General features: G+C 60.5%; 108 protein-coding genes and 1 pseudogene (2 of these 109 running past the window's edge). 36 read left to right on the top strand and 73 right to left on the bottom strand.

From position 1 onward, the window contains the following. The 3 genes from BUE15_RS03865 to BUE15_RS03855 form a co-directional block, all read left to right on the top strand. A protein-coding gene (locus BUE15_RS03865) for a rhodanese-like domain-containing protein (protein WP_073281377.1) crosses the window boundary here: on the top strand, positions 1–68 show its final stretch. The gene continues 256 nt to the left of window position 1, outside the view; 68 of the gene's 324 nt are visible here — the last part of the coding sequence; its start codon lies off the left edge, out of view; the stop codon is at positions 66–68. Positions 69–84: 16 nt separating this feature from the next. Beyond that, the gene (hrpB, locus tag BUE15_RS03860; RefSeq protein ID WP_073281376.1) at positions 85–2,736 is read left to right on the top strand and encodes an ATP-dependent helicase HrpB; all 2,652 of its coding nucleotides are present in this window, start codon (positions 85–87) and stop codon (positions 2,734–2,736) included. A gap of 99 nt (positions 2,737–2,835) precedes the next feature. Further along, positions 2,836–3,609 carry a DUF2490 domain-containing protein gene (locus BUE15_RS03855; protein WP_084548798.1) on the top strand — a complete coding sequence of 258 codons (774 nt, stop codon included), beginning with the start codon at positions 2,836–2,838 and terminating at the stop codon, positions 3,607–3,609. Between the two features lie 11 nt (positions 3,610–3,620). Here the strand turns inward: BUE15_RS03855 and BUE15_RS03850 are convergent, their stop codons facing one another. From BUE15_RS03850 to BUE15_RS21260, 3 genes are all read right to left on the bottom strand, one after another. Next, complete coding sequence (locus BUE15_RS03850) at positions 3,621–4,460, bottom strand: FRG domain-containing protein (protein WP_073281375.1); 840 nt, start codon at positions 4,458–4,460, stop codon at positions 3,621–3,623. A 112-nt stretch (positions 4,461–4,572) separates the two neighbouring features. Further along, on the bottom strand, positions 4,573–5,418 hold the full coding sequence (locus tag BUE15_RS03845; protein WP_084548797.1) for an oxidoreductase: 846 nt from the start codon (positions 5,416–5,418) through the stop codon (positions 4,573–4,575). Between the two features lie 110 nt (positions 5,419–5,528). Next, positions 5,529–7,331 (bottom strand): T9SS type A sorting domain-containing protein, encoded by a 1,803-nt coding sequence (locus BUE15_RS21260; RefSeq protein WP_139252112.1) that lies wholly within the window; start codon positions 7,329–7,331, stop codon positions 5,529–5,531. A 17-nt stretch (positions 7,332–7,348) separates the two neighbouring features. On the opposite strand from BUE15_RS21260, the gene guaB reads away from it, so the two are divergent. The 8 genes from guaB (at position 7,349) to BUE15_RS03800 (ending at position 17,756) form a co-directional block, all read left to right on the top strand. Next, positions 7,349–8,821 (top strand): IMP dehydrogenase, encoded by a 1,473-nt coding sequence (guaB, locus tag BUE15_RS03835; RefSeq protein WP_073281373.1) that lies wholly within the window; start codon positions 7,349–7,351, stop codon positions 8,819–8,821. 202 nt (positions 8,822–9,023) lie between these two features. Then, positions 9,024–11,123: a PP2C family protein-serine/threonine phosphatase gene (locus tag BUE15_RS03830; protein WP_084548795.1), complete on the top strand. Its 2,100-nt coding sequence runs from the start codon at positions 9,024–9,026 to the stop codon at positions 11,121–11,123. Between the two features lie 14 nt (positions 11,124–11,137). After that, entirely contained in the window at positions 11,138–11,467 is a 330-nt protein-coding gene (locus tag BUE15_RS03825; protein ID WP_073281371.1) for an STAS domain-containing protein, read from the top strand. Between the two features lie 31 nt (positions 11,468–11,498). Next, on the top strand, positions 11,499–11,909 hold the full coding sequence (locus BUE15_RS03820; protein WP_073281370.1) for an ATP-binding protein: 411 nt from the start codon (positions 11,499–11,501) through the stop codon (positions 11,907–11,909). A gap of 260 nt (positions 11,910–12,169) precedes the next feature. After that, positions 12,170–14,482, top strand: a complete 2,313-nt coding sequence (locus BUE15_RS03815) for a peptidylprolyl isomerase (RefSeq protein ID WP_073281369.1) — start codon at positions 12,170–12,172, stop codon at positions 14,480–14,482. 263 nt (positions 14,483–14,745) lie between these two features. Next, positions 14,746–16,134, top strand: a complete 1,389-nt coding sequence (locus BUE15_RS03810) for a peptidylprolyl isomerase (RefSeq protein ID WP_073281500.1) — start codon at positions 14,746–14,748, stop codon at positions 16,132–16,134. Between the two features lie 101 nt (positions 16,135–16,235). Next, positions 16,236–17,201, top strand: coding sequence for an AAA family ATPase (locus tag BUE15_RS03805; protein WP_073281368.1), 966 nt, complete (start codon positions 16,236–16,238; stop codon positions 17,199–17,201). Between the two features lie 117 nt (positions 17,202–17,318). Then, positions 17,319–17,756: a hypothetical protein gene (locus BUE15_RS03800; RefSeq protein WP_073281367.1), complete on the top strand. Its 438-nt coding sequence runs from the start codon at positions 17,319–17,321 to the stop codon at positions 17,754–17,756. A 121-nt stretch (positions 17,757–17,877) separates the two neighbouring features. Here the strand turns inward: BUE15_RS03800 and BUE15_RS03795 are convergent, their stop codons facing one another. Continuing rightward, a complete protein-coding gene (locus tag BUE15_RS03795; RefSeq protein ID WP_073281366.1) occupies positions 17,878–18,768 on the bottom strand; it encodes an SDR family NAD(P)-dependent oxidoreductase in 891 nt (296 codons plus the stop codon). Between the two features lie 179 nt (positions 18,769–18,947). Between BUE15_RS03795 and BUE15_RS03790 the strand changes: the two genes are divergently transcribed. Next, a complete protein-coding gene (locus BUE15_RS03790) occupies positions 18,948–19,520 on the top strand; it encodes a GNAT family N-acetyltransferase (RefSeq protein WP_073281365.1) in 573 nt (190 codons plus the stop codon). 12 nt (positions 19,521–19,532) lie between these two features. On the opposite strand, the gene BUE15_RS03785 is transcribed toward BUE15_RS03790, so the two are convergent. Next, positions 19,533–20,690 carry a hypothetical protein gene (locus BUE15_RS03785; protein WP_139252111.1) on the bottom strand — a complete coding sequence of 386 codons (1,158 nt, stop codon included), beginning with the start codon at positions 20,688–20,690 and terminating at the stop codon, positions 19,533–19,535. 287 nt (positions 20,691–20,977) lie between these two features. On the opposite strand from BUE15_RS03785, the gene recA reads away from it, so the two are divergent. The 9 genes from recA (at position 20,978) to tsf (ending at position 28,685) form a co-directional block, all read left to right on the top strand. Then, positions 20,978–22,015: a recombinase RecA gene (recA, locus tag BUE15_RS03780; protein WP_073281497.1), complete on the top strand. Its 1,038-nt coding sequence runs from the start codon at positions 20,978–20,980 to the stop codon at positions 22,013–22,015. Between the two features lie 201 nt (positions 22,016–22,216). After that, entirely contained in the window at positions 22,217–23,008 is a 792-nt protein-coding gene (locus tag BUE15_RS03775) for a DUF3108 domain-containing protein (protein ID WP_244535868.1), read from the top strand. A gap of 177 nt (positions 23,009–23,185) precedes the next feature. After that, on the top strand, positions 23,186–23,887 hold the full coding sequence (locus BUE15_RS03770) for a response regulator (RefSeq protein WP_073281363.1): 702 nt from the start codon (positions 23,186–23,188) through the stop codon (positions 23,885–23,887). A gap of 96 nt (positions 23,888–23,983) precedes the next feature. Continuing rightward, the gene (locus BUE15_RS03765) at positions 23,984–25,081 is read left to right on the top strand and encodes a sensor histidine kinase (protein ID WP_073281362.1); all 1,098 of its coding nucleotides are present in this window, start codon (positions 23,984–23,986) and stop codon (positions 25,079–25,081) included. A 69-nt stretch (positions 25,082–25,150) separates the two neighbouring features. Continuing rightward, positions 25,151–25,864, top strand: a complete 714-nt coding sequence (locus tag BUE15_RS03760; RefSeq protein ID WP_073281361.1) for an RluA family pseudouridine synthase — start codon at positions 25,151–25,153, stop codon at positions 25,862–25,864. Between the two features lie 193 nt (positions 25,865–26,057). Next, positions 26,058–26,510 carry a 50S ribosomal protein L13 gene (gene rplM / locus BUE15_RS03755; RefSeq protein WP_073281360.1) on the top strand — a complete coding sequence of 151 codons (453 nt, stop codon included), beginning with the start codon at positions 26,058–26,060 and terminating at the stop codon, positions 26,508–26,510. 32 nt (positions 26,511–26,542) lie between these two features. Then, on the top strand, positions 26,543–26,929 hold the full coding sequence (gene rpsI / locus BUE15_RS03750) for a 30S ribosomal protein S9 (protein WP_073281359.1): 387 nt from the start codon (positions 26,543–26,545) through the stop codon (positions 26,927–26,929). 18 nt (positions 26,930–26,947) lie between these two features. Continuing rightward, positions 26,948–27,715, top strand: a complete 768-nt coding sequence (rpsB, locus tag BUE15_RS03745) for a 30S ribosomal protein S2 (RefSeq protein WP_073281358.1) — start codon at positions 26,948–26,950, stop codon at positions 27,713–27,715. Positions 27,716–27,848: 133 nt separating this feature from the next. Then, positions 27,849–28,685, top strand: a complete 837-nt coding sequence (gene tsf, locus BUE15_RS03740) for a translation elongation factor Ts (RefSeq protein WP_073281357.1) — start codon at positions 27,849–27,851, stop codon at positions 28,683–28,685. 56 nt (positions 28,686–28,741) lie between these two features. Here tsf and BUE15_RS21880 read toward each other — a convergent pair whose 3' ends face one another. The 7 genes from BUE15_RS21880 to BUE15_RS03710 all read right to left on the bottom strand — a co-directional run bounded on the left by BUE15_RS21880 (position 28,742) and on the right by BUE15_RS03710 (position 34,859). Next, the gene (locus BUE15_RS21880) at positions 28,742–28,885 is read right to left on the bottom strand and encodes a hypothetical protein (protein ID WP_170865180.1); all 144 of its coding nucleotides are present in this window, start codon (positions 28,883–28,885) and stop codon (positions 28,742–28,744) included. A 9-nt stretch (positions 28,886–28,894) separates the two neighbouring features. Next, positions 28,895–29,956, bottom strand: a complete 1,062-nt coding sequence (locus BUE15_RS03735; RefSeq protein ID WP_073281356.1) for a DUF3089 domain-containing protein — start codon at positions 29,954–29,956, stop codon at positions 28,895–28,897. Positions 29,957–30,038: 82 nt separating this feature from the next. Then, positions 30,039–31,148 (bottom strand): SHOCT domain-containing protein, encoded by a 1,110-nt coding sequence (locus tag BUE15_RS03730; RefSeq protein WP_073281355.1) that lies wholly within the window; start codon positions 31,146–31,148, stop codon positions 30,039–30,041. Between the two features lie 173 nt (positions 31,149–31,321). Next, a complete protein-coding gene (locus BUE15_RS03725) occupies positions 31,322–32,047 on the bottom strand; it encodes a hypothetical protein (protein WP_073281354.1) in 726 nt (241 codons plus the stop codon). A 38-nt stretch (positions 32,048–32,085) separates the two neighbouring features. Further along, positions 32,086–32,331: a hypothetical protein gene (locus tag BUE15_RS03720; protein ID WP_073281353.1), complete on the bottom strand. Its 246-nt coding sequence runs from the start codon at positions 32,329–32,331 to the stop codon at positions 32,086–32,088. Positions 32,332–32,736: 405 nt separating this feature from the next. Continuing rightward, positions 32,737–33,633, bottom strand: a complete 897-nt coding sequence (locus BUE15_RS03715) for a YeiH family protein (protein WP_244535867.1) — start codon at positions 33,631–33,633, stop codon at positions 32,737–32,739. Positions 33,634–33,893: 260 nt separating this feature from the next. After that, positions 33,894–34,859: a LysR substrate-binding domain-containing protein gene (locus BUE15_RS03710; protein WP_244535866.1), complete on the bottom strand. Its 966-nt coding sequence runs from the start codon at positions 34,857–34,859 to the stop codon at positions 33,894–33,896. 93 nt (positions 34,860–34,952) lie between these two features. Between BUE15_RS03710 and BUE15_RS03705 the strand changes: the two genes are divergently transcribed. From BUE15_RS03705 to BUE15_RS03695, 3 genes are all read left to right on the top strand, one after another. Then, complete coding sequence (locus BUE15_RS03705) at positions 34,953–37,004, top strand: S9 family peptidase (protein WP_073281351.1); 2,052 nt, start codon at positions 34,953–34,955, stop codon at positions 37,002–37,004. A gap of 206 nt (positions 37,005–37,210) precedes the next feature. Continuing rightward, entirely contained in the window at positions 37,211–39,157 is a 1,947-nt protein-coding gene (locus BUE15_RS03700) for a sensor histidine kinase (protein WP_073281350.1), read from the top strand. An 82-nt stretch (positions 39,158–39,239) separates the two neighbouring features. Beyond that, a complete protein-coding gene (locus tag BUE15_RS03695; RefSeq protein ID WP_073281349.1) occupies positions 39,240–39,872 on the top strand; it encodes a response regulator in 633 nt (210 codons plus the stop codon). Positions 39,873–39,909: 37 nt separating this feature from the next. Here the strand turns inward: BUE15_RS03695 and BUE15_RS03690 are convergent, their stop codons facing one another. The 10 genes from BUE15_RS03690 to BUE15_RS03655 form a co-directional block, all read right to left on the bottom strand. Then, positions 39,910–42,066, bottom strand: coding sequence for an FUSC family membrane protein (locus BUE15_RS03690; protein WP_073281348.1), 2,157 nt, complete (start codon positions 42,064–42,066; stop codon positions 39,910–39,912). A 144-nt stretch (positions 42,067–42,210) separates the two neighbouring features. Further along, a complete protein-coding gene (locus BUE15_RS22260; RefSeq protein WP_244535865.1) occupies positions 42,211–42,375 on the bottom strand; it encodes a hypothetical protein in 165 nt (54 codons plus the stop codon). Between the two features lie 42 nt (positions 42,376–42,417). Then, the gene (locus BUE15_RS22255) at positions 42,418–42,609 is read right to left on the bottom strand and encodes a type 1 glutamine amidotransferase family protein (RefSeq protein WP_244535864.1); all 192 of its coding nucleotides are present in this window, start codon (positions 42,607–42,609) and stop codon (positions 42,418–42,420) included. Further along, complete coding sequence (locus tag BUE15_RS22250) at positions 42,606–43,064, bottom strand: type 1 glutamine amidotransferase family protein (protein WP_244535863.1); 459 nt, start codon at positions 43,062–43,064, stop codon at positions 42,606–42,608. Before BUE15_RS22250 ends, BUE15_RS22255 begins: the two co-directional genes overlap by 4 nt. A 72-nt stretch (positions 43,065–43,136) precedes the next feature. Then, positions 43,137–44,696: an FAD-dependent oxidoreductase gene (locus tag BUE15_RS03680; protein WP_073281347.1), complete on the bottom strand. Its 1,560-nt coding sequence runs from the start codon at positions 44,694–44,696 to the stop codon at positions 43,137–43,139. Positions 44,697–44,873: 177 nt separating this feature from the next. Then, a complete protein-coding gene (locus BUE15_RS03675) occupies positions 44,874–45,779 on the bottom strand; it encodes a bestrophin family protein (RefSeq protein WP_244535862.1) in 906 nt (301 codons plus the stop codon). Between the two features lie 196 nt (positions 45,780–45,975). Next, on the bottom strand, positions 45,976–47,862 hold the full coding sequence (locus BUE15_RS03670; RefSeq protein WP_084548792.1) for a MutS-related protein: 1,887 nt from the start codon (positions 47,860–47,862) through the stop codon (positions 45,976–45,978). Positions 47,863–47,978: 116 nt separating this feature from the next. Next, entirely contained in the window at positions 47,979–49,061 is a 1,083-nt protein-coding gene (locus tag BUE15_RS03665; protein WP_073281345.1) for a hypothetical protein, read from the bottom strand. 113 nt (positions 49,062–49,174) lie between these two features. Beyond that, positions 49,175–50,290 (bottom strand): hypothetical protein, encoded by a 1,116-nt coding sequence (locus BUE15_RS03660; RefSeq protein ID WP_073281344.1) that lies wholly within the window; start codon positions 50,288–50,290, stop codon positions 49,175–49,177. A 12-nt stretch (positions 50,291–50,302) separates the two neighbouring features. Beyond that, positions 50,303–50,782: a RidA family protein gene (locus tag BUE15_RS03655; protein WP_073281343.1), complete on the bottom strand. Its 480-nt coding sequence runs from the start codon at positions 50,780–50,782 to the stop codon at positions 50,303–50,305. A gap of 117 nt (positions 50,783–50,899) precedes the next feature. Between BUE15_RS03655 and BUE15_RS03650 the strand changes: the two genes are divergently transcribed. Together BUE15_RS03650 and BUE15_RS03645 are read left to right on the top strand one after the other, a co-directional pair. After that, positions 50,900–51,688: an energy transducer TonB gene (locus tag BUE15_RS03650; RefSeq protein WP_073281342.1), complete on the top strand. Its 789-nt coding sequence runs from the start codon at positions 50,900–50,902 to the stop codon at positions 51,686–51,688. A gap of 111 nt (positions 51,689–51,799) precedes the next feature. After that, the gene (locus tag BUE15_RS03645; RefSeq protein WP_084548790.1) at positions 51,800–53,356 is read left to right on the top strand and encodes a DNA integrity scanning protein DisA nucleotide-binding domain protein; all 1,557 of its coding nucleotides are present in this window, start codon (positions 51,800–51,802) and stop codon (positions 53,354–53,356) included. A 10-nt stretch (positions 53,357–53,366) separates the two neighbouring features. Here the strand turns inward: BUE15_RS03645 and BUE15_RS03640 are convergent, their stop codons facing one another. The 9 genes from BUE15_RS03640 to BUE15_RS03600 all read right to left on the bottom strand — a co-directional run bounded on the left by BUE15_RS03640 (position 53,367) and on the right by BUE15_RS03600 (position 62,789). Continuing rightward, positions 53,367–53,906, bottom strand: coding sequence for a hypothetical protein (locus tag BUE15_RS03640; protein ID WP_073281340.1), 540 nt, complete (start codon positions 53,904–53,906; stop codon positions 53,367–53,369). A 32-nt stretch (positions 53,907–53,938) separates the two neighbouring features. Further along, a complete protein-coding gene (locus BUE15_RS03635) occupies positions 53,939–54,454 on the bottom strand; it encodes a DUF4442 domain-containing protein (protein ID WP_073281339.1) in 516 nt (171 codons plus the stop codon). Between the two features lie 146 nt (positions 54,455–54,600). After that, positions 54,601–56,589, bottom strand: a complete 1,989-nt coding sequence (locus BUE15_RS03630) for a DUF3857 domain-containing protein (RefSeq protein WP_073281338.1) — start codon at positions 56,587–56,589, stop codon at positions 54,601–54,603. Between the two features lie 30 nt (positions 56,590–56,619). Continuing rightward, a complete protein-coding gene (locus BUE15_RS03625) occupies positions 56,620–58,581 on the bottom strand; it encodes a DUF3857 domain-containing transglutaminase family protein (protein WP_073281337.1) in 1,962 nt (653 codons plus the stop codon). Continuing rightward, positions 58,568–59,098 carry a toxin-antitoxin system YwqK family antitoxin gene (locus tag BUE15_RS03620; protein ID WP_073281336.1) on the bottom strand — a complete coding sequence of 177 codons (531 nt, stop codon included), beginning with the start codon at positions 59,096–59,098 and terminating at the stop codon, positions 58,568–58,570. Before BUE15_RS03620 ends, BUE15_RS03625 begins: the two co-directional genes overlap by 14 nt. Before the next feature lie 340 nt (positions 59,099–59,438). Continuing rightward, a complete protein-coding gene (locus tag BUE15_RS03615; protein ID WP_073281335.1) occupies positions 59,439–59,990 on the bottom strand; it encodes a PPC domain-containing DNA-binding protein in 552 nt (183 codons plus the stop codon). 111 nt (positions 59,991–60,101) lie between these two features. Beyond that, positions 60,102–61,346 (bottom strand): hypothetical protein, encoded by a 1,245-nt coding sequence (locus tag BUE15_RS03610; protein ID WP_073281334.1) that lies wholly within the window; start codon positions 61,344–61,346, stop codon positions 60,102–60,104. After that, on the bottom strand, positions 61,343–62,122 hold the full coding sequence (locus tag BUE15_RS03605; protein ID WP_073281333.1) for a hypothetical protein: 780 nt from the start codon (positions 62,120–62,122) through the stop codon (positions 61,343–61,345). The genes BUE15_RS03610 and BUE15_RS03605 overlap by 4 nt, the downstream gene beginning before the upstream one ends. A 100-nt stretch (positions 62,123–62,222) precedes the next feature. Beyond that, positions 62,223–62,789 carry an RNA polymerase sigma factor gene (locus BUE15_RS03600; RefSeq protein ID WP_073281332.1) on the bottom strand — a complete coding sequence of 189 codons (567 nt, stop codon included), beginning with the start codon at positions 62,787–62,789 and terminating at the stop codon, positions 62,223–62,225. A 191-nt stretch (positions 62,790–62,980) separates the two neighbouring features. Here BUE15_RS03600 and BUE15_RS03595 point away from each other — a divergent pair, with 191 nt between their 5' ends. The 3 genes from BUE15_RS03595 to BUE15_RS03585 all read left to right on the top strand — a co-directional run bounded on the left by BUE15_RS03595 (position 62,981) and on the right by BUE15_RS03585 (position 65,814). After that, complete coding sequence (locus BUE15_RS03595; RefSeq protein ID WP_073281331.1) at positions 62,981–63,493, top strand: hypothetical protein; 513 nt, start codon at positions 62,981–62,983, stop codon at positions 63,491–63,493. 78 nt (positions 63,494–63,571) lie between these two features. After that, entirely contained in the window at positions 63,572–64,591 is a 1,020-nt protein-coding gene (locus BUE15_RS03590; RefSeq protein WP_073281330.1) for a T9SS type A sorting domain-containing protein, read from the top strand. A gap of 161 nt (positions 64,592–64,752) precedes the next feature. Then, a complete protein-coding gene (locus BUE15_RS03585; RefSeq protein WP_073281329.1) occupies positions 64,753–65,814 on the top strand; it encodes a glycoside hydrolase family 16 protein in 1,062 nt (353 codons plus the stop codon). Positions 65,815–65,882: 68 nt separating this feature from the next. On the opposite strand, the gene amaB is transcribed toward BUE15_RS03585, so the two are convergent. Further along, positions 65,883–67,478 (bottom strand): L-piperidine-6-carboxylate dehydrogenase, encoded by a 1,596-nt coding sequence (gene amaB, locus BUE15_RS03580; protein WP_084548788.1) that lies wholly within the window; start codon positions 67,476–67,478, stop codon positions 65,883–65,885. A 426-nt stretch (positions 67,479–67,904) separates the two neighbouring features. Between amaB and BUE15_RS03575 the strand changes: the two genes are divergently transcribed. Then, complete coding sequence (locus tag BUE15_RS03575) at positions 67,905–68,900, top strand: T9SS type A sorting domain-containing protein (protein ID WP_139252110.1); 996 nt, start codon at positions 67,905–67,907, stop codon at positions 68,898–68,900. A 339-nt stretch (positions 68,901–69,239) separates the two neighbouring features. Here BUE15_RS03575 and BUE15_RS03570 read toward each other — a convergent pair whose 3' ends face one another. The 15 genes from BUE15_RS03570 to BUE15_RS03500 form a co-directional block, all read right to left on the bottom strand. Next, complete coding sequence (locus tag BUE15_RS03570) at positions 69,240–72,551, bottom strand: pectinesterase family protein (protein ID WP_084548787.1); 3,312 nt, start codon at positions 72,549–72,551, stop codon at positions 69,240–69,242. Between the two features lie 95 nt (positions 72,552–72,646). After that, positions 72,647–74,392: a T9SS type A sorting domain-containing protein gene (locus BUE15_RS03565; RefSeq protein ID WP_073281326.1), complete on the bottom strand. Its 1,746-nt coding sequence runs from the start codon at positions 74,390–74,392 to the stop codon at positions 72,647–72,649. A gap of 388 nt (positions 74,393–74,780) precedes the next feature. Then, on the bottom strand, positions 74,781–75,242 hold the full coding sequence (locus tag BUE15_RS03560; protein ID WP_073281325.1) for a DUF6428 family protein: 462 nt from the start codon (positions 75,240–75,242) through the stop codon (positions 74,781–74,783). A 27-nt stretch (positions 75,243–75,269) separates the two neighbouring features. Next, positions 75,270–75,620: an ArsR/SmtB family transcription factor gene (locus tag BUE15_RS03555; RefSeq protein WP_073281489.1), complete on the bottom strand. Its 351-nt coding sequence runs from the start codon at positions 75,618–75,620 to the stop codon at positions 75,270–75,272. Positions 75,621–75,775: 155 nt separating this feature from the next. Next, entirely contained in the window at positions 75,776–77,278 is a 1,503-nt protein-coding gene (locus BUE15_RS03550; protein ID WP_073281324.1) for a Do family serine endopeptidase, read from the bottom strand. Positions 77,279–77,530: 252 nt separating this feature from the next. Beyond that, the gene (locus BUE15_RS03545; protein ID WP_073281323.1) at positions 77,531–77,974 is read right to left on the bottom strand and encodes an Hsp20/alpha crystallin family protein; all 444 of its coding nucleotides are present in this window, start codon (positions 77,972–77,974) and stop codon (positions 77,531–77,533) included. Positions 77,975–78,229: 255 nt separating this feature from the next. Further along, positions 78,230–79,051, bottom strand: coding sequence for a hypothetical protein (locus tag BUE15_RS03540; RefSeq protein WP_073281322.1), 822 nt, complete (start codon positions 79,049–79,051; stop codon positions 78,230–78,232). Positions 79,052–79,083: 32 nt separating this feature from the next. Beyond that, positions 79,084–80,277 (bottom strand): M20 metallopeptidase family protein, encoded by a 1,194-nt coding sequence (locus BUE15_RS03535; RefSeq protein ID WP_073281321.1) that lies wholly within the window; start codon positions 80,275–80,277, stop codon positions 79,084–79,086. 36 nt (positions 80,278–80,313) lie between these two features. After that, positions 80,314–80,730, bottom strand: coding sequence for a hypothetical protein (locus tag BUE15_RS03530; RefSeq protein ID WP_073281320.1), 417 nt, complete (start codon positions 80,728–80,730; stop codon positions 80,314–80,316). 2 nt (positions 80,731–80,732) lie between these two features. Then, positions 80,733–81,284 (bottom strand): hypothetical protein, encoded by a 552-nt coding sequence (locus tag BUE15_RS03525; protein WP_073281319.1) that lies wholly within the window; start codon positions 81,282–81,284, stop codon positions 80,733–80,735. Continuing rightward, on the bottom strand, positions 81,262–81,930 hold the full coding sequence (gene deoC, locus BUE15_RS03520) for a deoxyribose-phosphate aldolase (RefSeq protein WP_073281318.1): 669 nt from the start codon (positions 81,928–81,930) through the stop codon (positions 81,262–81,264). Before deoC ends, BUE15_RS03525 begins: the two co-directional genes overlap by 23 nt. A gap of 109 nt (positions 81,931–82,039) precedes the next feature. Continuing rightward, entirely contained in the window at positions 82,040–85,447 is a 3,408-nt protein-coding gene (gene secA, locus BUE15_RS03515) for a preprotein translocase subunit SecA (RefSeq protein WP_073281317.1), read from the bottom strand. A 227-nt stretch (positions 85,448–85,674) separates the two neighbouring features. After that, positions 85,675–86,856 (bottom strand): UDP-galactopyranose mutase, encoded by a 1,182-nt coding sequence (gene glf, locus BUE15_RS21875; RefSeq protein ID WP_073281316.1) that lies wholly within the window; start codon positions 86,854–86,856, stop codon positions 85,675–85,677. 34 nt (positions 86,857–86,890) lie between these two features. After that, the gene (locus tag BUE15_RS21870; protein ID WP_211617577.1) at positions 86,891–88,009 is read right to left on the bottom strand and encodes a glycosyltransferase family 1 protein; all 1,119 of its coding nucleotides are present in this window, start codon (positions 88,007–88,009) and stop codon (positions 86,891–86,893) included. A gap of 311 nt (positions 88,010–88,320) precedes the next feature. Next, positions 88,321–88,836 carry a GNAT family N-acetyltransferase gene (locus tag BUE15_RS03500; RefSeq protein ID WP_073281314.1) on the bottom strand — a complete coding sequence of 172 codons (516 nt, stop codon included), beginning with the start codon at positions 88,834–88,836 and terminating at the stop codon, positions 88,321–88,323. 118 nt (positions 88,837–88,954) lie between these two features. On the opposite strand from BUE15_RS03500, the gene BUE15_RS03495 reads away from it, so the two are divergent. Beyond that, positions 88,955–89,974: an aldo/keto reductase gene (locus BUE15_RS03495; RefSeq protein WP_073281313.1), complete on the top strand. Its 1,020-nt coding sequence runs from the start codon at positions 88,955–88,957 to the stop codon at positions 89,972–89,974. Between the two features lie 84 nt (positions 89,975–90,058). Here the strand turns inward: BUE15_RS03495 and dapF are convergent, their stop codons facing one another. Together dapF and BUE15_RS03485 are read right to left on the bottom strand one after the other, a co-directional pair. Further along, positions 90,059–90,853, bottom strand: coding sequence for a diaminopimelate epimerase (dapF, locus tag BUE15_RS03490; protein WP_073281312.1), 795 nt, complete (start codon positions 90,851–90,853; stop codon positions 90,059–90,061). A 16-nt stretch (positions 90,854–90,869) separates the two neighbouring features. After that, positions 90,870–91,340: a DinB family protein gene (locus tag BUE15_RS03485; RefSeq protein ID WP_170865179.1), complete on the bottom strand. Its 471-nt coding sequence runs from the start codon at positions 91,338–91,340 to the stop codon at positions 90,870–90,872. 101 nt (positions 91,341–91,441) lie between these two features. Between BUE15_RS03485 and BUE15_RS03480 the strand changes: the two genes are divergently transcribed. The 3 genes from BUE15_RS03480 to BUE15_RS03470 all read left to right on the top strand — a co-directional run bounded on the left by BUE15_RS03480 (position 91,442) and on the right by BUE15_RS03470 (position 94,644). Then, entirely contained in the window at positions 91,442–92,326 is an 885-nt protein-coding gene (locus tag BUE15_RS03480) for a class I SAM-dependent methyltransferase (RefSeq protein WP_073281310.1), read from the top strand. Between the two features lie 182 nt (positions 92,327–92,508). Next, positions 92,509–93,480: a Ppx/GppA phosphatase family protein gene (locus tag BUE15_RS03475; protein WP_073281309.1), complete on the top strand. Its 972-nt coding sequence runs from the start codon at positions 92,509–92,511 to the stop codon at positions 93,478–93,480. Between the two features lie 66 nt (positions 93,481–93,546). Beyond that, on the top strand, positions 93,547–94,644 hold the full coding sequence (locus BUE15_RS03470) for an Ldh family oxidoreductase (protein ID WP_244535861.1): 1,098 nt from the start codon (positions 93,547–93,549) through the stop codon (positions 94,642–94,644). 76 nt (positions 94,645–94,720) lie between these two features. Here the strand turns inward: BUE15_RS03470 and BUE15_RS03465 are convergent, their stop codons facing one another. Both BUE15_RS03465 and BUE15_RS21250 read right to left on the bottom strand, forming a co-directional pair. Next, positions 94,721–95,548 carry a murein L,D-transpeptidase catalytic domain family protein gene (locus BUE15_RS03465; RefSeq protein WP_073281307.1) on the bottom strand — a complete coding sequence of 276 codons (828 nt, stop codon included), beginning with the start codon at positions 95,546–95,548 and terminating at the stop codon, positions 94,721–94,723. Positions 95,549–95,790: 242 nt separating this feature from the next. Continuing rightward, the gene (locus BUE15_RS21250; protein WP_170865178.1) at positions 95,791–96,651 is read right to left on the bottom strand and encodes a murein L,D-transpeptidase catalytic domain family protein; all 861 of its coding nucleotides are present in this window, start codon (positions 96,649–96,651) and stop codon (positions 95,791–95,793) included. Positions 96,652–96,826: 175 nt separating this feature from the next. Here BUE15_RS21250 and hscA point away from each other — a divergent pair, with 175 nt between their 5' ends. Beyond that, entirely contained in the window at positions 96,827–98,686 is a 1,860-nt protein-coding gene (hscA, locus tag BUE15_RS03455; protein ID WP_073281306.1) for a Fe-S protein assembly chaperone HscA, read from the top strand. 184 nt (positions 98,687–98,870) lie between these two features. After that, positions 98,871–100,091 carry an anhydro-N-acetylmuramic acid kinase gene (locus tag BUE15_RS03450; protein ID WP_073281305.1) on the top strand — a complete coding sequence of 407 codons (1,221 nt, stop codon included), beginning with the start codon at positions 98,871–98,873 and terminating at the stop codon, positions 100,089–100,091. Between the two features lie 22 nt (positions 100,092–100,113). Here the strand turns inward: BUE15_RS03450 and BUE15_RS03445 are convergent, their stop codons facing one another. The 22 genes and pseudogenes from BUE15_RS03445 to rplN form a co-directional block, all read right to left on the bottom strand. Continuing rightward, positions 100,114–100,590 (bottom strand): hypothetical protein, encoded by a 477-nt coding sequence (locus BUE15_RS03445; RefSeq protein ID WP_139252109.1) that lies wholly within the window; start codon positions 100,588–100,590, stop codon positions 100,114–100,116. A gap of 47 nt (positions 100,591–100,637) precedes the next feature. After that, positions 100,638–100,949: an FtsB family cell division protein gene (locus BUE15_RS03440; RefSeq protein WP_073281303.1), complete on the bottom strand. Its 312-nt coding sequence runs from the start codon at positions 100,947–100,949 to the stop codon at positions 100,638–100,640. 118 nt (positions 100,950–101,067) lie between these two features. Beyond that, entirely contained in the window at positions 101,068–102,339 is a 1,272-nt protein-coding gene (gene eno / locus BUE15_RS03435) for a phosphopyruvate hydratase (RefSeq protein ID WP_073281302.1), read from the bottom strand. Between the two features lie 222 nt (positions 102,340–102,561). Further along, complete coding sequence (gene rplQ / locus BUE15_RS03430; protein WP_073281301.1) at positions 102,562–103,149, bottom strand: 50S ribosomal protein L17; 588 nt, start codon at positions 103,147–103,149, stop codon at positions 102,562–102,564. 215 nt (positions 103,150–103,364) lie between these two features. Further along, complete coding sequence (locus tag BUE15_RS03425) at positions 103,365–104,354, bottom strand: DNA-directed RNA polymerase subunit alpha (protein ID WP_073281300.1); 990 nt, start codon at positions 104,352–104,354, stop codon at positions 103,365–103,367. Between the two features lie 143 nt (positions 104,355–104,497). After that, on the bottom strand, positions 104,498–105,103 hold the full coding sequence (gene rpsD / locus BUE15_RS03420) for a 30S ribosomal protein S4 (RefSeq protein ID WP_073281299.1): 606 nt from the start codon (positions 105,101–105,103) through the stop codon (positions 104,498–104,500). Positions 105,104–105,228: 125 nt separating this feature from the next. Then, positions 105,229–105,621: a 30S ribosomal protein S11 gene (gene rpsK / locus BUE15_RS03415; RefSeq protein WP_022822149.1), complete on the bottom strand. Its 393-nt coding sequence runs from the start codon at positions 105,619–105,621 to the stop codon at positions 105,229–105,231. 77 nt (positions 105,622–105,698) lie between these two features. Continuing rightward, the gene (gene rpsM / locus BUE15_RS03410; RefSeq protein WP_022822148.1) at positions 105,699–106,076 is read right to left on the bottom strand and encodes a 30S ribosomal protein S13; all 378 of its coding nucleotides are present in this window, start codon (positions 106,074–106,076) and stop codon (positions 105,699–105,701) included. Positions 106,077–106,103: 27 nt separating this feature from the next. Beyond that, positions 106,104–106,220, bottom strand: a complete 117-nt coding sequence (gene ykgO, locus BUE15_RS03405) for a type B 50S ribosomal protein L36 (protein WP_073281298.1) — start codon at positions 106,218–106,220, stop codon at positions 106,104–106,106. Positions 106,221–106,229: 9 nt separating this feature from the next. Next, entirely contained in the window at positions 106,230–106,448 is a 219-nt protein-coding gene (gene infA, locus BUE15_RS03400; protein WP_022822146.1) for a translation initiation factor IF-1, read from the bottom strand. Positions 106,449–106,452: 4 nt separating this feature from the next. Next, entirely contained in the window at positions 106,453–107,223 is a 771-nt protein-coding gene (gene map / locus BUE15_RS03395) for a type I methionyl aminopeptidase (RefSeq protein WP_073281297.1), read from the bottom strand. Between the two features lie 6 nt (positions 107,224–107,229). Then, the gene (gene secY / locus BUE15_RS03390; protein WP_073281296.1) at positions 107,230–108,549 is read right to left on the bottom strand and encodes a preprotein translocase subunit SecY; all 1,320 of its coding nucleotides are present in this window, start codon (positions 108,547–108,549) and stop codon (positions 107,230–107,232) included. Positions 108,550–108,561: 12 nt separating this feature from the next. Beyond that, positions 108,562–109,005, bottom strand: coding sequence for a 50S ribosomal protein L15 (gene rplO, locus BUE15_RS03385; RefSeq protein WP_073281295.1), 444 nt, complete (start codon positions 109,003–109,005; stop codon positions 108,562–108,564). A gap of 13 nt (positions 109,006–109,018) precedes the next feature. Next, positions 109,019–109,198 carry a 50S ribosomal protein L30 gene (rpmD, locus tag BUE15_RS03380; protein WP_073281294.1) on the bottom strand — a complete coding sequence of 60 codons (180 nt, stop codon included), beginning with the start codon at positions 109,196–109,198 and terminating at the stop codon, positions 109,019–109,021. Positions 109,199–109,204: 6 nt separating this feature from the next. After that, a complete protein-coding gene (rpsE, locus tag BUE15_RS03375; RefSeq protein WP_244535860.1) occupies positions 109,205–109,813 on the bottom strand; it encodes a 30S ribosomal protein S5 in 609 nt (202 codons plus the stop codon). A gap of 6 nt (positions 109,814–109,819) precedes the next feature. After that, positions 109,820–110,170 carry a 50S ribosomal protein L18 gene (rplR, locus tag BUE15_RS03370; protein ID WP_044003239.1) on the bottom strand — a complete coding sequence of 117 codons (351 nt, stop codon included), beginning with the start codon at positions 110,168–110,170 and terminating at the stop codon, positions 109,820–109,822. A 9-nt stretch (positions 110,171–110,179) separates the two neighbouring features. Beyond that, the gene (gene rplF, locus BUE15_RS03365) at positions 110,180–110,734 is read right to left on the bottom strand and encodes a 50S ribosomal protein L6 (RefSeq protein WP_073281293.1); all 555 of its coding nucleotides are present in this window, start codon (positions 110,732–110,734) and stop codon (positions 110,180–110,182) included. 20 nt (positions 110,735–110,754) lie between these two features. Further along, positions 110,755–111,153, bottom strand: coding sequence for a 30S ribosomal protein S8 (rpsH, locus tag BUE15_RS03360; RefSeq protein ID WP_073281292.1), 399 nt, complete (start codon positions 111,151–111,153; stop codon positions 110,755–110,757). Between the two features lie 187 nt (positions 111,154–111,340). Beyond that, positions 111,341–111,610 (bottom strand): 30S ribosomal protein S14, encoded by a 270-nt coding sequence (gene rpsN / locus BUE15_RS03355; RefSeq protein ID WP_073281291.1) that lies wholly within the window; start codon positions 111,608–111,610, stop codon positions 111,341–111,343. Next, the gene (rplE, locus tag BUE15_RS03350; RefSeq protein ID WP_073281290.1) at positions 111,610–112,164 is read right to left on the bottom strand and encodes a 50S ribosomal protein L5; all 555 of its coding nucleotides are present in this window, start codon (positions 112,162–112,164) and stop codon (positions 111,610–111,612) included. The genes rpsN and rplE overlap by 1 nt, the downstream gene beginning before the upstream one ends. Positions 112,165–112,188: 24 nt before the next feature. Then, positions 112,189–112,443: pseudogene (gene rplX / locus BUE15_RS03345) on the bottom strand (50S ribosomal protein L24); the annotation flags it as partial. Between the two features lie 3 nt (positions 112,444–112,446). After that, on the bottom strand, positions 112,447–112,641 hold the 3' portion of the coding sequence (gene rplN / locus BUE15_RS03340; protein ID WP_044003245.1) for a 50S ribosomal protein L14. The gene runs 174 nt beyond the window's last position; only the last 195 of its 369 coding nucleotides appear in the window; the start codon falls outside the window, past its right edge — the gene reads right to left on this strand; the stop codon is at positions 112,447–112,449.

The following is a 112,641-nucleotide window of genomic DNA, read 5'->3' as shown; positions in this document are numbered from 1 at the left end:
TGCTGAATCTGCGCGGCGGCATTCACGCCTGGAGCCTGCGCGTAGACCCGTCGGTGGCCGTGTATTAAGCTTCGTTCGTTGCTCATGAACTTTCCCGACCTCCCGATAGTTGCCGCCCTCCCCGACCTGCTCACGGCGCTGGCCGCCCACGAGCGGGTGGTGCTACAGGCGCCGCCCGGTGCCGGCAAAACCACCGTGGTGCCGCTGGCGCTGCTGAATACGGCGTGGCGCAACGGAGGCAAAATCCTGATGCTGGAGCCGCGCCAGTTGGCCGCCCGCGCCGCCGCTACCCGCCTGGCCAAGCTGCTGCACGAGCCGGTAGGCGAAACCGTGGGCTACCGCGTGCGGCTCGAAAGCAAAGTCTCGGCTCGCACCCGCATCGAAGTCATTACGGAAGGTATCCTGACGCGCCTGATTCAGGACGACCCGGCCCTGGAAGGCGTGGCGGCCGTTATTTTCGATGAGTTTCATGAGCGCAGCCTCCGCGCCGACCTGGGCCTGGCCTTGGCCCTTGATGCGCAGGCCGTGCTGCGGCCCGAACTGCGGATTCTGGTGATGAGCGCCACGCTGGAAGCCGAGCGGATGGGTACGTGGCTGCAGGGCCCGGTGGTTAGCAGCGCAGGCTTTCTGTTCCCGGTCGAAACGCATTATCTGAGCCCACGCCAGGCAGCGGCCGGCGGCTCGCGTCCTGCCGAGCGGCTGGCCACGCTGGTGCCCACGGCCGTACGCGAAGCCCTGCGCCAGCACCCCGACGGCGACCTGCTGGTATTTCTGCCCGGCCTCGCCGACCTGCGCCGCGTGGCGGAAAAGCTGGATTCGGGGTTGCCGGATGCCGTGCGCCTGCACCTGCTGCACGGCGAGCTGCCGCTGGCCGAACAGGACGCGGCCCTCAGGCCCGTGCCGGCCGGACAGCGCAAAATCGTGCTCAGCACCGCCATTTCCGAAACAAGCCTGACCATTGAGGGCGTGAAAGTGGTAATCGACGGCGGCTTTGCGCGGGTTCCGCGCTTCCAGGCCCGCACCGGCTTCAGCACCCTCGAAACCGTGCCCGTGAGCCAGGCCGCCGCCGACCAGCGCCGGGGCCGCGCCGGCCGCCTTGGCCCCGGCACCTGCTACCGCCTCTGGACCGCCGCCGAACACGAGGCGCTGCCGGCCTATCTGCCACCCGAAATTCTTACCGCCGACCTTAGCAGCCTGGCTCTGGAGCTGGCCTTGTGGGGCGCGGCTCCGCACAGTCTGCGCTGGCTGGATACCCCGCCGGCGCCGGCCGTTGCCATTGCCAATGACCTGCTGCGCCGCCTGGGAGCGGTAATTGGTGATGGGATGGACGGTGATGAAGTGAATAGTGATGGGGTAAATGGTGAAACGTCCGGCGCTGCTACCACTCCCTCATCACCTCATCACCCCATCACCTCATCACTCCCCCAAAAGCCTACGCCGCACGGCCGGGCGCTGGCACGGCTGGGGCTGGCGCCGCGGCTGGGCCACCTGGTAGTGCGCGGGCAGGAGCTGGGCCACGGTCCGGCAGCGGCAGCACTGGCCGCCCTGCTCTCGGAGCGCGACGTGCTGCGTGCCGCCGACGCCCACCCCACGCCGCCCGACTTGCGGCTGCGGTTTGAAGCCATAGCCAATGGCCGGGCGCCGCTGCCGGGCCTGCTGGTGCAACAGCACATCCTGCACCGCGTCCGTGATGCGGCCCGCAACCTGCGCCAGCGAGCCGGAATCCGCGAAAACACAACTTCTGCGGATGCCGATGCTGCGGGCCTGCTGACGGCCCTGGCCTACCCCGACCGGATAGCGCAGCGCGAAACCGCCGACCGGGTGCGCCTCGCTACCGGCCAGCGCGTGGCGTTGCCCGCCGAGCATTTCGGCCGCGACGACCAGTTTCTGGCTGTGGCCTACCTCGATGGGCCGCCGCATCAGTTGCGCGCTGCCCTGGCGGCCCCCGTGAGCCGGCCGGAGCTGGAAGAACTTTTTGCGGAGCAGATTGAAGCCGTAGACGAGGTGCGCTGGGATGCCGCCACCGGCCGCGTGCTGGCGCGCCGCCGCCGCCGCCTGGGCGCGCTGGTGCTTTCCGATGTGACCTTGCCGCACCCCGACCCGGAACTGGTAGCCGCTGCTTTGCTGGAGGCGCTACGCACGGAGGGCATTGCGCGGCTGCCGTGGCGCGAAGCCGGAACCGCCCTGCGGGAGCGGCTGGCCTTTCTGCATCAGCAGTTCCCGGAAACCTGGCCCGATGTATCGGATGAAACGCTGCTGGCCGAGTTGCCCGAATGGCTGGAGCCGCAGCTCGTAGGCCTGAAAAGCCTGCAGGAAGTGAGCCGGCTCGATTGGCTTGAACTGCTGCTGCAGCGGCTGCCCGGCGGCTGGGCCCAGCGGCAGGAGCTGGACCGCCTCGCCCCTTCCCACCTCGAAGTGCCCAGCGGCTCCCGCGTCGCGCTGGACTACTCTAATCCTGCGGCCCCGGTACTGGCCGTGAAGCTCCAGGAAGTGTTTGGCCTGCTGGACACGCCGCGCATTGCGCAGGGCCGGGTGCCGCTGACCATGCATCTGCTTTCCCCGGGCGGGCGGGCGGCTCAGGTTACACGCGACCTGCGCAGCTTCTGGCAGCACGGCTATTTCGAGGTGCGCAAAGACCTGCGCGGGCGCTACCCCAAGCATCCCTGGCCCGATGACCCACTTTCGGCGGTGCCCACCAAACTAACCAAAAAGCGTTTCGAAGCGGGCCAGGCCTAGACTTTTCGAGCGTTAAATTGTGCTTTTCGCCTCTTAGGAACTGCCCTGGTAACATCCACGTAACACAGGTCACTTCTTCTCACCCACAGTATTTTGCTTTTGCGCTTTCTTCCCGCCGCCACCGCCCTGTTTCTAGCCACCACCCTAGGAGCACAGGCCCAGACTACCCCCACCCGCATAAACGACCACAATGCCCACACCTGGCTGATGTTTTTCAGTGACGCCCGCCTGACGGAACGGTGGGGCGTGCACACGGAAGCGCAGCTTCGCCGTAGCGAGGTGCTGGCCGGCGCCCAGCAGGAGTTTGTACGAGCAGGCCTCAACTATTACGCGGGCTCCCGCCTGATGCTCACGGGCGGCTACGCCTATGCCCTCACCCATCCGTATGGCGAGTATCCGGCGGCCAGCCGCTTTCCCGAGCACCGTATCTACCAGCAGGTACTGCTCCGCGACGCGCTGGGCCGGGTACAGATTGCGCACCGCTACCGGCAGGAGCAGCGCTGGCTGCGCCGCCCCGGCAACGACCAGTTTACGTACCTCAATCGCACCCGCTACCAGCTGCGCCTGATGCTGCCGCTCAACAGTACCGGCCAGCTGCAGCCCAAAACGCCTTATGTAGTAGCGGCTAATGAGGTGTTCGTGAACTTCGGGCGCAACGTAGCCAACAACATTTTCGACCAGAACCGTGCTTCCCTGGCCCTGGGCTACCAGTTTTCCAAGTCTACATCACTGGAAGTGGGCTACCTGCACCAGCTGGTGCAGCAGGGCAACGGCACGGTGTTCGAAAACAACCACACGCTGCAGATTGGCCTGAACTTCAACCCCGATTTTCGGCGGCAGGCCGATCCGCTGCCCGTGCCGGCCAGCGAATAAACCGGCCTGATCTAGCCGGAAATCTGGTCGTTGAGGAGGTCGGCGGCGCTTTGGCCGGGCGTGGGCGTGTAGTGGCGGTGCAGCCAGCGGCTCAGGCCTCCGAGGCCCGGAAACAGCACCCGCTCGGTAATGCCCGCCTGGTCGAGCTTGTCGCGGACTTCCCACTTGAGCCGGGCCGGAATGATGATGCGGAAATACAGCTCCGGGTGCTGCGCCATCCACTCGTGCAGCGTGTTCTGCGCTGTGTTAATCAGCGAAAACAGGGCGTACTGGTGCACAATGCGCGCATCCAGGGAAGGCGGCTCCAGAAACAGCAGAAACGGTTCCCGCTGCAGCAGCTCCAGGTCGCGCAGCGTGCTGCACAGCGGCTCCAGCAGCTCCGGCGTAAACACGTTGGAGCCTTCCGAGCGCAGCGCTTCCCGCAGGCTGGGCGGCAGGAACTCGGCAGCCTTCACGTAGTCGATGGCCCAGATAACGCCCGGCTGGTCGTAGGCCTCCAGGTCGTCGGTGGCGAAGTGCAGGGCCACGTAGGGTGAGTACGTCCAGTCGAGCATGCGGGTGGGCAGGCCGTGGTGCTGGGCCAGGGCCAGCCAGTTCCAGACTGAGGTGCCGGGCTGGCTGAAGTCGCGGGCGTACTTGCGGAAATTGCGCAGCAAATGGTTTTCCAGCAGGTGATATTCGCCACCGAGCCGTTGCAGGCTGGTGGTCAGTGGCCAGGATTCGGAGCGCAGCCCCCGGTACACAAACGGCGAGCGAAACCGGCCGATGCGCCCGTCCCAGGTCCCCTGAAACAGGGCCTGCTGCAAATCGGTCCAGGAAGTTACTTCAAGGTCGTTGGGAGTGGCGGGCACAGGGCAGGCGTTAGGTGGTGGGCAGGCAAGATACGCAGGCGGCGCACCAAAAGGGGCAGCCACGCTCTGCTAAAGCGCAACTGCCCCAGTTAGTTTTTTCCTGCTGCTACGCCTACTCGCCGGCCGGGAAATCAGCGGAGTCGCCGAGGTCGGCCACCTGCTCCAGCTCTTTCACAAGGGCCGTAAATTTCTCGCGGGCCCCTTTCACAGCGGCTTTGCCGAGGGGCAGGTGCAGCGGCGGATTTTCCTGGCGCACCAGCTCAAACATGATTTTGGCAGCGCGCTGCGGGTCGCCGGGCTGCCGGCCGCTGTAGCCCTGAATGCCTTTCAGGTTTTCGCCCACCGTGGCACGGTAGTCCTCAATGGCGGTATCGGCGTAGGTGGCCGAGCTGCCGGCCCACTCCGTACGGAAGCCGCTGGGCTCGATATTGGTGACCTTGATGCCGAGCGGGGCCACCTGCTGGCTCAGGCTTTCGCCAATGGCTTCCAGGGCAAACTTGCTGGCATTGTACACGCCCACGCCGGGAAACGTTTTCAGGCCCCCGATGCTGGTGATGTTGAGCACGTGGCCGCTGCGCCGCTCGCGCAGGTGGGGCAGCACGGCCCGCAGCACGTGCAGCGGCCCGAACACGTTCACGTCGAACTGGCGCTGCACTTCCTTGGCGTCAATTTCCTCGATGCTGCCCAAGGAGCCGTAGCCGGCATTGTTCACGATGACATCGAGGTGGCCGAAATGCTGAATGGCGTCCTGAATGCCCTGCTTCACCTGCGCTTCGTCGGTTACTTCTACCACGAAGCCGCGGCCGTTTTCGCCGGCTTTCTTCGTGAATTCGTCGGCTTGCTCCTGCTTGCGGAAAGTGGCGGCTACTTTGTCGCCCTGGCGGAGGCAGTACTCGGCCAGCTCTTTGCCAAAACCGGTGCTGACGCCGGTAATAAACCAATGTTTGGTGGTTGCCATGTGCTGAGTGTGGTTGAGATGGAGAGAAGCCGCGCTGCTAATGCCGGCGGCTGGCAGGTGTAACTCCCGAAGCTGGCGGATGGTTTTCGCCTAACACAGCCCCGGGTACCTTATTCGATTACAACGCCACGCGTCAGTATTTCTGTCGCCGTTTGCACCTGCACTACGTAGCGACCAGCAGCCAGCCCAGTTATACTCATGGCCGCTTTGCCTACAGCCAATGGTTGCGTGCGCACTACCTGACCCAGCGTATTTAGCAGCCGGACGGTGCCTTTGGCAGTAGCAGGCAGCTCAATGCGCAGTGGCTGCTGGGTAGAAGCCGGATTGGGATAAACGGCGAGGCTGGGGTTATTGGCTTGGGCGCGGGTGGAAAGCGGCATATTGTCTTGCAGGTGCAATAGCGCACAATCATTTTTACCACGACTAGTTAGACTATTAGAGCCGAAACGAACATTTCCTGAAAAAGTAATACCTATTGCCAACTTGCCATTTCCCGTATGAACGAGTCCAGTGACATACTTAATACCTGTTCCACCTCCCTGCGCTGCCCATAATACGTTGCCTATACTGTCATGGCGCAGAACTAAAAAATCGTCACCTACTGCAGTTAATATTTGAGAGCCAAACGCCAAGGTTGCGTTGAAGTTTATTAAGCTGTACAGTGTTCCGTTCGGAGCAACTACTAGATTCCCCAGTGACTCATTGCCACTGCCACCTATATTTCTCGCCCATAAAACATTTCCTTGGGCGTCGCAATGCAATAGAAAACCGTCAGTTCCTCCTTGGCTGGCAAGGGTTTGCGCGCCCATATATGACGTATTCTCAAACCCTCCGCTCAAATACATTTCTCCATTCGCCTCTATGATTATTCCATCAACATAATCACGACCAGTTCCGCCATAGGTCTTTACCCATGTCTCAACTCCTTGGGGAGAATACTTTGCTAAAAATCCATCTTGCCCTCCATAGCCAATAGCTCCGACTGTCCCGAATAGGGCGCTTGAGCCAAACTCACCTATGAGGTAGATATTGTTTGAAATGTCAGTCTTAATATGCAGTGGTGAATCATCTAAAGGCCCCCCTGCACTCTTTACCCACACAAGGTCTCCTTGAGCGGTGTACTTAGCCAAAAATATATCTTCTCCGCCAGCACTGGTGAAGCTATTCCCTGCAAATAGGGTGGTACCGCTGTAATATCCTGATATTATAACATTCCCCGCATTATCAACAGCTAAATCCATACCCCGATTATAGTTGTCGTCGCCAGCTTGGCGAACCCACAAGAAATTACCAGCGGCATCGTATTTAGCCAGAAAGACCCTTGTGTTGTAACCTGGACAGATCAATGGTTCATTCTCAATAGCAAGAAAACCAGAATAAATCCCTAGCACGTATACATTACCCTGTGCATCAGCCGCTACAGCGAAACCCACTCCAACAGCACCAGTACCACCAGGGAATAAATGAGAGGTGTGCTTAGCCCATACAGGAGTACCTTGTGCGTCATATTTTATCACATACATCGATTCACAAGTACTACTAATGGTAATACCACCAACCTGTAATGAGCCAATAAAATTACCTGTTTGGTAAATGTTGCCTTGAGCGTCAGTAGCTATATCAAAGCTGCTACTAATATCCAAACCGCCTACTTGTTGCGCTGAAAGCCAAGAAGGCAATGTTTGTGCTTGGGCAGCAGCTAACGATAGACCTAGCCATAAGATAATCAGCGCTATAGGGCAAATAAAGGAATGCGTCATGATTATGCTATTTGGATGAAGGATAAATGCGTTAACAATATTCGTTAAATGCTTACTGAGTGCCAAGCTATTTTCCACACAGGCTGAAATACAACCGTCCGATAACACATAACCCAACTTTCCGCCGTAGCTTTGTCCGGCAATAAGTAGCACCTAATCCTCTTGTTGCCATGGCCGACTACGCTGCCAAAATTGCCTTCGAGGCGCTAACCTACGACGACGTCCTGCTGCTGCCCGGTTATTCGGAAGTACTGCCCCGCGACGCCGACCCGAGCGCCCAGCTCACCCGCAACATCCGGCTCAAGCTCCCCTTCGTTTCGGCGGCCATGGACACCGTGACCGAAGCCGAAATGGCCATTGCCATGGCCCAGGAAGGCGGCATCGGCATCATCCATAAGAACATGAGCATCCGGGCGCAGGCCGAGCTGGTGCGCCGCGTGAAACGTTCGGAAAGCGGCATGATCCTCGACCCGTTTACGCTGGAGGAAACCGCCACCCTCGCCGACGCCAAGAAGCTGATGCGCACCCACAACATCGGGGGCATTCCGATTGTGGACGAGCAGCGCCGCCTGAAAGGCATCCTCACCAACCGCGACCTGCGCTTCGAAAAGGACATGACCCGCTCCGTAGCAGAGGTGATGACGGCCTCGCCCCTCGTGACGGCCGCCGCCGGCACCGAGCTGACGGCTGCCGAAGACATCCTGCAGGACTCGAAAGTGGAAAAGCTGCCGGTGGTGGATACCGGCGGCCGCCTCGTGGGCCTCATCACCTATAAGGACATCCGGAAGCGCCGCCGCACGCCCAATGCCTGCAAAGACGAATTCGGCCGCCTGCGCGTAGGCGCCGCCGTGGGCGTTACGGCTGATTTACTGGACCGCGTGGCCGCGCTGGTAGAAGCCGGCGTGGACGTGGTGAGCGTAGATACGGCCCACGGCCACAGCAAAGGCGTACTCGATGCCGTGCGCAACCTCAAGCAGCAGTACCCCAACCTGGAAGTAATTGCCGGCAACGTGGCCACTGCCGAAGGGGCCCGTGCCCTCGCTGATGCCGGCGCCGACGCCGTGAAAGTGGGGGTAGGTCCGGGTTCCATCTGCACCACCCGCATCATTGCCGGTATTGGCGTGCCGCAGCTGTCGGCGGTGATGGAGGCGGCCCGCGGCCTAGAAGGAACCGGCGTGCCCCTCATTGCCGACGGCGGCATCAAGTTTTCCGGCGACGTGGTGAAGGCGCTGGCAGCCGGGGCTTCTACTATTATGGTCGGCTCGCTGCTGGCGGGCACCGAAGAAGCGCCCGGCGAAGTGACCCTGTTCGAGGGCCGCAAATACAAGAGCTACCGTGGCATGGGCTCGGTGGAGGCTATGGAAGACGGCTCGAAGGACCGTTACTTCCAGGATGCCGAGGACGACGTAAAGAAGCTGGTGCCCGAAGGCATTGTGGGCCGCGTAGCCTACAAAGGCTTGGCCTCCGAGGTACTATTCCAGCTGGCCGGTGGCCTGCGGGCCGGCATGGGCTACTGCGGCGCGCCTACTATTGAGGTGCTGCAAACAGCCCGCTTTGTGCGCATCACCGGGGCCGGCCTGCGCGAGTCGCACCCCCACGACGTGCAGATTACGCAGGAAGCACCCAACTACAGCAGCAAGTAGCCTGACAGCTAGGGCGCTGCAGAAGTGAATGTGGCAGTAGCAGAGTCGGTGGGCCGCCACCATTCTGCTGCTGCCACTTTTTCTATGTTGGGCGTGGGGCTTCTTTTCATTTCTCACATTAGAATACCTGTTTATCTTAGCGGTCCGTTTTGCCCCTGCGCTTATTGTTTTCGCGGAACCCAGGGGACACCATTCCGCTTCTATGTCCTTTCGCCACCGATTAAAAGCCATACTGTTTCCGCTGAGCCTGCTCAGCTGGGTGCTGCTGTTGCTTAGCACGCTCAGCAACACGCAAGGCAATGCAGCCGGCTGGCTGGGTGGCCCCTGGCCTACCTGGGTTACGCTGCTGGCGCAGGCTCTTTTCGCGGCCAGCGTATTCGTGTACCAGCGCGGCCGCACCGAGCCGCTCATCGGCAACGACTTTGTGGGCATGATGCGCCGCCTGGTGCTGGGGCCGGGCATGCTGGCTACCGCCTGCGTCGGCTTGCACCTTATTGAGCGGGTACTGCAGTACGAGCTGCCTACTAACGACCGGACGCTCTTCGCCGTTATCTACACCATCAACCTGGGCCTGTTCGTTGTCTTTCTGGCCAACACCAACTATTCCTGGCGCAGTCTGGTGCTGTTCAGAGCCAGTTCGCGCATTCAGCGGGAGTGGGTGTGGTTTGAGGTGCTGCTGGGCAGTACGCTGCTGTTTCGCCTGCTCGACTGGGTGCCCCCGCACCCGATTGATTACATAATCATGGGCAGCCTGGGGACATTTGGCGTGTATCTGAGCGGCAACCAGCAATGGGTGGCGTATCTGAGCCGCCGCCAGAAGTGGGAAGCCGTGCTGCTGCAGATTGCCATTCTGCTCTCGATGGCCGTGTTTGTGTCCTACTTCCTGCGCATAGAGCACGACCCCAAGCTGGTAGCGCCGGCTCCGCAGCACGCCTTCTTGTTGCTGACCGTGTTTTTCGGTGCCTTCTACGCGTTTATGGGCCTGATGGTAACCTTGTTCAACCTGCCTACGGCCGGCGTATTTGAGCAGAAGCGCGAGGAAATTCTGAGCCTGCAGCGCCTCACGCAGCTCATCCAGCGCGGGCAGAGCGAAAACGAGGTGTACGGCATGCTCTTCGACTCAGCGGTGCAGACCGTGGATGCCGATGCGGCCTGGATTATGCTGGAAAATGAGGCAGGCGTCCGCGAAGGGCAGTCGTATCAGGTGTCGCCGGAACAGAGCGCGGCGGTGCGCAACCTGCTGCAGGAGCACAACCTGCACCATATCGAATACCTCAACAACGACCTGAAGGCCAGCAGCGGCTTCCGCGAACTGAATCTACCCTACGGCTCGCTCATTGTGATGCCTCTGCGCTCGGCCAAACGCCGCTACGGTGCCCTCTACATGCTCAAGCAGGCGCGCCAGGGCTTCGACCGCGAGAACCTGAGCATTCTGCAGACCTTCGCCAGCCAGACGGTGCTGAGCATCGAGAATCTGAACCTAATGAACGTGTCGCTGGAAAACCAGCGTGTGCAGGAAGAGCTTAAGATTGCCTCGATAGTCCAGGACAGCCTCATCCCCAAGAACCTGCCCATCGACAGCTGGTTCGACATCAGCTCCTATGCGGCCTCGGCCAAAGAAGTAGGCGGCGACTTCTACGACTTTCTGCACTTGCCGGGCCGCCGGCTGGCCATTCTCATCGGCGACGTGAGCGGCAAAGGCGTAACGGCGGCTTTCCACGTGGCCCAGATGAAAGGCATTTTCCACGCTCTGATGCAGGAGAATCCGCTGGCCAAGTCGGAGCGCGACAAGTTTCCGGTGCCCAGCCGTTTTATGTCGCAGGCCAACCACGCCCTAGCCCGCTGCCTGGAGAAATCGGCTTTCATCACCGCCTCGCTCTACATCATTGACTATGAGAATGGTGGCTTCGTATTTGCGCGGGCCGGGCATTGTCATACGCTCTACTATCACTCCATAAAAGAGGAAGTGTCCTATTTCCAGACGGCTGGGCTGGGGCTGGGCATCATCCGGAACGAGAGCTACGAAAAGCACATCAAGAACCAGTTCTACGATTATAATCCGGGCGATGTAATGGTAATTTACACCGACGGTATCGTGGAGGCCCGCAACGCGGCGCAGCAAGAGTATGGCGAGGAAAGGCTGCACCAGATGCTGGAAAGAACCTATTACCTCGACGCTGACGAGATAAAGCAGCAGATTCTGGAGGACCTGGGGCAGTTCAGCCACGGGCAGCCCATGCACGACGACCAGACGCTGCTGGTTGTCAAGTTTAAGTCGGCTCAACCTGGCCTCAACAACTGACGTACTGTGGAACTATGAAAATAACGCAACACGCTTCCGCCAATACTCTTACGCTAACCCTTGATGGTGAGCTGGATGCCAGTTCTTCGGTTCTTCTGGACGCTGAGCTTGCCAAGCCCGAAACGCTGAAGTTTGAGAAGGTACTTATCGACTGCCAGCGGCTGAACTATATTTCCTCGGCCGGCTTGGGTGTGTTCATTTCGCATCTGCAGCAGTTCCAGGACGCCGGCGTGAAGCTGGTATTCTTCAACATGCAGGATAAAGTGCACAACGTATTCGAAATTCTAGGCCTCGACGCACTCATGACTATAGTGCCTTCTGAAGCCGAGGCCACCGCTTTTTAATTACTTGTCGGTTTTCGACAGGGCCCGCAGGATGAAAAACGCACTCCGGATCAGCTGTAGCCGCCGCAACCTAAAGGTTGTGCGTGACTTCGTGACGGAATACCTGACGGCCTACCAGCTTCCGGATCTGCAGCTCAACCAGATTGTATTGGCCGTAGACGAGGTAGTAGCCAACCTGATTATTCACGCCAACTCCGAGGATGAGTCGCAGCATCTGGATCTGGCGTTGGATGTTCGCAACAAGCAGTTTGGCATCGAAATCTTCGATGATGCCACCAGTTCTTACGCCCCGGCCACCTACCACGACCCCGACCTGCAGGAGTACATCCGGCAGGGCCGCAAAGGCGGGGTGGGCATGGCGCTGGTCAACCGCATCATGGACCGGGTAGAGTTCAGCACCCAAGGCAACCGCAACGTCTGCCGCCTCTACAAGCAGCTCTGACACCGCGTTGCCGGTGCGCCGGTGCCGGCCAGCACGCTGGCATTCCGAGCACCTTACCAAAGCCCTGACCCTCAGTTCTGACGGTCAGGGCTTTTGCATTACGGCTCTCCCAATCGGCCGCTATATAGCGCTTGGGGCTTCTGTTCTGGCTGCAGGGTGCCCAACCCCCGAAAAAAATCCGTAAAATTGCATCAGGCAGTATGCTACGCCTGGCCCGGCCGGGGAGCAACAGCCGCGCATTGCAGTTTCTTATCTATTGTATGCACAAACGCTTTTTGTACGCCGGCACCGCCGCCGTAGCGCTGCTGGCAGCCTGCCAGTCCACCAAACCCACCACCGCTTCCAAGCAGCCTGTCATTGAAACGCTGGGTACCACGCCGGTACCCGCCGGGGAGTTTGCTTACGTGTACCGCAAAAACAACGCTACAGCGCCGGAGTTTGGCACCCGCGCCAGCGTGCAGGAGTACCTGGACCTGTACACCAACTTCAAGCTGAAAGTGCTGGAAGCCGAACAGCGCGGCCTCGATACCACGCAGGCCTTCAAGCGCGAGCTGGACGGCTACAAGCAGCAGCTGGCCCAGCCCTACCTCACCGAGAAGAGCGTGACGGACCAGTTGGTGCGTGAAGCCTACGAACGGATGGGCAAAGAGGTGAATGCCTCGCACATCCTGATTCGGATGGCGCCGGATGCAGAACCCAAAGACACGATGGCCGCCTACCAGAAAACGGTGGCGCTCCGCCAGCGCGTGAGCGGCAACGAAGACTTCGAGCAGGTAGCCCGCGAGGTAAGTGAAGACCCATCTGCCCGCGAAAACGGGGGGCGCCTGGGCTACTTCACGGCTATGCAGATGGTGTATCCGTTTGAGTCAGCAGCCTTCAAAACGCAGGTAGGACAAGTGTCGCAGCCGGTACGCACGCGTTTCGGCTACCACCTCATCAAGGTCAACGACATTCGGCCGGCGCAGGGCGAAATCAAGGTGGCTCACCTCATGATTCGCTCCACGCCCGGCATGCCCAAGGCCGACTCCGTAACGGCCAAGAAGAAGATCGACGAGCTGCACAACCGCCTCACCCAGCGCAAAGAGCCCTGGGACAAGCTGGTAGCGCAATTTTCGGAGGATGCGGGTTCGGCAGCCAACGGCGGCGAATTGCCGCCCTTCGGTACGGGCCGCATGATTCCGAGCTTCGAGGAAGTGGCGTTCAAACTCAGCACGCCCGGCCAGATTTCGCAGCCCGTGCAGACGCCCTACGGCTGGCACATCATCAAGCTGCTTGAAAAGCAACCGGTTCCGACGTTTGAGGCCATGGAGCCCACGCTGAAAAGCAAAGTAGCCAAGGACTCCCGCTCGGAACTCAACAAAGCTGCCTTCCTGAAGCGCATCCGCACCGAAAACCAGTTCACCGAAAACCAGTCGGCCAAGGATTACGTGCTGGGCAAAGCGGATACTTCCTTGGTGAATGGCCGCTTCAAGTACACTGCTCCGGCAGCGCCGGCCGCAACCGGCAAAAACAACAAGAAGGCCGAAGGCGACGCGCAGATCCTGTTTACTATAAAGGGCAAGCCGTACACCGTAGCCGACTTCCTGACCTACGCTCAACAGAACCAGCGGGCCCGTGCCGGCGCCGAGCCGCGCTTCGTGGCCCAACAGCTCTACGACCAGTACGTGGAGCAAAGCCTGACCAACTTCGAAAAGGAGAACCTGGAAGGCAAATACGAGGACTACCGCATGCTGGTGAAGGAGTACCGCGACGGTATTCTGCTGTTCCAGCTTATGGATGAGAAAGTGTGGAGCAAGGCCATTGAGGACACGGTGGGCCTGCAGAAGTACTTCACCGAAAACCAGAGCAAGTACCAGTGGGACACCCGCGTGCAGGGTACGGTCATCAGCGCGGCCTCACCGGAGCTGCTGGCCAAAGCCAAGCAGCAGCTGAAAGTGGGCCGCTACGACATGCCCCGCCTGGCTCCCCTGCCGGCTGGCTACATGCCCGGCACCGATAAGCTCCTGAAAGGCGCGAAGCTGAACCTCGACCGGCTAGCCAGCGTGATGCAGGCTGACACGACCACAAGCGTAACCCTGACCGGCCGCGCCAAAAAGGGCGAAGCCGCTACTATGGCACGCCGCCGCGCTGCCGCTGCCGCTGCTTATCTCACCTCCAAAGGCGTGCCGGCCAGCCGCATCAAGCAAACCACGCAGGCCAAAGCGTCCACCGATATTTCTACCCTGCAGTCGGTGAGCAGCACCAGCCTGACGGCGCTGGAAGAGCTCCTGAACGCCCAGAACCCGCTGTCGGTGCAAATCACGCAGCGCGCTTTTGCCAAAGGCGACAACAAAGTGGTTGACGAGCTGCTGACCCGCGGCCCCGGCTCCTACGATGTACAGAAGGACGGCCGTTTCTACAATGTCATGATTGATAAAGTGCTGCCCGCCGGCCCCAAAACGCTGGCCGAAGCCCGCGGCCAGGCCACTTCCGACTTCCAGAACTATCTGGAGAAAGAATGGATTGCCCAGCTGCGCGCTAAATACCCGGTACAGGTCAACCAGGCCGAGGTAGATAAGCTGGTCACCAAATAAGGCTTCAGTGCCTCTGAAACCGTGCTAAAAAGCCCCGGCTCCGGCCGGGGCTTTTTGTTGGCCGGCCCGAAATTCAGGGTTGGCGCACAAGCATGCAACGCCGCTTCCCTTTTCCGGCTCTGTATTCGTGCCCGGCCGCACTGCGTTGTTTTTGCCGGAGAAAGGATTTATGTTGAAATTTACCGGCCGCTTTGTGCGTTCAGCCAAGTGCCGGGGTGGGCAGTGCCGTTTGGGCCGCGCCCGCCGTACCTATTGAAGAATCCATGACTCATTTCCTTCGTTTGCCGAAGCAGGCCGCCTGGCTGACCGCCATGCTGCTGGTTACTACCATTACGTCCGGGTTTGCCCAGCTCGGTATTGGCCGCCCCGTCGGCCGCCAGATTGTTGATGGCATCATCGCCAAGATTGACAACCAGATTGTGTTGCGTTCTGAGCTGGAAGTCATTTATGCTCAGGAAGTAGCGCGTGCCGAAGGCAAGCTGCTGCCGCCCAACCTGCAGTGCCGCATTCTGCAAAGCCTGGCCCTCAACAAGCTGCTGCTCGCCAAAGCCGAAACCGACTCGGTGATAGTGGAAGACGCGCAGGTGAAAAACGAGCTGGACCGCCGCATGAACTACTTCGCGCAGCAGATCGGCTCGGAGAAAAAGCTGGAGGAGTATTACAACAAGCCTATCAAGCAGCTCAAGGAAGACCTCCGGCCGCAGGTGCGCGAGCAGCTGACCCAGCAGAAAATGCAGGATCAGATTTCGGGCAAAGTAACCGTGACGCCCCGCGAGGTGCGCCAGTTCTTCAGCCGCATTCCCAAAGACAGCCTCCCCTACTATTCCACCGAAGTTGAGGTTGGCCAGATCATCAAGTTCGCTAAGGTAAACTCGTCGTCGAAGCAGGCGGCGCAGGCCCAGCTCAACGACCTGCGCGCCCGGATTCAGGCGGGCGAGAGTTTCGAGGAGCTGGCCAAGCAGTATTCGCAGGACCCCGGCTCGGGGGCGCAGGGCGGCTACCTGGGTTTCTTTGGACGCAAGGAGCTGGTGCCGGAGTACGAAGCCGCCGCGCTGCGGCTGGAGCCCGGCCAGTTGTCGCCAGTGGTAGAGTCGCAGTTTGGCTTTCACCTGATTCAGCTGATTGAGCGCAAAGGCGACAAGTACAGCACGCGCCACATCCTCATCAAGCCCGCAACCGGTGCCACCGATGCCAACGAATCGGCGAAGGAGCTGGCCAAGCTGCGCCGCCGTATTCTGGCCGACAGCGTCACGTTTGCGAAGGCTGCCAAGGATAACTCCGACGACAAGCAGACCGGCGCCAACGGCGGCCTGCTCCAGAACCGCGAGGATGGCAGTTCCTATCTGCCGCTCGACAAGCTGGACCCGGCCATCTTCTTCACCATTGACACGATGAAGGTGGGCAACATCACACCGCCCATGCCCTACCGCACCGACGACGGCAAGGACGCCGTGCGCATCATCTGGCTGAAGTCGAATACGCCACCGCACCAGGCCAACTTCAAGGACGACTACCAGAAACTGGCTGCCGCCGCCCTGGCCGAGAAAAAGAACAAAGCCCTTGATGAGTGGTTTCAGCAGAACCGCGGCAGCGTTTACATTGAGGTAGACCCGCAGTATGCCGACTGCAAGCTGCTGGACATGACCAACTAATGCTGGCTGGCTTTCAGCAAACGGCTGCATGGCTTGCGTAAGTCATGCAGCCGTTTGCTGAAAGACGTATCTATCCCCTATCAGCCACTAACCTTCCCAGAATGCGCACATATTCCTCCGACAAAGAAGCCGCCGACGCGCTGGCCCACTCCTATCAGGCCCTGCGGCAGGAAATCGGCAAGGTTATCATCGGGCAGGACGAGGTAGTGAAGCTGGTGCTGACGGCCGTGTTTTCGCAGGGCCACTGCCTGCTGGTAGGTGTGCCGGGCCTGGCCAAAACGCTGCTCATCCAGACCATTGCCGACTCGCTGGATCTGTCGTTCAACCGGGTGCAGTTCACGCCCGACCTGATGCCCAGCGACATTGTGGGCTCGGAAACCATGAACCAGCAGCGCGACTTCCACTTCGTGCCAGGTCCGATTTTCGCCAACATCGTGCTGGCCGACGAAATCAACCGGACGCCCCCCAAGACGCAGGCGGCGCTGCTGGAAAGCATGCAGGAATACGCCGTGACGGTGGCCGGCAAACGCTACCCGCTGCAGCGCCCGTTCTTTGTGCTGGCCACTCAGAACCCAATTGAGCAGGAAGGCACCTATCCGCTGCCGGAAGCGCAACTCGACCGGTTCATGTTCAACATTGAGCTGGGCTACCCCAGCTACGAGGCGGAGCTGCAAATCGTAAAGAACACCACTTCCGACACCAAGCCGACGGTGAGCAAGATTCTGCACGCCGACGAGATTCAGGCGTTCCAGCACTTAGTTCGTCGTGTGCCCGTTGCCGATAACGTGGTGGAATACGCCGTGAGCCTCGTGCACAAAACCCGCCCGGGCACCGACCGTGGCGCGGCCCGCGCTACGCAGCTGCTGGAATGGGGAGCCGGCCCACGCGCCTCGCAGCACCTGATTGTGGGTGCCAAGTGCAATGCGCTGCTCAACGGCAAATACTCGCCTGACATTGAAGACGTGAAAGCCGTGGCCCTCCCGATTCTGCGCCACCGGCTGGTGCGCAACTTCAAGGCTGAAGCCGAAGGCGTGACCGTCGAGCAGATTGTCAGAGAGCTGCTGTAGCGCCCGGCTTCAACGTCATTTCGGGCCGCGCCAGCTTGCTACTGGCCGTCCCAGGATTCCTAACTCAGCGTGCGCGCCTGGTTTCGGCCCGCCCGGCACATTTCAACTCCCAACCTCATGGAAGCTTCTGCTTACTACCAACAATTCGAGCGCAACATCGACATCATTTTTGATGCGCTGCAGGTCGGCCTCAATCTGCGCACTACGGCCCTGGCTACCTCACTGCCACTGGAAATTTACGTGCTGTGCGAAGTGCTGAACCAGGGCGGCGCCGAATTTCGGCTTACGAGCGAAGGTGTGGCGCGGGTAGCCGAGTTTATGGAACAGTTTCAGCCGCGCAAAGCCGAAACGCAGGCCATTATGGCCCGCCTGCTCCAAGACCAGCGCGCGGTAATGCGCACCCCCGAAGGCCGCGTGCTGACCAAGGAAATGCTGATCCGCCGCCTCGAGTATTTCAACGAGGCAGCCCGCCAGATGAACGTGATGCGCACCCAGCAGGCCCTCGGCAGCCCCGACCAGCACAAGTCCGGCATTGGCGCCGCACTGCAGAAATAGCACCTTTTATCAGGCGTTACTGCCTGTCTCGAAGCTTTACAACAAAAGCGGCTTGCCTACTGGCAAGCCGCTTTTGTTGTCAGGTGATACATCTGCCTATAGCATCAAGGATGCGGGCGAGTTAATTGCTGGTCATGGTGCCGGCGGCTTCTTCGCGCATGTTGGCGTGGCCGTCCTTGGCATGACTTAGGCGCAGCTCTCCGGTAGGCTGCTGCTTCAGGTGCGCCGGCACTTCCTCGCCGGGCAGGCTCTTGGAAAGCGTCACGCCACCATCCACGAAGTACGTTGCGCCCGTCACGTAGCTGGCTTCATCAGAGGCAAGGAACAGGTACACGTTGGCTACCTCTTCGGGGGTGCCGCGGCGGCCCAGCGGCACGCCGTTGACGGTATTCTTTTCCATTTTGCTGTCCATGGGGCCGGTTTCCTTATGCGTCCAGGCCGTGTCGATGGGGCCGGGCCCTACGCAGTTCACCCGCACGCCGTGCTTGGCCTGCTCCACGGCCAGCCCGCGCGAAAAGGTCATCACCCAGGCTTTGGTGCCGCCATAGGGCGTAATCATGGGGGAGCCCATTTGCCCGGCTTCGGAGCCCGCCGACACAATATTGCCCTTGCTTTTCTGCAGGTATGGCAGCGCGGCCCGGCTCATCATAAACACCGTGTAGATGTTGTTTTTCACCATGTACTCAAACGCCTCTACCGGATATTTGTCGAGCTCGGCGGTGGCCGGAAATACGCCGGCGTTGTTTATCAGGATATCCAGCTTGCCGAAGTCGTCGAGGGCTAATTGCACGCATTCCTCCGCGTTGGCTTCTACCGATACGTCGCCGAGGTAGCCCACGGCACGGCCGCCGCTGGCCTGAATTTCGTCTACCACCTTACGCACCGGGTCGCTGGGCAGCCCGCACACTACTACGGAGGCACCCTCCGCCGCGAATTTCTTGCTGATGGCTTCGCCTATACCTGCGCCGCCGCCCGTCACGATGGCCACTTTGCCTTGCAGTCGTCCTTTCATGTTGCCGTAAAATTTAGTTGGATAGAAAGCCTGCGCAGAAGCCGGTAAGCCGGCACCGGGCAGGAAATCAGACTAAACGGCACCCTTACGGGCAAGTTGCGGCCGGGCTACAGCAGAACCCGCCAATTCAGCCTTCGCCCGGCTTCTATGCGTAGAGGTGCAGGCCAGCACCCCAAATCATGTACGCTTCTTTCCTGCCACCCGCCGCGCCGCCAGTATCTCCTCTGCTCACGGAGCGCCTCACCCTCCGCCCCTACCAGGCCACCGACGAGGCTGCATTTTTCGCGCTGCTCGACCAGAACCGGCGGCGGCTGCAACAGGCATTTCCCTCACGGGTTGCGGCCGTGCAGACGCCACCCGATGCCGGCCGGGTACTGGCCCAGTTTGCGCAGGACTGGCGCACCGGCCGCCTCTATGTGTTTGGCATTTGGCATACGGCTACCGGCTCTTACCTCGGCGACATCAGCCTGCGCCCCTCGTGGCAAAAGCCCATCAGTGCTGAAATAGGCTACTACCTGGGAGCTGAGGCGGAGGGCCGCGGGTATGCCCGCGAAGCGCTGGCGGCAGCCGTGCAGTTTGGTTTTGGGCAGCATGTGCAGGCGGCCAGCCTCACGCTTCGCTGCCGCCGCGACAACCCGCGCAGCATGGCCGTGGCCGAGCACGCCGGCTTCCAGCCACTTACTACCCGGCGGCGCCTGTGGGCCCTGCGCACCGGCGACCATGATATTGTGCAGTTCCGGCTGGAGCGGTAACGCGGGCCGATGCTACTCTACACCTTTGCGCAGCGTAGTCAGCAGGAAGCTCTGGTTGAAATTGAAATACAGCGCAAAGGAGAAGTCGAACAGACCGTTATTGAGGTCGTAGAGCGGCTCGAAACGGGTGGTCATCGTTAGGTTGCCGGGCAGCCGGTAGTCTTTCAGAAAGCGCACGATAAGCAGCTGCCGGTCTTTTTCCAGATACTGCGGGTCGCTGACGGAGTTGGAGATGGACCGGTACAGCTTGCCGCCCAGTGGCGAGATATAGCCGTTGCCGCGCCAGTACGCTACCTGCACGTTGGACAGGCGCGTATCTACGCCGCCGTTCAGATACAGCCCCGTACCGGTCCGGTAAGGCAGCTGGTAGGTGAAGGAGTAGTCGTGAAAGTAGGTAGCGTAGGCATCGAGGTGCACGGCCTGAAAAAAGCGGGACGCCAGCGGCTTGCGCACCCGCACGCCGCTGGCCACATTGAACAGCGTCTGCAGCGGGGTCGAGACGGTATCAATCTGCCCGCCCTGGTGCGTGGCCGTGAACTGGAACGGCACCCGCAGCAGCCAGTCCGTCGAGTCGCCGAGCACGGTAGCCTCGGCCGCCAGTCCGCCGGCCACCTCTTCCTGGAAGTTACTGAACCGGTACTGCTGCCGCTGCCAGTCTACCCACGCATCCAGGTTCAGGCGCGGCTTCTGCAGCTTGTACTGTACGCCTTCTTCCAGCCGGTTGGTTATCACCCGCTCGAAATCAAACATCGGCTCGATGTAGCCGTGGTGCAAGTTGCCTTCGATATTGCCGAACAGAATACTGTGCGGGCCGTTCTGGTACTTCACCGTCAGCAAGGGCCGCACCTGCCGCAGGCGAGGGGTGCCGTAGTCTTTCCACAGAAAAATGCCGGCCTCCACCCGCAGGTTGGCGCTTGGGAAGTACACCAGCCGGGGCAGCAGCTGCGCTCCGAAATAGGTCCGGCCGTCTTCCAGCTTATTGAAATACTCGTTGTCCTTATTGAAAAGAAAGGCCTGCACATCCAGCCGCATCTGCCGCTCATACTGCGGCCCCACCACCAGCGGATGCATAAATGCGCGATTATCGAGCTGTGCCAGCACCGGCGTGGTTCTGCCCAGCCAGCCTACCAGCGTCAGTATCAGGACGGTAGAAATACGTCCGTTTGCCAAATATTTTAGCATGAAAAAATCATCCCCGATTCAACGAATTTTTTTAGCATTGCGGGCACAAAATATAGGCCAGCTGCGTTACCACTAGCCGACCCGAAAAGTACCTGTCGGCGTGGTTTTGTGCGGCCCTCTTCGGGTTGTATGAGCCACCAAAAACGCCTACATTCACCAAACCTAAGCATTTCCTAACAACCCCCATTCTAATGGCTGCAACCACCACGGACAAAGCGGACAAGGCTGAAAAAACGAGCAATCCCTCCACGTTCAGCAACGCCAACGCGGAGAAGATGAAAGCCCTCCAGCTCACCCTGGACAAGCTCGACAAAGCGTACGGCAAAGGCACCGTCATGAAACTGAGCGACAACAAGGTGATGGATGTGGAAGTCATCAGCACCGGCTCGCTTGGCCTCGACATTGCGCTGGGTGTGGGCGGACTGCCTAAGGGCCGCGTCGTAGAAATATACGGCCCGGAATCGTCGGGTAAAACCACCCTCACGATGCACTGCATCGCCGAAGCCCAGAAGAAGGGCGGCGTCGCGGCCTTCATCGACGCAGAACACGCCTTCGACCCGCTGTACGCCAAGAAACTTGGCATCGACACCGAAAACCTGCTCATCGCTCAGCCCGACAATGGCGAGCAAGCTCTTGAAATTGCCGACCAGCTGATTTCCAGCGGCGCTATTGATATCATCGTCATTGACTCAGTAGCGGCTCTGGTGCCGAAAGGCGAACTGGAAGGCGACATGGGCGACTCGAAAGTGGGCTTGCACGCCCGCCTCATGTCACAGGCACTGCGCAAGCTCACCGGTACCATCAACAAAACCGGCTGCTGCTGCATCTTCATCAACCAGCTGCGCGAGAAAATCGGCGTGATGTTCGGCTCGCCCGAAACCACGACCGGTGGTAACGCCCTGAAATTCTACGCGTCGGTCCGTCTCGACATCCGTCGGATTGGCCAGATCAAGGAAGACAAGGACAACGTGACCGGCAACCGCACCAAAGTGAAAGTGGTGAAGAACAAGGTAGCGCCGCCCTTCAAGGTGATTGAGTTCGACATCATCTACAACGAAGGCATCAGCAAAGTCGGCGAAATCCTGGACCTGGGCGTGGACATGGGCATCATTGCCAAGTCGGGCTCGTGGTTCTCGTACAACGGCGACCGTCTCGGCCAGGGCCGTGAGGGCGTGAAAACCATCCTGCAGGACAACCCCGAACTGGCCGACAAAATCGAAGCGCAGATCCGGGCCATGGTGAAAGGCGAGCCGGAGGCCGCGCTGGCCGCCATTCCCGAAGACCGCAGCCTCGACGACGACGACACGCTGTAGGAAGCCCTTGCCGGATTCAGTCCGCAATTTGAGAGCCTCCCCGGTTATTCCGGGGAGGCTTTTTCATTGTTGGTTTCGTATACTCAGGCTCCCACTCATTCACAGTATATTTGCTGGCACCGCTTTTGTCTGGAGTGTCAGGAATTTACTTCCTGCTTTTTCATCGTTATGAACCGCCGCTGGCTTCTTTCTACTCTTCTTGTGCTACCGGCAATAGGCCTGCTGGCGTTTGGGCCCGCTGACACTCTCCGGTCGATTCCCAACCACAGCTTCACGTCGGGCGAGGTGCTGCAATACAAGGTGCACTACGGCTTGATTAACGCAGCGGAAGCCACCATTGAGGTCGACAACAGCCTGCACCGCATCAATGACCGGCTGTGCTACAAAGCCACCGTTACGGGCCGCACCACGGGCTCCTTCGATTTTTTCCTGCGTATCCGCGACACCTGGCGCTCCTACATCGACACGACCAGCATTGTGCCGCAGAAATTCTTCCGTAACATCGAGGAGAACAACTACCGCAAAAAGGAAACCGTGGACTTCGACCATGCCAGGGATATGGCGGAGGTAGAGAAGCGCGGCCGCGACAAAAACGACGTGAAGCGCGGCTCCTACAAAGTGCCCGACAACGTGCAGGACCTGGTCAGCGGCTTCTATTATCTGCGCACGCTCAACTACGACCAGCGCCGCGTGGGGGAGGTAATCAGGGTGCAGGGCTTCTTCGATGAGGAAGTATTCACGATGGAAGTAACCTACAGGGGCCGCGAAACGGTGCAAACCAAGGCGGGCGCCATCCGGGCCATCCGGCTGGTTCCGAAGATGCCCAGCAACAAGCTCTTCAAAGGTGAAAACGCCATATCCGTCTACCTCTCCGACGACCGCAACAAGGTTCCGGTCCTGATTCAGGCCGAAATGTTCGTGGGGGCCGTGAAAGTGGACATGTACAAATACCACGGCCTGAAAAACCGGCTGAACCTGGTGGCTCAGAACTAGCTCACCGCAAAGCGGCTCCTGTGGGAGCCGCTTTTTTGTTGCCGGCCAGGTTCAGCAGCCTGTTGGGTTGATGCGGCCTGTAGCCCGTAGCAGTTCACACAAACGTAACATGCCGGTGGCCCGCCCGGCGGTACTTTTGTCTTCGCGTACTCTGTTTTACCCCAAACTCCCAGCGCCGTGCAAGCACCTGCCAATCCCAACGCCTACAAGATTCTGGTGGTCGATGACGACCCTGATATCGTGGAACTTCTGGAGTACAACCTGCGCAAAGAAGGCTACACCGTAGCGTCGGCGCCGGACGGGCGCAAAGCCCTGGAGGTAGCCCCGCAGTTCGGCCCCGACATCGTGCTGCTTGACGTGATGATGCCGCACCTCGACGGCATTGCCACCTGCCGCCAGCTCCGCGACCAGCCGCGGTTCAAGGATACTTACATCATCTTTCTGACGGCCCGGGCCGAGGAGTTTTCGGAAGTGGCTGCCTTCGAGGCCGGCGCCGACGACTTTATTGCCAAGCCTATCAAGCCCCGGGCGCTGCTCAGCCGCCTGGCGGCCTTCGTGCGCCGCGACCGGGACCCGCTGTCGGTGCAGGACACCATCGAAATCAACGGCCTCAAAATCGACCGTACGGCGTTTTCCGTGTACCAAGCGGGCCGCAAGATTACGCTGCCCAAAAAGGAGTTTGAGCTGCTGGCGTTTCTGGCCGCCACCCCGCACAAAGTATTCGGCCGCGAAGAGCTGCTGCAGAATATCTGGGGCAACGACGTATTCGTGCTGGCCCGCACCGTGGACGTGCACGTGCGCAAAGTGCGCGAGAAAGTCGGCGACCACCACATCCAGACCATCAAAGGCGTCGGCTACAAGTTCAACACCGACAACTAACCCAATACCCCGTTGCAACCCGCCTGAATGTTGTGGCCGGCCGGCTCCTGCGTTCGGGCGGTGCTTTGTAAGGCGCGCTTCCACTTCCTTTAGGCCATGAAGCTTCCCGTTTCCTCCCGCACTATTGCCATCCTGCTTTCGCTGCTGATTGCAAGTGTGCTTACGGCGCTGGCCTGGCTGGGCCCCACCCTGCCGCTGCAGCAGGGCGTACTGGCCGCCGGCATCACTGTGGCCGCCTGCTTCCTGCTGCTCTACCTATTGTTTGAAGCCCTTATTTTCAGGGAGATAAATAATATTTACGCCAGTCTGGAGCATGTCAAGCGGAAGGAGTTTCGGCGCATGTCGAACAAGTTCCTGTTTCGGCCGGAGCCGCTCAAGCGCATCCGCGACGAAATTGTGGCCATGGCCCAGCGCAAGCAGCAGGAAATAGACGAGCTGAAGCGCCTGCAGGTCCTGCGCCGCGAGTTTCTGGCCGATGTATCGCACGAGCTGAAAACGCCCATTTTCGCCGCTCAAGGCTTCCTGCACACCGTTCTCGACGATGAGGACCTGGACAGTTTCACGCGCCAGAAGTTTCTGCGCAAAGCCGCTACCAGCCTCGATGCTCTCGACACGTTGGTACAGGACCTGGTCACCATTTCACAGCTGGAGAAAGGCGTGGTGCGCATGCGCCGCCAGACTTTCGACCTGGTAGAGCTGGTGCACGAAATCTTTGAGCAGCTGGAAAGGAAGGCCGCCCTGCGGCAGGTAAGCCTGGAGCTGGAACCGGCCGGCCTCTCCGGCAACGGCGCCCCGGTACTCGTACTGGCCGACCGCAACCGCATCCGGCAGGTTCTCATCAATCTCATCGACAACGCCATCAAATACGGGCGCGACAGCGGGCATGTGGTGGTGCGGTTGCAGGAAACCGGCAAGGCCGTGCGCCTCAGCGTCCGCGACGATGGCGAAGGCATCCCGAAGCAGCACCTGAACCGCATATTCGAGCGGTTCTACCGCATCGACAAAAGCCGCTCCCGCGAGTCCGGCGGTTCGGGGCTGGGGCTCTCCATCAGCAAGCACATTGTAGAGGCCCACAAGTCCAGCATTCAGGTGCAGAGCGAAATCGGGCAGGGCACCACGCTGGAGTTCAAGCTTCCCAAGCCCCGAAAGCCGCTGCCTGCAGCGCCCAAAAGTACCGGGCCGCACGCCGAGTAGCCGACGGCCTGGCAGCGGCAGCCACGCGCTATAGCTGCTCGGCCCAAACTCGTACCTTTGCGGCTCTTTATGAAGCTACCCAATTTCCAAGACCTCATCCTGTTCGAAGACGAAGACTACGTCGTCATCAACAAGCCGCCGTTTCTGGCTACGCTCGACGAGCGGTTTGGCGGCGCCCCCAACATCCTGCGCCTCGCCCGCGAGCAGTACGACGACGTGCAGGCCTGCCACCGCCTCGACAAGGAAACCAGCGGCTCGCTGGCGTTGGCCAAAAACCCGGCAGCCTACCGCCATCTGGCTATGCAGTTCGAAGACCGCAAGGTGAAAAAGGTGTACCACGCCGCCGCCTGGGGCGTGCACGACTACGAAGGCCTGCGCGTAGAACGCAGCATCGAAACCACCACTAAAGGCAAGGCCCGCCTTGCGTTCAAGGGCAAGCCCGCCGTGACGCTGGTACGCACCCTGGAGGCCTATGCCAAGCACACGCTGCTGGAATGCCAGCCCATTACCGGCCGCATGCACCAGATCCGGCTGCACCTGGCCTACCTGCAGGCTCCCATCATCGGCGACAACATGTACGGTGGCGAAGATTTCTACCTTTCGTCGCTGAAGCGCAAGTTCAACATGAAGGAAGGCGAGGAAGAGCAGCCCTTCATCAAGCGGTTTGCGCTGCATGCGGCCAGCCTTACGTTTGCCAAGCTGAACGGCGAAAGCGTCACCGTGGAAGCGCCTTATCCTAAGGATTTCCGGGTGCTGGTCGAAACGCTGCGGCAGTATCAGTAGGGTAGTGAAGCGGCTTTTGCTGCTTCCGCAGATAGCAATATGCCCAGTTGCCGGCGCCGCGAAAGTGGGTGCTACTCAGGCACAAATATTACAATGGGCCTTGCAAATACGCTGAAAGGCGGTAACTTTGTGTCCGTTTTTCCCGGACCGCGTCCGGTTTCTCCTCATTTCCAAACGCTTACCCTCCTTCCCAATGGATCATCTGAGCTTCAAGACGGTATCCGTCAACAAAGCCAACGCCGATAAGGCATGGGTCGTGGTTGATGCCAGTGTTGCGCCGCTGGGCCGTCTGGCCAGCCAGATTGCCAACATGCTGCGTGGCAAGCACAAACCTTCGTTCACTCCCAACTCGGACTGTGGCGACAATGTAATTGTTCTGAACGCCGACAAGCTCTACGTTACGGGCAAGAAGCTGACCGACAAAATCTACATCACCCACTCGGGCTACCCCGGCGGCCAGAAGCGCATCAACCTGCGCGACAAGAAAGCCAAAGACTCGACCCGTGTGATTGAGCACGCCGTGAAAGGCATGCTGCAAGGCAACAAGCTGGGTGCCGCGCAATTCCGCAACCTGTACGTGTACAAGGGCGACCAGCACCCGCACGAAGCCCAGCAGCCCAAAGCTGTTGAACTGACTAATCTCTAAGCCGATTCGGCCTCTCTTTAATTCTTCACTTAATGGAAATCTCCAACACCTCTGGTAGAAGAAAAACCTCGGTGGCCCGCATCTACATGCAGGCCGGGCAAGGGAATATCACTATCAACGGCCGGGAAATGAAAGCCTATTTCGGCAACGAACTCCTGGAAAACATCGTGAACCAGCCTTTGGCTACTGTCGAGCAACTCGGCCAGTACGACATCAAGGTGAACGTGCGCGGTGGTGGCATCTCGGCTCAGGCTGAAGCCATCCGTCTGGCCATCTCGAAAGCCCTCGTGGGCGACAACGCTGAGGCTCGCCCGGCGCTGAAGAAAGAAGGCTTCCTGACCCGCGACCCGCGCATGGTGGAACGCAAGAAATTCGGCAAGCGCAAAGCACGTCGCTCGTTCCAGTTCTCGAAACGCTAATCCCAGAGGAAACTTATCATGGCTCAGTCCACCACCTATAAAGAACTGCTTGATGCCGGTGCCCACTTTGGTCACCTTACGCGCAAGTGGGATCCGAAAATGGCGCCGTACATCTTCATGGAGAAGAACGGCATCCACATTATCGACCTGAACAAGACCCTCGTTTCGCTCGACCAGGCTGCTGCGGCTATCCGCAACATCGCCAAGAGCGGCCGTAAGGTGATGTTCGTGGCTACCAAAAAACAAGCGCAGGAAATCGTAACGGAAGAGGCTACCCGCCTGAAAATGCCGTACGTGACTGACCGTTGGCTGGGTGGTATGCTCACCAACTTCGCCACCGTGCGCAAGTCGCTGAAGAAAATGAGCACCATCGACAAGATGGTGAAAGAAAATACGGCTTACGCGGCACTTGCCAAGCGTGAGAAACTGATGATGTCGCGCGAGCGGGAGAAGCTGGAGCGTGTACTGGGCGGCATTGCCGACCTGAGCCGCCTGCCCGCTGCGCTGTTCGTAGTAGACGTGAAGCGCGAGCACATTGCCGTGAAAGAAGCCCAGAAACTGGGTGTTCCGGTATTCGCTATCTGCGACACGAACTCGAACCCCGAGCTGGTGCAGTTCCCCATCCCGGCCAACGACGACGCCTCGAAGTCGATCCAGCTCATCGTGAGCGTGATTGGCAAGGCCATCGAAGAAGGTCTTTCGGAGCGTAAGGTCGACAAAGAAGATGCCGACAAGAAGCAGGCCGAAGACGAAGGCATCCAGGAGAAGCAGAACGCCGAAGAATAGGCTTATCGCCCCTCCTTCGAAAAGGGAACATGCGAAGCACTCGGCTCCGGTGTTCCCTTTTCTTTTGCCGCCTGCCCTACCCGGCCGGCAGTAAATTGATTACAACCCTCACCCCTCATATACCCTCACAACAATGGCAGCAATTACCGCCGCAGACGTGAACAAGCTCCGCACCATGACCGGTGCAGGCATGATGGATTGCAAAAAAGCACTGACCGAAGCCGATGGCGACTTCGAAGCTGCTCGTGACATTCTGCGCAAGCAGGGCCAGAAAATCGCCGATAAGCGTTCTGAAAACGAAACGTCGGAAGGCTTTGTGGCTGTGAGCGTGAGCGAAGACGGCACGACCGGCAAACTCATTGCGCTGGCTTGCGAAACTGAATCGGTTGCGAAAGTGGCTGACTTCCGGAACCTGGTGCAGCGTATTCTGGATGCCGCCGTTCGCACGAACGCCGCCACCAAAGAAGACCTGCTGGCTACCAAGGAAGAAGATGGCCTGAGCATTCAGGAGCACATCACCGACCTGATGGGCAAAATCGGCGAGAAGCTGGACGTAACGTACGCCACGCTGACGGCTGAGAAAGTTGCTTCCTACATCCACTCCGACAACAAGAAAGGCGTACTCGTAGGCCTGAAGAACGTAGGTGGTGCTGACATTGCTGCCGTAGGCCGCGACGTAGCCATGCAAATCGTAGCCATGAAGCCCGTAGCCGTTGACAAAGACGGTGTGGATTCGGCCGTTACGGAGCGCGAAATCGAAATCGGCAAAGAGCAGGCGCGTGCCGAAGGCAAGCCCGAGGCGATGCTGGAGAAAATTGCGCAGGGCAAGCTGAACAAGTTCTACAAAGAGAACACGCTCCTCAACCAGGAGTTCGTGAAGGACAGCTCGCTGACCATCGCCCAGCTGCTCGACAAAACGTCGAAAGGCATGACGGTAACCGACTTCAAGCGTGTTGCTATTGGTGCCTAAGTTATCCGCTTAGCTGCTTTAAAAAGCCCCGCCGGCATTGTGCCGGCGGGGCTTTTTTATTTTAAGACGTCCTGCTTTTCGGTGGGTGTGGAAGCTTTGTTCCTGCGGATAACGCCCCCAATCAGGTTCTTGGCCAGCGCGGCCAGCAGAATCAGGAACAGCAGCCCAATGAGGAAACGGGGCCAGTTGATATTTTTCATAAAACGGAATTACGGACGGTGAGGCTGCGCGGTATATGCCCGCACCCGTGCGGCGGCATTTTGCCGGATGTTCATATAGTACAGCGCGTAGTCGGCGATGTGAAAGGAGTGGCGCAGTTCGGGGCGGCCGGGCAACAGAAAACGTGGGTAGCCGCTGGCTTTGGGCGTATGCAGCCACACGAGGCCGTTGTGCACCTTGGCATCTACTACGGCGGTATCCAAGCGGTTGAACTCGTAAGGGGTGCCGCCGAGGTTGAGCGAAGCTGGTGCGGCCACCGTATCGGTGCGCCACGTCAATGGATTTACGGCCACACCGCCCTGGAATGGCGGGTAGTCGTTGCCCCATTCTACGGAGTTCCAGGCCACGTAGCAACCCGTCTGGGTGGAGTCTTCGCACGGCCGGAGCACCTGGTATTCGGTGGGCTTCACGTTGAAGCCGATGAGGTAGGCGGCTACCAGCTGGCGGCGCAGCTTCGGGTTCTGGTCTACCAGTTCGCGCAGCAGGCGCGTGGCGTGGAAAGTGCCCTGGCTGTGGCCGGCCACAATGAACGGCCGGCCCTGATTGTAGTGCGCCAAGTAGTAGTCGAAGGCTGCTTTTACGTCACTGTAGGCCAGATTCAGGGCTTCTTTGCCGTTTTCGCTCTTTTCATCAAAGAAGGAAAAGAGCGTAGCCTGCCGGTAGCGCGGCGCATAGATGCGGCCCACGTTGTTGAACACCGATGCCTGCTTGCGGATGGTGCTACGGTCGGTGAACAGATTGACGCGGGCATCGGCTACGTCGGCGTTCCAGGAGCCGCGGCGGTAATAGGTGGTCGGATGCACGAAAAACACGTCGACGGAGGCATTGGCCTGCTGGTCGCGGAGACTGGTGCCATAGGGCACGGCATCGGCCGAGTCGCGGCGGGTAGGCAATGCGGCCCAGGTATCGGGTTGGGCGTAGTCGGGCGCGGTAGGCGGCGGGTAGCGCGCAAACTCGCGGCCCGGCTTGATGACATTCAGGCAGGAACCCAACACTAGCGGCAGCAGCAGAAAAGCCAGCCGGCCGGCGCGGCGAAAAGGAACGGACTTCATAACAGGAACATACAGAACACAAACGCGCGCCGCCGGGCTTCGGCGACGCGCGTCCGGCAAGCAGCCGCAAAGGTACGGGAGCCTAGTCGGTGAATGTATTTTCGAGCAGTTTTTCCTGCCGCAGATACACGATTCTGAAGTTCTTATCGAGCCGCACCCGCACCTGCGCGGTGGTTTGCTGGTACTTCTGCAACGACTGCCGGAAGGCTTTACTTTTTTCCAGGTACGTGACCACGCGGGAGCCGTCGTTGGCCACGGGCCCTACCTTCAGGCTGCCGGGCTCAATCTGGGTGGAGGCTTCCGTGAACTCCGGGAAGTGCGTGCGGTTCAGCTCGGCTTCAATAGCTTCGGGCGTAGTGCCCGACAGCGTGTAGAACCGCTCGACGCTGGGAGCGAAGTGCTGCGCGGCGCTGAACGGAGCCGCCTGCAGATCGGTGTAGTAGGATTCCAGCGCTTGTTGCGCGCGCGGCACAATGCCGGCATCATCGGCTACGGCCGGAGTAGCGGCTTCGGTGGGCGTAGCAGGCGTCACGGCTGCCACTGAGTCGCGCGGAGCGGCGGGAGGCAGCACGGGGGCTACGCGTACCGTTTCGGGCACGGCAGCCGGCGGCAACTCAATCTGCTCGGCCTGCGGGCCTTCTTCCGGCGCCACGGCCAGCGAGTCGGCAGCGGTGCGGGAGGTGCTGGTCAGGCGCTCCGACTCGCGGTTGCCCAGCATCAGGTAGGCAATCAGGGCCAGCAACGCCACAATACCGCCAATGATGAGGATGGTACCCAGCGGGCTTTTGGCAGGCGCCGTGTACGGAGCCGGCTCTACTTCCTCTGTAGCGGAAGCGGCAGAAGGCGTGGTATACGGCTCCGGCTCGGCAGCGGAAGGCGACGTTTCGGGCCGGCCGGCTATGATGGGTCGGTTGATTGGGTCGGCAGGTGAGGCGGGTACAGACGGTCCTCCAACCGGTGGCGCGGGTTCCGGGGCGGCGTGATGCACTACCGGCGGCAGCATCGGGTCTTCTACCGGCGCAATGGTGGTCGGCTCGGGAGCGGCCGGCGCGGGTGGCGCCGCTGCTGATGCCGACTCGCTGAATAGCAGTTTCTGCTTCAGCGTAGCGAATTCCTGCGGCGTGATGGTGCCGGCATCGAGCCACTCCTTGAGCTGCCGCAGGGTATCCAGCGGCGACGGGTCCTTTTCCATATCCTTTGATTACTGACTTACTAAGTACGCTGACCAATGGCTTGGCCAGGCTCTGCCGCTTGTACGCACAATACTCCGGCCGGGTAAATCAGCCGGGAAGTTGCCTCAACACACAATATCCCCGATACCTGCGCTCCAGATAACGGGGATATTGTGTGTTGAGCCGGCGCCGCCTATTTCTTGTCCAGCGTGGAAAGCCGGTCGCGGCGGCGCTGCAGCTTGGCTTTGCGGGTTTCCAGCAGCTGCGCGTTGGTGATGAGTTGCACCGAGTCTTGGCTGGACTTGAGCTTGTTTTCGGTGTTCTGCTTTTTCAGGGCCTCAATCTTCTCCAGATTGCTTAGGGTGTTGGCGCTCAGGCTGGCGCGCTCCTTTTCGAGGCGCTCCTTTTCTTTCTCCGTGTCGCGCAGCTCTTTCTCGGCGGCCGCTATCTGCTCCCGATACGCTTTCACGCGGGCGGCCGAAGCAAAGTTGGTGACGATGTTGCGCAGGGCGGCGTACTCGCTGGGCGTTTTCTCCGGGTCGAAATAGGTATCGGAGTCGAAGGCGGCAAATACGGCCAGCTCCGTAACAGAATCAGAAGGTGCCGTTACCAGTGCATAGAGGTCAATCAGCTTGCCCGAAACGCTGGACGCCGGCACCTGCTTGGCCACCAGAATGTCGCGCTTGCCCACGCCCAGCAGGCCGTTGCCTTTCACTTTGATGTTGTAGGTGTCTTTGAGCCAGGACTGCCAGAAGTCGCGCGTCCATTCGGGGGTGCCGTCTACCTGCACTTTTAGTGCCGACCGTTCCCGCTTTTCGTGGTTGATGCTGCTTTGCCGGACATCGTAGAGCTGCGCGGCGGCCGGATGCAGGCTGAAAACGCCTACCAGCAGCAGCAGGGCAAGGAGAGAGTTTTTCATGTCGGGGAATATAGAGAAAATCAGCTATAAAAGCCGGCTTACAGGCCGTGCCGGTCGAAGGCGGCCTGCAGGTCGGTGCGCATCTGGGTAAAGCGGGCTACGGCGGCCTGCAGAAACTCACTGTCCAGGAGCTCACGCACATCTTCGTCGCTGGTTACGTCCAGCTCGCTCACCTTGTAGGTTTGCTCCAGCTGGCCTTTCTCCAGCTTGATCAGGTACTTGCCGTTCCAGGAGAAAAGCGTGATTTTGGCCTCGGGGTGCGGAATATCGGCGAGCTGGCGCATGGCGAAAGTGGGGGCTTAGAAGGCGCGAAGATAGGCACCCCCAGGCAACGGTTCACGCAAGCTCGTCATAACACATGCCCGGGCGGCCCGTAGAGCAACAGGTAAGTCATGGTTTCACCTTTTACATTTCTGCATCATGCCTCAGGGAGATAAATCGGCCTACACCGACAAGCAGAAGCGGCAGGCGGAGCACATCGAAGAAAGCTACGAGAAGCGCGGCGTTTCGGAAGAAGAAGCCGAAAAGCGCGCCTGAGCTACCGTCAATAAGCAGGACGGCGGCGGAAAAAAGAGCGGTTCCGGCCGCAAGAACTAACCCGTCAGTCACATCAACCTAAAACCCGCCCGTCACCTGGTTCACATCAGGCCGACGGGCGGGTTTCTGCTGTACTACCGCGAGAATAGACGCTATACCACGGTCTGCAGAATCACCCAGAGCGAGGCGCCGGATATAACCAGCCACAGCAACACGCCCTGCACAAACGGCCGCACGCCCACGGAGCGCAGCACCGGCGCCGACAGGCCGGCTCCAATCAGGAACAGCGTCAGCGTGAGGCCTATTTTGGACAGCTGCACCACGTAGGGTGCCAGCGGCTTCAGGGCCGGCACGTAGGTGTTGAGCAGCATAGCCCCGATGAACCCCAGAATGAAATAGGGCAGCTTGATTTTGGCCCCGGGGGTTTTGAACAGGAAAGCCGTACCCAGCGCCACCGGAATAATCCAGAGGGCACGGGCCAGCTTCACGGTGGTGGCAATCTGCAGGGCCTCGCTACCGTAGTGGCTGGCGGCGCCTACCACCGAGCTGGTGTCGTGGATGGCAATGGCGGCCCAGAGGCCGAACTGGTTCTGGCTCAGGTGCAGCTCATGCCCGATGGCCGGGAACAGGAACAGCGCAATGGCGTTTAGGATAAACACCGTGCCCAGCGCCACCGACATCTGGCCTTCTTCGGCGCGCAGCACCGGGCCCACGGCCGCAATGGCACTGCCGCCACAAATAGCCGTGCCGCTCGAAATCAGGTGAGACGTTTTGCGGTCGATGCCCAGCCAGCGGCCTACGACGTAGCCCAGCGTGAGCGTGCCCACAATAGACGCCACCGAAAACAGCAGTCCTTCGCGCCCGGCCTGCAGCGCCTGCTGCGCATTCATGCCGAAGCCCAGCCCCACCACCGACCATTGCAGCAGCTTGCTGGTATAACGCTTGCTTTGGGCCGGAAACGGGTTGCCGACAGCCAGCGCCACGAGCAGACCCAGGGCCAGCGCCAGCGGCGGCGAGCCCCAAGGCGACACGCAGACGGTCACAGCCACCAAGAACAGCAGTATGCGGGGCGTTAGCTGCAACGGCCCCAACGCAAAACTGCGTGAGAGAAACGCGGTAAAGCCTCTTTGTGCCCGTTCGGTGCGGGTGGGAGTATAGGGGGGAGCAGGCTGGCTAAGTTTCACGGTGAATAGACCGATGAGTAGAACTACTCAAAGGTACGTAGCCCCCTCCCCTACCGATAATCAATAATGATTATCGGTTATTACCTCAGGTTATATAGGCAACATCCAGTAGCCGCAGCGATGGGTCAGTCGGCTGAATCCAGCTGCTTGTGCGCGAAAGCCAAAAACCGCTGCGCCTGTGCCGAAAGCGGCTCGCCCTGCAGCCACACCGCATCGAAGTGGCGCGGCAGGTGCAGGTCCTGCACGGGCACCACTTCCAGCCAGCCGGCAGCCAGTTCCTTGGCCAGCGCCCGTTTCGATACCACCCCCAGGCAATTGGGCGCGGCTTCCAGGTACGATTTAATGGCTTCGGTATTGTCGAGGTAGAACGCAACCCGCAGGCTGGAGAGCTTGATGCCGTACTTACGCAGGGCATATTCCAGCACTTCGAGCGTGCCGGAGCCCCGCTCGCGCAGCACCAGCGGCTGCTGCAGCAGGGCAGCCAGCGGCACGGGCTCTGGCGGCGGCCCTTCGGGAGTTGCTTTGCGCACCACCTGCAGCTCATCGTACAGCAGCAACTCGTAGTGCAGGTCGCGGCTGCGCACCTGCCCTTCCACAAACCCCAGGTCGAGGTGGCCGCGCAGCAGGGCTTCGGCAATCTGCTCGGAGTTGCCATTGAGCAAGCTGAGCTGCACCTGCGGGTAGCGCCGCTGAAAGCCGGGCAGAATGGGCGGCAGCACGTATTGGGCCAGCGTGGTGCTGGCGCCCAGGCGCAGGCGGCCGGCGGTTTCGTCGTGGAGGGCGTGGAGCTGGTCGGTGAGCTGCTGGTGCAGCGCCTCTACTTCATCGGCGTGCAGCAGCAGCAGGCGGCCGGCTTCGGTGAGGCTGACCCGGTTGCCGCGCCGCTCAAACAGGCGCTGCCCGTAACTGCGCTCCAGCTCCCGGATATGCTTGGTAATGGCGGGCTGGGTGATGAACAGCTCCTGCGCAGCCTTGGTAAAGCTCAGCTGCCGGGCCACCGCCTGGAAAACACGAAGTCGGAAATCGGGCATGAGAAAGGCGCGGAGCAGTGCCCGGCCGGGCACTGCGGGTTTGGGCAGCGAAGTACGCAAACAGGGCGGTAGTTTTTACCTTGCACTCACCGATGCCTTCATCCGGCACAATTCCCACTCTTTTGGGCGCGTGCAGCGCCCTGTTACCGCTCTATGAAAAAACCCTTCCTGACCGCGCTGACGCTGCTGCCGCTGGCCGTTGCAGCTCAGCAGAGTGCCGTGTATACGCCCGAACTGCTCATGAAGCTGGGCCGCCTGGGCGAAATGCAGGTGTCGCCGGACCGCAAAACGGTGGCCTATACCGTGACGCGCTACAACCTGAGCGAAAACCAGGGCAACACCGACATCTGGGTGGTGCCGGTGGCGGGCGGCGCAGCCCGGCAGCTTACGAACACGCCCGGCTCGGAAAACACGATTAACTGGCGCCCCGATGGCAAGCTGACCTTCCTGAGCGGGGAAAGCGGCACCGACCAGCTCTACGTAATGAACGCCGACGGCTCGGGCAAGCAGCTGCTGAGCAGCTTCCCGGAAGAAGGGCTGGCCAACCTGAAATACGCCCCCAACGGCAAATCTATCCTGTACACGCAGGACGTGAAAACCGGCAAATCGGTGCAGGACTGGTACCCGGATCTGCCGAAAGCCGACGCCAAAATCATCGACGACCTGAACTACCGCCACTGGAACGCCTGGGACGACCTGAAGGTGTCGCACGTGTTTTTCCAGCCTCTCGGCAACGACGGCAAGCCCACCGGCACCGGCAAAGACGTGATGAGCGGCGAGAAGTTCGACTCGCCGCTGCAGCCCATGGGCGGCTCCGAGCAGCTGGCCTTTGCGCCCGACGGCTCCCGGCTGGCGTACACCTCGCGCAAGCTCACGGGCAAGGCGGAGGCCGAAAGCACCAACTCGGACATCTACCTCTACGACGTGCGCACCGGCCAGACTCAGAACCTGAGCGAAGGCCTGGGCGGCTACGATACGGAGCCGGCCTTCTCGCCCGATGGCTCGAAAGTAGCGTGGCTGAGCATGGCTACGCCGGGTTTCGAGTCGGACCGCAACGGCATTGTGGTGTACGACTTCAAGACGAAAAAGCGGCAGGATATTACGGCTGGCTCGGAGCAGGCGGCCGGCAATATCCGCTGGAGTTCTGATGGCAAAACCATCTACTTCGTGAGCGTGCTGGCCGGCACAGAGCATATTTTCTCGGTGCCGAGCAAGGGCGGCTCCATCAAGCAGCTGACCAAAGGCGCGTTCAACTACAACGGCTTCGAGCTGGCCGGCAACGACGTGGCCATCGTCAACAAAACCACCCAGGCCCAGCCCGCCGACCTCGTGCGCGTGGACCTGAAAACCGGCCGCGAAACAGTGCTGACCACCATCAACCAGCAGGAGCTGGCGGGCGTGAAAACCGGCCGCACGGAGGCCCGCATGGTGCCCACCACCGATGGCAAGCAGATGCAGGTGTACGTTATTTACCCGCCCGATTTCGACCCGAGCAAGAAGTACCCGACGCTGCTGTACTGCCAGGGCGGCCCGCAAAGCCCCATCACCCAGAGCTTCTCGTACCGCTGGAATTTCCAGCTGCTAGCGGCCAACGGCTACATTGTGGTGGCTCCTAACCGGCGCGGGCTGCCCGGCTTCGGCACGGAATGGAACAACAGCATCAGCGGCGACTGGGGTGGCCAGCCGATTCGGGACTACCTGTCGGCCATTGATGCCGTGAGCCAGGAGCCCTACGTGGACAAGGCGCGGCTGGGCTGCGTAGGCGCTTCCTACGGCGGCTACTCGGTGTATTTCCTGGCCGGCAAGCACGAGGGCCGCTTCAAGACGTTTATTGCGCATTGCGGCCTCTACAACCTCACCAGCTGGTACCCCAGCACCGAGGAAATGTTCTTCGCCAACCACGACCTGAAAGGCACGCCCTGGGATTCTCCGCTCAACAAAACCTACACCGACTTCAACCCGCAGCTGTTCGCCAAAAACTGGGATACGCCCATCCTGGTTATCCACGGCGGCAAAGACTTCCGGGTGCCGGAAGGCCAGGGAATGGAAGCTTTCGGCACGGCGCAGCTGCGCGGTATTCCGAGCCGCTTCCTGTACTTCCCCAACGAAGGCCACTGGATCAATAAGCCGCAGAACTCAGTGCTCTGGAACCGGGTGTTCTTCGATTGGCTGGCCCGCTCTCTAAAGCCGGAAGCCGCTAAGTAGCCGCCCAAAATCTTAAAGCAAGGCCCCGCTCAACTACGGTTGGGCGGGGCCTTGCTTTGGGGGTTGTTTCTCGTAGGCAAAGCAAACTATCAGCAACAACTAACACACTCTACATCAATAAATTGATTTATATTCAATGCCTGACATTTCAGCAAAATTTCCTCATTTGAGCTAAAGATAGTACTATACAGCCTCATTCTATCCTTATGACGCGGCGCCGGATTTGCATCGGAGTAGTGGCACGTGGCCTGGCCCTGGTGGGGCTGTGGCTGCACAGCCTATGGTGCCTGGGCGCGGCGGCCCCAGCACCGGCCGATACCCTGTTTCTGGTAGAATCAAACGGCAACCACCTTTCCGAAACCTACCGCTACCTCACCGAGCCCTTTTCGGCCCCGCCCACTCCGCAGCACGCCGACTCGCTGTGGCAGGCCGGCCGGTTCGGGCCCGGGCCCTGGCACCGGACGCTTAATCTGGGCTTCGTGCATCAGCGGCTGTGGCTGCGGCTGGTAGTCAAGAACACGCTGCCGGCCCCCACCCGTTTTCTGTGGAGCATCTACAACTATACCGACAGTGCCACCCTATATGGCCGGCGACCGGGTGAAACCCAATTCCGGCGGCTAGCGGCGGCCAGCTCACGCGTGCCGGCCGCCGAGCGTCTGTTTCCGGCCCGCTCCCTGAGCCTGCCTTTCACGCTGGGCGCAGGCGAGGTGGCGGAGCTGTATCTGCGCATCGACCACCATGCCGGCGCACTCTATATGCCCACCGACGTGACTACCACCGAGGATTTCCTGGCCTGGGAGGTTACGTATGCCTTCGATAAGCACTGGGTGTGGCTGCTGGGCTTCTACTGGGGCAGCGCCCTGTTCAACCTCGTGCTCTTTGCCTACCTGCGCGACAAAATTCACCTCTGGTATGTGCTGTACGTGGGCTGCACCACGCTCTTCCTGATCATGGAAGATGGGCTCGATGCCCTGCTGCTGCCGAGTGGGCCGTTTCAGCTGCTGTGGGCCGTGGGGCAGTTCAACTTTATGCTGCTGGCTACGGCGTGCGGCATCAGCATTATGCAGCTGTTTCTGCGGCTGCGCGCGGGCTGGCCCCGGCTGCACCGGGCCGGCAGCTGGCTGGCCGGGCTGGCGCTGGGGTTCGTGGGCGTCTATACGCTGCTGTATCCGGCCGCGGCGCGCACCGCGGGCACGGGGCTGCTGCTGCTGAATGGCGTCCGGGAACTGCTGCTGGCGGCCATTTTCGCGTATGGCTGGGTGGTGCTGCTGGCGTTGCTCCGTAAGCGCCGCCACCGTCGGCTGGCTCTGTACTACGGCCTGACCTATCTGTTCTTTTTTGCGGGGTTCAGCTTGTTTTGGCTGAATCATATCGGCTTCACCAACCTGCACCTGATGCAGCCGAATGCGCTGGCCTGGGGGCTGTTTTTCGAGTTGCTGGTGCTGAGTGCGCTGCTTACGGGCCGGTTTCAGCACACGCTCCGCCAGAACGCCCAGCTACGGATCCGGCAGCTGCGGCAGCGCAATGCGCAGGGCGCCCGCCTCATTGCAGCGCAGGAAGAAGAACGGGAGCAGCTGGCCCGGGAGCTCCACGATGCGCTGGGCCCCAACCTGGCGGCGCTGCACCTGGCCTGGCAGGGCAAGGCCGTGCAGCAGGCGCTCAGCAGCTCGCCTGAAGCCGCGGCGGCGGGCCGCCACACGGAGCTGCTGCTGCGCCACCTGCGCGACGAAGTCCGTACATTCAGCCACGCTGTGCTGCCCGTCGAGCCGGGCCTGGGGTCCTTGTCCGAGTCCGTTGAGGCGCTGACAGAGCTGATTAACCTCTACGGCAGCCCTACGGTGCGCACTTACTGCGACAAAGGCCTCGACCAGCTGCCGCCTTCCCTGCAACAAACCGCTTATCGTATTGCCGCCGAGCTGCTCAACAACGCCGTGCGCCACGCCCGCGCTACCTGCGTGCAGGTGCAGCTGCTGCGCCTCCCGGCAGCTCTCGAAATACTGGTGGAGGATGATGGTGGCGGCTTCAAGAACACAAAAAATGGCACCGGCATCGGGTTGCGCGGGGTGCACGCCCGCACGGAGTACCTGCGCGGCCAGGTCCACATCGACAGCTCCGACCAGGGTACAACCATTGTGGTGCGGCTGCCATGCTGAGGGCTCGCCAGAAACTGCGGGCCCGACTTAGGGACTTAGTCGCTGGCGGCGGCGTTTCATTACCTGTTACTACTTCCTGCCTATGCCCTGCCGGTTACTGATTCTGGACGACCATGTGATGCTCACCCAGAGCCTGGCCTTACTGCTGGCCGAGCAGCCCGACCTGGAGGTGCGTGGGCAATTTGGGACGGGAGACGCATTGCTGGCCTGGCTGCCGGCGGCCGGCCCCCACCCTGCCGATGTTCTGCTGCTCGACCTGCAGATGCCCGCTCCCGATGGCCTCACGCTGCTGCCCCTCCTGCGGCGGCAGTGGCCCGCGCTGCGGGTGCTGGTGTTCAGTACAGCCGCTACTCCCGAGCTGGTAGGGCGGCTGCAAGCGGCCGGGGCCAGTGGTTTCGTGCCCAAGTCAGCTGATGCGGGCCAGCTGCTGGCCGCTGTCCGGATGGTATATGCAGGGCAGCCGGCATTTCCGAAGCCAGAGCGACCGGCCGCGCCGGCGCCAGCCGATGCGGCCGGCGCTTTGCTTCACCGCCTTTCCAAGCGGGAGCGGGAAATTATCGGTCTGATCCGTGGGGGCCTGACGACGCGCGACGTGGCAGAACGGCTGTCCTTATCGGAGTTTACGGTGAGCACGCACCGCCGCAACATCATGCACAAGCTGGAACTGCACAACGTGGCGGCCCTCGTGCAGTTCGCTCACCGGCACGGCCTCTGATGAAGCGCGGCTTATGTTGAGAGCCGGGGGCGCCAGCTCAGTGGCTTTTTAGCAGTGCTGGTCCCGTCAGCACTTCCTCGGTTACTTTGCTGATGTCGCTGCTGACCTTCTGAATGAAATCCAGCTGCTCAGTGAGCTGTGGGTCGGGCGGCACCGGGTCGGGGCGACGGGACGTAGTGGCTGTTTCGGCAGCTGCTTCGGGTTCGGCCGGGTCGAGGCGGCGCAGGCTGCGGTGCAGTGCCTGCTGGGCCTGGCGTACCGGCCGCAGCAGCGGGCCGGGCTGCTCCGGCCGGCCGGGGCCAGCCAGCAGGCCCGAGGTAATGGAGGCCACGTTGGAAGAAAGAATATGATTCAGCACCACAAACTCGTGGACTTCGGTGGGGCGGTGCTGCTTGCCGCGCGGCTCCGACATCATGCGCTGGAACGCCGCCGCCAGGTTAGCCGAGCTGACGTACACTTCTTTGCGGGCCAGCTTATAATCGACCACGGCCACGGGCGAGCCGGTAAGGCTTTCCTGCAGCGTCTGGAGGTAGCGCAGGTTGGCACGCAGCACGGCCTTCATGTGGTCGTGCAGCTGGTCGGATTCCCAGCGCGGAAACAGCAGGTAGCTGGCGGCAAAGGCCAGCAGGCACCCCAGCACCGTATCAAGCACCCGCTCTTCCACCACTTCCAGGTAGCCCAGGCCCAGAAAGCTGAACAGAATCAGCACAAAAGGCGTCATGAACGTGACGGCTACGATGTAATTGCTGCGCGTGAAGCTGAATGAGGTGAGCATAAACAGCGCCAGCAGCACCACCAGCACCCGGTGGTCGGGCACGAGCCACAGCACCAGCACCCCGATACCGCCGCCCACCAGCGTACCCAGCACCCGATGAATGTTGCGCTGCTTGGTGAGGCTGAAGGCGGGCTTGAGCATGTAGGTAATGGTCATGATGATCCAGTAGCTGTGGTGGCCGGGCAGCACCACTTTCGCCACCACAAACCCAGCCAGGCAGGCCAGCATCATGCGTACGGCGTGCCGGAACATACCGGAGTTGAGCGTCAGATGGTCGCGGAGCTGCTCCAGCCCAAAGCTTTGGTGCGCCACGAAGCGCCCGAACTCCAGCTCGCGGCTACTAACCGCCGGGGCGCTGGCATCGAAGTACGCCTGCACATCCTGCAGGCGCTGGGTGAGGTTGCGCAGGTTTACCAGAATCTTTTTCAGCACCCAGGTGTGGCCGGGCTGGGCGGGGTCGTCCAGGGCATCAATGCGGAGCTTGAGCTGCTCCAGACTTTCCGTAAGGTTCACGCGGGACGTGTAGCCGTGGTTGGCCTCTACAGCAAAGCCCACCCGCTCCAGCTCGGCGGCCAGCTGCTCCACCAGCCCCGCAATGGTATCGAGCACACCAGTAGCCTCGAAGCGGGCGTGAAGCGCGGCATAGTCGTAGTACACCACCGTGATGTGCTCGTAGAGGTCTACCACGTCTACGAAGGTGAGCACCAGCCGCCGGCCCGTACCGGTAGACTCCTTCATCATCTGGCGGGTTTTGAACAGCAGCTCCCGCACGGCGTCCTGCTTTTCGCTCACGGTTACCTGCTGGGCCATCAGGCGGCGGTAGTCTTCTTCGAGGCTGGTGCCGGTGCGGTAAAACTCCGCTTTCAGCCGCAGAAAGCCCGCAATGGCCCGGATACACTCGCCCAGGGCCTGCTGGGCCGGCCGGTAGGGCCGGATCTGGTGCCAGAGCAAGCTCACGAGCATGTACCAAACGCCGCCGGCCGTAACCTGGAGCGTGTATTCTATCAGCTGGCGCAGCGTGAGGGTACGGTCCATCATCAGAATGACGAGCAGCAGGCCCGCCGTGCCCACCGAGGCGGCGCGGTTGCCGTACACCAGAAACAAGGTAAACACAAAGCTGAGCACCCCGATTTCCAGCCCCAGTAGCCACAGATGCGGCTGCACCAGCCCCGTCAGCATCGACAGGACCGGCAGCAGCGCCACGGTGGCGAGCATGCCGTTGCGCTTGTGCAGCAGCGGGCCCGGCCCGTCGGCAATGCTGACGCAGAGCGCGCCCAGTGCCACTTCCATGCCCATGGCCAAGTGCCCCAGCCAGCCCAGCAACACCCCCGGCACAAGCACGGCCAGCGTGATGCGTAAGGCATCGGAAAAATCCTGACTGAAGAAGAAGTAGCGAAACTTGCGGGCGTGTGCGTTCATGGCAGCGGACTGCGGGGCGGGTTTTGGTGCGCCTATACGGCAATTTGCCACCCACCGCCGAACCGCCAAGCTACCGCAAAAAGAAACGTGCCGCCCTACTGGGTGCTCCGGAGCCGGGCCGGCGGCCGTTTCGGAACGGTGCCGCTACACGTGCATCTGCTCCAGAATGGGCAGCGTGTACCGCTCGCCGCGGCTCAACAGGTGCACCCGCAGGTCGCGGATGGTGAATGGCTCGCCGGGCTGGATTTCATGAATGTTGGTAGACGAACAGCTCGTACCGTCCACAATCACCACAATGCCTTCGCCCACTACCTCCAGCTCCCGGCCTTTGGTGATGATGACGCCCGTATTTTATTCCAGCCCCAGCCCGATGCAGGCCGGGTTGGTGGCAATAACCTGGGCTACACGAATGATCCGGCCACGGGCCACGAAGTGCGTGTCAATGGCCACATCGTGCAGAAACTCCAGGCCCGTGGTGATGTGGATTTCGTCTTTGAGCATGCCGGCGTCGTTGCGGCTCTGGTAGAGCATGGGCGTGCTCATGGCCGTAGCTCCGGCGCTGGTACCCGCACTAACGAACGGCTCGTGGGTGTAGCGCTCAGGCGGCGCTGCTGGTCGCCGCCCGTGAACATTACACCCGCGGCTTTCTCCAGCAGGCGCAGGCTTTCTTCGGAGCTGGCCTGCTCGCGCGACTCAATGTTGAGCACATCGACGCGCTCCACGCCCAGGCTCTTGAAAGTCTCGACGTACTCTTTGCCGGCCTCTTCCGCTTCGCCGGAGGCCGTGGGAATTACCAGAATGGGACCTTTGCCGGGCAGCTCGTTCACGAAACGCTGCAGAATCGACTCAGACGCTATATCATCGGACGTGTCGCTCTTCTGCAGGTCGACGCCCCGCTTCTCGGCCCCTCCTATCGGAATGAGGGTGCCTTTGGGGTGCGGGCAGTTAGCGGAAGCCGGGTGGTGGGGAGCAGTAGTTTTTTTGCGGGCGGCAGGCATGGCTATAACGATTCGGCAGGATACCGGCCACTCGGCCAGCACCCTAATGGGGTAAAACGGAAAGAAAAAGGCTTAGCTAAGCGGAGCCAGGTCGGAGTTGGCAGGCCCGTTGAGCAGCTGGCCCAGCGCCGTGAAGCGGGAGCCGTGGCAGGGACAGTCCCAGCTTTTCTCGAGCCCGTTCCAGTGCACCACGCAGCCCAGATGCGGACAGATGGCCGAGCACTCGTGCGTCTGGCCTGCCTCGTCGCGGTACACGGCTACTTTGGTAGCGCCCCGCCGCAGCACGGCCCCGGAACCGGGTGCAATGTCGTCGGGGCCCGATACGTCGCCGCCGGTCAGCAGCTCGGTGTACTCGGCCGCCACGTTCACGTTTTCGCGCACAAACTCCTTCACCGACTCCACGCTGGCCGTCACGCGGCCGGGGTCGTAGAGCTTGGCCCACGGGTTTTGGCGGCCTAGTAGCAGGTCGGTGATGAGGAGCGGGCCGAGCGTGCCGTGCGTCATGCCGTGGCCCGAGTCGCCGGTGATGATGTAGACATTGTCGGCGTCCAGCGGATTGCGGCCGGCGTAGCCCAGCCCGTCCGCCGGCTCCATCACCTGCCCCGACCAGCGGTATTCCAGCTGGCCGGCCGACGGGAAGTGCGTGCGGGTCCAGTCTTCGAGGCAGCGCAGGCGCTCTTCGGGGTTTTCCTCCTGGCCGGTTTTGTGGTCTTCGCCGCCCACAATGAGCAGGTCGTAATCGGCAGCGCCGTCCGGCGCTTCCTGCAGCCGGATGTAGTGGTAAGGGTCGGCGGTGTCCCAGTACAGGGCCTTCGTGACGGAGCCTTTCGGCACGCGGGCGGCCACCACGTAGGTGCGGTAGGGTGCCTGCTTGGTGTGCATCACTACCCGGTCGTTGAAGGGCGTATTCGTGGCCACTACGATGGCCTGCGCCCGCACCTCCACGCCTTCCCGCACCAGCGCGCGGGCCTCGGAGCCGCCCGTAATTTCGGCTACGTGGGTGCGCGTGAAAATCCGGCCGCCCTGGCGCGTAATGGCTTCAGCAAGGCCGCTTAGATACTGCAGAATATGAAACTGGCCCTGATTCGGGAACAGCAAGCACTCCCCGGTCCGGAAGCCTTGTACTCCCGCGTCCGGCAGGCGCTGCAAGCCGGTCAGGCCCGCCCGCTCGGCGGCTTTCAGCTCGTCGTCCAGCTCCTGGGGCGTGCCGGATTTGGGCAGAAACAGGTAGCCGGGCAGCCGCTCAAAGTCGCAGGCTATGTTCTCGCGCCGCACAATTTCCTCAATCGTATCGACGGCAGTGCGGTGGCTGTCGGCGGCGAGGCGGGCGCCTTTCTGGCCAAACATCTGCTCCAGCGTTGTGTATCGGTCGTCGAGGGCGAAGCTGAGGTGCGCCGTGGTGCGGCCCGATTCGCCGGAGGCTATGTCGCCGTCTTCCAGCACCACCACCTTGCGCCCTTCCCGCCCGAGCAAATACGCCGTAGTGAGGCCCGCAATACCTGCTCCTACTATCACTACATCGGCGGTAAGCGACTCGGTGAGCTGCGGAAACGAAGGGCGGCGGCCGGCCGTGGCCAGCCACGAAGTTTGGGTGGCGCCGGAGGTGTGCGTAGGATCAGGAACGGTGGGCATAGCAGTGCAAACGAGAGATGGTGCACTGCTTACGCCCGCCCGTCCTGGTTAGTTAAGGCCCAGCTTCGGCGAAAAGAGAAAGAAAATCAGCCGAGCCGGCCACGCAACGGCACAGTATGGCGCCGGTAACTACTTCTGAGACAACCACTGCAAACCAAGCAAGCTTAACCGTGCTGCTTAATACAAAATATCGTCAACCGGCGCCAGTTTGGGGGGCAGATGCGTTTCGCCCAGCATTTCGCGCAGGTCTATTTCAATAGTGCGGCAGATGGCCGTCATCGGCACGTCGTTCATCTCGTTTTCAAACGGATTCTCGCTGGTGTGGCCCACTATTTCGATGGTGTTGAACACCCACGACACCAGCACCGAGAAGGGTACGGTCAGCCAGATATGGTCGGGGCCCATTTTCTCAAACTCCGCAATCAGGCCCAGGGGCAGCAGCGCCGCAAACAGCCACACAAACACGAAGCTGTAGAACGCATATTGCCGCGGAAAAGGCGTGTTCTTGATTCGCTCGCAGCCGCCTTGCAGGTTGTTGAACTGCTCGATGCTGGTCATCATGTTTACGTGCTGGAAGTCGTTGAGCAGGCCGCGCTCTTCGCGCAGAATGCGCAGGTCGGCGGCTTGCTGGCGCAGCAAGTGGGCCGGCGGGTTCTGCTTGCGCTTCATTTCCGCCGACTCGGCCGGGTCCAGGAAGGGCGCTACCTGCTCGTCCCACTGGTCGTTCTGGCGGCGCAGGTTCAGGCGCAGGGCGTTGCACCACGCAATCTGGCGATACACGAGGCGGCGGTGGCGGATGGTGAGTTCGGCGCGGGAGGCAGCGGGCGCCTCCACCCCGGGCGCATCTACTACGGAGGTCACGTATTCCAGCGCCTGCATGGCCCAGGTACGGCTATAGTTTACGATGCCGCCCCACAGCTGCCGGCCTTCCCAGAATCGGTCGTAGGAGCCGTTGTTTTTGAAGCCGATGTAGAACGACACCGCAATACCCAGCGTGGCTACCGGCTGCCACGGAATAGACACGGAATGAAACCCTACCAGCCGATATAACACACAGATCAGCAGCGCGTAAAGGGTAAACACAACCAGTCCCTGCCAGGAAAACTTCCAGATGACACGCCAGCGAAGATTCTTGCGGATATACACGAAACGGAGGGGTTAGAGAGTGGGGGGCAAGCTGAAGCGGCCCGCACAAAATACCGCAAACACCTCCGATAAGTTGTCGGCAGGCGCTGGCAACGGCAGAACTCCTCCAGCGTCAGGCAGCGCCCGTCGTAAATCAGTCGCCGACTTCAATTCCCATCAGCTGCATGAGCTGGCTGGCATTGAAGGCGCGGCAGGCCCCGGGGGTGAGGTGGTAGTCGAAGTGAATCTGGCCGTCGCTGAAGGTGCTGTTGAAGCTGAAGTTGCGCACCTGCCCCGGCCATTCGGCCTCCAGCGCCGCCAGCTCCAGGTCGTGGGTGCTGATGAGGCCGGCGGCGGGGCGCTGGTGCAGCTGCCGCAGCAGGGCCCGGGCGCCGCGGTGGCGGTCCAGCGAGTTAGTGCCCTTCAGAATTTCATCGAGCAGGTAGAATACAGGCAGAGCATCAGTTTCTGCAGAGTGGAGGCCTTTTCCTGCGGCGGCTCCTCTCCTGTCGCTCAGATCCAGCAGCAGCTTGAGGCGTTTCAGCTCGGCGTAGAAGGAGGAAGTGCTTTCGGCAAGATTATCCTGGGTGCGCATGGCCGTGAACACCTGCGCCGGGCTCAGCTGCAGCCGCCGGGCGCACACTACGCCGCCGGCCAGGGCCAGTACCATATTCAGGCCCACAGTGCGCAAAAACGTGCTTTTGCCGGCCATATTGGAGCCCGTAATAACAGCCGTCTGGCCATAGCCGCTGGTCTGGAAGTCGTTGGTGATGCGGCGCGCCGAGAAAATGAGCGGGTGGCCCAGGCCCTCAGCCGCCACTTCGAGCGGCTGGGCGCTGAGCTCCGGCGTGGCATAGGCCGGGTTGGCATAGTGCCAGCCCGCCAAGCTTATCAGAGCTTCGAGCTCAGCCTGCACCTCCAGCACGGTCGTCAGCTCGGGGCCCAGGTCGCGCTTCCAGCGTTCCAGCTGCCACATGGCGTGCAGGTCCCAGAGCAGCAGATTATTGAGCAGCAGTGCCCCCAGCGGATGCTCGCGCCCCCGAAACAGCCCGGCCACCGTCGCCAGCTGCCCCAGGCGACGGGTAGCAGCGGCCCCGTGGCTGGCCGCGCGCAGGGTTTCGCGCAGCTGGCGGAGCCGCGCCGCCTGCCACTGTCGGCCGTCGTCTTCAAATAAAGCCAGCTGAGCCTGGGTGGCCCGCAGCGCGTCGCGCATAGCAGTGGCCTGCTCGGCGTAGTCGTGGCGGGCCGCCACCAGCCGCCCGTTCAGCACACTGACAAGCACCTGCACGCCCACCAGCCAGTAGAAGCCATAGCCCAGCCCCCACGCTCCCAGGCTAGCCAGCACCAACAGCGGCAGCACGAGCAGCAGCGGCTTCAGCCAGCCTTTGCCGGCAAAGAAATCGGGGCGGGCCAGCCAGACGCTGAACTCACGCGGGTCGGCCTGCTGGCGCGGAAAATGGCGGGCGCGGGCCTGCCATTCCTGCGCCCAGGCTACATCCGGCGCCAGCTCGGCCACGGCCTGCTGGCGGGCATGCACTTCCTCCGTTAAAGCGGGTTTCAGCAGCCAGCCGGCCAGCCAGTCGTGCCCCAGGCGGGTAGATGCGCGGTTGAGCAGCTGAAACAGGGAATGCGCGCCGAACACGTCGAGGTCGGCGGCGTAGGGGTGCTGGGCGTCGAGGTAGCGCAGGCCGGGGTCGAAGGTGGTGAGGCGGCCGGCGAGGCGGTCCTGCTCATCCTGGTTGAGGCGGGCCAGCAGGCGGTGATGCTCGCGCTGATAGCTCATGCGCCCATGCCAGCGCACCAAAACCATAAAAGCCAGCCACACTGCCGCCACAAACCCCAGCCCCGGCAGCACCAGCCCCCGCGAGAAAAGCCACCACGCCCCGGCCGCTCCGCCCCCAAACAGCAGCACCCGCAGCCATCCACCCAGCTGGTGCCGGCCGGCAAAGTGCTTCTCGCGCGCCGTATGGGTGGTCAGATTTTCGGCAAAAACCTCAGCCGGAGATATAGTAAGCGGACGAATGGCAGGCGAAACGGGCACGGCAGCAGGTACAGATGGAGCCCGCAAAGGTACGCACCCGCCGCCGGTGCCCGGCGCTGCCCGTTCTGCCGCCGCTGCCGTCGGGCGGGCCTGGTCCGGCATCGGCGGCTTTCCACTCAGGGCGCAGCCAGCCGCCGCAGCGGACTACCGGGCCGCAGAAACGGTTGAAGCTCGGCGAAGCTGAAATCCAGCCAGAACTGACTCTGAAACTGCTTGAACATCAGGTTGGACATGGCCTCATACTGCACCGGGTAGTGAAACAGAACTTTGCCGGCCCCGATACTCATATCGTCGGGCTGGTTTTGGAGGCTGATGTGCTGGCTGCGCAGGCCCGCCAGATTTTCATCTTCTTCCGGCGGAATTCCCTCCATCATCTGCCCGTATTCCTCGCGGATGTAGGTAGCCAGTTGGGCCTGAAGCTTCTGCTCACAGGCAGCCAGAAACTGCGTCTGGCGCGCCGGATTGATTTCGTCGGTCAGCTGCTCGCCGGTCTGCAGGTCCACCACCACGCTGCGGTAGCTATGGTTGACGTTAGCGCCGGTGTATTCGCTGTGCAGGTTCACGCTCAGCAGGCCCCGGTGGTTGTAGGTTACTTCCGCGTTTACGCCGGCAAAGCCCTGCGCGTATTCGGCCATCTGGTGCTGCTGGTGCTCTTCCTGCAGCTCCGCCAGGGTCATGTCGGTTAGCTGCTCCACCCCGAAGATGCCGTGCAGCTTCCGCGTCACGCCGGGGTCGGGCACCGTGAAAACCGGCGCCGTAAATTCCTCAAAATACACCTGCTGGCCTACGTGCGCCTGCTGCACGGGGCCGCGTGGCTGGTAGCGCGTAAGTTGCACCGGTAGTTTTCGGTCCGAACCGGCTTCCTGCCAGATACCGGCCAGCGTGCCGGCCGCCGTGCGGCGCACCATGAAGCGGGCAAACGGCTGCCGTGGCTGAGTAGGCGGCTCGTTTCCGAGGGAGCGTTCCGGCTCTTCCGCGGTAGGCTGAGCGGCAAACTCGCGCAGCCAGATTTCACCGGTAGCAGCCACAAAACCCTGCAACTCGATGGGCTTGTGCTGGCTGAGGTAGTAGATGCCAACCAGCTGCGAATCGGGCAGCTGCGCCGTGATGGACAGCCGGAACGGATACTTGCCGCCCATGGTACCCGCGTAGTCGCCGAGGATGGCCGCTACTGATGGGCGCGGCGCAACGGTAGCCACAGGTCTGCCGGGAGCTGCCGTAGTGGGGGCCGCAGCACTAGTGGCTGGCAGTTTCTGGTCGCAACTCCAGCAGACGGCCAGCAGCAGAAACAAAGAGGAGGCACGCCGTAACATTATCGGGCAGCCAGGCGGCGAAGCGGGCTTTCGGGCTTCAGGAAACGCGCCAGTTCCGCGTGGCTGAATTCCACCTGAAAATTGCCGGTCAGCACCTTCCACACGAAGTTCGACAGCCCATCGTAGCTCACGGGGTGGTCGCACATCAGGCCCGCCGCCGACACGGTGTACTCCCGCGTGCTGTGCAGCCCAAACTGCTGCCCCAGCACGCCCTGCTCGTCTTCTTCCGAAAGAAATTCGTCCTGCTTGTAGGTCCGCGTTATCTTCTGCAGCTTCTGCTGCCCCAGGGCCAGAAACTGCGTCAGCTTTTCGGGCTGAATCTCGTCTTCCAGCACCACCGGAAAGCCGGTATTCAGGTCAATGTTCTGGGTGCGGTGGTCGTACCACACGCTGGCCCCTGTGCCGGTGGTTTGGGCGGTGATGCTGAGCAGGCCGTGGGCATTGTAGTTCACCGTGTAGTCCAGCTCCTCTGTGCCGCCACTCATGCCCTCCTGACGCTTGTATTTCTGCTCCGCACGCAGGCTGGTGAGGTCCTGGCCAATCAGGTTTTCCAGCGAAAACCACTGCGCCAGCAGCTTGGTCACGCCGGCGTCGGGCACCGTCACAATGGGCCCTTCAAACGATGAAAGGTAGGTTTTGGACCCAATGCGGGCCTTGGCCGTGGTGGGCTTGGATGAGCCATCCACCCGCTGCAGCTGAAACGGCATGAGCGTAGTGCCCGAGCGGTTGTACCACTCTCCCCGCAGCCACTGGTCGGCCAGCAGCGGGCCGGCATCCAGCTTGCCCGAAAACCAGCCGGTAGCTACCGTGTCGGCGCCCACGGTTTCGCGCAGCAGCACGAGGCCGTTGCGGTGCAGTTGGCCGCGCAGCTGCAGTAGCTGGCCTTTGCTGAGGTAGTAGTACTGGCCGGTCAGCGCCGAATCCTGGCCGCTGAGCTGCAGCCGGATGCGGTACTTGCCATTGAGGGTGCCTTCATAGGTGCCCACCAGCCGCTGCACGTTGCTGAACACACCTGTAAGTGGGTCGTTGTTGGCAGCAGGGCCCTGGGCCACGGCGGGGCGGCCCGCCAGCAGCAGGCCGGCGGCCAGCGTCAGCCCGTAACGTATGGTGTGCATGGCGCAGCGCCGCTAGCCGGCCAGCGCTGCCACGCACTTCAGCTCGATGGCAATGGGCGTGGGCAGGCAGTTGATTTCGACGGTGGTGCGGCAGGGCTGGTTGCTCTGGAAATACTCGGCGTAGAGGCGGTTGTAAGTGGCGAAGTCGTCCTTCATGTTGGTCAGAAACACCGTCACGTCCACCAGGTCGTCCCAGCGCGAGCCGGCTTCTTCCAGAATGTAGCGCACGTTCTGAAACACGGCGTGGCACTGGCTTTCGAAGTCGTAGCGTAGGATGCGGCCCTCGGCGTCCAGCTCTACGCCGGGCACGGCCTTCTGCCCCCGCTGCCGCGGCCCCACCCCCGACAAAAACAGCAGGTTGCCCACGCGCCGGGCGTGCGGGTAGAGGCCCACCGGCTCGGGCGCGCGGCCGGAGTTGTGGGCAGTAGAAGAAGCAGCCGGAGCCGAAGTAGCCAGATTGCCGGTGCCGGCGGAAGTAGTGTCAGGTGCCATGCGCCAAATCTAGCCGTTTTTTGGGCGTGGTGCGTACGAGTCTGAACCAGGGCGGCGACTGGTGCGGTTGTTGAGTTGATGCCGGCTGCTCTGTCGTCGTATCTTCCGTTTTCCGCTATGCGCTCTAGTCTCCGCCGCCTGGCCTTTGTGGCCGCCCTTGCTTTGCCCGCCGCCGCTCAGGCTCAGCAGAAGCTGAAATATCCCAAGCCGCAGCCCGACCAGATTTATGATGCCGTGGCGCAGCCGGCCGTGCCCGCGGGCGGCGTGGAAGCCTACGCCCAATACCTGGCCGACAACCAACGATACCCCACGGCGGCGCTGCAGCGCGGAGCGGCCGGCACCGTCACGGTCACGTTTGTGGTAGAAAAAAGCGGCGTGGTGTCCGAGGCGGTGGTGGCCGCCCCCTTAGACCCGGAGCTGGACGCCGAAGCGCTGCGCCTCATCAAGGCCGGCCCCAAATGGACGCCCGCTCAGCACAAGGGGGCCAAGGTGCGCCAGCGCGTAACGGTGCCCGTCACGTTCCAGATTCCGCCGGACGCCGACGCGGCCGTGGCCTCTGCTCCTGCTTCGGGGCAGCCGGCCGCGCCGGGCGGCACTACCGTAGTAGCCCCCGACCAGCCGGCACGGCCCGTAGGTGGCACCGACGCGTTTTTTGAGTGGATTCAGAAAAACCAGAAATACCCGGTCCTGGCCCGCCAGCGCAAGATAGAAGGCCGCGTGATGGTGGAGTTCATGATTCAGAAAGACGGCTCGCTTACCGATGTAAAAGTGCTGAAGCCCCTCGGCTCCGGCCTCGACCAGGAGGCCCTGCGCCTCATCAAGGCGGCGCCCAAGTGGACTCCCGCCACCTTCCAGGGGCAGCCGATAAAGCAAAAGATGGTGTTGCCGGTTCTGTTTCAGCTATAAAGTAATTTCTGCGCCCGTACGTCTTTCTTTCCAGAGAACGTGCCGCCGCTTTCCGGCCGGGCAGCCCGCGCGTTGCCCGGCCTAGTGCGCCCGCCCATTTGCTTTGAACGTATGCTTTCTCCGTTGCCTCTGCTTGCTGCTCCGCCCGTTGCCCCCACCTACGCAGCTCCGGTTTCCAGCGCCTTCCGCGTATGGCCCCACCAGGCCCGTTTCCGGCAGGTGGCGCAGGTAATGGCCGACAGCTTATTCGGGGCCCTGGATGAGGACCTGGAGCCGTACGTGCTGCTTTTGGCCCTGCCCATCAACCAGACCGATGCCGCCACCGTGTGCCTGGAGCCGATGGACTGTGGCCTGGAAGGCCTGCGCTTCGATAATGTGGTGGCCGAAGGCCGGTTGCTGCAGCAGCTGACCGCGCCTCCCTTTGCCGGCCGCGACGACGTGAGCCCCGAAATGGTGCGCCGCCGCCACGAAGACCTGGGTGTACGCAAAGCCGTGCAGGCCGTGCTCGATACGCTCGACCTGAACACGCACCACCAGCACTTTTGCGGCCTGCCTTTCGAAATCAACGGCTTTTTTGTGATGACGGTGCTGCGGATTCAGCGCAAGCCCCTGCGGGCCTATCCGTCGTTGCGGGCCAACCGGTTCTACACCGATGGGCGGCCGCTGCTGCCTTCGTTTCTGATAGCGGCAGTTCTGCGCTTCCAGGAAGAGTGCGTGAAGCTGCTCAATGAGCCGGAACCTGGCTCGGGCCTGCTGGCCCGCCCCCGCGAAACTGATGAGCTGCTGCGGGCCGCCGGCAAAACCCTGCTCGACACGCCGGCGCAGGCGCTGGGCACCGAGCCCGGCACCGCCCGGCTGTTTCATACACTTAACACCATCTCCAGCCTGCGCTACGAAGGGGCCGAGGGCGTAGGGAAGCTGCTGCTGGCCAAGCGCCACCACCCCAACCTGCAGGAAGTGTTTGCCCTCACCTGCCCCACCCCGCTCACCGACTACCGCGCCGTACGCAAGCTCCTGGAAATGACCACGCCCGACGTGAGCCTGCTTGCTGATGGGGAGAATGTGTATGCGCTGGGCCGCGTGGTAGGCACCTACGACCCCAGCCGCGAAGACCTGTTCGTGATTGAGTTTATCAACCACTACGCCTGGGAGTTTCAGCACGATGGCAAAGTGCTGATGCGCACGCACTACGGCCAGCCCAGCCTGCCCCGGCCGCGCCTCAACCGCTCCAAGTTTCGCAAAGACCTCAAGCGCACGTTCCAGCTCACCGATCCGCTCAAGATTGAGCGCCTCTGGGATGTAGTGCTGGAGGCCAGCCGCCAGAAACACGGCACGCTGCTCGTCATCACGACGGAGGCCCTGGCCGAAGCCGACCGCCTGAAGCTGCAGTGTACGCTCATCGAGCCTGTGCCGCTCACACCGCTCATCACGCGCCTCGTCACGGCCATCGACGGGGCCGTGCTCCTCGACCCCGAATCGTACTGCTACTCCATCGGCGTGATTCTGGACGGCAAGGCCTCCGGGCGCGGCACCAGCACCCGCGGAGCCCGCTACAACTCGGCTATCCGCTACGTCGAAACCTCGCCGTATCCGTGCTTGGCCGTGGTCGTGAGTGAGGATGGCCTCGTAGACGTCATCACCAAAGAGCGGCTCGAAGACAGCCCCTGACAACGGCCGGCTAGCCTTCAGCCCTCGCCAGTTCCCTGAGTTGCTTGAGTTCGGCCCGCTTTGTCTTGTTCAGCTCCTGGCCACGGTTGCAGAGGCTGGTGGCATAATACGGCGAAATATTCTCCGGCTCGCCACCCGACAACGACTCTTTCTGGCTCACCAAGAACGTGTGAACCAGGTATCGGCCACCCACCCTAAACAGTCGGCCGCAGGAGGCGCTTTGCATCTCCGTGGCAACGCGTACCGTCCGGCCACTTACCTCGCCCTTCAGCTTCCGCGAAACCGCAAACGTGTACTGCAGCTTCTTGTGCTGCAGAATATGGACCTGCTCCCCGCCTGACCCTGTAGGTGTAGGGGCGACCCGCACGGTATCGGTGGTCGTCACGGTATCTACGCGGAGCACCCGGCCCACAAAAATCAGCGCGTCCTGCTGGTAGGCGGCCGCAATTTTCTTCTGTTCCGTCCCACTTGGGTTGATACAGGAGCAAGCCTGTGCCACCGAACTTCGGAGGAGCACAATGGCCAGAATCAATATGAGCGTCGTCTTCATCGGGAAGGGACTGAGGTGAAAGGCCGCCGGGCTTACTTCGCCCGAAACGACCAAGTAATGCGGAACACGGCTACCGTGTCGCCGGCCTGGTCTACGCCGGTGCTGGTGCAGACCACGGTGCGGCCTTCGCCGCTGGCGCGGCTGTCGGCTATGGCCTGCGCAATACGGAGGCCGTCTTCGGAGGTGAAGGCAATCAGGCCCACGGCTTTCTTCGTGAATTCGGCTTCCAGTCCTACCACCAGCATCGAGACGCGGCCCTGCCCCTGAATGTTCATCATGGCCAGAATGCCGCTGGCCATTTCGGCCGCCATGCTCAGGCAGGCAAAATAGATGCTGCGGAACGGATTCTTGGTCAGATACTTAAATGGTATGGTAATAACCGCCCGCGCCGGCGTGATTTCGCGCAGCCGCAGCCCCGCCAGATACGCCATCGGCAGGCTACGCAGCATAAACAGGCGCAGCTTCATCGGGCTGGAAATGGTGCGCCGAAACGCGGCCGCAGCGGGCGTATCGGCAAGGGGCGCGGGAGTGGCAGCAGGCTGTTGCATAGCGGCGGATGGTGAAACGTGGAGTGCACAAAGAACACAAATTAATCGGCATGCCGAGCATTTATCCGGTCTTTCCGTTTGTGTTAAACGCAACGTGCCCCATACTCGAATGAGCGTGGGGCACGTTGCGTTGCTGAGAAGCCAGCCTAGCTTTTCTTTTCCAGCACCAGCACTACTTTATTGAAGTTGGCGGCGGCATTCACCACGTCGCGGAAGGCTTCGAAATCCTTCTTGGGCCAGCGGATCTGGCGGTAGGCTTCCGTGATGGTAACCGTGACAGTCTGGCCCTGCACGGCGTACTTCGAGTTGAAGTAGTACAGCGGGTCTTTTGCGTCGGGGCCGGCTTTTACGTCGGCGTTCAGGTCCTGGAGGTTGCGCACCTGGTAGCCGGCGGGCAGCTCCAGCGTTATCACGCGGTTGTAGCGGCGGTTGAAGTCGTTTTCCACGTCGTACTGCCGCGCCTCAGCCTGGTACAGCTCCGACTGCTGGCCCAGCAGTTCCCCGATTTTGAAAAGGTAGCGCTGCCCGGCCTTGTTGAGCAGCGCCGCCGACTCCACGCTGGCATCTACCAGAAACGGCTTGCTGAGCGGACTCAGTCCGGCCTCGCCATTGGTTACTTTCACGTTTTTAAAGGTGGCATCGGGCACGTTGCCTTTCACCAAAGACTGCATCACCTCGGTGCGCTTTTCCTCCGGAATCAGGGAATAGAATGGCTGGATGGCCTGCGCATGGTAGCCGCCCAGCACCTGCCGGATATCCACGAAAGCCTTATCCAGCTCCGGCGCAAATTTCACCTTGATGTCGAGGTCGTTGGGGCTTTGCTCGGCGGCCAGCGTCGGGATGTCGCGCACCACGCCCACGGCCGATTCGGTGGAGCCGAGCTTCACGGTGCGCACAAACAGGCCCTTGTTGGCCGTCCAGCCGGGCGGCACCATACCGTAGCGGAAATCGGGACGCGCGGGAGCCAGCAGCTGCTTGGTTTCCGGGAAGTACAGCGCGTAGTTGTCGAGGTAGTTCCAGGTGTCGAAGGTGTCGTCGAACACCACGTCGCTGCGGTCGGTGGTCACTACCAGTTCGTGCTCGATGTTCAGGCGGCGCAGCAGGGCCACAAACAGGCGGGTCAGGCCCAGCTCGGAGGCATTTTTGGTGGCCGCAATGCGGGCCAGGTTGGCTTCGCCGCCTTCGGTCAGGTTGAAGCTGGTTTTGAGGTGGTTTTCCAAGGCCTGCACCCGGCTGGCCAGGTCGCCGCTGGCCGGCAGCTTGGCGTCGCGCAGGAGTTTGTCGGCGGCTTTGGTTTCGTCTTTAGCCAGGGTGTAGATGGTGCCGTGCAGGTACTGGCTGGCATCGGCCCAGGTGAACAGGCGGGTGCGGCCACGCTGGGCGGTGTAAGCCAGCTTGTACTCAACACGCATGCGCTCGGCGCTGCTTTGGGCGAAGGTTTCCTCACGGGCGGCCGGCACGCTCGCCAGCTTCAGCCGGATGTGGTGCTTGCCGCCAATTACTGTGTCGGGCGCGGCGGCAGGCCCATTGTAAACGCGCGTATCGAAGGTGAGCGACTCGGGCGAAATCAGCTCAAACGACACGTTGCGGGTCGGTACGGCGCTTTGCAGGTAGTCGCGCCCGAAGAACTTGGCCGGCCGCTCGCGCAGAAACAGATACTCGATTTCGGAGCCTTTCTCTACACCTTCTACCGCAAAAATCTTGAAGCCGCGGCCGCCGTCCTCGTCTTTCAGCTCCTTGATGCTGCCTTCGTTCACCTCGGCCACCTCGCCGCGCGGGCTGATGGTGCGCGCTTTCAGGTAGAGCAGCTGGCCGCCATCCTGCGGGATGTAGATTTTGTTGAACCGCTCGATGCCGTCGGAAGTATTGACGCGTAGAATCCGGTGCTCGGTGGAGTATAGCTTGATGCCTTTGTCCTGCTCGCTGAACATATATTCGTGGGCCGTGAAGTCGCGCAGCACCAGGGCGGGCTGTTTGGCGTCTTCGTCGGACACGGGCAGGCGCTTGGTGCGCTTGGCGTCCCAGCTGTAGGCGGCGTAGTGCAGCGTTTTGGGTATTTGCTGCGCCCAAACCGGCGCGGCAGTAGTCAGGAGCAGCGCCACCGCCGCAGCGCGGGCAACAAAAGCAAAGTTCATAGAAGAAGATATAGCGCGGATAGCGGGCACTCAGGCCTTTTTCCGCTTTAGAATCACGGTTTCGCGGTAGGCAGCGTTCAGCTTGTCCACCACGGCATTCCACTGATGAAACTGCTTGGGCTGCAGCATGAGGTAGTTGATGTAGACCTGCTTGTCCTGCACGATTTTGTTGCCCTGCCGCTCGTATTTCACCTTAAAGCCGAATACGGGGTCATTCATTTCGGCCACGGGCGGCAGGTATTCCACGTCGTAGCCGGCCGGAATTTCCAGCTCGGTGCGGCTGTGGTTCTGGGTGGCGTACTCGTTCACGCGGGGCAGGCGGCGCTTGTCGGCGTCAATCCGGTCGTGGGCGTAGGGCCGCTCCAGGTTCAGGTTCACGTAGATTTCGTCGTCGAGCTTCTGCACGTAGTCCTGCAGGCGGTACTCGTAGTCGATGGTGAGGGGCTGGTCGCGCGTGTCAAGGTGGCTAACGCGGTACTTGTCGACGAAGAACTTGTTGTTGCCGCGCTCCAGCAGGCTTTTGATGTACTTGGTTTCTTCGGTCTGGTCGAGGCCGTCGAGGGCGTAGCTCTGCATAACCTTGGGGTAGCCGGCCAGCTGGAGGCTGCCTTTGCCGCGCAGTCCGCCCTTGTCGTCCAGCGTCAGGGCCGACACGTCGGACACGGGGCTGCGGTCCTGGCTCATCACGGGCACATCCACCACTTTGCAGTTCTTGCCATCAATAGCCATCAGGGCCTCTTTGCCCTGAATGAAGGCCGAGGGCATCCCGAAAGGCATGTATTTGTTGGTGGCATCAAGGAACACGTACTTGCCGGGGCTGGCCTCGTAGGTCGTAATCATGTGGTTATCGACGCCGGGCGTGGCCAGCTCGGAGTAGCGGTAGGGCAGGTCGCGGGTGCCAATCCAGGTGAGGTAGGATTTCACGCCGGCCATGCGCAGCATCTCGCGGGTGAGGTTGGCCATGTCCTTGCAGTCGCCGTAGCGCTTGGCGTACACGGCGCCGGCGTCGCGCGGAATGAAGCCTCCCATGCCGTTTTCGAAGGCCACGTAGCGGATGTTGTCCTGCACCCAGTAGTACACGCGCTGCACCCGGTCCTGTTCGGTTTTGGCGCCCACTACCAAAGAGTCAACCACGCGGCGCAGGGCGGGGCTTTCCTGCGGATCGAGCTTGCTCACGAAGCCCGAGTACAGGTTGTATAGCTCCGGCACGCCAGCCAGCACCTTGCGGGCCTGTCCGTCAGCCGAAGGCACTTCCTCCACGAAATACACGAGGTGCGGCAGGTAGTAGGCCGCCTCGGGGCCGTCGGAGTCGCGCGGGGGGCTGGGCAGGTTGTCGGCGGTCCAGCGGTAGGTGATGGTGTTGCCTTTTTCCTGCTTGCTGAAGCTGATGTTGAGGCCCTCGGTATGGAAGAGGCGGTGGCTGATTTTGATGTTGCGCGGGGCCGTAACGGTCAGCTCGGCGTGGCGCACGGGCACGTAGGAGCCGAAATAGAACGGGTTGAGGAAGCGCGGGTCGGGGTGGCGCACGGTGTAGTCGGTGACGGTGCGGGCACCGGGCGCTACGGCCGGGAAGGTCCAGGTGGTGGAGCGCGTATCGTCGTAGAAAATGCCCGACTGCAGCTCGAACTTCTCCTTGTAGTCCGTCACCTTCACGGCTTTGTAGCTGTTGCCGCTGGGCACCATGGTGCGGGCATCCAGCTTCTGCAGGCGGCTGAAGTGCGAGTTGTACACCTTGTCGTTCACGTACGCCACCGACTGCGCATCGAGGTGCAGCATGTCCTGGTGGTGGCGGGCCAGCACCAGCACCGAGTCGCCTTTGGCTTCCAGCGTGAGGTCGGTGCGGTAGTCGAGGTACACGGCTTTTTCGCCCGGAAACTTCGCCTGCATTTCGGCTACCAGCTGGGTGGGCTGCTGGGCGCGGGCAACCGGCAGCGCTAGCACCGCCCACAACAGCAGCGCCAGCACGCCGCCCGACCATTTATTTGCCTTCATACACATATTGATTCCAGTACACTTCGGTCTTGGTGGGCTTGCCCTTCACATCGTAATATACAGTCGGGCCGAGCTTTTCGCCACTCCGGTAGGTTTCTTCGCGCTCCAGCGTGCCATCGGGACGGTAGTAGCGGCTGCGGCCGTGGTATTCGCCGTGCAGGTATTGCTCTTCTTCCATTAGCTTGCCCCCAGGGTGGTAGCCGGTGAGCGTGCCCGTCAGCAGGCCTTCCTTGAACTCCATGCGGCGAAATACCTGGCCGGAGCTGTAGTAGGTGGTGCGGGTGCCGTCGAGCATGCCGCCGCGCACGGTCTCATCGGACGCGGGCTTGCCGTTGGCGAAGCTGGTTTTAATGGAGCCCGTCAGCTTTTCGATGCGCTGCCAGGCTTCCGACTGGTCGCGGCCGGTGCGGAAGGCGGCCAGGTTGCCGTGCTCGTAGAGACGCTCCTCCAGCAGCTCGCCGGCCGGGTTGTAGTACTGCGGAATGCCTTCGGGCGAGCCGTAGAGGTAGTTTTGCACAGTTTCCAGCTTGCCGTTCGGGAAGTAGTAGCGGCCTTATCGTGCAGCTCCACGCCTTCCTTCAGGGCCTGGTACGAATCGGTGAGAAGTGGCAGCGTAGCGGCAGCAGAGGAAGATTGGGGCGCCTTCTGGGCGAAGGTTGCGCCGGGCGCGGCGGCCAGCAGCGCCAGCGCCAGGCCGTAGGGGTAAAGGTGCATCAAGCAGGATAAGTAAAGAGGCAAGCCATAGTGGCCCGCACGGCGGGAGTCTACCGGATATTCTTACAATACTACACATTAGCGCCCCGGCTTAAAACAGCATGGCGACGCGCGGCATAATATATTTTGCGGCACACGCCGGCTTAGCGGCGGCTGGGCTTTTTCGGCGGGCTTTTCGGCTGGGCCGGGTGCACGGTCAGCTCGCGGTAGCCGAAGGTGGGGTCGGTTTCGCGGCGGAACTCCACGTCGTCCAGCACGCCCAGTACCAGCTCCGCCGTGGTATAGATGAGGTTGCCGGCGAGCAAATGGCCGCCTATTGTGCGGCCCGTGGAATCGGAAACGGAGAGGTGCACATGGCTGCCGCTGGTGGAGAGCGTGCCTGCCAACGATACAATTTCGAAGTGGCCGCGGTACACGCTGGGTCCTTCCTGGTTGGCCAGCCGCAACGTAACGTGCGTGAGGCTGCCCACGCACGTTACAATAGCCCCGGCCCGAATCTGGTGCCTTTGCACGAAGGCATCCAATTGCTGGCGCAGATCCTGGCCGGGGGCCAGGCGCAGGGCGTAGGTACGCATGGCAGAGGGCAGCGCCGCGGAGGCTGAGGGAGAAGCAGGCATGGCCGGTTGTTGCTGGGCCAGCACCTCCGGCCCGCCGAAACCCCACAGCAGCGGCAACAGAAGAAGCAGGCGGTTCATAAGGTGGCAGTAAAGTAGCGCTAAAGGTAGGGCGGGCAGCCGTCTGAAACGGAACAGACACAAAAAAGCCGGCTGTAAGGCCGGCTTTTGTAATACGAAGTGTGGGCGCGCCTAGCGGTTGAAGCTCACGTTGCCGTAGCGCACTTTGATGTTAACGTTGCCGGCTGCCGGGCGGGCTTTGGCCACCCCGAACGTGCCCTGCATGTCGCTGGAGCCCGGGCTGCTTTCCTCCGAGTCCATCCGCACCAGCTTCTTATCTACCAGCAGCTTGCCGTGCTGCGTGTTCACATCGAAGTTGAAGCCGGCATCATCGGCGAAATTGAGCAGAATGGTGCTGTAGCCGCCATCGAGGTTGATGGCGCTGAAGTTGCGGCCGGTGTTGCGCACCTCAAAGTTGGGGCAATGCTGCACCGTCATGTCCAGCTTATCCGAGAGCTTTTCGATGCTGAATTTGGAATAGCCGGAAGTGCCGCGCAGGTTGCGCACGGTGCCCAGCGCCACGTCGCCGTATTTGCTGTGCACGGTCAGGTCCTGCACCGTCCCGATGTCGATGTCGGAGTAGTTGTTGCGCAGGTCCACGGTCTGCCCGGCATCCAGGCGCAGCCGCGAATAGGAAGCATCGATGCTGGCGCGGCGCGTGTAGGCCACCGAGGCCTGCCCGTTGCCAACGCGCACCAGATTCTGCCCGCCATCCAGGCGGCCGGTGCGCAGCGTGCCGTATTCCACAGCCAGCTCCGTCGGGCCGGTCAGGTCGCCGCTAATCGTCACGTCCCCGAAAGTATTGAACACATGCAGCGGCGTGTTTTTGGGCACCCACACCGTGTAGTTCACTTCGTAGAGCTTGGTGCGGCTCCAGCAGCCGCTGGGCATGGCGCCAAACCGGGAGCGGGCCGAAACCCCGCCCGTAGTGGGGTCGTTTTCGAGCACCTGCACCTGAATCATGTCCTGCAGCTGCTGCGCTTTGTCCTCGGTGTCAGCGCGCGTGATGATATCCACATCGGTGCGCACTTCGTTGCGGCTCCACACATTCACCTGCACGCGGCCGTAGCGGGTATCCAGCGCGTAGGGCTTGCCCGAAGGCACGGCAAACGTACGGCTTAGCCGGCGGGTCTTTTCGATGGCCGGCGCAATGGGCAGCTCATCCTGCGGACCCTGTGGCCCTTGAGGCCCCTGCCCGTTCTGGCCATCGGCCGCGCCACCCTGCAGCCGCAGCAGAACGGCTTCGGGGGCTGTCTGGCTGTAATACTGCTCGCCCGGGGTGCTGGGCGCAGACTGCGCCCGGCCCACAGTGGAGCCAGCCAGCAGCACGGCGCCGGTCAGCAGCAAGCGGCTGTATAGCTTCAGAGGGTTGCTCATGGGGTCGGCTGGGTTTCAGCACCTGCCTGCGGCTGGGCATGATACTCCTGAATCTGCTCCTGGGTGCGGGTTTGCTGGTTCAGAATATCAAGGCGAATCTGCAGGTTGCGGTTCATGGCGTCGAGCACCACGGCCGGCTCGGGGTTGCGGTACAGTTCCGTTTTCAGCTGCCGGTAGGTCGAGTCGAGGGCGGCCAGCTCCCGCTGCCAGTCGGCGGTAGTGCCGGCCGCCGATGCCGTCCGGGCTTCCAGCTGCTGCAGCTCGGCCTGCCGCTCATTGATCTGTACGGCGTAGTAGCCTTCCATACGGCGCACTTCCTGGCTCAGACGCGCTGCCGGAGCCTCAGCGGCAGCAGCCACCGGGGCGGCACCGAAGCCATAGGAAGTGGTTTCTTCGGTAGGTTCCGTTGCCGGCGCCGCCAGCACCAGCGGCGCGGTGCTGCTGGTCCAGGCAGTGGAGCGCGCCGCCTGATTGCTCCAGATAGCGCCGGCACCGGCCAGCAGAAGGCCGGCCAGGGCAGCGGCCATTTTGGGGCGTGGCAGCCAGCCAGCCCAACGGGCCGCCGGGGCGGCAGCCGGCGGCGTGTCGGCGGTGGGGTGCAGCTGTACGATCCGCAACGGCGCGGCTTCTTCTTCCTGCTCGATGGCAGCGCCGGCCGTGGGTGCGGCCAGCTTCTGTTCGATGTCGTCCCACAAATCCGGGCGCGGCTCAAACGCGTCGAAGTCGGCCAGATGCCGTTCAACGAAATTCTCCAGACCGGTTTTTTTCTCGTTCATGTCAGGGGTGGTACTACGCACTCGGCTTCCTTCGGGCGGCGGCGCCCCGTGCAGGGTGGGCGGGGCAGGGCATCCGAAGACAGATTTGATATGGTTGCTCTTACGAAAGGCCGCGCTGGCGGGCCAGTTCCAGCAGCTTTTTGCGGGCCCGGCTATACTGCGACTTCGAGGTGGACTCGGTGATGCCCAGAACACCGGCTATTTCGGCGTGGTCGTAGCCTTCGAGCAGGTACAGGCTCAGCACTACGCGGTAGCCGTCGGGGAGTTCCTGCACGCAGCGGCGCACCACATCGGCCCGCCAGTGCATTTCCTCATTCTCGGGCCCGAAGTCGGCGGTTTCGGTGCCAGCGGCATCGTGCTGCTCTCCTAAAGGCACCAGTTGCAGGCGGCGGTTGCGCAGGCAGTTGATGCTTTTGTTGATGACGATGCGCTTGAGCCACGAGCCGAACGACGAGTCGCCCTTGTAGCTGTGCAGCTCCCGGAAGGCGCTCAGAAATGCCTCCTGCAGCACGTCCTCGGCCTCGGCATAGTCGCCGGTGATGCGCAGCGAGGCGTTAAACATGGCTTTGGAGTAGCGCTTGTAAATCTCGGCCTGCGCCCGTCGGTCGCCCAGGCGGCACCGCTCAACCAGCGGGGCATTGATATCGGTGTACGCAAAAGCTTCCATAGAGCGGGTTGCGGGAGGTAAAGCGAAAGGAAGATGGTAAATATCCGACTTTCCGGGCGAAGCTGCCAGCACTTAGGCACAAGCATCAGAAAGACAGAGCCCGCTAGCGAGAGGTTGCACTAGGCAGCACTTTGTAGGGCCGGGGCAGCTACCTTTGGCTTGTAGTACTAGCAACAAGCTACGCAAGACCTATGAAGTTTCTGACACCCATCGTTTTTGCTTTGGCGCTGGCAGCCTGCAAAAAGAAAGATCCTACTATCGACTTCGGGCCGAATGGCGGCATTTCCATGCGCGACGCCAGCAACTACCCCAAGTCTACCCCCGACCCCACCGACTGGACGCTCGATGGCAGCTGGAATGCGCAGGAGCGTGGCCTGTTTCAGGACCTGGGCCTCGACCTGAACGCCCCGGCCACCGGCACAGTTTCCAACCTCAGCGCCTACCCAAACCCCGTAGGAGCCGGCCAGACCATTTTCCACTTCGACGCGCCCACTGCCGTGACGTGCAGCTTTGTGGTAGTCGATGAGAAGTATCAGGTGGTGCGGCCGCTGCAAACCGCTACTCCCAACCGCAGTGTGCGGTTCAGCCTGGATGTGAGCAGCAACTCCTTCCGGCAGGGCAAGCTCTACCGCCTGTACTACGTGTTTCAGGAGGGCAACTCCTTGTACTACAAAGGCCACGGCGACATCAAGATTGGCATGTAGCAGGCCGTCAGGCACGCTTCTCCCCTACTATTAATTAGTGTCGAATATCAGTAAGTTTACTTATATCAACATGGCACAATGAAGAACATTTACTGCACCCTCCTGCTAGTTGCGAGCAGCTTGTTCGCACGCGCACAGAACACGCCCTTTTTCTTTCAAGCCCTGAGCCAGCAGCCCTACACCGAGCTAGCGGCTCCGGTGCAAGCGCTCAACAATGGGGCCGTGTGGAACAGAGACTCTGCCTTTCCTGTTGTACTCGGCTTTGCTTTTCCATTTCACAACCAGTCCATCACCTCCATCAACGTATTGGCAAGGGGTGTGCAGTTTGTGGGGTTTGGCAGCATGTACATGTTCGTATACAACACGCCTTTCGGAGGCAATTTGATTCAGGACCGAGGAATCATAAATGGAGGCACCAGCCAGTCTCCGGTCAGTTACCAACTGACGGGCAGCCCGGGCAGCCGCATAGGCAAGATAGAATGGCGCAATGCGGGGCCCACTCAATCGTCGCCTTCTCCGCCTAACCCGGCAGAATTTGTAAACTGTCAGTTGTGGCTGTATGAGCAGAGTGGCCGCATTGAGGTACACTTTGGCACTAGCAACGTGACTGCCAGCTCATTTCAGAACAACTTCATTTTCCTAAAAACTTTCTACAACTCAATGCTGGCAGTGGCCCCTATCGGCACGGCTGACAATCCTGGTTACCAAGTAGATAATTGCTTGCCCAACACCGTTTGCTACGGGGGCTATATTGTCGGCAACCCTGCGGCCGGTACGGTTTACCGCTTCGCCCCCAATCCGTCCTTTGTGATGGGAGTGCGTGCCCCAAAGGCTAACGTTAAGTTTGAGGTGTATCCTAACCCAGCCACAAATCAAGTTAGTCTTGCAGTAGAGATGCCCAAACCGACCGATGCCCGTGTCCGCTTTCTTGATGCTCTGGGCAAGACTGTGCAGGAAGTGCAACTAACCGCTGGCCAAGGCAGTGGCGCCGCCCCGGCAGTTGTCTCTACGGCTAACCTGGCTCCTGGCATCTACACGGTGCAGGTAGTTTCGCAGAACGAGGTATTCGCCAATCAGCGCCTCACTGTTTTGCATTAATATCAGTGTACCTCAACAAAAAACAGCCTGTTTCAGCCTATTGAAACAGGCTGTTTTTTTTTATTACTTCTCAGTACTCCTTCATAGTATAGCAGGCTATTGGGTTCCAACGGGCCAAACACCTTCATAGCTGCTCTGTACCACTTCTTCGTTGCCATCCTATGCTATTTTCCTTTCTCTGGCGCTGTCTGCCAGCTGGCATTATACTGGTGCTGCTCAGCTTCGAGGCTATTGCGCAGCCGGCACGTCTGCCCGATATCACAAAGAAGTACCGGCTGGTATTCTCCGATGACTTCCGCTACCCTTCCGTCGATTCGATGCTCAGTCCGAAGCTGAATAAGTGGGTCACCGACTACGCCTGGGGCAGTGCGGCCTGGGATACCAGCACGGTGTGCAGCAACAATGGCCCTAACAACGTGGCGTACCGGCGGGAAGACGTTCGGCTGGTACCTAACCCGGAAAATCCGCAGGATCAGTGCGCCGCCCTCGATTTCACTTACCACGCCGACCCGCTACGCCAGATTCCGTCGAAAAACTCGGTGGTACAAGGTGAATTCTACCGAACCGCCGGGCTGCTTCGGGCCAAGTTTCGGGACGATACGCTGTGCCCGGAAGATGGGTTTAAGTACGGAATCTTCGAGGTTCGGTGCCGTGTACCCGGCTACAGCGGCTTGCAAGCTGCTTTCTGGTTCTGGACCCATTACGGAGCGTGCAATAACATTCCGGCGGGCTGGGTCCCCGGCGACACGTGGGAAATCGACGTATTTGAAACCTATAACAACAACGGCAAGCGCACTTTTTTCAGCACCCTCCAAGCCAATCCGCTGACGCAGCACAAGAGCAGCAGCACCGACTATTTCTTCCGTAACGACACGGAGCCGGCTACCAACTTTCACACCTATACCTTGGTCTGGACGCCCAACTTGCTGGCTTGGTACGTTGATGGCTGGTTGTTTAAGTACCTGAGCAACCCCCGCAATACCACGCAGAACACCGCCGGAATTCCAGACAACGAGATGAGCCTGCTGCTGAGCTCCCACTACCAATGGGACTGCAAAGGCAACAACCACTGCCCCACCCTGCCCGACGGACAGCCGAACGACCAGCAATGCCCGCAGCCCAACGACCCGTTCCTGATTGATTATGTGCGCGTCTATCGGCCGGTAGCAGAAAACCAGGACGGCACCTGGCCCTTGGTGGAGAAAAAGAAGCGTAGACTTTAATCACTAAAAAAGGCCCGCCCGGAATACCGGACGGGCCTTTTTACTTTTTGCATTCCTGCAGCCTCAGACTACACGTCAAACTTGATACCCTGAGCCAGGGGAAGCTGGTCGGAGTAGTTGATGGTGTTGGTCTGGCGGCGCATGTACACGCGCCACGCGTCGGAGCCCGACTCGCGGCCGCCGCCGGTTTCCTTTTCACCGCCGAATGCGCCTCCGATTTCAGCGCCGCTGGTGCCGATGTTTACGTTGGCAATGCCGCAGTCGGAGCCGCCGTGGGCCAGGAAGGCCTCCGACTCGCGCATGTTGAGCGTGAAGATACTCGACGACAAGCCCTGACGCACCCCGTTCTGCACGGCAATGGCTTCTTCCACGCCGCCGCTGTAGCGGATGAGGTACAGAATGGGCGCAAAAGTTTCTTCCTGCACCGTGTGGTACTCGTTGCGGGCTTCTACCAGCGCGGGTTTCACGTAGGTGCCGGTTTCGTAGCCGGCGCCTTCCAGAATTTCGCCCCCGATGAGCAGCTTGCCGCCCTCGGCCTGCACAGCAGCCAGCGCCTTTGTGAAGCTTTCCACGGCCTGCTTGTCGATGAGCGGGCCCACGAGCTTGCCTTCCTGCAGCGGGTGGCCGATGGGCAGGTTGGGGTAGATTTTCAGCAGACGCGCCTTCACATCCTCGAAAATAGAGTCGTGGATGATAAGGCGGCGCGTGGTGGTGCAGCGCTGCCCGGCCGTGCCTACCGCCCCGAACACCACGGCGCGCATAGCCATATCCAGGTCGGCGTGTTCGGTGAGAATGATGGCGTTGTTGCCACCCAGCTCCAGCAGCGCGCGGCCCAGGCGGCCCCCCACTACTTCGCCCACTTTCTTGCCCATGCGGGTGCTGCCCGTAGCCGACACCAGTGGTACGCGCGTATCGGCGGCCATAGCCGCCCCGATTTCCGCGTCGCCGATAATCAGGTTGAAGATGCCTTCGGGCAGCTCGTTTTCACGCAGCACGTCCTTGATGATATGCTGCACGGCCACGGCTACCAGCGGCGTTTTCTCCGAAGGTTTCCAGATGCTCACGTCGCCGCAGACGGCGGCCAGCATGGCGTTCCAGCTCCACACGGCCACCGGAAAGTTGAAGGCCGAGATGATGCCTACCACGCCCAGCGGGTGGTACTGCTCGTACATGCGGTGCGCCGGGCGCTCTGAGTGCATAGTGAAGCCCGTAAGCTGGCGCGAGAGACCCACCGCAAAGTCGCAGATGTCAATCATTTCCTGCACTTCGCCGAGGCCTTCCTGCAGGATTTTGCCCATCTCGTAGCTCACCAGCTTGCCCAGCGGCTCCTTGTACTCGCGCAGCTTGTTGCCAATCTGGCGCACGATTTCGCCGCGCTTGGGAGCGGGCACGGTGCGCCAGGTCAGGAAGGCTTCCTGCGCGGTGCGCACTACCTGGTCGTAGTCCTGGGTGGTGGCGAAGGCCACGGAGCCGATGAGGCGGCCATCGGCGGGCGAGTGAATAGCGCGCGCCGTGCCGCTTGCGCCGCCCCACTGCAGGCCGGTGCTCCAGGCCTGGTTGGTGCTTTCGACGCCTAACTCACGCAGCACCTGCTGAATGCCGTGGTGGTCGTGTTCGAGTACGTCGGTGCCGGTTGCGGTAGCTTCTTCGAGGGCTTGTTTCATGGGGTGGGATGGAGTAGAAGGCAAAAGGGTAACTCAGCTGAGGGCAAAGCTAAGAAATTAGAGACGCGTCCTTTTCCATTTCTCGCTGCCTCCATCCGGCTGCTTGGCCGGGGCCCGGAAGCGGCCGACTGTGCAGCTGGCAACGTTCCCGACAACGTTTGCATAAATAAAAGAAGGCTTCAGTGCTTACTAAATCACCTACTTTCCCCAAGATTATAGTGCTAAACTGTTTTTTATTCGCTTTCAACATTCCGTTTGCGAACGGGCCTATCCGCACTTACTACTTCGCTATAGGACTTTACCAGTTGTAACCGCCCCCGGAGCCAGCACTTGGTGCGTGGCCGCTCGGTGCCGCTCCCGTACGGGCAGCAGGCTGCTTTTTTCGCTTCTATTCTCTTTTTCCACTCACCCCCTTTTCCTTTTTCTATGCTACACCTCTCCTCGTTTTTCAAGCGGCCTGCTCTCACTTTGCTCTCGGTGACGGCATTGGCCGCGCTGCCGCTGGCTTCGGCAAAAGCGCAGCTGGTAAATACCTATTCGATGGTGGCCTCGACGGGTACCTTCACGGCCCTGCCCGCCACGGCTACGGCTCCGGCTGTGTCCGGCTACCTGAACGACGGCTTCTACAACGCGCTGCCCATCGGCTTCACGTTCAAGTTCGATGGCGTCGACTACACCACGGTTTCGGCTTCTACTAATGGCTGGCTGACTTTCGGCCAGAACATCTCCAACTCCACTCCTACCAACAACCTGACTTCCGGCACGCCCCGCCCGCTGGCCGCGCCGCTCTGGGACGATATCAGCTTCATTTATACCGGCACCGGCACTCCCACCGGCAACAACGGCAAACTGTCTTACGCCACTACCGGCACGGCTCCTAACCGCACGTTTACGGTGGAGTGGCTCGATGCGCGCTGGGCTCCTACGGCGGCCGGCCCGGTGCAGTCGTTCCAGGTGCAACTCGATGAAGGCACCAACGTATTGCGCTTCGTGTATCTGCAAGGCACCGGCACGGTATCGGGCACGCGCAGCGCTTCAGCTGGCCTGGCCGGAGTAGCAGCCAATAACTTCCTGTCGCTGAGCGACCTGACCTCTGCTCCTACTACCAGCACGACCACCGAAAACGCGGGCATTACCTCACGGGCCAACAACAACCGCACGTTTACTTTTACGCCCGGTGGCGCTCTGTCTACCAAGAGTGCCCGCTCGCTCAACGCGCTGGCCATCTACCCCAATCCGGCCACGCATAGCGCGCAGGTAGTGGGTGCCACGAAAGGCCAGCCCGTACAGCTGCTGGATCTGCAGGGCCGCGTAGTGCGCGAGCAGGCCGCCGGTATCACCACCCTCGACCTTTCAAACCTGTCCGCTGGTCTGTATCTGGTGCGCAGCGGCGCCCAGCTGGGCCGTGTAGTGGTTGAATAACCCACTATCATCACGCAACGAAAAGCCGGTGCAGCTATGCTGTACCGGCTTTTTTGTGTTGTATGGAAAGCGTAGAGCTTGTGCTGAGTGTGCTGGCTTGAATGGCCATGCCTTGCCGCCTCATTCGTTCATGCGTTACGGCAATTGCGCGGCCCTAACTTCTGCCTGCCCAGCCGGCAACCTTGCTCAACCACTGCAGAAAGGCTGCTGATAATCTCACTGTCAGCTCCTCACCCCAAACCGACGCTGTCATCTGAATCCTCATTCGTTAGGCACCAACGCAACACGGCCCGCTGGAAATACCAGCAGGCCGTGTTGATTTTCGAGTAGCTTCCCGGCTTAGTGCCGCACGATGCGGCGCATGTCGGTGCCGCCTTCGGTGGTGGCGCGCAGCATGTACACGCCGGCGGGCAGGGCGCTCAGGTCAAGCGCCTGCCGGGTCTGGCTGGCGGGTACCGTACGGGTTTGCACCGCCTGGCCCAGGGCGTTCAGCACGGTCAGCTGCACGGCGTTGCGGTAGCCGGTCAGCTCCAGCGTCACGCGGCCATCCAGCGTGGGGTTGGGGTAGACATTCAGCGAAGAACCTGCCAACGGCTTGGCGCTGGAGCTGACAATCAGCGGCAGCGAAGCCGCCGAGGTGCAACCGCCCGCCCCCGTCGTCACGACGGTATACGAGCCGAACTGGGCGGCCGAGTTGACTACATACGTCTGGCTGGTAGCACCCGCAATGGCCACCCCGTTGAGGTACCACTGGTTGCCCGTGGCGCTGGAGCTGCTGAGCGTGGTGGTAGCACCGTTATACACCGGCGTTACGGTAGGCCGCACCGGCGTGGCGTTGATGGTGATAGTGGCCGTGCTGGTTACCGCGACACAGCCGCCCGCCGCTGCTACCGTGTTGGTAACCGTGTAAGTGCCGGCGGTGCTGGTTGCCAGATTGATTTCACCGGTGCTGGCATTCAACGTCAGCCCCGCCGACGACGAGAACGTGCCGGCCGTAGCACCGGCAGCCAGCGCAGCCGCTACCGTGCCGGTGCTGCCGGCGCAGTAGCTGGCCGTGGCAGCATACGCGAAGCTAGCCGTGGCCGGTGCCGTGATGGTCACGGTAGTGGTGGCGTTGCAGGTGGCGCTGTTGGCGTAGGTAATGGTGTAGGTGCCGGCTGTGCTGGCCGCCAGATTGATTTCACCGGTGGTGGCGTTCAGGCTCAGGCCGGCCGCCGAGGTGAAGGTGCCGCCGCTGGTTCCGGTGATGGTCGGCGTGGGGTTGGTGCCGCTCTGGCAATACGAGGTAGCAGCATACGTGAAGGCCGCGTTGCAGGCCACCGGCGTGGTATTCTCACCCCTCACCAATACGTTTTTCAGCAGCGCGTAGCGGCCGGGGCTGGAGCTGCCGCAGCTGAAGTACAGGCGGAACGTCAGGGTCTGGCCGGCTGTGAGCGTCACGCCGGCCGAGTTGAACACGAGGCGGTAGGTGTTGGTAGGGCCGCTGGTTTGGTTGGCCAGCAGAATCGGAGTGGCGAAGGCACCGTTGGCCGTGCTCAGCAAGCCTCCAGCCGGACCACGCCCGCCAATCACATCGGACGAGTCGCTCACGAAACCACTGCGCGAGTACACCACGGCCAGCTTCGTGTTGCTGGAGGTGTTGTAGAAGGCGGAGGTCAGCAGCAGCGAGTCAATGCGAATGGTCTGGCCGGCGGCGGCCGTTACGGTGAACTGCTCGTAGAAGCGGCGGCTCAGGTTGCCACCGGGCCCACCCGCAGCCGTGCCCCACGACCCGTCGCCGTTGGCCGTCGTACCGAAAGCCTGCCCGAAGGTGTTGGAATAGGCGCGGATGGCAGGCACCGTCGTGCCATTGGACACGTAGAGGTTGCGCAGCACGGAAGTGCTGGGCGTAACGCCGGCCGAGCGCACAGCCACGCTGTCCTGGTTGTTCACCTTCATCGGCCACCACTGCAGCGGCGCCGAAACCGGGGCGCTGCCCGTTACGCGGCTGCCGGTTACGGCCACTGTTACTGCAGTAGCGTTGGTGCTCGTATGCGTGATATTGCCGGCATACGTGCCCGCCGCAGCCGCATTTAGGCGCACGCTGATGGCAGTAGCCGCCAGCGTATTGTTGGCCGGCGTAAGCACTAGCGGCGTAGTGCTCGTGTACCAGTTGGTGCCGCCGTTAGCCGATACCTCGTAGCCGGCCGGGGGCGTCACGGTCACGTTGCCGGTGAGGTTGGCGCCGCTCAGGCTGTAGCTCTGCGTAGCGGAAGGAGTGCCGGCATACTGCGTGAAGGCGCCCAGCGTGCCCGTCACGGCCAGCGTCTGGATGCTCGATACCTGAATGGTTTCGGTGGTGTGCGTAGCCAGCCCAGCCTTTGAGGCCCGAACGTAATAGTAGTAGGCCGTGCCGGCGGCGGGCAGCGCGTCGGTGGTCTGGAAATTCACGAGCGAGTCGGTGGCGGCCGTCACCTCATACACTTTGCTGAACGTGGTGTTGTCAGCGGAGCGGAACAACTCGTACTTAATCTGGTCCATGGCCCAGCTGATGTTCCAGCTGATGCTAGCCTGGGTGGCGCCTTTCACGGCCCGCAGGTTGGAAACCGCAATATCCGGCGTGGTGCTGGTGCACAGGCCCGTAGCTACGGCGCAAGGGTCCCAGGTACCAAACATGGCGCTGCGGCTGTAAATGGCCGTGTCGGCCGGCGTCAGCTGCTGCGACCAGGACACACGTGCGGCCGTCGGCAGCAGGTTGCCGGAGTAGTAGCGGCTCCGGAACTCAGCGTAGGTGATGAGGCTGGTGTTGGTGCCCGCGTCCCAGGTCACCCAGCCAGCCGGCTGCAGCAGGTTGGCGCCCACCGTGCTGCTGATGAACACAGTTTTGTTGTTGGACAGCGGCGAGCTGCCGGTGGAGTTCTGCCACGGCCGGCCCAGATAGTAGAGCGTGCCGCCGGTGTTGGCCGGCAGTTTGGTTTTCTTGAACACGTAGCCGTAGGTCTGGCCGGCGGGCGTATTGGCCGCCGTGATAAACGAGCTGCCGGTAGTCGTGCGGGCCTTGGCATACACGACGCAGTTCTCGAACAGCGCCACCGAGCTGCCGAAAATGAAGTCCACGTTGCCGTCGATGTAACAGTCGCGGAAGTAGTGGCGGGGCGTGCCGTTGCCTTTGGTGTAGAGCGTGTCCTGGTTGCCGAGGAAGCGGCAGTTTTTGAAGGCCGCGCGGTCGGCATTCACCAGCACCGCCACTGCCTGCGACCCATCCCCGAAGGTGTTTTCGAAGGTGATGTTCAGGGCCGAAAAGTCGTCGGCGCTGATACTGAAGCTGGCCGAGTTCTGGGTGCCGAGTGTGCCCCCGCCGGGCGTGGGCGTGCTGGCACCGTCATCGTAGGTCAGAATGGTGTTGGCCACACTCTCGCCCACCAGCTGCAGAAACGGCTTGTTGCTGGGCACTGCTATTTTCTCCTTGTAGCGGCCATTCTTGATGAAAATAGTATAGACCGCAGTGCGGTTCGTGGGCGCGGCGTTGATGGCGGCCTGCACGGTGGTGAAGTTACCGGTACCGTCTTTGGCCACCACCACATCGTAGGCGAAGGCACGGCTCCCGAGTACGCTGAGCAACATGACGCAACAGGTCATGAGCCAGCCTTTAAGCGTAAAGGTTTGGGACATATAGTGGGAATTTTGGGGAAGAAAAAGCGGGACGGAATGCGGGCTAAAAGCCCAAAGGCCGACATTGCTGCCGGCCTCTGTACTATATTCTGCGGCTATTGTCGGCCAAACCGGGCCGACAGGCGCACACCACCATCGGTGTAGTGCAGCAGGTAGCTGCCGGGCGCGAGGCGGGCCGTGGAAACCTGCGTTTCCAGCGAGCCGGGCGCTACGGCTACGGTCGTCAGGAGCTGCCCGAGCAGGCTGTACACCTGCACCTGCGCGCCTCGGGCGGCCTGCGGGTGGGCCAGCATGAGCTGCTCCTGCGCCGGATTGGGGTAGAGCTGCAGCGCGGTAGCCGCCACCGTAGCCGCCGCCGGAGCCGATAGCACAGTTGCCGTCAGGCCGTTCAGGTAGTTTTCGAGGGCCGTGTAGCCCGAAGCGCCCCGGTTGTTGCGGTCGGCGGCGTTGTTGGGGTTGAGGCCGTTGGCCACCTCCCAGGCATCGGGCATACCATCCCGGTCGGTATCGGTGGGGGCAGGCAGCGAGTTGAGCACGGGCCATGCGCCGGTTGTCTGGGCGTAGGGCGTGCCGTGCGGGAAGCCGCCCTGCACGTCAATCAGGGTGCCGGTGCGGTTGATAACGTCCTGCACGATGCGCTGGTCGAGGGCGTCGCGGGTGGGCAGCACGCAGCCGGCCTGCTGCAGCACAGCGGTGTAGGCATCAAGGGCAGTCTGCGTGGGCACGGCGGGCAGCGGGAAAGGCGTCGTTACTTTGGCCTGAGCCGTATCGGCGCGGGTACCGCCGCTCATCACCACGCCCAGCCAGTTGCGGGCCGTCACGGCCGGGTAGCCATCTACGTGGTTGCCGGTCAGGTAGAATTTGCCATAAGGCAGCACCGGCGACGAATTCTGCTTGTACGGGTTCAGCACCTCGCTCCGGATAGGCACGCCGCCCGATGAGCTGGTGGGCGTAGATGGGCCGGACTTGTAGTAGTTGTTGACGATGTTGTAGTTGCCGCCTTCGCCGCCGTTCACGTTGTAGCTGGCCCAGTTGTAGATGACGTTGTTGCGGAAGTCGGCGTTTTCCTGGCCGGCGGTGTTGGGCGTCAGGTTGCGGCTGCCATCAAAGCGCGGCATGCGGCCCCGCATGTGGGCCAGCAGGTTGTGGTGAAACGATGCCGTGCGCCCGCCCCAGATACCACCGTAGGCGTGCCGCTCAAAGTCGGTGTCGCCGGTTTCGAAGTGGTAAGAGTAGTCCAGCGGCTCGCTGATGATGTTCCACTGCAGCGTCGTGCTGTCGCCGCGGTACAGCGTGCAGGCCTCATCCGACGACCAGCTCATGGTGCAATGGTCTACCATGATGTTTTTGCGGCCCAGCCCCCCGAAGGTGTCGCCGCTGCCGCTGCCATTCACCATGCCCTGGTTCTGGTTTTTGTCGCCCATCCGGAAGCGCACGAACCGCACAATAACGTTGTCGGCGCTGATGGTGAACGGGTAGTCGGCGAGGCAGATACCGTCGCCGGGCGCGGTCTGGCCCGCAATGGTAGTGTTGGCGCGGGTCACGCGCAGCTCCGACTGCAGGTGAATAGTGCCCGATACCCGGAACACAATGGTGCGGTGCGTGGCGGCCGTGGTGAGGGCGTAGCGCAGGCTGCCGGGCTGGTTGTCGTCGTTGAGGTTGGTCACCTCAAATACCGTAGTCGGTACCGCTACCGTGCCGCGGCCGCCGGAAGTGAATTTGCCCGCGCCCTCAGCGCCCGGAAAGGAAGGAAGCTGGGCTTGTGCGGTGGCGGCGGCCAGAACAGCCACGGCAGCCAGGCCACCCCGTTGCCAGAGATGAGCGGCGTAGAATTTCGACATGAAGCAGAGCGTAAAGTGGGAATTGGCCCGGCAATGACCCCAACAACGGGGCGCGCCAGCAAGCACGCGCCATCGTTTCTGCCATCATCGGACTCACACGATATTACTACCCCCGCCGGCCCGGCCGGCTCCGCTTGCCGGGCTTTATTTGCGCAATCGTTGCCGACAACGTTGCCGGCAACGTTGCCACTATAATTCCGGCCTTGTCGGTTTCGTGGCAAAAGCCGGCACCAGGCAGCCTACTTCCTCAGGCTCAACAAAAAAGCCTCTGCCACAAAGGCAAAGGCTTTCCCGATTCCTGCAGGCTGCCGCTCACTGCTGCACCCGCAGAAGAAAGCAGAGCCAGGCAGGAAACATCTTCTGCGCAAGCAGATCGGCACACTGCCCTCTAGCAGCAACCGCTGCCCGGGGCACAGGCCGCCATCTGCAGCTGAGGCAGCGCTACCAGCTGGGCCGGTGCAACACCGCAGGCATCCTGCGCCAGGCAAGCTGTTTGCTTTTGCGTCAGCACAAAGTCGGTGCCATCGAAGGCCAGCCCGAACTTGCCGATAGTGGCCTGCTGGTACTCTACCTCAATGTCAAGGTCTTCGCTGCCCAGAATCTTCTCCGACAGCTTCAGGATGTGCAGGAATTTCTGCGGCGCTAGCTGGTGGTCGTAGTCGCCAGCCTCCCAGAGCTGGAAATTGGCCACAGTTTCCCGCCGCTCCACGCCGCCACAGTCAATAAAATGCTTGCTCACCAGTCCCACTTCCGTCACATGAAAGTGAGCGGGCAGATACTCGCCGCTGGGCAAACGAAAACTGACAGTCTGCAGCCCGGCCAGGGCCTGCTTCATTTCAAAGATTTTCATGGTCAGAAAGGGTAAGTGAAGACTGAGTCAGCAGGCACACGCAGCATTGGGGCCACAGGCGGCGCCGGTGGTGGCTGCGAGAAAGAAGGCAGCAAACTGTTGCTGCACCTGTTGCAGCAATTCGGTATTGAGGCAGTAGCACACGGTCAGCCCGTCGATTTCACCCCGGATTAAGCCAAGCGCCTTAAGCTCCTGCAGGTGCTGCGAAACAGTAGTGCGCGAGAGTGGTAGCTCGGCGGCAATGTCGCCGGAAATGCAGGTGGTCTTGCTGGCCAGCAGCTGGATAATGGCAACGCGGGCCGGGTGGGCCAGCGCCTTGGCAGCGCGGGCCAGTTGCTGCTGCTCAGCGGAAAAGGCGGCGGTTTTAGCGTAGGTCATCAGGACAGGCGAAACTATGACGTAAATATACGACATTGCTATGACGCATTTTTACGTCATAGCAAAACAAAAAAGAGAGCCGGCGGTGAGGCCGGCTCTCTTTACACTAAGTAATGCGCTAATCAGGAAGCACTAGGCTTGGCAAAAACTGCCTGTTACTCCGCCTGCCCGATGGGGTAGTAGGCTTTGCGGCCGTCGGGGTAAACGCCTTCTACCAGGGCGCCTTGGGTGTCCTTGGCGGCTTCCAGGAATTGCTGCACGTCCTGCGGCTTGGTCACCTTGTTCTTGTCGATGCGGGTGATGATGAAGCCGTCGTCGATGCCGGTTTCGCGGAAGTTGGAGCCCTTGATGCCGCTGATTTTAGCGCCGCCTTCCAGGCCCAGCTTGTTCATTTCCTGCCGGGTTACCGGAGCCAAGGTTGCGCCCTCATACTTGATGGACTTCGCCAGCTCTTCCCGGATAATGTCGGTGGTACCGGTGGAGTTGCGCAGCGTGGCGGTAGCGGTGCGGGTTTTGTCTTCGCGCAGATACGTCACCTTGATTTTGTCGCCGGGGCGGAAGCGGGCTACCTGCTCCTGCAGCTGCGAGGAGGTGTTCACCTTGGCACCGTTGATTTCGGTGATGATGTCGCCTTCTTTCAGGCCGGCATCAGCCGCCGAGCTGTTCTTGCTCAGGCCCATGATGTACACGCCGTTCAGGGTGCTAAGCTTTTTCTCCGAGGCCAGCGTGGCGTCTACTTCCCGGATCTGCACGCCCAGCAGAGCGCGCTGCACCACTTTGTATTTCAGCAAATCCTCAATCACCTTGCTCACGATGGAGCTGGGCACGGCAAACGAGTAGCCCACAAACGAGCCCGTCTGCGAAGCAATAGCCGAGTTGATGCCAATCAGGTCACCGTTCAGGTTCACGAGGGCGCCACCCGAGTTACCGGGGTTCACCACAGCATCAGTCTGCAAGAAAGACTCGATACCCATGCCCTGCTGGTCGCGCAGGATATTGATGTTGCGGCCTTTGGCCGAGATAATACCGGCCGTAACCGTGGAGTTCAGGTTGAAGGGGTTGCCGACGGCCAGCACCCACTCCCCTACCTTCACCTGGTCGGAGTTGCCGTAGCGAATGAAGGGCAGGTTATCGGCCTTCACTTTCAGCAAAGCCAGGTCGGTCGTAGGGTCGGTGCCTACCAGCTCGGCTTCAAACTTGCGCTTGTCGTCCATCACCACCGTAATCTTATCGGCTTTGTCAATCACGTGGTTGTTCGTGACGATGTAGCCGTTGGCGGCAATGATAACGCCCGAGCCCGAGCCCTGCTGCGGCCCACGCTGGGGCTGCTGATACTGCTCAAACTCTTCGCCGAAGAACTGGCGCAGGAAGGGGTCCATGCGCATAGAACCGTTCTGGCTGGCCTTCGGGGCGTATTCCGTCATTACGTGGACCACGGCCGGCGTTACGGACGCGGCGGCCGCCGTGAAGTTGAGGCCTTCAGGCACCACGTAGTTGCTGCTGCGCAGCTCACTGGTGTACCGTACGTTGGGGTCAGCGGCTACTACCTGAGGCGCACTTTGGCGCTCCGGCTCCAGCAGCTTGTACCCACCCACTGCCACGCCACCGCCCAAAACGGCGGAACCGAGCAGACCGAGCATCATTTGTTTTGCTTGCATGGGTAAGAAATGATGATGAAGGGAAAGAAGATGACCGAATTTACAAAACCAGGGTGAAACGCAAACCAGGCGCGCTTCCGGAAACGAAAGATGCAAACCAGCAAGTATGTGGTTGCACGCGCCCGATGAGTACCGGTGATTGCTCGACGAAAAGCCGCGAATCGGCCGGTAGGTTTCACTACTTCTCTAGCAACACGCGGGCCAATAAAAAAGGCACCCACGAGGATGCCTTTTTTTCAGAACCCGAAGCGCTTAGCGCACTTCGATGTGATGTTTCGTCACTTTTTTGCTGTCAAAAGGCAGGCTTACGCGCAGAATCCCGTTCGTCAGCTCGGCTTCAATGGCCGTTACGTCTACGGTGTCGGGCAGGCGGAAGCTGCGCGAGAATGTACCGTAGCCGGTTTCGGCGCGGTGAAACTTGGGCGCGTTTTCGGCGGCTTCTGGGGCTTTCCGCTCGCCGCTGATAACGAGCTGGCCTTCCTGGAAGTCGATTTTCACCTCTTCTTTCGCTACGCCCGGCAAAGCCAGTTGCAGCTCAAAGCCTTGCTCCAGTTCCAGCACATCGGCGGCCGGATTGAAGACTTTGGAGGGTTGGTTGGTGGTGGGCAGAGTGTCGCGCAGCATTTCGTTCAGCACCGAGTTGAAGGCGCGCGAAGGACGGAGAGCAGGACGGTTGTTATACAGCAGAATTGCCATGGTAACAGGAGTTTGTAGTTAGAGTCAGAAGTTGAGATGGTGCCCGGCGGGCACACCTGTACTCTATAAAATCTGTACCAACTCAAAAACGCCTTACAAATCAGACATAATGTCTTAACACGAATTATTCTCTTCTCGTCTATGCAGCTAAAATCGTCATCAATCAACCTTCAAATCCTGCAAAAGCACTTTACGCCAGCCGACAAAAAGTCACTTTTATTGTACCTATACTGAAACTAGCGCACCAATCAGCCGCTAATGTTGCGTAGGCAGCTGCTGCCAGTCGGTGGAAGCATTCTTACCCAGGAACGTGAAACGTACATCCAGCCCGGCCACCGGCCCCACCAGATTGGAGCGGCCGCCGCTTACCTCTACCCCAGCGGAGTTGTACTGCGGCAGCGCATTGTAGTAAATGGTCTGGGAGGCCAGCCACGGCGTGACATCGAAGCGCGGCGACACCCGCCAGCCGATTTCGCCGCGCAGGGTACCGTAGTCGATTACGCGTTCTTTCAGGTCGGTTTCGTCGCGCTGGAAACGCAGGTAGGCCGCGGCTTCGTAGGCTATGCGTGGGCGCAGGGCCATTTTCTCAGTTAGAGGGAACAGGCGGTCTACTTCCAGGCGCAGGCGCGCGAGGGCGCGGTCTTCGGTGTACTCATCCAGAGGTACACTGTATTCTACGCCCAGCCGCTGGCTGAAGCGGAACGAACCGATGCTGCCGGTATGGCGCAGCAGCGCGCCCGGCGTTATCTCGCCGGCCAGCCCCAGCCCCTCGCCCGCATAGCCAATCAGGTTGCCGCCCTGCAGCCGCAGCGTAGGTCCCCAGCTCCATTTCTCCGACAGCCAATGCTCGTAGCCCGCAAATAGCTGCGCACCGGCGAAGGTGCCGCCGGGGTTGGTTGGGCCCGTCAGGCTGCGCAGGTTAAAGGACGTGACGATGTAGTCGTTGCCTTTGAGCGCCCACTCGATTTGTACCTCTGGTATCACAATAAGGTCGCGGTGGTAGCGGCGCTGGGCAGTAGCGGCGGTGGCGCAAAGCAGGCCGCAGCCAGCCAGCAACAGGCAAAAACGATAGTACATCGGCGAAATAGGAAGGATAAGCGGTGAAAATTCTAGCGGACAGCCAGTTCCTGAAGCGTGAGCCAGGCCATCAGGCCAGGGCCTGTTTCCAGGGCTTTAGGCTCGATATCGAAGGTAGGCGTGTGGACGGAGGAGGCGAAGCGGCCATCCTGGGCGCGGGTGCCGAGGCGGTAGAAGCACGCATCGGCGGCCTGCGAGAAGTAGGCAAAGTCCTCAGCGGCCATCCACTGGTCCAGCTCAATTACGTTTTCCGCGCCCAGATATTGCTCGGCCGCTGCCCGCACGCGCGCCGTGAGTTGCGGCTCGTTTTCCAGATACGGATAGCCGCGCCGGATTTCCAGCTCGCAGGTGGCACCCATACTATCGGCCAGGCCTTCGCAGAGGCGGCGCAGGTGGCCGTGGGCTTCGTCTCGCCACTCCTCGTTCAGCGTCCGGAATGTGCCTTCCAGGTACACTTCGTTGGGAATAACGTTGGTAGCGCCGTTGGCAATGACTTTGCCGAAAGACAGCACTGTGGGCAGCTTGGGGTTGGCGCGGCGACTCACCAGCTGCTGCGCGGCCACAATAATATGAGCCGCCACCAGCACCGGGTCGAGGTTCATTTCGGGCATGGCGCCGTGGCCGCCTTTGCCGCGCACGGTCAGGTACAGCTCGTCGGTGCTGGCCATGTAGCGGCCCGGCCGAATTCCAATCTGGCCGGCCGGCAGCATCGGGAATACGTGCTGGCCCAGCACGCTGGCGGGCTTCGGGTTGTCGAGCACGCCTTCCTTAATCATGAGCGAAGCGCCGCCGGGCAGCTTTTCTTCGCCGGGCTGGAACATCAGCTTCACGGTGCCCTCAAACTCGTCTTTCAACTCCGCCAGAATACGGGCCGCGCCCAGCAAGGACGACGTGTGCACGTCGTGGCCACAGGCGTGCATCACGCCGGGGTTGGTGGATTTGTAGGGCACGTCGTTCTGCTCCGTGATGGGCAGCGCGTCCATGTCGGCGCGCAGGGCCACGGTGCGGGCGCCGGGGTTGTGGCCTTCGATGAGCGCCACTACGCCGGTACCCGCAATGGGCTGCGGCGACAGTCCCAGCCGGCGCAGCTGCTCCGTCACGAAAGCCACGGTGTTGTGCTCCTCAAACGACAGCTCAGGATGGGCGTGCAGATGCTGGCGCAGCGCCACAGTGTCGGCGGCGTGGGCGGCGGCCAGGGTTTTGATGCGGGACAGAAGGTGTTGCATAGTCAGAAAAGAAACGCGCCTACTCGAACAGCACGCTCAGGCGCGGGTGAATGGCAACCAGCATAGGCCGGCCAAACGTGTTGGGACTGGCCAAACGTGTTGGGACTGGCCAAACGTGTTGGGACTGAAGGCGGCTTCGTCCTGCTCGGAGGAAACCGAAATACGGCTTACCAGCACGCAGTCCGGAAACTCCAGGTACTGGCCGCGCATGTCGTTGTTGTAGCGGATGCGGCCGCGCACGGCCACCGTAAAGTCCAGCAGCACGGCTTTGCTGCTTTGCTCCACCAGCGTCAGGTCTACCACGCCCGCGTGGGGCCACAGCGTCAGGTGCAGCGTCAGGTTCTCCTGGTCCACCCGGCATTCTACACCGCCGTTGTCATTGTCTACGGGCACTATTTCCAGCGCCTGCAACAGGTCCAGCTCTTCCCACTGCAGCTCCCGGATGCTAGCCATAGCTAGTAAGCCGTTTTATTCAGCAGCACCTGCGCCGACTCCAGCTCCGCTTTTGGGGCCAGCGGCCGGATGCGCAGCATGGCCTGCTCGGCTTCGAGGCGCGTGAGGTAGTCGCCGATGTAGAGGCGGAATACCGGCTGCTTGAAGGTGAGGTAGTCGGTTTCGTCGGGGTAGCGGCTGATAACCGAGCGGCGGATGCTCATGGCCTTGTCGCGCTCCAGCCCTACGTACGCCAGGATACGGTAGCCCTGGGCATATTTCACGTTCTGGTTGGTGTAGGCCTGGTCGCGGAGGCGCTGCTCAATCTGCGGATTGACGTGGTTGGTGGGCGCCACGGCGGGCCGGGCTACCGGCGCGGCTTCCTCTTTGGGCGCCGTGAAAACCGGCCGGTAGCGGCTCAGGTCTTCGGCCGGCACGGGTTGCTGGGCCGGGCGGGTTTTGGCGGTATCAACGGGAGCCGTGGTGCCGGTGGAGGCCGGTGCCGTGGCCGCACACGCCCCCAGGGCCAGGAAAGCAGGAAACAGCAGCACGTTACGCAGGTAGGGTTTCATCATCTTCTTGAAGCAAGGCCAGACTGTTGGACGAGCCGAGCCGGTCGGCGCCGGCGGCAACCAGCGCCAGGGCCGCAGCCCGCGTGCGAATTCCGCCGGCCGCCTTAATACGGATACCGTCCGGCAACGACTGGCGCATCAGCGCAATATCAGCCACCGAAGCGCCCCGGCTGGCAAAGCCCGTCGACGTTTTCACGAAGTCGGCCCCGGCTTCGGCGCACAGTCGGCACGCCGTCACGATTTCCTCGTCCGTGAGCAGCGCCGTCTCGATTATCACCTTCAGAATAGCGCCCCGAAAGTGGCACAGCTCGGCCAGCTCGCCTATTTCCTCTTCCACGGCGGCCAGCTCACCGGCTTTCAGCGCGCCTATGTTCAGCACCATATCCAGCTCCGTGGCGCCATCGGCCAGGGCCAGATGCGCCTCGAAGAACTTCACCTTGGGCAGCGAGTAGCCCAGCGGAAACCCAATGACGGTGCACACCGGTACGCCACTGCCGTGCAGGGCCTCGGCGGCCAGCTTTACGTAGCAGGGTGGCACGCACACGCTGGCAAACTGCTGGGCGGCGGCTTCCCGGCACAACTGCCGGATCTGGGCGGGTGTGGCTTCGGGCCGGAGCAGCGTATGGTCGATGTAGGGGGCAAGATTCATAGGTGAGGCAAAGGTAGAAAGCGCCGACGGAGCAAGCAGCGCGCCACAAAAAAACAGTGGCAGACGAGTCCCGTCTGCCACTGCCTCAAGCTACTAAATCAGAAGAAAACTACGCCTCGTCTACCAGCACGCAGCGGTTGTTGAGCAGATCCTCTTCTACGGTTTTGTATTTCACGTCGCTCACGATGCGGCCGTCCATGTACTGCACGGTCACTTTCTCGTTGCGGTTGGCCACTTTCTGCGAGCGGACCGGCGCCTGCTTCACCAGCGGCTCCGCAGCCGACTGGTCCAGATCTTCCGGACCGGCGCCCAGCGACACCGACGATACTTCCTTCTCGGCCTTCAGCTTGGGCATGGGGGCCGGCGTGGGCAGCTCGTCTTCGATGTAGAACTCCGACTCGTCGGTGCCCTGCGCGCCGCCCTGCACCGGAATGTCGGCGCGGAACAGGAACGACAGGGTTTCTTCGTTGACTTTGCCGATCATGCCTTTGAACAGCTCGAAGCTCTCGAACTTGTACACCAGCAGCGGGTCTTTCTGCTCGTACACGGCGTTCTGCACCACCTGCTTCAGGTCGTCCATCTGGCGCAGGTGCTGGGTCCAGGCCGTGTCGATAGTCGACAGAACCACTGCTTTCTCCATGCTCCGGATGATTTCATGGCCGCCCGTGGCCTGGGCGCGGCGCAGGCTGGCTACTGCCGAAACCTGCTTGCGGCCATCGGTGAAGGGCACCGCCACGTTTTCGAAGGGCGCGTTCTGCTCCAGCAAGCTGTTGACGAGCGGCATTGCATTGCTGGCAATGTGGTCGTTTTTGCTGTGGTAGTAGCCCAGGGCCTCGTCGTAGAGCTTCTGCGCCAGCGGACCAGCGGCCATGCTCTTCATTTCGGCTTCCGTGATGTAGGTGTCGTAGCCGTACACGCGGATGATGGCCAGCTTGAAGTCTTCGTAGTCGTTGGAAATCTTGTGGCTGGCCACAATGTCCTCGGCTACGTCGTAAATCATGTTCCACACGTCCAGCTCCAGACGCTCGCCGAACAGGGCGTTGCGGCGGCGCTTGTACACCACTTCGCGCTGGGCGTTCATCACGTCGTCGTACTCGAGCAGGCGCTTGCGCTGGCCGAAGTTGTTTTCTTCCACCTTCTTCTGGGCGCGCTCAATCGAGCTGGTAATCATCGAGTGCTGAATTACCTCGCCTTCTTCCAGACCCATGCGGTCCATAAGCTTGGCAATCCGGTCGGAGCCGAATAGGCGCATCAGGTTGTCTTCGAGGCTCACGAAGAACTGCGAAGAGCCTGGGTCGCCCTGGCGGCCGGCACGGCCCCGCAGCTGGCGGTCTACGCGGCGGCTTTCGTGGCGCTCCGTACCAATGATGGCCAGGCCACCGGCCTCTTTCGAGGTGCCGCGCAGCTTGATGTCGGTACCACGGCCGGCCATGTTGGTGGCAATGGTGACGGTGCCGGGGTGGCCGGCAGCGGCTACAATTTCAGCTTCGCGCTGGTTCTGCTTGGCGTTCAGGACCTGGTGCGGAATCTTACGCAGGTTGAGCATACGGCTCACCAGCTCCGAAATTTCCACGCTCGTGGTACCTACCAGCACCGGGCGGCCGGCCTGCACCAGCGTCTGGATTTCCTCGGCTACGGCGTTGTACTTCTCGCGCACGGTCTTGTAGACCTTGTCGTGCTCATCTTTGCGCTGGATACCGCGGTTGGTCGGAATAACGACTACGTCGAGCTTGTAGATGTCCCAGAACTCGCCGGCTTCGGTTTCGGCCGTACCCGTCATGCCGCCCAGCTTGTGGTACATGCGGAAGTAGTTCTGCAGCGTCACGGTGGCGTAGGTCTGGGTGGCGTCTTCCACGCGCACGTTTTCCTTTGCTTCAATGGCTTGGTGCAGCCCGTCGGAGTAGCGGCGGCCTTCCATTACGCGGCCCGTCTGCTCATCCACGATTTTCACCTTGCCGTCGTCGGTCAGGATGTACTGGTCGTCGCGCTCAAACAGGGTGTAGGCTTTCAGCAGCTGGTTCACGGTGTGTACCCGCTCGCTCTTCTCCTGGTACTCCTGCATCAGGTGCTCTTTCTGGTGCAGCTTCTCGTCGTCTTTGAGGGCCGGGTTTTTCTCGATGTCGGCAATAGCCACCCCAATGTCGGGCATGATGAACAGCTGCGGGTCTTCGCCCTGGGCCGTAATCAGGTCAATGCCTTTCTCGGTCAGTTCAATCTGGTTGTTCTTCTCGTCGATGGTGAAGAACAGCGGCATGTCGGCCTGCGGCATCTGGCGCGAGTTGTCGGCCAGGTAGTGGTTTTCTACTTTCTGCAGAATGGCGCGCATGCCGGTTTCGCTCAGGAACTTGATGAGTGGCTTGCTCTTGGGCAGGCCGCGGTAAGCGCGGAACAGCGCCAGGCCAGCTTCGCCTTCCTTGGGGCCGTCTTTGCCTTCTTTGATGCCTTTGCGGGCCTCCACCAGATATTGCTGCACCAGCTTCTTTTGCTCGTCTACGAGGCGCTGGATGCGGGGCTTGAGCTGGTAGAACTCGTGCACGTCGCCGCGGGGCACGGGGCCCGAGATGATGAGCGGCGTCCGGGCATCGTCAATCAGCACGGAGTCCACTTCGTCGACCATGGCGTAGTGGTGCTTGCGCTGCACCAGCTCGCCGGTTTCGCGGGCCATATTGTCGCGCAGGTAGTCGAAGCCGAATTCGTTGTTGGTGCCGTAGGTGATGTCGGCGGCGTAGGCGGCACGACGGGCGTCGGTGTTGGGCTGGTGCTTGTCGATGCAGTCCACGGTGATGCCGTGGAACTCGAACAGCGGCGCATTCCACTCCGAGTCACGTTTGGCCAGGTAGTCGTTGACGGTTACCAGGTGCACGCCACGCTTGCTCAGCGCGTTCAGGAAGGCTGGCAGCGTCGAAACGAGGGTCTTGCCTTCGCCCGTCGCCATTTCCGAAATCTTGCCCTGGTGCAGTACCACGCCCCCGATGATCTGGACGTCATAGTGCACCATGTCCCAGGTGATTTCGGCCCCGGCGGCCAGCCACTTGTTGCTCCAGATGGCTTTGTCGCCGTCGATGGTGACGTTCTTTTTGCGCTTGGCGTACTCCCGGTCGTAGTCGGTGGCGGTTACCACCAGCTGGCCGTTTTCCTTGTAGCGGCGGGCCGTTTCCTTCACGGTAGCGAAGGCCGCGGGCAGCACCTCCATCAGCACCACTTCCAGATCCTTGTTGCGCTGCTTTTCCAGCTCGTCAATCTGGTCGAAGAGCTGTTCTTTCTGGCCGATATCCAGTGTCGTATCCTCATTGACGCGAGCGTGCAGCGCCGCAATCTGGTCGTCGAGGCCTTTCAGCCGCTCGTCAATACGGGCGCGCACCTCGTTGGTGTGCTCGCGCAGCTGGTCGTCGGAGAGCTGTGCCAGTTTGGCATATTCGGCGTTTACGAGCGCCACGTAGGGGATAATCTCCTTCAAGTCCCGGTCCGATTTCGTTCCGAAAATCTTGGCGACGGTTTTCCCTAGAAAGTCAAACATGCTGTTTATTTTTAACTGAAACGCCGGGGCGTACCTCAAATTTAAGGGGTTTTCCGGGAAATTCCCGGTGAAAGACCGCCTTACGTCGCCCTGACCCCCGAAACAACGAAACCCCGCTACCTCAAAGAGTGTGCGGGGTTTCTAAAATCGGATTTGTTGTCAGACGAGAAGCGTACAAGCCGGCACCGCTGCCTATTCTGGCAGTTCAGAGCTTTTCGGCCTGTTCGCTATTCCTTGGCTGGGTCGCGCGGCACGAGCTTATCCATGATGGAGGCCGAGCCGGTAATAGCAGGCTTTTTCACCTTCACGGCTTCTTCGCTTTTCTCAGTCAGCTTCTTATACAGCGTGAGAGCCTGCGCCACTACCTGGTCCATGTTGTAATACTTGTAGGTAGCTAAGCGGCCCACAAAATGTACGTTGGGGGTTTCATCGGCCAGCTTCTTGTATTTGTTGTACAGCTCGGCGTTTTCGAGGCGCGGTACGGGGTAGTACGGGTCGCCCTCGGCCTTCGGATACTCATACACGATGGCCGTTTTGGGGTGTTTCTGGCCGGTGAGGGCCTTGAACTCGGTGATGCGCGTGTAGAGGTTGTCGTTCGGATAGTTCACGACGGGCGCCGCCAGATAGCTCTCCTGGTTCAGGGTTTCGTGCTTGAACTCCAGGGAGCGGTAGGGCAGCTTGCCGTATTTGAAGTCGAAATATTCATCTACCGGACCCGAGAAAATCATTTCCTTAAACGGAATGAAGTCGATGATGTCGTGGTAGTCGGTGTTGAGCATCACTTTGATGTTGGGATGGTCCAGCATCCGCTCGAACATGCGGGTGTAGCCGTGCAGCGGCATGGCCTGGTAGGTATCCGTGAAATACCGGTCGTCGCGGTTGGTGCGCGTGGGTACGCGGCTCGTCACAGACTTGTCCAGCTCGGAGGGGTCCATGCCCCACTGCTTGCGGGTGTAGTTGCGGAAAAACTTTTCGTACAGCTCGCGCCCTACCTTGCTCACTACCACATCCTCAGAAGTCCGGATAACGGGCACTTCTTCGGCCAGGGATTCCAGGAACTGCTCCACTTCAAAGCTGTTCAGCGACAGGCCGTAGAGCTTGTTGATGGTGTCGAGGTTGATGGGCATGGGCACCAGCTGGCCGTCTACGGACGCCAGTACGCGGTGCTCGTAGGGGCGCCAGTCGGTGAAGTTGGAGAGGTACTCGAATACGTCTTTCGAGTTGGTATGGAAGATATGGGGCCCGTATTTATGGACCAGAATGCCCTCTTCGTTGTAATGGTCGTAGGCGTTGCCGGCAATGTGGCTGCGCTTGTCCACCACGAGAACTTTCTTATTTGAACGGGTGGCCAGCCGTTCCGCCAGCACGCTGCCGGCAAATCCGGCCCCAACAATCAGGTAATCAAACATAGTCTAAGCGTGTTGTGGTTGATAGAAAGAACAATCAGGAAACAGACATGGAAGCCGCGGCCGCGGTAGGCGCGGCGGTAGTTTTGGCCTGCAGGCGGCTCTGCATGAGGTCAACCATCTGCTCCCAGGTCAGGTCCCAGGAGATGGTGGCCAGATACTCATCGGTGCGGCGCTGCCAGTCGGCGTCGCGGGTTTGGGTAAGGGCCTTTGCAATGGCCCGGCCGAACTCACCGGCGGTAGCGGCAATCTGAACCAGGTTCAGCTCGCCGTAGGGGCGCACCACGTCGCGGATGGGAGTGCTGACGACCGGCCGGCCGGCGGCCAGGTACTCCGGCGTTTTGGTGGGCGAAATGAATTTCGTGCTTTCGTTGTCGGCGAACAGCAGCGTTGCTACCTCCCAACCCCGCAGGTAGGCGGGTAGTTCCTGGTAGTCTTTGCCGCCGAGGTAATGAATGTTGGCATGGCGCGGCAGCGTGGCCGGATCAATCTTCACCACGGGCCCGATAATGACGAACTGCCACTCAGGGTGCGCTTCGGCCAGCTGGCCCAGCAGTTCAATGTCGAGCCGCTCGTCTACTACGCCAAAAAAGCCAACCCGCGGGTGCGCAATACCGGCCTGGTCGGCGGGCTCGGCCATCTCGCGGCGGGCCTGCCCGAAATGGTCTTTGTCGATGCTGCTCGGGAATGGGTGCGCATCGGGGTGCTGCTGGCGCTTGGCTTCGTAGAGCGTGTGGCCGCCCGTAAATACCAGATCCGCCTTTTCGAACAACTCCTGCTCCCGCTCCCGCAGCGCAGGCGGCGCAAACTTGAAAGCCGCCAGCTCGTCCATGCAGTCGTACACGGTCAGGGCCGGCTTGAAATGGCGCGACTTGCCCAGTGCCATCGGCGTGTAGTACCACCCGATAAAGTTGCTGATGCCCTGCTCGTCGAAATACCGGCTCAACACCTCAAACTGGGCCTGTTCGGCGGCAGCTTCGTCGGGGCGCAGGCGGTTGGGCAGATGCACCACCAGCACCTTCAGGCCGTTCTGCCGCTCCTTGGTTTCCAGGTGCGGCTCAATCAGGTCATCGGCGTGGAAGAAGGGCTCTTCCACATAAAATACGCGGCTGTGCTGCGCAAAGCGCGACATCAGGTGCTGGGGCCGCTGCCACACAAAATCCCAGTGGAGATGGGCAAAACAAACTAAATCAGGAAGGGCGTAAGGTAGCGGTACGGCAGAGGCAGTGGAAACAGTGGTGGTAGCTGGTTTAGAATCGAGGGCATAGTCCCTTGATTCCACTGGCGGAGTCAGTGGCATAAACGAATGAAGAAGGAAGTAAATGCAGCGCCGGCTTACGCAACGGAATCGGCTCCCGGCCGGCCCCACACTGAGGCTATACGCCCGGTTGTATAAAAGGATATTGACGAGCTAACACTAATTGTATTGGCACTCGCGGGCTCATGCCAGTAGCTCAACCGTACGGCCTAGAGCAACTGCTGCATTTCCACTGCATTCTGCCACCCATCGGCTGTCCGCAGCCAGTCGCGCCGCACTCCTACCCTGCTGTAGCCGGCGGCCTCAAAGAGCCGAATACTGGCCGCATTGTCGGCCGCAATGGTGCAGTGCAGCTGGTGCAGCCGCAGCACCTGCCGGGCGTAGGGCCGCAGCAGCTCCAGCGCGGCCTGCGCATAGCCTTGCTGCCGGTGCCGGGCCAGCACCAGCACGCCCACACCAGCCCGCTGGTGCAACGGCTCAAACCCGAATAAATCGATGGTGCCAACGGCCTGCTGCGTGGCCGTGGCGCACAGCACCAGCCGCAGCTGCCGCACCTCATGAAAGTCGGCAGCGGCACTGTCCAGGTACTGCCGCAGGGTGTAGCGTGAAACCGGCGCCAGCGTGTCCGATACGCTCCAGATGCCGGGGTCGTTTTCCAGCGCGTACAGGAAGTCGAGGTCTTCGGCTTCGAGGGGGCGCAGAAACACAAGGTCGGAACGGAGCATGGCGGGTGAGGCGGAAGCGAAGTACGGCAGAATGGGGCGGCAGCAAAACCCTGAATTTTACGCTAACCTTCAGCCCGTAAACAGGTTTGCCTAAGATTCACTTCTAATTCTTACGGCTATGAAATACAACCTGCTGGGCAATACCGGCCTGAAGGTATCAGAATTGTGTCTGGGCACCATGACCTATGGCGGCACCGGCTGGGCCGCGGCCATCGGCAACCTCGGCCAGGCGGCGGTAGACGAGCAGATGAAACGCGCCTTGGACGCCGGCATCAACTTCATCGACACGGCCAACGTGTACTCCGAAGGCCTTTCGGAGGAGCTGACCGGCCAGGCGTTGCACAACCTCGGCATTTCGCGGCATGATGTGGTGCTGGCTACCAAAGTGCGCGGCAAAATGGGCGAAGGCCCCAACGACGCCGGCCTCACGCGCAAGCACATCCTCCAGCAGGTAGATGACAGCCTGCGCCGCCTCAAAACCGACTACATCGACCTGTACCAGACCCACAGCTACGACCCGCTGACGCCACTGGAGGAAACCCTGCGTGCCCTCGACGATTTGGTGCGCAGCGGCAAGGTGCGCTACATCGGGGCCTCGAACGTGGCGGCGTGGCAGCTGATGAAGGCCCTGAGCTACTCCACCTACAACCACGTGGAGAAGTACGTGTCGCTGCAGGCCTACTACACCGTGGCGGGCCGCGACCTGGAGCGGGAATTGATACCGCTGCTGCAGGACCAGAAAGTGGGCCTGCTGGTGTGGAGCCCGCTGGCCGGCGGCTTCCTGAGCGGCAAGTTCACCCGCGAAAACCAGAACGCGGAAGGTGCCCGCCGCTCCAACTTCGACTTTCCGCCCGTGGACAAGGAGCGCGCTTTTGATGTTCTGGATGTGCTGAGGCCGCTGGCCGACGCCAAAGGCGTATCGGTGGCGCAGGTGGCGCTGGCGTGGCTGCTGCACCAGCCCGCCGTGACGAGCGTCATCATCGGGGCCAAGAAAATGGAGCAGCTCGAAGACAACCTGAAAGCTGTGGACGTGCAGCTCACGCCCGACGACCTGCAAAAGCTGAGCGAAGCCAGCCAACTGGCCCCCGAATACCCCGGCTGGATGCTGGACTTCACCAAAGGCGACCGGCAGGCCTAACGACAGATAAAGCACCGAAAACAGCAGTGGCAACGACAAGAAGTCGTTGCCACTGCTGTTTATCAGGGGTATCGAACGAGCGGGCTAGGCTTCTACTTTGCCTTCGAAAACCCGGGTAGCGGGTCCGCTCAGATACACGTTGGTAAAGGTGCCGTCGGGGTGGCCTTCGAACGTGACGCGCAGGTCGCCGCCGGGGGTGCGCAGGTGCACGGGGCTGGCCGCGCCGCGCCGGGAAGCGGCCAGCGCCACCGCCGTTACGCCGGTGCCGCAGCTCAGGGTTTCGTCTTCCACGCCCCGCTCGTAGGTGCGCACCTGCCAGGGCTGGCCGGGTATAGCCGGGGCCTCCACGAAGTTGACGTTGGTGCCTTTCTCCCGGAAACGGTCGTTGTAGCGAATGGCGCGGCCTTCAGCAACTACGTTCAGCTCGGCCAGCGTGCTGGCGGGCTGGAAGCGCACGAGGTGGGGCGAGCCGGTGTCGAGAAACACGCCACAGTTTTCTACTTCCTGCTGGCCCAGCACGTCCTGCATGCGCAGGTGCACAGTGCCGTCGGCGTCTATTCGGGCCTTGTGCGGGCCATCGGCGGCCAGGAAGGTGGTTTCGGTTTTGATGACGCCCAGCTGCCGCGCAAATGCCACGGTGCAGCGCCCGCCGTTGCCGCACATCGAGCCCAGATAGCCATCGGCGTTGAAATACACCATTTCGAAGTCGTATTCCGGGTGCTGGCGCAGCAGAATCAGGCCGTCGGCCCCGATGCCACGGCGCCGGTCGCAGAGGTGGCGCACCAGCGTGTGGTTGTGCTCGTCGAACTGGTGGGCACGGTCGTCCATCATCACGAAGTCGTTGCCGGTGCCTTGGTATTTGAAGAAGGGAAGCGTCACGGAAGCAGCAGTGTAATCAGAGAAATTTGCGCAGCAGGGCAATCTGGCCGGCGTGGTAAAGGTAGTGCTGCGCGCTGCCATGCAGCACCACATACAACGACACTTCGGCGCCATCTTCCTGCAATACCCTGGCTTCCAGGGCGTCGTCAGGCAGGGCTTCGGCGGCAGCTACTAACCGCTGGTGGGCGCTTTGGAGTTCCTGCCGGGCCTGCTGCCACGCGCTTTCGTCGGGAGCGGCGGCAAAAGCCGGCCAGTCTTCCTGGGTAAGCGGCGTGGACTGCCGTTGCTCCACGCGCCAGGCTACGGTGCCGGCCCAGGTGGTCAGGTGGCGCACCAGTTCCCCGATGCTATGCACGCCGGGCAGCGGGTGGGCGGCAGCCTGCGCGGCCGTAATGCCGGCCAGCGTAGTGTGCAGGGAAGGCCCCGACCAGGCGTCGCCATCGAAAGCGCGCCGTAACTGATCCGCAATTCGTTGTGTTTCGCGCATGATTTCCTGCTGTTTCGGTAGAGCCGTATACGGTGCCGGCCGGAACTGCGCCATGCCGTACCTTTGCCCGCCTGCCTACCCGCAGCCTATAAAGCAGTTTTATGTACACCTTCCTGACCACGAGCCCCTGGGCCGACTACGAGTTGATTGACGCCGGCAACTTCGAGAAGCTGGAGCGGTTCGGCAAGCACATTCTGGCCCGCCCCGAGCCCCAGGCCATCTGGGATACGCATTTGCCCGCCTCGGAGTGGCAGCGCGCCAACGCCGTTTTCACCCGCGAAAAGGGCAGCCAGGAACGGGGCCAGTGGAAAATCAAGCCCGGCACGCCCGAGCAGTGGGTGATTGGCTACGAGCGGCCCGACGGGCTGAAGCTGCGGTTTCGGCTGGGCATGTCGTCGTTTAAGCACGTGGGCCTGTTTCCGGAGCAGGACCCCAACTGGCAGTTTATCTACAACCAGACCCGCAAGCGCAAAGCGGCCGTGCCGCGCGTGCTCAACCTGTTTGCCTATACCGGCGCGGCCACGCTGGCCGCCCGCGCCGCCGGCGCCGACGTCACGCACCTCGACTCGGTGAAGCAGGTGAACTTCTGGGCCCGCGACAATATGGAAGCCTCCGGGCTGGACGGTGTGCGCTGGCTGGTGGAAGACGCCATGAAATACGTGAAGCGCGAAGTGAAGCGCGGCAGCAAGTACCAGGGCCTCATCCTCGACCCGCCTGCCTACGGCCGCGGCCCCAACGGCGAAAAATGGCAGCTGGAAGACGAGCTGAACGAAATGCTCAAGCTCTGCCGCGACCTGCTCGACCCCGAGGACCACTTTTTCCTGATCAACCTCTACTCGCTCGGCTTCTCGGCCCTGATTCTGGAGAATCTGGTGCACGACATCTTCCCGAAGGCCCGTCAGCACCGCGAAATCGGGGAAATTTACCTGCACGATGCCTCCGCCCGCAAGCTGCCGCTGGGCACATTCTGCCGGTTTGCTACTTGATTTTTTGGTGACAGGTGACAGGTGACAGGTAGTGAAGCTCCCTCATCCTGGGCTGGTTATCGGCCGGTTAGCCGTGTTTCCCTTTCCTCTTCCTCCACCAGCACCTCACCGAAAAAACCTGTCCCCTGTCACCCTTTACCTGTCACCTCATCCCTATTTACCTCATCACTTAAAATCAGTCCATGTCACTTCCGCATCATCCCCTCCACCGCCGCCTGGCCCTTATCGACATGGGCACCAACACATTTCACCTGCTGATTGTGGAGCTGCCTGAGGCACGCCACGCGCAGCCGGTGGTGCTGTTGCGCACGAAGGTGGGGGTGCGGTTGGGCGAAGGCGGCATCAGCAAGGGCCACATTGCACCGGAGCCCTATGCCCGCGCCTTGCACACGCTGGCCGGCTTCAAGGAGGAAATGGAGCTGCACCAGGTGACGGATGTGCGTGCCACGGCTACCAGCGCCATGCGCGTTACGGCCAACGGCCCCGAGTTGGTCAAGGAAATCTTCGAGCAAACCGGCATTCAGGTCGAGGTAATTGCTGGCGACCGGGAGGCGGAGCTGATTTGCGCGGGTGTGCGCCAGGCCGTGCCGCTGGGCCCGCAGCCGCACCTTATCATGGACATTGGCGGCGGGTCGGTGGAGTTTATCATTGCCAACGGGCAAACCATTTTCTGGAAGCAAAGCTTTGAAATCGGGGCGCAGCGGCTACTTGACCGATTTTTTCCGGATGCCAGCGGTGTTATTCCTTCGGAGGCTGTAGCCGCCGAAAAAGAATATCTGCGCACGGTGCTGGCGCCGCTGGCGGCGGCCGTTGCGGAGTTTCGGCCGGTGGGCCTGGTAGGCGCCTCCGGTAGCTTCGATAGTCTGGCCGATATGCAGCTGGGCCGGCTGCGCACCGAAGCCGAGCTGCCGCCCAGCTCCGAGCTGGCCCTGGAAAGCTTCCGCCGCAGCTACGCGCAGCTGCTGAGCCTGCCGCATGAAGAACGCAAAGCCTTACCCGGCATTCTGCCCATGCGCGCCGACATGCTGGTGGTAGCCGCCATCCTCACCGACTACGTGCTGGAGCTGACGGGCATTACCCACCTGCGCACTTCGGCCTACGCCCTGAAGGAAGGGCTGCTGGCCGAAATGCTCCAAGCGCCGCCCCGCGCCTGATTGATGCAGCTTCTTCCCATCTGATTTCCTTCTTCACAAGCCGCTCCGCAGCGCAAGGTGTACGCCATGCGCCTACGAAGTCCGACCACCCTGCCCATGACGACTACCCTTTCCTATACCCAGCTTTTTGCCTTCACGGAAGCCGTATTTAGCGGTATGGGCTGCCCCGACGAGGATGCCACACTGGCCACCGAAACCCTGCTCTCCGCCGATTTGCGTGGTGTCGATTCGCACGGCGTAGCGCGGCTGATTGGCTACGTGCGGCTCTGGGAAGCGGGCCGCATCAATGCTGCGCCGCGCGTGGGCGTGACGTATGAAACGCCCAGCACCGCCGTAGTAGACGGCGACGGTGGCTTGGGGCTGGTAGTTGGCCCTCGCGCCATGCAGGTAGCCCTAGACAAAGCCCGGCAGGTAGGCTCCGGCTGGGTTTCGGTGAAGAACTCCAACCACTTTGGCATTGCCGGCTACCACGCCATGAAAGCCCTGGCCCACGACATGATTGGGGTGGCCATGACCAATGCCTCGCCCCTGGTGGCACCTACGTATTCGCTGGAGCGCCTGCTGGGCACCAACCCTATTGCAGTGGCGGTGCCGGCCGGCGAGCAGCCCGATTTTGTGCTGGATATGGCCACCACCACGGCCGCCAATGGTAAGCTGGAAATAGCGCAGCGCAAAAACCTCCCGATTCCCGAAGGCTGGGCCCAGGATGCGGCAGGTGTGGGCTCCACGGATGCCAACGCCGTGAAAAACGGGGGCGCCTTGCTGCCGCTGGGTGGCGCTACCGGCTCCCACAAAGGCTACGGCCTGGGCGCGGTAGTCGATATTTTTTCCGCCGTGCTCAGCGGGGCCAACTACGGCCCCTGGGTGCCGCCATTCGTGGCGTTCCTGCAGCCCTCCGAGAATCCGGTGGGTCAGGGGCTGGGCCACTTCTTCGGAGCAATGCGCGTGGATGCCTTCCGCCCCGCCGACGAGTTCAAGGCGCACATGGACAACTGGATTGCTACTTTCCGGGCGGCGCAGGCCGTGGAAGGCCACCACGTGCTCATTCCCGGCGACCCGGAGCGCGAAACGTCGGCTGTGCGCCTGCTGGAGGGCATTCCGCTGCTGGAGCCTGTGCTGAAAGACCTGGAGACAGTAGGCAGCAAGTTCGGCGTGAAGCTGTAGCCCTACTGATTTCCTATAGGCAAAAAGGCCCCTGACAGACTTGCCAGGGGCCTTTTTTTGATACGCTTGCTGCTTCTTAGCTATTGGCCGACAGCAGCGTGTTCACGGCTACGTCTTCGTTCAGATACTTCGATGAGTACGACTGATCCGGGCCGTTCAGGAACATACAGGTGCCGCCATTCACCGCTTCAATGATTTCGTCTTTCTCGTCCATGGGCAGTGCCGGGCAACCCAGGCTGCGGCCCAGGCGGCCATACTGCTGGATGAACTCCTCACTCACGTAGTCGGCGCCGTGCATCACGACGGCACGAGCCAGTGCGTTGGTGTTGAAGCCTTCATCCACGCCGTTCAGCTTCAGGGAGCGGCCGTGCTTGCCCACATACTCGCCCTGCGTCACGTAGAAGCCCAGGCTGCTCATGTTCGACTCGTTCTGGTTGGAGAACGTAGTAGCCACGTTTTCGCCCGAGTTGTGGCCGTGCGCTACCAGCGTATGGAATTTCACTTCCTTGGCAGCCAGATCGAGCACCCACAGGCGCTTTTCGGTGCTGGGTAGCTCGAAGTCAATGACGGTGAGAAGCTGCTTGTCATCGGTCAGCTGGCCATCGTGCTGCAGGTTCAGGTAGCCGGTCATGGCCTTCTCAAACACTGCATAGCGCAGGCCTTGGCTTTCCACGTTCAGGTCGCGGTACAGGTCGTGCAGGCGCTGGCTGAAGAAGGCCGCCTGCAGGCTTTTGGCCGACGGCAGCGCGTTCGATATTCCGGCCGCGTTGGCCTTGCTATTGACTACCGGAGCGGCCAGCGGCGTAGCCATGAACAACGACGCGACGAAAGGCAGTATGCGACGAGCCATGCGGCGCGCCCGGCGCTTCAGCCGCAGGCGATGAACTACATTCTGATTTTCCATCGACACAAGTCAGTTTCAGATGATACATAACGCTTTGCACTCGCAAAAGCGTCACTTGCAACTCCTATACGAAAGCAGCGGCCTCACGGATGAAGCCACAATATGTTCTGGTTAGGAGCAGCTATAACATAGCCGCTGGCTAATTGATTCCCGCCGGGCGGCCGGCCACTTTCGCTCAGCTTCTATCCTGTAGGCCGTTTTGTCCGGACCTGCCCCTTCTGGCGGCCTAATGCTGCCGCAACTTACCGCCAGCCCTGGGCCGCCAGTTGCTGCGCAGCACTGGTAGCGTTCAGCCATTCCGATTCTACGCCGGGCCCACTGATGTACAGGCATCCGCCCTCCCCTACTGCGCGAATAATGCCCCGATACTGGTCTGGCGGCAAAGCAGGGCAGCCGCGGCTGTAGCCGGCCTGGCCGTGGCGCTGCAGGTGCTGCTTACTAACGTAGTCAGCGGCGTGCAGCACCACGTAGCGGCGCAGGGCGTTGTCGTTCTGGCCGGCATCGAGGCCGCGCAGGCGGCGCGAGAGGCCATGTTTGCCGCCATAAGTGTCCTGCGTGCGGTAGAAGCCCAGCGCCGTGCACGCCGACTTTACTACGTTGGAGAAGCGGCGGGCGCGCAACTTGCCTGAGCCCCGGCCGTGCGCCACGTGGCTGCGGTGCAGCACGGCACCGTTGCGCAGATCGAGCACCCAGAAGCGTTTTTCGGAGGAAGGCAGGTCCATATCGGCCACGGCCAGAACACCGGACTGGCTGATTTTTCCCGCTCGGCGCAGGGCCAGGTAGCCGACGCAGGCTCGCTCCAGCACTTCGGGGCGCAGGTCGGCGGCAGCGGGGCCCAGTTGCCCATGCAGCGTACGCACGGCCTGCCGCAACGAGCCAGGCACATCAATCAGCGGCGCAACCGGCGTCAGGTGCAGCGAATCGGGCACGGCGGCGGCCGCTACTGCCGCTCTACTGGAATCGGAGGCAGCCTCTCTGGAAATAGCAGAAGCTGAGGGAGACTTGGTTTCGGTGGCGGAGGCGTGGCAGGCACTCAGGCCCAGGCTTACCAGCACTCCGGCTACCAGCTGCCACAGCGGGCCTCGCCCTTTTCCAACGCACATGCTCATGCCGGCAAGGTACTCAGGCGGCAGCGCATGGCAAAAGCCGGGGCAGTTATCGGCGGCGGCGGCCGGCTTTTCTTCGTTACTTTTGTGCCCTTTGCGGATGTGGCCGGTTATAGCCTTCCACATTCGTTTCGCTCACCGCGTGCCGCCCGGCGGCCGCTGCCTTTTCGCTATGGCCAAAGTCGCAATCAACCTCTCCACGGGGAGCATACAGCAGGAAGAAATTATTGTCGGTATCGACCTGGGCACCACCAACTCGCTGGTCGCCTACATCCAGCCCGACACCCGCCAGCCCCGCCCCATCAACGACCAGGGCCGTGGTACCATTGTGCCGTCGGTGGTGCACTTTCCGGCGGGCGGCGAAACGCCCATCGTAGGCACCGATGCCAAACAATACTTGCTCACCGACTCCGAAAACACCATTTATTCGGTGAAGCGCCTGCTGGGCAAGAGCTACAAGGACCTGGGCGAGCACGCCCGTGAGCTGGGCTATAAGGTCATCGACGACAACTCCGAAGGCTTGGTGAAAATCCGGGTCGGCGACAAGTTCTACTCCCCCATCGAGCTGTCGGCTGAGATTCTGAAGGAGTTGCGCGCCCGCGCCGAGCATGCGCTCAAAACGCCCGTCAACCGGGCTGTTATTACGGTGCCGGCCTACTTCAACGACTCGCAGCGGCAGGCCACCCGCGACGCCGGCCGCCTCGCGGGCCTGGAAGTATTGCGCATCGTGAACGAGCCCACGGCGGCCGCGCTGGCCTACGGCATCGGCCTTTCGCCGGATGAGGAGAAGACCGTGGCCGTGTACGACCTCGGCGGCGGCACCTTCGACGTGAGCATTCTGCGCATTCAGCAGGGCATTTTCGAGGTGCTGAGCACCAACGGCGACACCTACCTCGGTGGCGACGACATCGACCACGCCATTTACGAGTACTGGGCCGCCGAGTATCAGCTTGCCACTGCGCTGTTTCAGAGCCCCGAAAAGCAGCAGCAGTTGCGCTTGCTATCCGAGGAAGCCAAGATTCAGCTCAGCCGGAACGAGTCGTTTGAGGCCGATTTCAACGGAACACTGCTCCCGCTCAGCAAAGCCAAGTTCAACGAGCTGGCGGGCCCGCTGGTAGAGCGCACGCTGGATTCCTGCCGCCAGGCGCTGGCCGATGCCAAGCTTACGCCCGCCGACCTGGACGCGGTGCTGCTGGTGGGCGGCTCCACCCGCGTGCCGCTCGTGCACGATTCCGTGTCAGCGTTTTTCCAGCAGCCAGCCAACAACTCGCTCAACCCCGACGAAGTGGTGGCCCTGGGGGCGGCCATTCAGGCCGACATCCTGGCCGGCAACCGCCGCGACGTGCTGCTGCTGGACGTGACGCCGCTCACGCTGGGCATCGAAACCCTGGGCGGCCTCATGGACCCCATTATTCCGCGCAACTCCAAAATCCCGACCAAAGCCGGCCGCCAGTATACTACCAGCGTGGACGGGCAGGTGAACCTGAAAATATCGGTGTACCAGGGTGAGCGGGATTTGGTGCAGGAAAACCGCAAGCTGGCCGAATTCGACCTGCGCGGTATTCCGGCTATGCCGGCCGGCCTGCCTAAAGTAGATGTCAACTTCATCCTGAACGCCGACGGCATCCTGAAAGTGGAGGCCATTGAGCTGCGCTCCAATACCCGGCAGGCCGTGGAAATCAAGCCTCAGTACGGTCTCACCGACGAGCAGGTAGAGCAGATGCTGATGGACTCGCTCACGCATGCCCGCGAAGACGTGGCGGCCCGCATGGTGATTGAGGCCCGCACCGTGGCGGAGCAGATGCTGTATCAGGTGGAGCGCTTCGTGCAGAAAAACCAGCTGCACCTCACCGAAGACGAAATCACGCAGACGGCCGCCGCCACCCAGCGCCTGCGCGAGTCGCTGGAAACCCGCGACAAGGATACCATCCTCAAGGCCGTAGACGAACTGGAGGCGCTTACCAGCCCTTATGCTGAGCGGGTGATGAACATTTCCATCAAGCAGGCCATGACCGGTAAGAAGATTGAATAAGCAGTTTTTCTGGCTTAGCTGAGATGCAAAAATGCCCTGTTGTTAATCGGCAGGGCATTTTTGCTTTCTTTACCAACGGTTTGGCTGCGTGTAACACACTGTAGAGCTTACAGTAATAAACAGTACAAAAAATGTTTCTCTGCAGTAGCTGCTTGCGTCAGCAGTTGTAAACGGCACAAAACTCATGAACTCTTCTCTCCAGCGCCTTTACCAGATAGTTCAGCAGGCAAGTCGCCGCATCATCGGCCTTATGTCGGGCACTTCATTGGATGGGCTGGATGTAGCCCTGTGCCGCCTGCACGGGCACGGCCCGGCTACCCGGCTAGAGTTGGAGCAGTTTGCCACCGTCCCGTACGATGACGAGGTACGCCGCCGTATCCGGCAGGTGTTTGCGGGCGGTAGCACGGGCCACGTGAGCCTGGAGTATCTGACGCTGCTCAATCCCTGGATAGGCCGGCTGCACGCCGATATGGTGCTGGACTGCCTGCGCCACTGGCAGGTAGCTCCCGCCGACGTAGACCTGGTCGCCAGCCACGGCCAGACCGTGTATCATGCGCCCGCCCACCAGCACCAGCATCCCGACTTCCTGGGCCAGAATGCTACCCTGCAGCTCGGCGACGGCGACCAGTTGGCCGTGCGCACCGGCATCATCACCCTCAGCGACTTCCGCCAGAAGCACATTGCGGCCGGCGGTGAAGGCGCCCCCTTGGCTGCCTACGGCGACTACCTGCTGCTTAGCAGCCCCGATGAAGAACGGCTCCTGCTCAATCTTGGTGGTATTGCCAACTTCACCTACTTGCCCCGCGCCGGGCAAGCCAGCAATGCCGCCTTCAGCACCGATACCGGCCCCGGCAACACCCTGCTGGATGCCACAGTCCGTACGCACTTCCCTGGGCTGCCCTACGACGAAGATGGCCGCCTGGCCGCTGCCGGCACCGTATCCGAGCCGTTGCTGCACGCGCTACTGGACCATCCGTTTTTTGCGGCTTCGTTGCCCAAAACTACTGGCCCGGAGTTGTTCGGTGCGGCTTATCTGCAGCAAGCCCAGGAGAGCAGCGCCACCCAAATGCTCGGCCCGGAAGATCTGCTGGCTACTTTGGCCCAGCTGAGCGCCAGAGGCGTAGCGCAGGCGGTTCGGCAGGCTTTTGGGCCAAATGCTGAGCTAGCCGTGTACATGAGTGGCGGTGGAGCACACAACCCGGCGTTGCGAAACGCTTTGCAACAGCAGCTGCCTGGTTGCCGCTTCGCCACCACCGAAGTATTAGGTGTGCAGCCCGATGCCAAGGAAGCCATCCTGTTTGCCGTGCTGGCCAATGAAGCCGTAGCAGGACAGCCGGTTTCAATCGGGGCCGGACGGCAACGCGTACCGGCCGTGAGCATGGGCAAGATTTCGTGGCCCGATTAAGCCAGACCGGTCGGCACTAAGCCTATTTCGCGGCCTGAGGCGCCGGCACCAATCCAAAGCTCAGGATCTGCCGGGCGGTACTGTCGCGGAACGTTACGTCTAGTTGAACCTGCGGACGGGCGGCCAGCGTGTCGCTGCGGAACATAAAGGCCACGAACGAACGAGTCGTGGCGTTGTCGCTGATGCGGTAGCCCAGCTTATACAGGTCGATGGTGCGCTGGCGCTGCTGCCCCTGCCGGTACAGCGGCTCGGCAGCAGCCTGAAACCGTGCCAGCGGCACCGCAGCGCTTATTTCAGGAGCCAGAAAGCCATACGCTGCCGAATAATTGCCGGCCAGCACGGCCAGCAGAAACTGGCGGGCCACCTGCACCTGGGAAGGCGGCTTCTGAAACGCACCGCCCTGCAGCGGCACGCTCAGGCTCAGCACCACCAGCAGAAGCAGCCGGCACATAGCAGAAGCAAGAAACGAGGAGTGCCCGAAGGCTCGCAGTGGAGGCATAGCCTGCTTACGGCAAATTCAACGCCACAGTGCAGCCGCCCACCGCTTTACTTCTGCTGCGGCACCAGTACAAATACGTCCTCGCCCGGCCGCTTCATAATATATTTCTCACGGGCAAACTTCTCCAGCAACTCAGGGCTGCTCAGCAGTTCGGCCCGCTCCCGTTTCACCAGCTCAATATTGTCGAGGTAGTACTGCTTCTCGGTTTTGAGCTCTTGCCACTTCGCATACATATCGTACTGCTTCACAAAGTCGTTGGCATCGAACAGAAACATCCAGACCAGAAACCCCATTCCGGTATAGAAATAGAAGCTGCGCAGAAAGGCCGGCACACGGGTGGTCAGGTCGGTGAGTTGCATAGTCAAAGATAGGAATGTAGCGCAAGCCGCCGCCACACCGTCTATGCTTTCGTTTATTCCAGCAAAAAAGGCCACCTCATCTGTCATGAGGTGGCCTTTCGCAGCTAGCAGCAGGGTGCTACATCTTTTTGCCGGGGAAATAGGCTACTTCGCCCAGCTCTTCCTCGATGCGCAGCAGCTGGTTGTACTTCGACATCCGGTCGGAGCGCGAGGCCGAACCGGTTTTGATCTGGCCGGTGTTCAGGGCCACGGCCAGGTCGGCAATGGTATTGTCCTCGGTTTCGCCCGAGCGGTGGCTCATAATGCTCTTGTAGCCGTTGCGGCGGCCCAGGTTGATGGCATCAATGGTTTCGGTGAGCGTACCAATCTGGTTTACCTTGATGAGAATGGCGTTGGCAATCTGCTCATCAATGCCGCGCTGCAGACGGTTCACGTTGGTCACGAACAGGTCGTCGCCTACCAGTTGGGTAGTGCTGCCGATGCTGTCGGTGAGGCTTTTCCAGCCGCTCCAGTCGTCCTCGTCCATGCCATCCTCAATGCTGATGATAGGATACTTCTTGGTCCAGTCGGTCCAGTAGCTCACCATTTCCGAAGACGTCAGCTTGTCTCCGGTGCTTTTCTTGAAGTGGTAATGGCCATCCGAGTAGAACTCCGATGCGGCGGCGTCCATGGCAATCATCACGTCGTCGCCGGGCTTGTAGCCAGCAGCCTCAATGGCCTGCAACACTACCTTGATGGCGTCTTCGTTGGATTTGATGTTGGGCGCAAATCCGCCCTCGTCGCCTACGTTGGTGCTCAAGCCTTGCTTTTTGAGCACGTTTTTGAGGTGATGGAAAATCTCGGTGCCCCAGCGCAGCGCCTCCGAAAACGAAGGAGCCCCAACCGGCATAATCATGAACTCTTGGAAGTCGATGCTGTTGTCGGCGTGCGAGCCGCCGTTCAGGATGTTCATCATCGGCACGGGCAACGTGGTAGCGTTTACGCCGCCCACGTAGCGGTAGAGCGGCATGCCGGCTTCCTGCGCTGCGGCGCGGGCAATGGCCAGCGAAGCCCCCAGAATAGCGTTGGCGCCGAGGTTAGCCTTGTTAGGCGTACCGTCCAGCTCCAGCATAATCTTGTCGAGCAGCCCCTGCTCGAACACCGAGAAGCCAATCAGCTCCTCGGCAATCTTGCTGTTCACGTTTTCTACCGCTTTCAGCACGCCTTTGCCCATGTACTTGCCTTTGTCTTCGTCGCGCAGCTCCACGGCTTCGTGCTTGCCGGTGCTGGCACCAGAAGGCACGGCAGCGCGGCCCACAGTACCACTGTCGGTGGTCACGTCCACTTCTACAGTCGGATTGCCGCGCGAATCGAAAATCTGACGGGCATGGATTTCGGTGATAATGCTCATAAGGAGGAGTATGGGGTTGAACAGAACTCGGATTCAGGCAATGCTCAGTCCTGAGCATTGCGCCGCAAGGTAAATATTAGCCCTGACCTTTGCAGCCTCTGGCTGAATGCAGCCGCCAGCGCGCCCTTCTGTAAGCCAGCCTACGGCCGGGCTGAAACGCAAAAAGGGACGTACCTCGCGGCACGTCCCTTTTCAGGTATTCTATGAGCGTAGCTCACGAAACTACTCAGCGGCTTTCTCCTCGCGGGTCTCGCCGTCTTTCAGCGTTTCGGTAGCCGTATCTTCCGGAGCCGATACTTCGGTAGTGGCAGCGGCCGGAGCCTCAGCAACTACTTCCGCCGACGATTGGCCTTCACCGGCCGAAGCTTTCTTGGCACCACCGCTCCGGCGCGAACGACGAGTAGTGGTAGCTTTGGCTTCACCAGCCGTCTTGGCTTCGAGCAGGGTTTCGTTGTAATCCACCAGCTCAATGATGCACAGCTCAGCGTTGTCGCCCAGACGGCCGTCGCTCAGCTTGATGATGCGGGTGTAACCACCGGGACGGCCAGCAATTTTAGCGGCTACGTCACCGAACAGTTCTTTCAGGACTTCTTTGTTTTCCAGTACCGAGAACACCAGACGGCGCGAGTGCGTCGTGTCGTTCTTGGATTTGGTCAGCAGGGGCTCTACAAATTTGCGCAGTGCTTTTGCTTTGGCAACCGTGGTCGAGATACGCTTGTGCAGAATCAGTGACGAAGCCATGTTCGCGAGCATGGCATTGCGGTGCGAGGCCGTGCGGCCGAGGTGGTTGATGGTTTTACCGTGACGCATAAAAAAGAAAATGTGTGAGCTTGCGGACGACGACCACGGCGGAAAACAGATTAGTACGCTGTCTTCTCATTAGAACCGTTGTCCCTTCGGGCTCACTGGTTATGAAAGTGAGAAATGGAGTGCAAAGGTATGCAATATACCCGCACAAAAAATGTGCTGAGCGAAGGTTTGCGGCAGCAGCCACAATTCCTTACTCAGCACATTCTCAGGCTAGCTTATTCTTCGTCGAGCTTGTACTTGCTCAGGTCCATACCGAAGTTCAGACCTTTTTCCTCTACGAGGTTTTCCAGCTCCGTCAACGACTTCTTACCGAAGTTGCGGAACTTCATCATGTCAGCCATGTCCAGCTGCACCAGGTCACCGAGGGTTTTGATGTCGGCTGCCTTGAGGCAGTTGTACGCACGAACGCTCAGGTCCATGTCCGCCAGCGGCGTTTTCAGGACTTTGCGCATGTGCAGCGTCTCTTCATCTACCGTCTCCTCTTCTTCAGCCTTGGCCGTTTCGAAGGTCATGGTGCTGTCCGAGAACAACATGAAGTGCTGAATCAGGATGTTAGCGGCACCTTTCAAGGCCTCCTCCGGGTGGATAGAACCGTCCGTGTGAATCTCGATGAGGAGCTTCTCATAATCGGTTTTTTGCTCTACCCGGGTGTTTTCGATGCTATACTTCACGTTTTTGATGGGCGTGAAGATGGCATCAATAGCAATCTGACCGAACACTTGGTCAGCCGGCTTGTTTTCCTCAGCCGGAACGTAGCCACGGCCTTTCTGGATCGTGAATTCGAACTCCAGTTCAACAGCGGCGTCCACGTGGCAAATCACCAGATCCGGGTTCAGCACCTGGAAGCCGTTGGTGAACTTGCTGATGTCGCCGGCCGTGAAGGTTTCCTGGCCTTTGATGCGCACCGTGATTTTGTCCTCGATGGCGTCGCTCACCTTTTTGAAGCGAACCTGCTTCAGGTTGAGGATGATTTCGGACATGTCCTCAATCACACCTTCGATGGTCATGAACTCGTGCAGTACGCTGCTGGTGCGAACCGACGTGATGGCATAGCCCTCCAGCGACGACAGCAGGATGCGGCGCAGAGCGTTGCCGATCGTGACGCCGTAGCCTTTCTCCAGCGGTTTAAATTCAAACGTTCCGTAAAAGTCGTCGGATTTCTCCATCACAACCTTCTCCGGCATTTGAAAAGCTAAGATTGACATAAGTGGGGCGGTTTTTAGTATTGAGTAATGGGTAGTGAGTAAAAAGACCTCTCAGAGTGTCTTAAAACCCATTACCCAATACCTGAATCCTTTTGAAAAGTCGAAGCAGAAGAACGGCCCGGGCGTCCGGGCCGTTCCTGTTATTACTTCGAGTAAAGCTCGACGATGAGCTGCTCCGTGATTTTCTCCGGAATCAGGTCACGCGAGGGGGCGCTGATGAATTTGCCCACCATGTCTTTGCCGTCCCACTCCAGCCACGAGAAGGCACGCGCGTTGCGGGCGCTCAGGCTCGTGGTAATAGCTTCCAGCGACTTCGACTTTTCACGTACGGCCACAACGTCGCCAGCACGGAGTTTGTACGAAGCAATGTTTACTACGTCACCGTTCACGGTGATGTGCTTGTGCAGAACGAGCTGACGAGCAGCACGGCGCGTCGGAGCAATGCCCAGACGGTATACCGTGTTGTCGAGGCGCGACTCCAGCAAAGCCAGCAGGTTGTCGCCAGTGATGCCGGGCAGCGTAGCCGCTTTGTGGAACAGGTTCTCGAACTGCTTCTCCAGTACGCCGTACATGTACTTCACTTTCTGCTTCTCCATCAGCTGGACAGCGTACTCGCTCTGCTTCTTACGACGGCCACGGCCGTGCTGACCGGGGGGATATGCTTTTTTGGTGAGTGCCTTGCTTGGGCCGAAAATCGGCTCATTGAAGCGACGGGCAATCTTGGTTTTAGGACCAGTATAACGTGCCATTTCGGGGTTGTTGAGTGTTGAGGGGGTTGAACCGCGCGTGTCGGGCTCCGGAGGCGCACCTTGCAGGGGTGAAAAGGCGCATCAGAAACCCGACACCTGTGGCCTAAAAAGGCCTGTTCAATAAACTAAACGCGACGACGTTTGGGGGGACGGCAGCCGTTGTGGGGCAGCGGCGTCACGTCCTTGATGGTCGTTACCTCAATACCCACGTTACCCAGCGTACGAATAGCCGACTCGCGGCCAGCGCCCGGGCCCTTCACGAACACCTCAGCCTTACGCATACCCAGGTCATGAGCTACTTTACCGCAGTCGGTAGCAGCCATCTGAGCAGCGTAGGGGGTATTCTTCTTGGAACCGCGGAAACCCATCTTACCAGCCGAAGCCCAGGAAATAACCTGGCCATTGTTGTTGGTGATGGAGATAATGATGTTGTTGAACGAGGCCTTGATGTGAACCTGGCCTACCGGCTCGACAACGACAACGCGCTTTTTGGCTTTGTCTTTTCTTTTTTGTGCCATTTGGTTATCGCAAAAATGCGGAAGGTGTTGTTGCCTGCCCCGAACTGATCAGAGCAGGCAACGATTCCCGCTACGTGTTATTTAGTAGCCTTTTTCTTGCCAGCAACGGTCTTGCGCTTGCCCTTACGGGTGCGCGAGTTGTTCTTGGTACGCTGACCACGAACCGGCAGACCTTTGCGGTGACGCAGACCACGGTAGCAACCGATGTCCATCAGGCGCTTGATGTTCAGCTGCACTTCTGAGCGCAGCACACCTTCGGTCTTGAACTCAGCGGCAATCACGCCGCGGATTTCGCCGGCTTCTGCTTCAGTCCAATCTTTCACCTTCTTGTTCAGGTCAACGCCTGCTTTGGTGAGGATCTGCTGAGCAGACGGACGGCCAATGCCGAAAATGTAGGTCAGCGCGATTTCACCGCGCTTGTTGTCTGGGATATCTACCCCTGCAATACGAGCCATGTGCTTTTTTAAAAAAGTCTGGTGCTACTACCCCTGACGCTGCTTGAAGCGCGGGTTCTTTTTGTTGATGACGTAGAGTTTGCCATTGCGGCGGACGATTTTGCAATCGACACTACGCTTTTTGATTGACGCTTTGACTTTCATGTCGTCGGGTTATTTGTAACGGTACACAATTCGTCCCTTCGACAGATCGTAGGGCGACATTTCCAGCTTAACCTTATCTCCCGGCAGAATTTTGATGTAGTGCATCCGCATCTTGCCCGAGATGTGGGCAATCAGTTGGTGACCGTTCTCCAGCTCCACTCGGAACATGGCGTTGGAAAGGGCTTCCAGGATGACTCCGTCCTGCTCAATGGAAGTTTGTTTGGCCATAAGGCTACTGTAAGGCTTTTTCTATGTATTCGAAGGAGGTGAGTATTTCCGCCTTGTCTTTTCGTACTACTACTGTATGCTCAAAATGAGCGGAAGGCTTGAAGTCCTTGGTCCGGATAGTCCAACCATCCTTCTCCTGGACTACACTCTTGGTTCCCAAGTTTACCATCGGTTCGATGGCAAGCGTGAGGCCCGTCTGCAGCTTAAGGCCCGATCCACGTTTACCGTAGTTCGGTACTTCCGGCCGCTCGTGCAGCTTCTTACCAATTCCATGGCCGACTAGTTCCCGAACCACTCCGTACCCCTGTTTTTCAACATGAGACTGAATAGCGAAACCAATGTCGCCCATCCGGTTGCCAGCCACTGCCTGCTCGATACCGAGATACAATGACTTTTTGGTTTCGTCAAGTAGCGCCAGAATTTCCGAAGCTACCTCCCCTACCGGGTAAGTGTAAGCGCTGTCTGCGTGGTAACCATTCAGAAGAACTCCACAATCTACCGAAACAATGTCTCCGCTCTTCAGCGTGTAATCGCCCGGAAAACCATGCACCACCACTGAGTTAGGGGAAATGCAGAGGCTGTATTCGAATCCGTTATAGCCTTTGAAGGAAGGTTGTCCGCCATGGTCCCGGATGAATTCCTCCGCGCGCTGATCCAGCTCTCGCGTTGTAACGCCTTCCCGTATCATGCCAGCGACTTCGCCGTGGGCCTGAGCCAGTACTTTCGCACTGGCCCTCATGAATTCGATTTCCTCCTCAGTTTTATAGACAATCATGGTTATTTACGAAGCCATAGCAATGTTCTGCGAACGGCCACGCACTTTACCGGTTTTCATCATGCCATCATAATGGCGCATTAGCAAGTAGCTTTCTACCTGGTTCAGCGTATCCAGAACCACGCCCACCATGATGATGAGTGAAGTACCACCATAGAAAGCCGAGAATGGACGAGTTACGCCACCCAGCAGAGCGAGGGCAGGGAAAATAGCAATCAGAGCGAGAGCCAAGGCACCAGGCAACGTAATGCGAGTCAGGATTTCATCAATGTGCTCCGACGTATCCCGGCCTGGCTTTACACCAGGAACGAAACCACCACTACGTTTCAGGTCATCCGCAATCTGATTGGGATTAACACTGATAGCTGTGTAAAAGTACGTGAAGACAATAATGAGTGTAGCAAACACCACGTTATACTGCCACGAAGTATAGTCCGAAAACTTTACGCCTATGTAGCTCGCCAGGTCGCTGTCATTCTGCCAAACAGAAGCAACGATGGCCGGAACGAACATCAGCGACTGGGCGAAAATGATTGGCATAACCCCAGCCGCATTCACCTTCATCGGGATGAACTGGCGCTGCGCATTCAACTGAGCGGTGCTACCTACCTGCTTGGCATACTGCACCGGAATCCGGCGAACAGCCTGAGTGAGCACAATAACGGCCATTACAACTAGGAACAGCACTACCAGCTCAATCAGGAAAATCAGCGAGCCACGCATACCTTTCGCAGCGGCCTCACCAATGATTGCGCCGGGCAGACGCGAGACAATTCCAATCATGATGATCATGGAAATGCCATTGCCAATGCCTTTGTCCGTGATTTTCTCACCGAGCCACATGCAGAATAGCGTGCCGGCTGTGATGATGAGCATGGTCGAAATCGTAAAGAACGTCCCAGGCTCCAGTATTGCGTCGGCACTGATAGTGGCGATGAAGCCGACTGACTGGGCCATCACAATCGGAATTGTGAGGATACGCGTATACTGGTTGATTTTCTTACGACCGGACTCGCCTTCTTTCTGCAGTTTCTGGAAGTATGGCACTGCTATCGTGAGCAGTTGCAATACAATAGAAGCTGAGATATACGGCATGATACCTAGCGCGAAGATGGAAGCATTGCTGAACGCGCCGCCAAGCAGCGTATCCAGAATGCCAAACACCCCCGATGCTTCGCCGCTTTTCAGGCGCGTAGCATCGACGCCCGGCAGCACCACGAAAGACCCCAACCGGTAGATGGCAATGAAAAAAAGCGTATTGAAGATCCGCATACGCAGATCTTCAATCGCAAAAATATTCTTTATCGTTTCGATAAACTTTTTCATCGCCACAGATACTTACAGCGTCACGGCTTTGCCACCGGCTTTCTCGATAGCTTCAACAGCTGATTTGGAGAAGGCATGGGCATGAATTTCCAGAGCCTTGGTGATTTCACCACGGCCCAGAACTTTGATCTTAGCGCTTTTCGAAGCCAGACCAGCATTCACGAAGAATGCATTGTCCAAGGTCGTTACACCACCTTCGGTCAGAGCAGCCAGCACGTCCAGATTGACGGCTTTGTACTCCACACGGTTGATGTTTTTGAAACCGAACTTCGGTACACGGCGCTGCAGCGGCATTTGGCCACCTTCAAAGCCCGACTTTTTAGAGTAACCCGAACGGGACTTGGCACCTTTGTGGCCACGCGTAGAAGTGCCGCCACGGCCAGAACCTGTACCGCGGCCAATCCGCTTCTCATTGCGGGTAGCGCCTACGGCAGGTTTGAGATTGCTGAGATTCATTTTCGGGAGATTCCTAGAGTTCGGTTACTTCCAACAGGTGCTTCACGGCATTCACCATACCAGCTACCTGGGGGGTGTTTTCCACAGCTTTGCTGCTGCCGATTTTGCCAAGGCCCAGGGCCTTTACAGTGCGCTTCTGACGCTCGGGGCGGTCAATAACGCTCTTGACGAGTTTAATTTGGATCTGCGCCATCGTCTCTTAACCGTTAAAAACTTGAGCGAGGGTGATACCACGAGCCTGTGCAATCTGCATCGGGTCGCGCATTTTCAGCAGCGCGTCGAAAGTTGCCTTTACTACGTTGTGGGGGTTCGAAGAACCCTTCGACTTAGCCAGTACGTCTTTGATGCCAGCGCTTTCGAACACGGCACGCATAGCGCCGCCTGCAATTACACCCGTACCAGCGGCAGCCGGCTGAACCAGCACAAAACCACCTGAGTACTTGCCTTCCATGATGTGCGGAACCGTGTGCTTGTACAGCGGAACTTTCACCAGGTTTTTCTTCGCGTCGTCAATGCCTTTGGCAATGGCGTCTGTTACTTCGTTGGCTTTGCCGAGGCCGTAGCCTACAGTGCCGTTGCCGTCACCTACCACTACGATAGCCGAGAAGCTGAAGCGACGACCGCCTTTTACTACTTTGGCTACGCGGTTGATAGCAACCACTTTCTCTTTCAGATCAGAGTCGCCAGTGCGCGACTCTTCTTTACGGTCGTTGCCGCCGCGACGGTCATTGCCACCACCACGACGGTCATTGCCACCGCCACGGTTGTCGCCGCTGCCACCACGTGGGCCGTTGTTAAATTCTGCCATGATGATTTAGAAATTGAGGCCGCCTTCGCGGGCTCCTTCTGCCAATGATTTTACGCGGCCGTGGTAGAGGTAACCGGAACGGTCAAATACCACTTTCGAAATTCCTTTTCCTGTAGCACGGGCAGCAAGTTCTTTGCCGACTGCGGCAGCGAGGGCGACTCCGTTGCCCCCTTCCACCGAAACGTGCTTTGAGGAAGCAGACGCCAACGTGTGACCAGTCGTGTCGTCAATAATCTGGGCATAGATACCCGTATTGCTGCGGAACACCGACAGACGCGGACGCTCGGACGTGCCAGCCACCTTGGTGCGGATGATGCGCTGGATCCGTTTTCTTCTAGTTGCTTTATCGAAAGCCATGGTGTGATGTTATTTCGAAGCCGTTTTACCAGCCTTACGACGAATCTGCTCACCCACGAAGCGCACGCCTTTGCCTTTATAGGGCTCAACTTTGCGCAACGAGCGAATCTTAGCGGCTACTTGGCCCAGCAGTTGCTTATCAATGCTGGTCAGCGTAACGATAGGGTTTTTACCTTTTTCCGTTACAGCCGTAGCCGTTACTTCCTTCGGCAAAGCCAGGAAGATATTGTGCGAGTAGCCCAGCGACAATTCGAGCGTAGTTCCAGCCATGGCGGCTTTGTAACCTACACCCACCAGCTCCAGCTTCTCCTCCAGACCGTTGCTAACGCCGTTCACAGCGTTGTTCAACAGGGAGCGGTAGAGGCCGTGCATGGCTTTATGACGCTTTTGCTCAGTCGGACGCGTTACCACCAGCTGACCGTCTTCGGTAGCTACGGTAATGTCGCGGTCCACTGGAACCGTCAGGGTGCCTTTCGGGCCCTTCACGGTTACCGTGTTTTCGTTGCTCACTTCAATCTGCACGTTAGCGGGCAGGCTGATGGGCAGTTTACCAATGCGTGACATAGTCTCGGTTTCCTTTCAGATTAGTAGACGTAGCACAGCACTTCGCCGCCCACGTTTTCGGCTTTCGCCTCTTTCTCCGTCATCACCCCTTTCGAAGTCGACAGGATGGCAACACCCAGACCACTCAGTACGCGGGGCAGGTTCTCTACGTGAGCATACTGGCGCAAACCTGGCGTGCTTACACGCTCCAGTTTGGTAATAGCAGGCTGTTTCGTAACCGGGTTGTACTTGAGCGCAATCTTAATCGTGCCCTGTACAGCGGCATCATCAAAACGGTAGCTCTGAATGTAGCCCTTTTTGTAGAGCACCTTCGTGATTTCCTTTTTGATGTTGCTGGCCGGAATTTCCACTACCCGGTGATTTGCCTTGATGGCATTGCGTACCCGGGTCAGGTAGTCAGCAATTGGATCTGTGTTCATGTGACTTAGTAAAAGCGCCACCCTTTTTTAGGGAGCCGCAAAGATATGAAAATTTCGCCGCCACAGAAATGCGGCAGCGAAATTTTCGATTAAGACTTCTTGACTCGAATGCGGCCAATGGTTTCTCTCGGCAACCTGCCAAGTAGTGTTGCCAACGTTGGCCGAAGCCAACTGGCAACCAGTCGAACTACCAGCTCGACTTCGTTACGCCGGGGATTTTGCCAGCCAACGCCATTTCGCGGAAACGTACACGGCTGATGCCGAACTTACGCATGTAACCACGGGGGCGGCCGTCAATCATGTCCCGGTTGTGAAGGCGTACGGGCGAAGCGTCACGGGGAAGCTTGTCCAGACCTTCGTAGTCGCCGGCGGCTTTCAGCGCTTTGCGCTTTTCAGCATAGCGGGCAACCGTAGCGATGCGCTTGCGCGCTCTTGCTTTAGCGGATTCCTTAGCCATTAGTTTTGTTTCTTGGCGTTAGCGAACGGCATACCGAAAGCCTTGAGGAGCTCGTAGCTCTGCTCATCGTTTTCGGCCGTTGTTACGAAGGTAATGTCCATACCCGATATCGACTTGATTTTGTCAATCGAAATTTCGGGGAAGATGATTTGCTCCTTAACGCCCAGGGTATAGTTACCACGGCCGTCAAAGCCCTTATCGTTGATGCCTTTGAAGTCACGAACACGGGGCAGAGCAATCGTCAGCAGACGGTCCATGAACTCGTACATCCGCTCACCACGCAGGGTAACGCGGGCGCCGATGGGCATGCCCTCACGCAGTTTGAAGTTCGACACCGAACGCTTGGCGATGGTAGCAACAGCTTTCTGACCAGCAATGGTCGTCAGCTCGTCCACACCGTTATCAACCAGCTTCTTGTCGGCTACTGCCGCTCCGATGCCGCGGTTGATGCAGATCTTGGTGATGCGTGGTACCTGCATGATGCTCTCGAACTGGAATTTCTCCTGGAGCGCCGGTACTACTTCTTTTTTATATTTCTCTTTGAGTCGAGCCATTGTCGTCGTACCGGGTTAGGCGTTTTTCGAGTCAATTGCCTTCACGTTGCTCACGTGAATGCCAGCTTCGATCTTGGTGATGCCACCCTGGGGGTTCTTCGCACTGGGTTTGTTGTGCTTGGTTACCAGGTTGAGGCCTTCCACGATAACGCGCTGCGTCGAGCGGTTCACCGACTTGATAACGCCGGTTTTGCCTTTGTCGTCGCCGGCAATCACCTGAACGGTGTCGCCGCTTTTCACGTGCAGTTTCGCGGGTGCTGCTTTCGTTTTCGTTGCCATTGCTTAGAGAACTTCAGGAGCCAGCGAAACAATCTTCATGAACTGCTTCTCACGCAGTTCGCGGGCCACGGGGCCGAAGATGCGGGTACCGCGGGGCTCGTCGTTATTGTTGAGCAGTACGGCAGCGTTGTCGTCGAAACGAATGTAAGAACCGTCTTTGCGACGTACTTCTTTCTTTGTGCGTACTACAACTGCTTT

It is taken from the genome of Hymenobacter psychrotolerans DSM 18569 (assembly GCF_900142395.1).
Taxonomy (GTDB): Bacteria; Bacteroidota; Bacteroidia; order Cytophagales; family Hymenobacteraceae; genus Hymenobacter; species Hymenobacter psychrotolerans.
Note: the sequence above shows the minus strand (reverse complement) of the source record. Positions and strands in the feature narration are given on the sequence as shown.

Excerpts from the sequence above, each read along its gene's own strand:
- hrpB (WP_073281376.1), top strand. The coding sequence starts at position 85 with ATGAACTTTCCCGACCTCCCGATAGTTGCCGCCCTCCCCGACCTGCTC.
- BUE15_RS03845 (WP_084548797.1), bottom strand. The coding sequence starts at position 5,418 with ATGGCAACCACCAAACATTGGTTTATTACCGGCGTCAGCACCGGTTTT.
- guaB (WP_073281373.1), top strand. The coding sequence starts at position 7,349 with ATGGCCGACTACGCTGCCAAAATTGCCTTCGAGGCGCTAACCTACGAC.
- BUE15_RS03830 (WP_084548795.1), top strand. The coding sequence starts at position 9,024 with ATGTCCTTTCGCCACCGATTAAAAGCCATACTGTTTCCGCTGAGCCTG.
- BUE15_RS03825 (WP_073281371.1), top strand. The coding sequence starts at position 11,138 with ATGAAAATAACGCAACACGCTTCCGCCAATACTCTTACGCTAACCCTT.
- BUE15_RS03820 (WP_073281370.1), top strand. The coding sequence starts at position 11,499 with ATGAAAAACGCACTCCGGATCAGCTGTAGCCGCCGCAACCTAAAGGTT.
- BUE15_RS03815 (WP_073281369.1), top strand. The coding sequence starts at position 12,170 with ATGCACAAACGCTTTTTGTACGCCGGCACCGCCGCCGTAGCGCTGCTG.
- BUE15_RS03810 (WP_073281500.1), top strand. The coding sequence starts at position 14,746 with ATGACTCATTTCCTTCGTTTGCCGAAGCAGGCCGCCTGGCTGACCGCC.
- BUE15_RS03805 (WP_073281368.1), top strand. The coding sequence starts at position 16,236 with ATGCGCACATATTCCTCCGACAAAGAAGCCGCCGACGCGCTGGCCCAC.
- BUE15_RS03800 (WP_073281367.1), top strand. The coding sequence starts at position 17,319 with ATGGAAGCTTCTGCTTACTACCAACAATTCGAGCGCAACATCGACATC.
- BUE15_RS03795 (WP_073281366.1), bottom strand. The coding sequence starts at position 18,768 with ATGAAAGGACGACTGCAAGGCAAAGTGGCCATCGTGACGGGCGGCGGC.
- BUE15_RS03790 (WP_073281365.1), top strand. The coding sequence starts at position 18,948 with ATGTACGCTTCTTTCCTGCCACCCGCCGCGCCGCCAGTATCTCCTCTG.
- recA (WP_073281497.1), top strand. The coding sequence starts at position 20,978 with ATGAAAGCCCTCCAGCTCACCCTGGACAAGCTCGACAAAGCGTACGGC.
- BUE15_RS03765 (WP_073281362.1), top strand. The coding sequence starts at position 23,984 with ATGAAGCTTCCCGTTTCCTCCCGCACTATTGCCATCCTGCTTTCGCTG.
- BUE15_RS03760 (WP_073281361.1), top strand. The coding sequence starts at position 25,151 with ATGAAGCTACCCAATTTCCAAGACCTCATCCTGTTCGAAGACGAAGAC.
- rplM (WP_073281360.1), top strand. The coding sequence starts at position 26,058 with ATGGATCATCTGAGCTTCAAGACGGTATCCGTCAACAAAGCCAACGCC.
- rpsI (WP_073281359.1), top strand. The coding sequence starts at position 26,543 with ATGGAAATCTCCAACACCTCTGGTAGAAGAAAAACCTCGGTGGCCCGC.
- rpsB (WP_073281358.1), top strand. The coding sequence starts at position 26,948 with ATGGCTCAGTCCACCACCTATAAAGAACTGCTTGATGCCGGTGCCCAC.
- tsf (WP_073281357.1), top strand. The coding sequence starts at position 27,849 with ATGGCAGCAATTACCGCCGCAGACGTGAACAAGCTCCGCACCATGACC.
- BUE15_RS21880 (WP_170865180.1), bottom strand. The coding sequence starts at position 28,885 with ATGAAAAATATCAACTGGCCCCGTTTCCTCATTGGGCTGCTGTTCCTG.
- BUE15_RS03735 (WP_073281356.1), bottom strand. The coding sequence starts at position 29,956 with ATGAAGTCCGTTCCTTTTCGCCGCGCCGGCCGGCTGGCTTTTCTGCTG.
- BUE15_RS03730 (WP_073281355.1), bottom strand. The coding sequence starts at position 31,148 with ATGGAAAAGGACCCGTCGCCGCTGGATACCCTGCGGCAGCTCAAGGAG.
- BUE15_RS03725 (WP_073281354.1), bottom strand. The coding sequence starts at position 32,047 with ATGAAAAACTCTCTCCTTGCCCTGCTGCTGCTGGTAGGCGTTTTCAGC.
- BUE15_RS03720 (WP_073281353.1), bottom strand. The coding sequence starts at position 32,331 with ATGCGCCAGCTCGCCGATATTCCGCACCCCGAGGCCAAAATCACGCTT.
- BUE15_RS03705 (WP_073281351.1), top strand. The coding sequence starts at position 34,953 with ATGAAAAAACCCTTCCTGACCGCGCTGACGCTGCTGCCGCTGGCCGTT.
- BUE15_RS03700 (WP_073281350.1), top strand. The coding sequence starts at position 37,211 with ATGACGCGGCGCCGGATTTGCATCGGAGTAGTGGCACGTGGCCTGGCC.
- BUE15_RS03695 (WP_073281349.1), top strand. The coding sequence starts at position 39,240 with ATGCCCTGCCGGTTACTGATTCTGGACGACCATGTGATGCTCACCCAG.
- BUE15_RS03690 (WP_073281348.1), bottom strand. The coding sequence starts at position 42,066 with ATGAACGCACACGCCCGCAAGTTTCGCTACTTCTTCTTCAGTCAGGAT.
- BUE15_RS22255 (WP_244535864.1), bottom strand. The coding sequence starts at position 42,609 with ATGAGCACGCCCATGCTCTACCAGAGCCGCAACGACGCCGGCATGCTC.
- BUE15_RS22250 (WP_244535863.1), bottom strand. The coding sequence starts at position 43,064 with ATGCCTGCCGCCCGCAAAAAAACTACTGCTCCCCACCACCCGGCTTCC.
- BUE15_RS03680 (WP_073281347.1), bottom strand. The coding sequence starts at position 44,696 with ATGCCCACCGTTCCTGATCCTACGCACACCTCCGGCGCCACCCAAACT.
- BUE15_RS03660 (WP_073281344.1), bottom strand. The coding sequence starts at position 50,290 with ATGCACACCATACGTTACGGGCTGACGCTGGCCGCCGGCCTGCTGCTG.
- BUE15_RS03655 (WP_073281343.1), bottom strand. The coding sequence starts at position 50,782 with ATGGCACCTGACACTACTTCCGCCGGCACCGGCAATCTGGCTACTTCG.
- BUE15_RS03650 (WP_073281342.1), top strand. The coding sequence starts at position 50,900 with ATGCGCTCTAGTCTCCGCCGCCTGGCCTTTGTGGCCGCCCTTGCTTTG.
- BUE15_RS03645 (WP_084548790.1), top strand. The coding sequence starts at position 51,800 with ATGCTTTCTCCGTTGCCTCTGCTTGCTGCTCCGCCCGTTGCCCCCACC.
- BUE15_RS03640 (WP_073281340.1), bottom strand. The coding sequence starts at position 53,906 with ATGAAGACGACGCTCATATTGATTCTGGCCATTGTGCTCCTCCGAAGT.
- BUE15_RS03635 (WP_073281339.1), bottom strand. The coding sequence starts at position 54,454 with ATGCAACAGCCTGCTGCCACTCCCGCGCCCCTTGCCGATACGCCCGCT.
- BUE15_RS03630 (WP_073281338.1), bottom strand. The coding sequence starts at position 56,589 with ATGAACTTTGCTTTTGTTGCCCGCGCTGCGGCGGTGGCGCTGCTCCTG.
- BUE15_RS03625 (WP_073281337.1), bottom strand. The coding sequence starts at position 58,581 with ATGAAGGCAAATAAATGGTCGGGCGGCGTGCTGGCGCTGCTGTTGTGG.
- BUE15_RS03615 (WP_073281335.1), bottom strand. The coding sequence starts at position 59,990 with ATGAACCGCCTGCTTCTTCTGTTGCCGCTGCTGTGGGGTTTCGGCGGG.
- BUE15_RS03610 (WP_073281334.1), bottom strand. The coding sequence starts at position 61,346 with ATGAGCAACCCTCTGAAGCTATACAGCCGCTTGCTGCTGACCGGCGCC.
- BUE15_RS03605 (WP_073281333.1), bottom strand. The coding sequence starts at position 62,122 with ATGAACGAGAAAAAAACCGGTCTGGAGAATTTCGTTGAACGGCATCTG.
- BUE15_RS03600 (WP_073281332.1), bottom strand. The coding sequence starts at position 62,789 with ATGGAAGCTTTTGCGTACACCGATATCAATGCCCCGCTGGTTGAGCGG.
- BUE15_RS03595 (WP_073281331.1), top strand. The coding sequence starts at position 62,981 with ATGAAGTTTCTGACACCCATCGTTTTTGCTTTGGCGCTGGCAGCCTGC.
- BUE15_RS03590 (WP_073281330.1), top strand. The coding sequence starts at position 63,572 with ATGAAGAACATTTACTGCACCCTCCTGCTAGTTGCGAGCAGCTTGTTC.
- BUE15_RS03585 (WP_073281329.1), top strand. The coding sequence starts at position 64,753 with ATGCTATTTTCCTTTCTCTGGCGCTGTCTGCCAGCTGGCATTATACTG.
- amaB (WP_084548788.1), bottom strand. The coding sequence starts at position 67,478 with ATGAAACAAGCCCTCGAAGAAGCTACCGCAACCGGCACCGACGTACTC.
- BUE15_RS03575 (WP_139252110.1), top strand. The coding sequence starts at position 67,905 with ATGCTACACCTCTCCTCGTTTTTCAAGCGGCCTGCTCTCACTTTGCTC.
- BUE15_RS03570 (WP_084548787.1), bottom strand. The coding sequence starts at position 72,551 with ATGTCCCAAACCTTTACGCTTAAAGGCTGGCTCATGACCTGTTGCGTC.
- BUE15_RS03565 (WP_073281326.1), bottom strand. The coding sequence starts at position 74,392 with ATGTCGAAATTCTACGCCGCTCATCTCTGGCAACGGGGTGGCCTGGCT.
- BUE15_RS03560 (WP_073281325.1), bottom strand. The coding sequence starts at position 75,242 with ATGAAAATCTTTGAAATGAAGCAGGCCCTGGCCGGGCTGCAGACTGTC.
- BUE15_RS03555 (WP_073281489.1), bottom strand. The coding sequence starts at position 75,620 with ATGACCTACGCTAAAACCGCCGCCTTTTCCGCTGAGCAGCAGCAACTG.
- BUE15_RS03550 (WP_073281324.1), bottom strand. The coding sequence starts at position 77,278 with ATGCAAGCAAAACAAATGATGCTCGGTCTGCTCGGTTCCGCCGTTTTG.
- BUE15_RS03545 (WP_073281323.1), bottom strand. The coding sequence starts at position 77,974 with ATGGCAATTCTGCTGTATAACAACCGTCCTGCTCTCCGTCCTTCGCGC.
- BUE15_RS03540 (WP_073281322.1), bottom strand. The coding sequence starts at position 79,051 with ATGTACTATCGTTTTTGCCTGTTGCTGGCTGGCTGCGGCCTGCTTTGC.
- BUE15_RS03535 (WP_073281321.1), bottom strand. The coding sequence starts at position 80,277 with ATGCAACACCTTCTGTCCCGCATCAAAACCCTGGCCGCCGCCCACGCC.
- BUE15_RS03530 (WP_073281320.1), bottom strand. The coding sequence starts at position 80,730 with ATGGCTAGCATCCGGGAGCTGCAGTGGGAAGAGCTGGACCTGTTGCAG.
- BUE15_RS03525 (WP_073281319.1), bottom strand. The coding sequence starts at position 81,284 with ATGATGAAACCCTACCTGCGTAACGTGCTGCTGTTTCCTGCTTTCCTG.
- deoC (WP_073281318.1), bottom strand. The coding sequence starts at position 81,930 with ATGAATCTTGCCCCCTACATCGACCATACGCTGCTCCGGCCCGAAGCC.
- secA (WP_073281317.1), bottom strand. The coding sequence starts at position 85,447 with ATGTTTGACTTTCTAGGGAAAACCGTCGCCAAGATTTTCGGAACGAAA.
- glf (WP_073281316.1), bottom strand. The coding sequence starts at position 86,856 with ATGTTTGATTACCTGATTGTTGGGGCCGGATTTGCCGGCAGCGTGCTG.
- BUE15_RS03500 (WP_073281314.1), bottom strand. The coding sequence starts at position 88,836 with ATGCTCCGTTCCGACCTTGTGTTTCTGCGCCCCCTCGAAGCCGAAGAC.
- BUE15_RS03495 (WP_073281313.1), top strand. The coding sequence starts at position 88,955 with ATGAAATACAACCTGCTGGGCAATACCGGCCTGAAGGTATCAGAATTG.
- BUE15_RS03485 (WP_170865179.1), bottom strand. The coding sequence starts at position 91,340 with ATGCGCGAAACACAACGAATTGCGGATCAGTTACGGCGCGCTTTCGAT.
- BUE15_RS03480 (WP_073281310.1), top strand. The coding sequence starts at position 91,442 with ATGTACACCTTCCTGACCACGAGCCCCTGGGCCGACTACGAGTTGATT.
- BUE15_RS03475 (WP_073281309.1), top strand. The coding sequence starts at position 92,509 with ATGTCACTTCCGCATCATCCCCTCCACCGCCGCCTGGCCCTTATCGAC.
- BUE15_RS03470 (WP_244535861.1), top strand. The coding sequence starts at position 93,547 with ATGCGCCTACGAAGTCCGACCACCCTGCCCATGACGACTACCCTTTCC.
- BUE15_RS03465 (WP_073281307.1), bottom strand. The coding sequence starts at position 95,548 with ATGGAAAATCAGAATGTAGTTCATCGCCTGCGGCTGAAGCGCCGGGCG.
- BUE15_RS21250 (WP_170865178.1), bottom strand. The coding sequence starts at position 96,651 with ATGTGCGTTGGAAAAGGGCGAGGCCCGCTGTGGCAGCTGGTAGCCGGA.
- hscA (WP_073281306.1), top strand. The coding sequence starts at position 96,827 with ATGGCCAAAGTCGCAATCAACCTCTCCACGGGGAGCATACAGCAGGAA.
- BUE15_RS03450 (WP_073281305.1), top strand. The coding sequence starts at position 98,871 with ATGAACTCTTCTCTCCAGCGCCTTTACCAGATAGTTCAGCAGGCAAGT.
- BUE15_RS03445 (WP_139252109.1), bottom strand. The coding sequence starts at position 100,590 with ATGCCTCCACTGCGAGCCTTCGGGCACTCCTCGTTTCTTGCTTCTGCT.
- BUE15_RS03440 (WP_073281303.1), bottom strand. The coding sequence starts at position 100,949 with ATGCAACTCACCGACCTGACCACCCGTGTGCCGGCCTTTCTGCGCAGC.
- eno (WP_073281302.1), bottom strand. The coding sequence starts at position 102,339 with ATGAGCATTATCACCGAAATCCATGCCCGTCAGATTTTCGATTCGCGC.
- rplQ (WP_073281301.1), bottom strand. The coding sequence starts at position 103,149 with ATGCGTCACGGTAAAACCATCAACCACCTCGGCCGCACGGCCTCGCAC.
- BUE15_RS03425 (WP_073281300.1), bottom strand. The coding sequence starts at position 104,354 with ATGTCAATCTTAGCTTTTCAAATGCCGGAGAAGGTTGTGATGGAGAAA.
- rpsD (WP_073281299.1), bottom strand. The coding sequence starts at position 105,103 with ATGGCACGTTATACTGGTCCTAAAACCAAGATTGCCCGTCGCTTCAAT.
- rpsK (WP_022822149.1), bottom strand. The coding sequence starts at position 105,621 with ATGGCACAAAAAAGAAAAGACAAAGCCAAAAAGCGCGTTGTCGTTGTC.
- rpsM (WP_022822148.1), bottom strand. The coding sequence starts at position 106,076 with ATGGCTCGTATTGCAGGGGTAGATATCCCAGACAACAAGCGCGGTGAA.
- ykgO (WP_073281298.1), bottom strand. The coding sequence starts at position 106,220 with ATGAAAGTCAAAGCGTCAATCAAAAAGCGTAGTGTCGATTGCAAAATC.
- infA (WP_022822146.1), bottom strand. The coding sequence starts at position 106,448 with ATGGCCAAACAAACTTCCATTGAGCAGGACGGAGTCATCCTGGAAGCC.
- map (WP_073281297.1), bottom strand. The coding sequence starts at position 107,223 with ATGATTGTCTATAAAACTGAGGAGGAAATCGAATTCATGAGGGCCAGT.
- secY (WP_073281296.1), bottom strand. The coding sequence starts at position 108,549 with ATGAAAAAGTTTATCGAAACGATAAAGAATATTTTTGCGATTGAAGAT.
- rplO (WP_073281295.1), bottom strand. The coding sequence starts at position 109,005 with ATGAATCTCAGCAATCTCAAACCTGCCGTAGGCGCTACCCGCAATGAG.
- rpmD (WP_073281294.1), bottom strand. The coding sequence starts at position 109,198 with ATGGCGCAGATCCAAATTAAACTCGTCAAGAGCGTTATTGACCGCCCC.
- rpsE (WP_244535860.1), bottom strand. The coding sequence starts at position 109,813 with ATGGCAGAATTTAACAACGGCCCACGTGGTGGCAGCGGCGACAACCGT.
- rplR (WP_044003239.1), bottom strand. The coding sequence starts at position 110,170 with ATGGCTTTCGATAAAGCAACTAGAAGAAAACGGATCCAGCGCATCATC.
- rplF (WP_073281293.1), bottom strand. The coding sequence starts at position 110,734 with ATGTCACGCATTGGTAAACTGCCCATCAGCCTGCCCGCTAACGTGCAG.
- rpsH (WP_073281292.1), bottom strand. The coding sequence starts at position 111,153 with ATGAACACAGATCCAATTGCTGACTACCTGACCCGGGTACGCAATGCC.
- rpsN (WP_073281291.1), bottom strand. The coding sequence starts at position 111,610 with ATGGCTAAGGAATCCGCTAAAGCAAGAGCGCGCAAGCGCATCGCTACG.
- rplE (WP_073281290.1), bottom strand. The coding sequence starts at position 112,164 with ATGGCTCGACTCAAAGAGAAATATAAAAAAGAAGTAGTACCGGCGCTC.